The 84,312-nt window shown below is 68.7% G+C and carries 80 protein-coding genes, 2 pseudogenes and 1 riboswitch; of the genes and pseudogenes, 35 read left to right on the top strand and 47 right to left on the bottom strand.

Annotated elements, in window-relative coordinates:
- The 5 genes and pseudogenes from A5760_RS11635 to A5760_RS11615 all read right to left on the bottom strand — a co-directional run.
- Positions 1 to 924, bottom strand: a pseudogene (locus A5760_RS11635) (13E12 repeat family protein); the annotation flags it as partial.
- Between the two features lie 37 nt (positions 925 to 961).
- Positions 962 to 2,431 carry a M28 family peptidase gene (locus A5760_RS11630; protein WP_064880785.1) on the bottom strand — a complete coding sequence of 490 codons (1,470 nt, stop codon included), beginning with the start codon at positions 2,429 to 2,431 and terminating at the stop codon, positions 962 to 964.
- Positions 2,428 to 3,918: a M28 family metallopeptidase gene (locus A5760_RS11625; RefSeq protein WP_064880783.1), complete on the bottom strand. Its 1,491-nt coding sequence runs from the start codon at positions 3,916 to 3,918 to the stop codon at positions 2,428 to 2,430. The genes A5760_RS11630 and A5760_RS11625 overlap by 4 nt, the downstream gene beginning before the upstream one ends.
- 53 nt (positions 3,919 to 3,971) lie before the next feature.
- Positions 3,972 to 4,397, bottom strand: coding sequence for a DUF2752 domain-containing protein (locus A5760_RS11620; RefSeq protein ID WP_064880781.1), 426 nt, complete (start codon positions 4,395 to 4,397; stop codon positions 3,972 to 3,974).
- Between the two features lie 9 nt (positions 4,398 to 4,406).
- Positions 4,407 to 4,757, bottom strand: a complete 351-nt coding sequence (locus A5760_RS11615; RefSeq protein WP_064880779.1) for a CD225/dispanin family protein — start codon at positions 4,755 to 4,757, stop codon at positions 4,407 to 4,409.
- A 338-nt stretch (positions 4,758 to 5,095) separates the two neighbouring features.
- On the opposite strand from A5760_RS11615, the gene A5760_RS11610 reads away from it, so the two are divergent.
- Together A5760_RS11610 and A5760_RS11605 are read left to right on the top strand one after the other, a co-directional pair.
- Positions 5,096 to 5,623, top strand: coding sequence for a hypothetical protein (locus A5760_RS11610; protein WP_064880777.1), 528 nt, complete (start codon positions 5,096 to 5,098; stop codon positions 5,621 to 5,623).
- 90 nt (positions 5,624 to 5,713) lie between these two features.
- Positions 5,714 to 6,235, top strand: coding sequence for a hypothetical protein (locus tag A5760_RS11605; protein WP_064880775.1), 522 nt, complete (start codon positions 5,714 to 5,716; stop codon positions 6,233 to 6,235).
- A gap of 3 nt (positions 6,236 to 6,238) precedes the next feature.
- Here the strand turns inward: A5760_RS11605 and A5760_RS11600 are convergent, their stop codons facing one another.
- The 4 genes from A5760_RS11600 to thiO are packed head-to-tail and all read right to left on the bottom strand — an operon-like array spanning position 6,239 to position 9,023.
- On the bottom strand, positions 6,239 to 7,006 hold the full coding sequence (locus A5760_RS11600; protein ID WP_064880773.1) for an SGNH/GDSL hydrolase family protein: 768 nt from the start codon (positions 7,004 to 7,006) through the stop codon (positions 6,239 to 6,241).
- The gene (locus A5760_RS11595) at positions 7,003 to 7,761 is read right to left on the bottom strand and encodes a thiazole synthase (protein WP_064880772.1); all 759 of its coding nucleotides are present in this window, start codon (positions 7,759 to 7,761) and stop codon (positions 7,003 to 7,005) included. Before A5760_RS11595 ends, A5760_RS11600 begins: the two co-directional genes overlap by 4 nt.
- Complete coding sequence (thiS, locus tag A5760_RS11590; RefSeq protein ID WP_064880770.1) at positions 7,754 to 7,951, bottom strand: sulfur carrier protein ThiS; 198 nt, start codon at positions 7,949 to 7,951, stop codon at positions 7,754 to 7,756. The genes A5760_RS11595 and thiS overlap by 8 nt, the downstream gene beginning before the upstream one ends.
- A gap of 49 nt (positions 7,952 to 8,000) precedes the next feature.
- The gene (gene thiO, locus A5760_RS11585; protein ID WP_064880804.1) at positions 8,001 to 9,023 is read right to left on the bottom strand and encodes a glycine oxidase ThiO; all 1,023 of its coding nucleotides are present in this window, start codon (positions 9,021 to 9,023) and stop codon (positions 8,001 to 8,003) included.
- Position 9,024: 1 nt separating this feature from the next.
- Positions 9,025 to 9,161, bottom strand: a riboswitch (TPP riboswitch).
- A gap of 37 nt (positions 9,162 to 9,198) precedes the next feature.
- Here thiO and thiE point away from each other — a divergent pair.
- Positions 9,199 to 9,882 (top strand): thiamine phosphate synthase, encoded by a 684-nt coding sequence (gene thiE / locus A5760_RS11580; RefSeq protein WP_064880768.1) that lies wholly within the window; start codon positions 9,199 to 9,201, stop codon positions 9,880 to 9,882.
- Here thiE and A5760_RS11575 read toward each other — a convergent pair.
- Positions 9,854 to 10,486 (bottom strand): NUDIX hydrolase, encoded by a 633-nt coding sequence (locus A5760_RS11575; RefSeq protein ID WP_064880766.1) that lies wholly within the window; start codon positions 10,484 to 10,486, stop codon positions 9,854 to 9,856. The genes thiE and A5760_RS11575 overlap by 29 nt on opposite strands.
- 140 nt (positions 10,487 to 10,626) lie before the next feature.
- Between A5760_RS11575 and glnX the strand changes: the two genes are divergently transcribed.
- From glnX to A5760_RS11560, 3 genes are read left to right on the top strand one after another with little or no spacing between them, the layout of a single operon-like run.
- The gene (glnX, locus tag A5760_RS11570; protein WP_064880764.1) at positions 10,627 to 11,946 is read left to right on the top strand and encodes a protein kinase G-activating protein GlnX; all 1,320 of its coding nucleotides are present in this window, start codon (positions 10,627 to 10,629) and stop codon (positions 11,944 to 11,946) included.
- On the top strand, positions 11,946 to 12,923 hold the full coding sequence (locus A5760_RS11565; RefSeq protein ID WP_064880762.1) for a glutamate ABC transporter substrate-binding protein: 978 nt from the start codon (positions 11,946 to 11,948) through the stop codon (positions 12,921 to 12,923). The genes glnX and A5760_RS11565 overlap by 1 nt, the downstream gene beginning before the upstream one ends.
- Complete coding sequence (locus tag A5760_RS11560; RefSeq protein ID WP_064880760.1) at positions 12,923 to 15,205, top strand: serine/threonine-protein kinase PknG; 2,283 nt, start codon at positions 12,923 to 12,925, stop codon at positions 15,203 to 15,205. Before A5760_RS11565 ends, A5760_RS11560 begins: the two co-directional genes overlap by 1 nt.
- A 106-nt stretch (positions 15,206 to 15,311) precedes the next feature.
- On the opposite strand, the gene A5760_RS11555 is transcribed toward A5760_RS11560, so the two are convergent.
- Positions 15,312 to 16,169: an endonuclease domain-containing protein gene (locus A5760_RS11555; RefSeq protein WP_064880758.1), complete on the bottom strand. Its 858-nt coding sequence runs from the start codon at positions 16,167 to 16,169 to the stop codon at positions 15,312 to 15,314.
- Between the two features lie 145 nt (positions 16,170 to 16,314).
- Here A5760_RS11555 and A5760_RS11550 point away from each other — a divergent pair, with 145 nt between their 5' ends.
- Both A5760_RS11550 and A5760_RS11545 read left to right on the top strand, forming a co-directional pair.
- A complete protein-coding gene (locus A5760_RS11550; protein WP_064880756.1) occupies positions 16,315 to 17,631 on the top strand; it encodes a DUF1800 domain-containing protein in 1,317 nt (438 codons plus the stop codon).
- An 11-nt stretch (positions 17,632 to 17,642) separates the two neighbouring features.
- Complete coding sequence (locus tag A5760_RS11545; RefSeq protein ID WP_064880754.1) at positions 17,643 to 18,827, top strand: DUF1501 domain-containing protein; 1,185 nt, start codon at positions 17,643 to 17,645, stop codon at positions 18,825 to 18,827.
- Here the strand turns inward: A5760_RS11545 and A5760_RS11540 are convergent.
- Genes A5760_RS11540 through fgd form a run of 3 tightly spaced genes read right to left on the bottom strand, consistent with a single transcriptional unit; the run spans position 18,816 to position 23,087 of the window.
- Complete coding sequence (locus tag A5760_RS11540; RefSeq protein WP_155764304.1) at positions 18,816 to 19,952, bottom strand: acetate kinase; 1,137 nt, start codon at positions 19,950 to 19,952, stop codon at positions 18,816 to 18,818. The two genes, A5760_RS11545 and A5760_RS11540, sit on opposite strands and share 12 nt — an antisense overlap.
- A gap of 29 nt (positions 19,953 to 19,981) precedes the next feature.
- Positions 19,982 to 22,039 (bottom strand): phosphate acetyltransferase, encoded by a 2,058-nt coding sequence (gene pta / locus A5760_RS11535; protein ID WP_064880750.1) that lies wholly within the window; start codon positions 22,037 to 22,039, stop codon positions 19,982 to 19,984.
- A 37-nt stretch (positions 22,040 to 22,076) separates the two neighbouring features.
- Positions 22,077 to 23,087, bottom strand: coding sequence for a glucose-6-phosphate dehydrogenase (coenzyme-F420) (gene fgd / locus A5760_RS11530; RefSeq protein WP_064880748.1), 1,011 nt, complete (start codon positions 23,085 to 23,087; stop codon positions 22,077 to 22,079).
- 74 nt (positions 23,088 to 23,161) lie between these two features.
- Between fgd and A5760_RS11525 the strand changes: the two genes are divergently transcribed.
- Positions 23,162 to 23,908 carry an MBL fold metallo-hydrolase gene (locus A5760_RS11525; protein WP_064880746.1) on the top strand — a complete coding sequence of 249 codons (747 nt, stop codon included), beginning with the start codon at positions 23,162 to 23,164 and terminating at the stop codon, positions 23,906 to 23,908.
- 113 nt (positions 23,909 to 24,021) lie between these two features.
- On the opposite strand, the gene A5760_RS11520 is transcribed toward A5760_RS11525, so the two are convergent.
- From A5760_RS11520 to A5760_RS11510, 3 genes are read right to left on the bottom strand one after another with little or no spacing between them, the layout of a single operon-like run.
- On the bottom strand, positions 24,022 to 24,525 hold the full coding sequence (locus A5760_RS11520; protein WP_064880744.1) for a GNAT family N-acetyltransferase: 504 nt from the start codon (positions 24,523 to 24,525) through the stop codon (positions 24,022 to 24,024).
- Between the two features lie 6 nt (positions 24,526 to 24,531).
- A complete protein-coding gene (locus A5760_RS11515; RefSeq protein WP_064880742.1) occupies positions 24,532 to 25,413 on the bottom strand; it encodes an SAM-dependent methyltransferase in 882 nt (293 codons plus the stop codon).
- Between the two features lie 7 nt (positions 25,414 to 25,420).
- The gene (locus tag A5760_RS11510; protein ID WP_064880740.1) at positions 25,421 to 25,792 is read right to left on the bottom strand and encodes a DUF3054 domain-containing protein; all 372 of its coding nucleotides are present in this window, start codon (positions 25,790 to 25,792) and stop codon (positions 25,421 to 25,423) included.
- Positions 25,793 to 25,928: 136 nt separating this feature from the next.
- Between A5760_RS11510 and A5760_RS11505 the strand changes: the two genes are divergently transcribed.
- The 6 genes from A5760_RS11505 (at position 25,929) to A5760_RS11485 (ending at position 31,867) form a co-directional block, all read left to right on the top strand.
- Positions 25,929 to 27,113 carry an acyl-CoA dehydrogenase family protein gene (locus A5760_RS11505; protein WP_064880738.1) on the top strand — a complete coding sequence of 395 codons (1,185 nt, stop codon included), beginning with the start codon at positions 25,929 to 25,931 and terminating at the stop codon, positions 27,111 to 27,113.
- A gap of 11 nt (positions 27,114 to 27,124) precedes the next feature.
- Positions 27,125 to 28,273, top strand: a complete 1,149-nt coding sequence (locus A5760_RS11500; RefSeq protein ID WP_064880736.1) for an acyl-CoA dehydrogenase family protein — start codon at positions 27,125 to 27,127, stop codon at positions 28,271 to 28,273.
- Between the two features lie 7 nt (positions 28,274 to 28,280).
- Complete coding sequence (locus tag A5760_RS11495) at positions 28,281 to 28,943, top strand: TetR/AcrR family transcriptional regulator (RefSeq protein WP_064880734.1); 663 nt, start codon at positions 28,281 to 28,283, stop codon at positions 28,941 to 28,943.
- Between the two features lie 5 nt (positions 28,944 to 28,948).
- The gene (locus tag A5760_RS11490) at positions 28,949 to 29,569 is read left to right on the top strand and encodes a hypothetical protein (RefSeq protein WP_064880732.1); all 621 of its coding nucleotides are present in this window, start codon (positions 28,949 to 28,951) and stop codon (positions 29,567 to 29,569) included.
- Between the two features lie 28 nt (positions 29,570 to 29,597).
- Entirely contained in the window at positions 29,598 to 29,903 is a 306-nt protein-coding gene (locus A5760_RS26660) for a hypothetical protein (protein WP_155764303.1), read from the top strand.
- A gap of 584 nt (positions 29,904 to 30,487) precedes the next feature.
- The gene (locus A5760_RS11485) at positions 30,488 to 31,867 is read left to right on the top strand and encodes an NAD(P)/FAD-dependent oxidoreductase (RefSeq protein WP_064880730.1); all 1,380 of its coding nucleotides are present in this window, start codon (positions 30,488 to 30,490) and stop codon (positions 31,865 to 31,867) included.
- On the opposite strand, the gene A5760_RS11480 is transcribed toward A5760_RS11485, so the two are convergent.
- The 6 genes from A5760_RS11480 to A5760_RS11455 all read right to left on the bottom strand — a co-directional run bounded on the left by A5760_RS11480 (position 31,864) and on the right by A5760_RS11455 (position 38,059).
- The gene (locus A5760_RS11480; RefSeq protein WP_064880728.1) at positions 31,864 to 33,090 is read right to left on the bottom strand and encodes an O-succinylhomoserine sulfhydrylase; all 1,227 of its coding nucleotides are present in this window, start codon (positions 33,088 to 33,090) and stop codon (positions 31,864 to 31,866) included. The genes A5760_RS11485 and A5760_RS11480 overlap by 4 nt on opposite strands.
- Before the next feature lie 7 nt (positions 33,091 to 33,097).
- A complete protein-coding gene (locus A5760_RS11475) occupies positions 33,098 to 33,538 on the bottom strand; it encodes a rhodanese-like domain-containing protein (protein WP_064880726.1) in 441 nt (146 codons plus the stop codon).
- 168 nt (positions 33,539 to 33,706) lie between these two features.
- Complete coding sequence (gene purT, locus A5760_RS11470) at positions 33,707 to 34,963, bottom strand: formate-dependent phosphoribosylglycinamide formyltransferase (protein WP_064880724.1); 1,257 nt, start codon at positions 34,961 to 34,963, stop codon at positions 33,707 to 33,709.
- Positions 34,964 to 35,003: 40 nt separating this feature from the next.
- Positions 35,004 to 35,651 carry a PaaI family thioesterase gene (locus tag A5760_RS11465; RefSeq protein ID WP_064880722.1) on the bottom strand — a complete coding sequence of 216 codons (648 nt, stop codon included), beginning with the start codon at positions 35,649 to 35,651 and terminating at the stop codon, positions 35,004 to 35,006.
- A complete protein-coding gene (locus A5760_RS11460; protein WP_064880720.1) occupies positions 35,648 to 36,946 on the bottom strand; it encodes an adenylosuccinate synthase in 1,299 nt (432 codons plus the stop codon). The genes A5760_RS11465 and A5760_RS11460 overlap by 4 nt, the downstream gene beginning before the upstream one ends.
- A 177-nt stretch (positions 36,947 to 37,123) precedes the next feature.
- Positions 37,124 to 38,059: a histidine phosphatase family protein gene (locus A5760_RS11455; RefSeq protein WP_064880719.1), complete on the bottom strand. Its 936-nt coding sequence runs from the start codon at positions 38,057 to 38,059 to the stop codon at positions 37,124 to 37,126.
- 375 nt (positions 38,060 to 38,434) lie between these two features.
- On the opposite strand from A5760_RS11455, the gene A5760_RS11450 reads away from it, so the two are divergent.
- The 3 genes from A5760_RS11450 to A5760_RS11440 are packed head-to-tail and all read left to right on the top strand — an operon-like array spanning position 38,435 to position 40,754.
- Complete coding sequence (locus tag A5760_RS11450) at positions 38,435 to 39,025, top strand: peptidase M50 (protein WP_231122613.1); 591 nt, start codon at positions 38,435 to 38,437, stop codon at positions 39,023 to 39,025.
- A gap of 9 nt (positions 39,026 to 39,034) precedes the next feature.
- The gene (locus A5760_RS11445; RefSeq protein WP_064880717.1) at positions 39,035 to 39,817 is read left to right on the top strand and encodes a site-2 protease family protein; all 783 of its coding nucleotides are present in this window, start codon (positions 39,035 to 39,037) and stop codon (positions 39,815 to 39,817) included.
- Positions 39,818 to 39,857: 40 nt separating this feature from the next.
- Positions 39,858 to 40,754, top strand: a complete 897-nt coding sequence (locus tag A5760_RS11440; protein WP_064880716.1) for a cation diffusion facilitator family transporter — start codon at positions 39,858 to 39,860, stop codon at positions 40,752 to 40,754.
- A gap of 4 nt (positions 40,755 to 40,758) precedes the next feature.
- On the opposite strand, the gene A5760_RS11435 is transcribed toward A5760_RS11440, so the two are convergent.
- A complete protein-coding gene (locus tag A5760_RS11435) occupies positions 40,759 to 41,172 on the bottom strand; it encodes a DUF3151 domain-containing protein (protein WP_064880714.1) in 414 nt (137 codons plus the stop codon).
- A gap of 120 nt (positions 41,173 to 41,292) precedes the next feature.
- On the opposite strand from A5760_RS11435, the gene A5760_RS11430 reads away from it, so the two are divergent.
- Complete coding sequence (locus A5760_RS11430; protein WP_064880712.1) at positions 41,293 to 42,165, top strand: hypothetical protein; 873 nt, start codon at positions 41,293 to 41,295, stop codon at positions 42,163 to 42,165.
- On the opposite strand, the gene fbaA is transcribed toward A5760_RS11430, so the two are convergent.
- The gene (gene fbaA, locus A5760_RS11425; RefSeq protein ID WP_064880710.1) at positions 42,162 to 43,199 is read right to left on the bottom strand and encodes a class II fructose-bisphosphate aldolase; all 1,038 of its coding nucleotides are present in this window, start codon (positions 43,197 to 43,199) and stop codon (positions 42,162 to 42,164) included. The two genes, A5760_RS11430 and fbaA, sit on opposite strands and share 4 nt — an antisense overlap.
- Before the next feature lie 129 nt (positions 43,200 to 43,328).
- Here fbaA and A5760_RS11420 point away from each other — a divergent pair, with 129 nt between their 5' ends.
- On the top strand, positions 43,329 to 44,021 hold the full coding sequence (locus A5760_RS11420; protein WP_064880708.1) for a DedA family protein: 693 nt from the start codon (positions 43,329 to 43,331) through the stop codon (positions 44,019 to 44,021).
- A gap of 12 nt (positions 44,022 to 44,033) precedes the next feature.
- On the opposite strand, the gene A5760_RS27570 is transcribed toward A5760_RS11420, so the two are convergent.
- The 8 genes from A5760_RS27570 to clpB form a co-directional block, all read right to left on the bottom strand.
- Positions 44,034 to 45,386 (bottom strand): 3-oxoacid CoA-transferase, encoded by a 1,353-nt coding sequence (locus A5760_RS27570; protein ID WP_064880706.1) that lies wholly within the window; start codon positions 45,384 to 45,386, stop codon positions 44,034 to 44,036.
- Positions 45,383 to 46,516, bottom strand: coding sequence for a glycoside hydrolase family 76 protein (locus A5760_RS11410; RefSeq protein ID WP_064880705.1), 1,134 nt, complete (start codon positions 46,514 to 46,516; stop codon positions 45,383 to 45,385). The genes A5760_RS27570 and A5760_RS11410 overlap by 4 nt, the downstream gene beginning before the upstream one ends.
- A gap of 116 nt (positions 46,517 to 46,632) precedes the next feature.
- A complete protein-coding gene (locus A5760_RS11405; RefSeq protein WP_064880702.1) occupies positions 46,633 to 47,283 on the bottom strand; it encodes a TrmH family RNA methyltransferase in 651 nt (216 codons plus the stop codon).
- Positions 47,280 to 48,182: a hypothetical protein gene (locus A5760_RS11400; RefSeq protein WP_064880700.1), complete on the bottom strand. Its 903-nt coding sequence runs from the start codon at positions 48,180 to 48,182 to the stop codon at positions 47,280 to 47,282. The genes A5760_RS11405 and A5760_RS11400 overlap by 4 nt, the downstream gene beginning before the upstream one ends.
- Positions 48,183 to 48,194: 12 nt before the next feature.
- Positions 48,195 to 48,734, bottom strand: coding sequence for an orotate phosphoribosyltransferase (pyrE, locus tag A5760_RS11395; protein ID WP_064880801.1), 540 nt, complete (start codon positions 48,732 to 48,734; stop codon positions 48,195 to 48,197).
- Positions 48,721 to 49,497 (bottom strand): SDR family NAD(P)-dependent oxidoreductase, encoded by a 777-nt coding sequence (locus tag A5760_RS11390; RefSeq protein ID WP_064880698.1) that lies wholly within the window; start codon positions 49,495 to 49,497, stop codon positions 48,721 to 48,723. Before A5760_RS11390 ends, pyrE begins: the two co-directional genes overlap by 14 nt.
- Before the next feature lie 45 nt (positions 49,498 to 49,542).
- A complete protein-coding gene (ttfA, locus tag A5760_RS11385) occupies positions 49,543 to 50,418 on the bottom strand; it encodes a trehalose monomycolate transport factor TtfA (protein WP_064880696.1) in 876 nt (291 codons plus the stop codon).
- 114 nt (positions 50,419 to 50,532) lie between these two features.
- The gene (gene clpB / locus A5760_RS11380; RefSeq protein WP_064880694.1) at positions 50,533 to 53,079 is read right to left on the bottom strand and encodes an ATP-dependent chaperone ClpB; all 2,547 of its coding nucleotides are present in this window, start codon (positions 53,077 to 53,079) and stop codon (positions 50,533 to 50,535) included.
- Positions 53,080 to 53,212: 133 nt separating this feature from the next.
- Here clpB and A5760_RS11375 point away from each other — a divergent pair, with 133 nt between their 5' ends.
- The 3 genes from A5760_RS11375 to A5760_RS11365 are packed head-to-tail and all read left to right on the top strand — an operon-like array spanning position 53,213 to position 55,775.
- On the top strand, positions 53,213 to 53,656 hold the full coding sequence (locus tag A5760_RS11375) for a DUF3060 domain-containing protein (protein WP_064880692.1): 444 nt from the start codon (positions 53,213 to 53,215) through the stop codon (positions 53,654 to 53,656).
- 32 nt (positions 53,657 to 53,688) lie between these two features.
- A complete protein-coding gene (locus A5760_RS11370) occupies positions 53,689 to 54,870 on the top strand; it encodes an FAD-binding oxidoreductase (RefSeq protein ID WP_064880690.1) in 1,182 nt (393 codons plus the stop codon).
- 2 nt (positions 54,871 to 54,872) lie between these two features.
- Entirely contained in the window at positions 54,873 to 55,775 is a 903-nt protein-coding gene (locus A5760_RS11365; protein ID WP_064880688.1) for an aldose 1-epimerase, read from the top strand.
- 147 nt (positions 55,776 to 55,922) lie between these two features.
- Here A5760_RS11365 and A5760_RS11360 read toward each other — a convergent pair whose 3' ends face one another.
- The 5 genes from A5760_RS11360 to A5760_RS11340 all read right to left on the bottom strand — a co-directional run bounded on the left by A5760_RS11360 (position 55,923) and on the right by A5760_RS11340 (position 61,131).
- Positions 55,923 to 56,318, bottom strand: a complete 396-nt coding sequence (locus A5760_RS11360) for a heat shock protein transcriptional repressor HspR (protein ID WP_064880687.1) — start codon at positions 56,316 to 56,318, stop codon at positions 55,923 to 55,925.
- Positions 56,318 to 57,496, bottom strand: a complete 1,179-nt coding sequence (gene dnaJ, locus A5760_RS11355; RefSeq protein WP_064880685.1) for a molecular chaperone DnaJ — start codon at positions 57,494 to 57,496, stop codon at positions 56,318 to 56,320. Before dnaJ ends, A5760_RS11360 begins: the two co-directional genes overlap by 1 nt.
- A gap of 46 nt (positions 57,497 to 57,542) precedes the next feature.
- On the bottom strand, positions 57,543 to 58,196 hold the full coding sequence (gene grpE, locus A5760_RS11350; protein WP_064880681.1) for a nucleotide exchange factor GrpE: 654 nt from the start codon (positions 58,194 to 58,196) through the stop codon (positions 57,543 to 57,545).
- Positions 58,193 to 60,058, bottom strand: coding sequence for a molecular chaperone DnaK (gene dnaK, locus A5760_RS11345; protein ID WP_064880679.1), 1,866 nt, complete (start codon positions 60,056 to 60,058; stop codon positions 58,193 to 58,195). Before dnaK ends, grpE begins: the two co-directional genes overlap by 4 nt.
- A 167-nt stretch (positions 60,059 to 60,225) precedes the next feature.
- A complete protein-coding gene (locus A5760_RS11340) occupies positions 60,226 to 61,131 on the bottom strand; it encodes a LysR family transcriptional regulator (protein WP_064880677.1) in 906 nt (301 codons plus the stop codon).
- A gap of 87 nt (positions 61,132 to 61,218) precedes the next feature.
- Between A5760_RS11340 and A5760_RS11335 the strand changes: the two genes are divergently transcribed.
- The 3 genes from A5760_RS11335 (at position 61,219) to A5760_RS11325 (ending at position 64,385) form a co-directional block, all read left to right on the top strand.
- The gene (locus tag A5760_RS11335; protein WP_064880799.1) at positions 61,219 to 62,703 is read left to right on the top strand and encodes an aldehyde dehydrogenase family protein; all 1,485 of its coding nucleotides are present in this window, start codon (positions 61,219 to 61,221) and stop codon (positions 62,701 to 62,703) included.
- Between the two features lie 5 nt (positions 62,704 to 62,708).
- Positions 62,709 to 63,659 (top strand): amidohydrolase family protein, encoded by a 951-nt coding sequence (locus A5760_RS11330; RefSeq protein ID WP_082279440.1) that lies wholly within the window; start codon positions 62,709 to 62,711, stop codon positions 63,657 to 63,659.
- Positions 63,660 to 63,827: 168 nt separating this feature from the next.
- The gene (locus A5760_RS11325; protein WP_419538239.1) at positions 63,828 to 64,385 is read left to right on the top strand and encodes a hypothetical protein; all 558 of its coding nucleotides are present in this window, start codon (positions 63,828 to 63,830) and stop codon (positions 64,383 to 64,385) included.
- Here A5760_RS11325 and A5760_RS11320 read toward each other — a convergent pair.
- A complete protein-coding gene (locus A5760_RS11320) occupies positions 64,382 to 64,915 on the bottom strand; it encodes a DUF488 family protein (protein WP_419538238.1) in 534 nt (177 codons plus the stop codon). The genes A5760_RS11325 and A5760_RS11320 overlap by 4 nt on opposite strands.
- A 160-nt stretch (positions 64,916 to 65,075) precedes the next feature.
- On the opposite strand from A5760_RS11320, the gene A5760_RS27780 reads away from it, so the two are divergent.
- The 3 genes from A5760_RS27780 to A5760_RS11305 are packed head-to-tail and all read left to right on the top strand — an operon-like array spanning position 65,076 to position 67,590.
- Positions 65,076 to 66,284 (top strand): hypothetical protein, encoded by a 1,209-nt coding sequence (locus A5760_RS27780; protein ID WP_064880672.1) that lies wholly within the window; start codon positions 65,076 to 65,078, stop codon positions 66,282 to 66,284.
- A gap of 11 nt (positions 66,285 to 66,295) precedes the next feature.
- Positions 66,296 to 66,856: an LpqN/LpqT family lipoprotein gene (locus tag A5760_RS11310; protein WP_064880670.1), complete on the top strand. Its 561-nt coding sequence runs from the start codon at positions 66,296 to 66,298 to the stop codon at positions 66,854 to 66,856.
- Entirely contained in the window at positions 66,856 to 67,590 is a 735-nt protein-coding gene (locus tag A5760_RS11305) for a hypothetical protein (protein ID WP_064880669.1), read from the top strand. The genes A5760_RS11310 and A5760_RS11305 overlap by 1 nt, the downstream gene beginning before the upstream one ends.
- Positions 67,591 to 67,599: 9 nt before the next feature.
- Here A5760_RS11305 and A5760_RS11300 read toward each other — a convergent pair whose 3' ends face one another.
- Positions 67,600 to 68,250, bottom strand: coding sequence for a DUF1345 domain-containing protein (locus tag A5760_RS11300; RefSeq protein ID WP_064880667.1), 651 nt, complete (start codon positions 68,248 to 68,250; stop codon positions 67,600 to 67,602).
- 78 nt (positions 68,251 to 68,328) lie between these two features.
- Here A5760_RS11300 and A5760_RS11295 point away from each other — a divergent pair, with 78 nt between their 5' ends.
- From A5760_RS11295 to A5760_RS11275, 5 genes are all read left to right on the top strand, one after another.
- Positions 68,329 to 68,871, top strand: a complete 543-nt coding sequence (locus A5760_RS11295; protein WP_064880794.1) for a hypothetical protein — start codon at positions 68,329 to 68,331, stop codon at positions 68,869 to 68,871.
- 134 nt (positions 68,872 to 69,005) lie between these two features.
- A complete protein-coding gene (locus A5760_RS11290) occupies positions 69,006 to 70,682 on the top strand; it encodes an Hsp70 family protein (RefSeq protein WP_064880664.1) in 1,677 nt (558 codons plus the stop codon).
- Positions 70,683 to 70,934: 252 nt separating this feature from the next.
- The gene (locus A5760_RS11285) at positions 70,935 to 73,964 is read left to right on the top strand and encodes a (Fe-S)-binding protein (protein ID WP_064880663.1); all 3,030 of its coding nucleotides are present in this window, start codon (positions 70,935 to 70,937) and stop codon (positions 73,962 to 73,964) included.
- A gap of 31 nt (positions 73,965 to 73,995) precedes the next feature.
- Complete coding sequence (locus A5760_RS11280; protein ID WP_064880661.1) at positions 73,996 to 75,288, top strand: pyridoxal phosphate-dependent aminotransferase; 1,293 nt, start codon at positions 73,996 to 73,998, stop codon at positions 75,286 to 75,288.
- A 32-nt stretch (positions 75,289 to 75,320) separates the two neighbouring features.
- Complete coding sequence (locus A5760_RS11275) at positions 75,321 to 76,586, top strand: YibE/F family protein (RefSeq protein ID WP_064880792.1); 1,266 nt, start codon at positions 75,321 to 75,323, stop codon at positions 76,584 to 76,586.
- Here A5760_RS11275 and rfbA read toward each other — a convergent pair.
- From rfbA to A5760_RS11260, 3 genes are read right to left on the bottom strand one after another with little or no spacing between them, the layout of a single operon-like run.
- Positions 76,528 to 77,403: a glucose-1-phosphate thymidylyltransferase RfbA gene (gene rfbA / locus A5760_RS11270; RefSeq protein WP_064880659.1), complete on the bottom strand. Its 876-nt coding sequence runs from the start codon at positions 77,401 to 77,403 to the stop codon at positions 76,528 to 76,530. The genes A5760_RS11275 and rfbA overlap by 59 nt on opposite strands.
- A gap of 27 nt (positions 77,404 to 77,430) precedes the next feature.
- The gene (locus A5760_RS11265; RefSeq protein WP_064880789.1) at positions 77,431 to 77,802 is read right to left on the bottom strand and encodes a nuclear transport factor 2 family protein; all 372 of its coding nucleotides are present in this window, start codon (positions 77,800 to 77,802) and stop codon (positions 77,431 to 77,433) included.
- Positions 77,803 to 77,831: 29 nt separating this feature from the next.
- A complete protein-coding gene (locus A5760_RS11260; RefSeq protein WP_064880657.1) occupies positions 77,832 to 78,587 on the bottom strand; it encodes a maleylpyruvate isomerase family mycothiol-dependent enzyme in 756 nt (251 codons plus the stop codon).
- A 148-nt stretch (positions 78,588 to 78,735) separates the two neighbouring features.
- Here A5760_RS11260 and A5760_RS11255 point away from each other — a divergent pair, with 148 nt between their 5' ends.
- Positions 78,736 to 79,407 carry a class I SAM-dependent methyltransferase gene (locus tag A5760_RS11255; RefSeq protein ID WP_064880655.1) on the top strand — a complete coding sequence of 224 codons (672 nt, stop codon included), beginning with the start codon at positions 78,736 to 78,738 and terminating at the stop codon, positions 79,405 to 79,407.
- A 143-nt stretch (positions 79,408 to 79,550) separates the two neighbouring features.
- Here A5760_RS11255 and A5760_RS11250 read toward each other — a convergent pair whose 3' ends face one another.
- From A5760_RS11250 to A5760_RS27300, 4 genes and pseudogenes are all read right to left on the bottom strand, one after another.
- Positions 79,551 to 80,876 carry a UDP-glucose dehydrogenase family protein gene (locus tag A5760_RS11250; RefSeq protein ID WP_064880652.1) on the bottom strand — a complete coding sequence of 442 codons (1,326 nt, stop codon included), beginning with the start codon at positions 80,874 to 80,876 and terminating at the stop codon, positions 79,551 to 79,553.
- A gap of 201 nt (positions 80,877 to 81,077) precedes the next feature.
- Positions 81,078 to 82,535: a DUF7159 family protein gene (locus tag A5760_RS11245; RefSeq protein WP_419538237.1), complete on the bottom strand. Its 1,458-nt coding sequence runs from the start codon at positions 82,533 to 82,535 to the stop codon at positions 81,078 to 81,080.
- 164 nt (positions 82,536 to 82,699) lie between these two features.
- Complete coding sequence (locus tag A5760_RS11240) at positions 82,700 to 83,812, bottom strand: DUF7159 family protein (RefSeq protein WP_064880650.1); 1,113 nt, start codon at positions 83,810 to 83,812, stop codon at positions 82,700 to 82,702.
- Between the two features lie 176 nt (positions 83,813 to 83,988).
- A pseudogene (locus A5760_RS27300) lies at positions 83,989 to 84,312 on the bottom strand (hypothetical protein); the annotation flags it as partial.

Genomic DNA, 84,312 nt, shown 5'->3' with positions numbered 1-84,312 from the left:
TCGGCGGCGGTCGGTGCGATCAGCGGCACCAGCCGCGGCGCGGCGGCCAGCTGCGCGACCACCTCGGCCGGGATGAGGCCCTCAACCCCGGGCAAGACACCCGGCGTCGACACCTTGCCCTCCACGCTGGCCTGCTCCGCGATCACGTGGATCACCACATTGCCCTTACGCGCCGACGCGCCCATACCGCAGTCAGAACGGCCGCAGCCGCACACCAGCCGCGAACCGCCGGCGGCCAACGCCCCCAACGCATCCGCGCGCCGCTGCTTGACGGTGCGAGGATCGGCGTCGCACACGGTGGCGGCCAACTCATCGAGCCGGCGATCCAGGGCCCGCCCGTCGGCGCCCAAGACGCTTCCGGTCAGATACGCCATCCCCGACTCATTGGCGAGCACATCCACGTAGCGATCACTGACCGCGTCCTTGGCGCGCCGCACCGCATCGGCATCAACTAATGCGATCACCCGGTCCACGGCCGCACCCAGCCCACCGCGGGTCAGCGAGGGGCGCCGCGAGACGAGAGCCGCAACCTGCGCATCAACGCGGGTCAGCACGTCGGCATCGGTGATCAGCTCGGTGCGAAACACGATCGTCTGAAACGACCGGTAATCGATAAGGCCGGCCCGAAAGGCCTTGCCGACCTGCGGCAGTCGGTCGCGCATCGCCATCGCATAGCGCAGAGCTGTGCCCCATCGCCACGCTGCACCCCAACGCCGCACCCAACTGGGCGGCCACCGCATCCCACGCGTCCGCCGACCAGTCCGCGCGCTCCCCCGACTCCCGGCAACGCAACACCAACAAGTCACCGGCGGCGACCAGCCGCTCGGCGGCCGCGCGCGCCTCGGCACGCCCCGCCTCGCGCACCCGGTCGAGCAGCGCGGCCGACTCGGGCGTCGGACGGGAGGCATACCACCATTCGAACATAGGTTCGATATTAGTGGTTGCCACCGACAAGCCGCCGTTACGGCACCCGCGTGCGATGCCTCTTGTTGTGTGGCGGCACGCCGTTGACCCCACCGATGGACTCCGCGTAGCTGCCGACGGCGAAACCGACGCCAGAACCCATGACCGCCAACGCTTCCCGGTTGATGTTGTCGACGGTATCGCGTGGGCTCTGGAAGTTCGGATCGAACGGCACACCGGCCTGGCCGCCCCATAGTCGGGCCTGCACGGGGGTTTTCGGCTGCGAGGATCCGGTGGTCATACCGCCGACCGGCACGCCCGCGATCATGAAGGGGTGGTAGTCGGCCCTGGTGTCCAATGGCATTTCCGCGGGCCGCTTGCCGGAGAGATTCAGATAACCGGACAGGGTGCGTTCGATGCCGGCCGAGCCTTCGGGCACGTCCGCGGGCGAGACACCGGGCCCGGGCGGGCCGGACTGATCGCCGTCGTCGGTGAAGAATCCGGCGTTGGGCGAACCCAGCATGGTGAAGTTCAAGTACAGCGCGATGTCGTTGAGTTGCTCGCGGTCCATGCCGAACACGTAGTCCAGTACGCCGTTGCGGCCGTCTACATCGGCGCCCCAGAACACGAACCGCACCGCGTTGTTCACCGGAGCGAGCGGGCCCAGTTGCAGCGCCGTCTCCAGGACGGCGGCCACCCCGGAGCCGTCGTCGTTGATCCCGGGTCCGGCGCGCGAGCCGTCCAGGTGCGCACCCACCACGACGACGTCATGGGCCGACCCGGTTTTGGTCTGCGCCACGACGTTTCGGGAAGTGATCTTGACGTTCTGTGCATCCAGCACCAGACGTATCGGTGCGGTGGAGCCCGTCAGCGCGGCGGCGCCGGAGGAACCCAGCACGGCGACCGGCACGGTCAGCCGCTTGAAGTAGCCGGTGGTGAACAGCGTGGGTGGGGCTCCCCGCCCGGTGGGCGAACTGAGCACGATCAGGGCACTGGCGCCCTTGGCCACCGCGCTGTTCTGTTTGTCGACCACCGAACACTGGGCGTCATCGACGACGGCGATCGCACCCCTGGGCACCACGGCCGGGTAGTCGTTGGGTGCGCAACCCGACGGCCGCGTCGGCCGGATCGGTTGTCCGGTGAGTCCGCCGGGCGGCGTCTGAACCAGCAGCGAGGCCTGGTCGACGGGATAGGTGCGGCCCGCAACGGTCACCGCCGGCTTACCCAAGGACACGGTGTAGAGCCGGTCGAACTGCGGTATCTGTACGTCGAAACCCTTGTCGCGCAGGGCTTTAGCGACGTAGTCGACGCTGGCGTTGAAGCCCGGCGTTCCGTCCGCACGGTTGCCGCCGCTGGCGTTGGCGATGTTCTGCAGGGCACGCAGGTGCGTCAGCATGCCCTCGGCGTTCACCTTTTTGGCCAAACTGTGCCCGAGGTCCGGCGTCGCCGTCGGCGTACCCGGCCGCGTCGCCGAACAACCGGCCAACACGGCGATCAACAGCAGCGTCGCGCCCAGCCGGGAGATCATGACTTGTTGAGCACGTGCCGGGTGCGGTCGGCCATGACGGGGACCCCGTTATGCCCGCCGAGATCTTGCGCGTAGAGACCGATCGCGTAAGCCACGCCGCCACCGTTGATTCCCAGCGCGGTGCGGTCGACATGGTCGAGCGTGTCGGTCTGCTGGTGGTAGTTGGGATCGAACGGTTGGTCGGCGGTCCCGCCCCACAACTTGGCTTGGTCGGCGGACATCTTGCCCTCGGCGCCCGAGAACAGGCCGCCGGCGGGGATCCCTGCCAGGGTGAATCCGTCGTAGTCGGACCGTCCGTCGAACGAGGTGTCCTGCGCGGTCTTTCCGGCCGACTTCAGGTACGCGACCAGTGTCCGCTCGATGCCGGCCGAACCCTCGGGTACCACCGGCTGGCCGCGAGCGTCCGCGGGCAACGACTGGTCGCCGTCGTAGGTGAAGTAGCCGGGGTTCGGCGACGCGAGCATGTCGAAGTTCAGGTACAGCGCAATGTTTTTCAGCGCCGTCAGGTCCAGCGACTCGACATAGTTGCGCGATCCGATCAGCCCGAGTTCCTCGGCGCCCCAGAAGCCGAACCGCAGCGCGTTGTGCACTGAAGGCGAACTTCCCAGCCGCACAGCGGTTTCCAGCACCGCGGCCACGCCCGAGCCGTTGTCGTTGATGCCCGGCCCGGCGGGCACGCTGTCCAGGTGCGCCCCCGCCATCACCACGTCGGTAGCCGAGCCGGTCTTGGTCTGCGCAATCACGTTGCGGGCCCGGAAACTTTGGGCGCTGGCGTTGAGCTTGATCGTGGTTGGCCCCGGCTGCCCGCGCAGCTGCACGCCCACCGACTTGGTCACGCTCAGCACCGGCATCTTCACATCGGTGGCCGGCCCGAGCGTGCCGCCCATCTCTTGTTCGTCGACGTTATCGGCGATGATCATCGCCGCGGCGCCGCGCTGTGCGGCGGCGTCTTCCTTCTGGGCGAACGGGCAGGTGCCGCGGTCCACCAACACCACCGCGCCCTGCAGCGGCAGGTTCGCGTAGTCCGACGCCGCGCAGCCTAGGTTGTTCGCCGGTGCGACGACCAGCGGCCCGCTCACCCCTTCCGGCCCGGTGCCCAGGCTGAAGTCAAGTACGTGTGCCTCCACCGTCTTGCCGGCGACGGTGAGTACCGGCTTGTCGGCGTGGAACACCCGCGCCGAGAATTCGGGCGTCTGCACGTCAAATCCACTGCCGCGCAAGACGTTTACCACATAGTCGACGCTGGCCTCGTATCCGGATGTGCCCACCGCCCGGGTGCCGTTGTTGGCGTTGGCGATGTCTTGCAGCTTCGACAGGTGCGCCATCATCGCGTCGGCCGTGACCTTGTCGCGCAATGCCGAGGCAAATGCGCCCGCGGCCACGGGTGTTTGCTGCGAGCCAGACGACCGATGGAAGCAGCCGGTTGAGAACGCGGTCAGGGCGACCACGGCGACCAACGCCGGAATCGTCGTGGATTTGTTCACCATCGCGCCCCAGGTTAGACCGCGGCCTGAGCGGCCCGGTTCAGGACACGGCGGTATCAGACATACAGTGCGGTGAAGGGCGCGACGGGGATGTTGCGCACCACGAACCAGGCCAGCACCAGCGACAGTGTCACGACCGCGGCCCAGCGCCGGTGCTGCCAGCCACGGATCCGTCGGCCCACCAGGCGCCCGTAGGTCCAGGAGAAGTACGTCCACAGCAACAGCACGACAGCCGCCAGACCCAAAGCGTTGAACCTGGCGGCCGCCAAAAGATTGCCGTGCATAAGCGAATACACCATGCGTAAGCTGCCGCAGCCGGGACAGTCGATCCCCAACAACGCCTTGGTGGGGCATACCGGCAACGGGCCGTGCGGGGTGGTCGGATCACCCGCCCAGATGGCAGCGCACATCAACGTCGTGGATGCGGCCACCACCAGTGGTGCACCCAGATTCGCGTGCGCCGCCCCCCAGCGGGTCACCATGATCAGCTATTAGAACATCGCGGCGAGTGCCGCGTTGGTGTTCGTGTTCAGCGCACCGACCGCCATCAGGATGCCGTAGATGACGCCGACGACGACGCCGACGACCACCGACCAGATCACCCATTTCTTGGCGCTTTCGGCGGACGCCTGCGCCTCGGCGTAGCGGCCCTGCGCCCACAACCCATTGACCTGGCTCGACTTGACGATCGCCACGATTCCGAAGGGCAGACAGCAGAAGAGGGTGACCAGGATCGACCACACCAGATAGTTATTCGGCGCTTGGCCGGCCGGCTGCTGCGGCGGATAACCGGGCTGGGGCGGTGGCGGATAACCCGGTGGCGGAGGAGGGGGTTGTGTCATGGATTCTCCAGTCGAGAGAAGTTAGCTGGCGTAAAGCGGTGCTAACCATACCCGAGCGGACTCAGATCGGCACTAGCAATGAACAAAACTCGTTTTGCCGGCGCTGGCCGCAACGGGCCGGCGGCATCACCGCATTCGCCCAAAGTCGGGATTACAACACCGCCTCAACATAATTCATGGTCCTGCGCAACCACCGGCGCGGCACTATCATTTTCCTGGGCCTCTGCGTGCCCAGCCGAGGAAGGATGCCCACACAGACAATTGCCTGCGGAATGTATTGCATTACCACGACATAGCCCTACTATCCGTGTTTAGAAGCGGCCGTTAAGGAGCCATTCATGTCTGATTTCAGCAACGTGCTGAGGGCGGCGACGGCGACGGTGCTCACCGGCGGTTTGGCCTTAGCGGGTGGCCCGGCGAGCGCGGATCCGGCCACCACCGGGAACGCTTCGGATATCAACACGCTTGCGGCCTCGCTGTCGAAGGGCTACGGCCTGAACAACTGCACCGCCCAGAACATCGACCGCAGCACACAACTGGCGGTGCTCACCTGCGGGCAGAGCCCCGACCCGCGCGGCCCGGTGCAGGCCAAGTACGTGCTGTTCACCAATGCCGACAATCTGGCCACGTCGTTCAAGGCCACCATCAAAGAAGACGTCCTGACGCCGTGCGGGGATGCCGGCCAGTCGCCGTCCAACTGGCACAAGGACGGTTCGACCGCCAGCGCCGGGCAGGCGGCCTGCGGCACTTACCAAAACGGCGCCGAGATCATCTGGACCACGGACGCCAACAACACGCTGAGTTACCTGCGCGCGTCCAACACCGACGTTGCGGCGCTCTACCAGTGGTGGCGCGCCAATGGGTGAGGTTCCCGCTGTGCCGCAACCGATTCCGTGAACCGATACCGAGATACGTTCGCCCCTCTTTATTTCCATCAACCGCAGGGAGTCAGGAAAATGTCACACTGGAACACCGCGCTGCGAGTCGTGTCGGCCGCAACTTTCACAGGCAGTTTGGCTTTCGCGGGTGTTGGCGCCGCGAACGCCGAACCCAACACCGGTAACGCGTCGGACATGAACACGCTGGCCGCCTCGCTGTCGAAGGGCTACGGCTTGAACAACTGCAAGCCGCAAGAGCTCTCCGAAACCGGCGAACTGGCCGAACTGGTGTGCGGGCAGAGCCCCGACTCCAACGGACCGGGATCCGGCGTTTACGCGCTCTTCTCCAGCAGCACGAATCTGGGCTCCGCCTTCAGTTCCACCATCAAAGACGTGTCCCTGGCCGCGTGTGGGGACGCCGGGGCGTCGCCGGGGACCTGGAAGCAGAACGGCCAGACGGGCGGCCAGATCGCGTGCGGCACCTATAAGAACTACGCGACGTTGACCTGGACCACCGATGCCAAGAACGTGCTGGGTCACCTGACCGCAGCCAATTCCGATGTCAGCGCGCTCTACCAGTGGTGGCGCACCAACGGCTGACGCCTACAGCTGAGCCGCAATCAGATCCGCTACCGCGCGCATCCCGGCGGCGTTCGGGTGCAACGGAGCGGGACGTCCCGGGAGCGGGACACCGAAGCGGGCCGGCCGCGTCGTCCAGGGCTCGGCCGACCATGCGTGATGTTCGCGGCCCGCCGCGCCGGCGCGGATGATTTCGCAACCGGTCACCGCGGCGGCGTCGGCCGTCATCGTCTCCAGCGTGGCGGCCACGTGCCGGCCCAGGTCGGCATCGGCGGGTGACAGCGGCTCCGCCGGCACGCCCGGCGGCGGCAGCGTCGTCAGGTAGTCGACGAAGAAAATCCGTGCCCGGGTCGATCGCTGGCGCATTGCACGGCCGACCGCGCACAGCGATTCAAACACCGCGTCCAGGGCGCGATCCCGCGCCTCGCGATCCAGGAGTTCGGCGATGCGATCCCCCAGCAGCGGCACGTGACGCAGCGGACGCGGCAGTGACGCGGCCATCAACAGCGGAATGTAGCCGACGTCGTTGCCGCCGATGGTCACCGTGATCAGGCTCTCGGTGCCGTCCAGCGCGGTGATCTGCGGTGGCGCGCGGCGTTGGCGCTCGGCGAGCACCTGCGCGGTGGTCGCCCCGGAGAAGGTGACGTCGACCAGGTCGTGCTGGTATCGCCGCGCGATCAGGTGCGCGTAGTTGCGTGCCGATCGGCCCGACCACCGCGGAGCCCCCGCGGCGCGGGGCCGGATGCCCGGACCTGCGGCCATCGAACTGCCCAGCGCGACATAACGACTCATCGCTGTGGGCTCGACGCCTGCGCCCAGAACCGCTTCGGGATCCGTCCGGCGCGCCGGGCCAGATACCCGGCGGTGACGGCGGCGGCCATCGCGGCGGCCATCGCGGCCGGATCGGCGGCCCGGGTCACCGCGGTGGCCAACAGCACGGCGTCGCAACCCAATTCCATCGCCAGCGCGGCGTCGCTGGCGGTTCCGATGCCGGCGTCGAGCACCACCGGAACGCCGGCCCGGGCGACGATCATCTCGATGTTGTGCGGATTGGTGATGCCGAGGCCGGTGCCGATCGGCGAACCCAGCGGCATGACCGCCGCGCATCCGGCGTCCTCGAGCCGGCGCGCCAGCACCGGATCATCGTTGGTGTAGGGCAGCACGACGAACCCGTCATCGACCAATTGCTCTGCGGCTCGCACCAATTCGACGGCATCGGGCAGCAGCGTGCGTTCGTCGGCGATCACCTCGAGCTTGATCCAGTTGGTGCTCAGCGCCTCGCGCGCCAACTGGGCGGTGAGCACCGCCTCTGCGGCGCCGCGGCATCCCGCGGTGTTGGGCAGCGGCGTGATGCCCAGCCGGTTGAGCAGACCGAGCAACCCGGTGCCGCCCTCGGCGTCGACCCGGCGGATGGCGACGGTGGTCAGTTCGGTGCCCGAGGCCACCAGCGCCTCTTCGAGCACCGCGAGGTTGCTCGCTCCCCCGGTCCCCATGATGAGCCGCGACGCGAAGCTGCGGTCGCCAATCGTCAGTTTCGAGTCAGCCACCTTGCACCGCCGTCACTATCTCGAGCCGGGCACCATCGAAAAGTTCTGTGGCCCAACGAGACCGCGGTATCACCGCATCGTCCATGGCCACCGCTACGCCACGGTCCGGAAAACCCAACGAATCCAGCAGCGCGGCGACGGTGGTGTGCGCGTCGACGTCGACCTTTTTTTCGTTGACCACCACGATCATTGGCGCCGCTCCTCCTCATCGCTTCGCTGAAGCACCGTCGCTGCGCGGATCATCGGTGTGCTCCCACCGGGGCCAGTTCGGAAACGATCTGTTCTGCCGTCCAGGGCGCCAACAGGAACCCCGACCGGCCGTGGCCGGCGGCGACCAGCCTCCGCGCATCCAGGCGGTGCACCAGTGGCAGATTGTCGGGTGTCATCGGGCGCAGCCCGGCGGCGCACTCGGCCAGCTCGTATTCACCCAGCGCCGGCAGCACCGCGCACGCGTCGTCGAGCAGGTCACGCACCCCCGACACGACGGGGGCGGTGTCACGCCCGTGTTCGTATTGGGTGGCCCCGACGACCACCCCGTCGGCGCGCGGCACCAGGTACACCTGCCGTCCGTGCACGCGGGCGCGAACAACCCGCTGCGGCAACGGCATACAACCCTTGCGCCACCGCAGGCGCAGCACTTCGCCCTTGACAGGCCGCACCGGCAGGCCGGGCCACAGCGCCGGCGCGTCGATGCCGTTGGCGATCACCACCGCCTCGGCCTCGACGCCCGACAGGTCGCGGACCGGTGGCGCCCACGCCACCCCGAGGCGCTCGCACTCGGCGCCGAGCGCCTCCACCACCGCGCGGTTGTCCACGGCCAGTTCGGTGGGCGCCCGGAAGCCGTGCCGGATGCCCTGCGCCAGCAGGGGTTCGACGTCGCGGGCGGCCGACTCCCAGACCACCGGATGCCCCTGGGCGGACAACCATTCCGCGATGGTGCGCAGGTCCTCGACGTCGGCGCGGTCGACGGCCACCACCAGCGACTCGCGCGCGGTGACCACCTCGGCCGGCAGCCCGTCCAGGAAGCCGCCCTCGCGCCACAGCCGCAGCGATTCCATGCCCAGCCGCAACAACCGCTCTTCGCCGGGCCAGCCCTCGCTGTGCGGCGCCAGCATGCCGCCGGCGACCCAGGAGGCGCCCTTGTGGTCGCTGCGATGCACCCGCACCGACCACCCGGCCTGCGCGGCGCGGCGAGCCACCGCCAGCCCGATGACGCCACCGCCGATGACGGCCAGCGACCCCAGCGGGGGCCCCGAGGGCATCCCGGTCATTGTCGAGCCTCCCTTCGCCGGCATTACCCGGATCAGGTGTGACGGTAAGGGCAGGTCCGGAAGGGTCCGGCTGTGCCCACTCTCAGCCCCGCAGTCAGTCGACTACCCGGGACTCCCGTGTCTAGTAGTTCTCTTCGGCTCCACGCTAGCGCGCTAGCGTCACGGTGTGCAGCGTCCTACTGATACGCGACTCTCCGTCCTGGCCGGCGCGCGGCTGTATCTGTGCACCGACGCGCGCCGCGAACGCGGCGATTTGGCCGAGTTCGCCGACGCCGCCCTGGCCGGCGGCGTGGACATCATCCAGCTGCGCGACAAGGGCTCGGCCGGTGAGCAGCGGTTCGGCCCGCTCGAGGCGCGCGAGGAGCTGGCGGCGTGCCAGATCCTGGCCGACGCGGCCCGCCGGCACGGCGCGTTGTTCGCCGTCAACGACCGCGCCGACATCGCCCGCGCGGCCGGCGCCGACGTGCTGCACCTCGGGCAGGGCGACCTGCCGCCGGCCGTCGCCCGCGACATCGCCGGGCCGGACGTGCTGCTCGGGCTGTCCAGCCACGACCGCGAGCAGGCCGCCGCGGCGGCGCTCGGCGAAGCGGACTACTTCTGCGTCGGGCCGTGCTGGCCTACGCCCACCAAACCGGGCCGCCGGGCGCCGGGCCTGGGACTGGTGCGTGCCGCCGCCGAGTTCGGAACCGACAAGCCGTGGTTCGCGATCGGCGGCATCGACGAGCGGCGGCTGCCCGAGGTGCTCGACGCCGGCGCCCGACGCATCGTGGTGGTGCGGGCGATCACCGCGGCCCCCGACCCGCGGGCCGCGGCGCGGCGGCTCAGCTCGGCGCTGGCAGCAGCGAGCTGAGCCGGCGGGTCAGCTGCGAGGGTTCTTGGCCTGCATCACCGGGCGTGCACCAGACGAAGACGCCGGCCTCGATCTCGATGGTGCGCGGCAGGTATTGCCGTCGCTCGTCGCCGTGGTCCAGCGGCAACACCGCCGGCGCGGTGCGCAGCCGCTGCCAGCTGGCCGCGAAACCGGGATGCAGCGGCAGGTCGGCCACCTCGGTTTCGGCGACCCAGCGCATCTCGGCGCTTTCCCGGTTGGGCACGGTGTGCAGCAACTCATCGGCGTCGGCGACGACGGTGGTGTAGCTCCACTGCGTGCCGGCGATCCCGGCGACCGCGGCCGTGACCACCGTCGCGCGCACGGCGAGCCGCTCACCGACCAGCCCGGCCTCCTCGTTAGCTTCGCGGACCGCGGTCTCCTCCGGCGTTTCGTGGCTGTCCCGGGCGCCGCCGGGCAGCCCCCACGTCCCGCCCTGGTGACTCCACACCGCGCGATGCTGCAGCAGCACAGCGGGGGTGCCGTCGGGCTGCGGGGCCCGCAGCAGCAAACCCGCCGCTCCGAACCGACCCCAGTAATGGGCGCCGCTGTCGGAGATCACCCAACCGTCACCGTCGCCCTGCACGGATTCAGGATATGCAGACTTGGTTTGGGCGTCGTCAATTGCGTCCGCCTCCACCCATCCACCCGAACATGCTCTTAGACTTCGCTTATAGAGGTCCGTGCAGCGAAACGAAATGGCCGAGAGATGAGGGCTGATAAGACGTGACGGTTGAGCTGGCGCACCCGTCGACCGAGCCGCAGGGATCGCGGTCACCGGCCGAACCGGCTCATCCACGCTGGTGGTTCATCTCGACGACGCCGGGCCGCATCTTGACCATCGGGATCGTGCTGGCCGCGCTCGGCGGGATCAGCGCCTTCGCCACCTCGACCACCATCAACCACCGGCAGCAGGTGCTCACCACGGTGCTCAACCACACCGAGCCGCTGTCGTTCGCCGCCGGGCGGCTCTACACCACGCTGTCGGTCGCCGATGCCGCCGCGGCCACCGCGTTCATCGCCGAGGCCGAGCCGCAGCCGGTTCGCCAGCGCTACGAGCAGGCGATCACCGACGCGTCCGTCGCGGTGACGCGGGCCTCGAGCGGCCTCACCGACGAGCCGCTGATCCAGCTGCTGGGCCGGATCAACGCCGAGCTGGCCGTCTACACCGGCCTGATCGAAATCGCCCGGACCAACAACCGGGAGGGCAACCCGGTCGGGTCGTCTTACCTGTCGGAGGCGTCGGGGCTGATGCAAACGACGATCCTGCCCGACGCGGCGAAGCTGTATCAGGCGACGTCGGAGCGGGTGGACGCCGAGACCACCGCGTCGACGCAGATCCCGGCGCCGGTCATCATGGTGGTCGGCGCCACCGTGATCTTCGGCGCGTTCTCGCACCGCTGGCTGGCGCGGCGCACGCGGCGCCGAATCAACCCAGGGCTGGTGGTCGGCGCACTCGCTATTCTCGTCATGGTGGTTTGGGTTGGAACTGCGCTGACCATTTCTACGACGGCCAGTCGTAGCGCGAAGGACACTGCCGCGGAATCCCTCAAGACCGTCACCAACGTCGCGATCACCGCCCAGCAGGCGCGCGCCGACGAGACGCTGTCGCTGATCCGTCGCGGCGACGAGGAGAAACGCAAGCAGTCGTTCTATCAGCGCCTCGATTCCATGCACCGCCAACTCGACCAGTACATGTCCCGCAGCGACGCCGTGGACAAGCCGGACCTGGAAGGCGCCGATCAGCTGCTGCTGCGCTGGCGGCAGGCCAACGACCGGATCACCTCCTACATCTCGGTGGGTAACTACCGGGCCGCCACCCAGGTGGCGCTGGGCAGCAGCGAGGAGGACTCCACTCCGGCGTTCGACAAGCTGGAAGACGAGCTGGTCAAGGCCATGGACCAGGGCCGCATCCACCTGCGCAACGACGTGATCAACGCGCGCAGCGGGCTGTCCGGCGCCCAGGTCGGCGGCGTGGTGCTCAGCCTCGGCGCCGCCATCGCGGTGGCGCTGGGCCTGTGGCCGAGGCTGAAAGAGTATCGATGATGATCCGCCTGCCCCTGCTTCGCCGGGCGTGCACCGTGGCCGCCGTCGCGGTGGTGCTGGCGGGTTGCGGACACACGGAATCGCTGCAGGTAGCCAGCGTGCCGACGCTGCCGCCGCCGACACCGGTCGGCATGGAGCAGTTGCCGCCCCAGCCGCCACTGCCGCCCGACGGCCCGAATCAGAACTGCGACCTGACGGCCAGCCTGCGGCCCTTCGCCACCAAGGCGGAGGCGGACGCCGCGGTCGCCGACATCCGCGCCCGGGGCCGATTGATCGTCGGGCTCGACATCGGCAGCAATTTGTTCAGCTTCCGCGACCCGATCACCGGTGAGATCACCGGTTTCGACGTCGACATCGCCGGCGAGATCGCGCGCGACATCTTCGGGGCGCCGTCCCACGTCGAGTACCGGATCCTGGCGTCGGACGAACGGGTCACCGCGCTGCAGCGCTCGGAGGTCGACGTCGTGGTCAAGACCATGACCATCACCTGCGACCGGCGCAAAGACGTGAACTTCTCGACCGTCTACCTCGACGCCAACCAGCGCATCCTGGCCCCGCGCGACTCGTCGATCGTCAAGGTCGCCGACCTGTCCGGCAAGCGGGTCTGCGTGGCCAAGGGCACGACGTCGCTGCACCGCATCCAGCAGATCGACCCGCCACCGGTGGTGGTGTCGGTAATCAATTGGGCCGACTGCCTGGTGGCGATGCAGCAGCGCGAGATCGACGCGGTCAGCACGGATGATTCGATCCTGGCCGGGTTGGTCGAAGAGGACCCCTACCTGCACATCGTCGGGCCGAACATGGCCACCCAGCCCTACGGCATCGGGGTCAATCTGAACAACACCGGACTGGTGCGGTTCGTCAACGGAACCCTGGAACGGATCCGCCGCGACGGTACGTGGAACACGTTGTACCGCAAGTGGTTGACGGTGCTCGGGCCCGCGCCGGCCCCACCCGTACCGAGGTATCTGGACTGATGGCCGAGCCGGATAAGCAATCCGAGCAGCCGGAATCCGGCCCGGAAGACGTGGGCCCGGGCACCCAGCCGGCCGACGTCCAGACCGGTGGCGCGGCGACCGGACGGCTGCAGGCCACCCAGGCCCTGTTCCGTCCCGACTTCGACGACGACGATGACGACGACTTTCCGCACATCTCGCTGGGCGCCCTAGACGATCCGCAGGACCGCATGACGGTGGCGACGCGATCGCTGCCGGCGGTCCGGCAGCTCGGCGGGGGCCTGGTCGAGATCCCGCGCGGACGGGACATCGATCCGCGCGAAGCCCTGATGACCAATCCGGTAGTCCCGGAGTCCAAGCGCTTCTGCTGGAACTGCGGAAAACCGGTCGGCCGGTCCAGCAAGAAGGCCAAGGGCACGTCGGAGGGTTGGTGCCCGTCCTGCGGCAGCCCGTATTCGTTTCTGCCGCAGCTCAATCCGGGCGATATCGTCGCCAACCAGTACGAGGTCAAGGGCTGCATCGCGCACGGCGGCCTGGGCTGGGTGTATCTGGCGGTCGACCACAACGTCAACGACCGGCCGGTGGTGCTCAAGGGCCTGGTGCACTCCGGCGACGCGGAGGCGCAGGCGATCGCGATGGCCGAACGACAGTTTTTGGCCGAGGTGGTCCACCCGCAGATCGTGCAGATCTTCAACTTCGTCGAGCACGTCGACCAGCAAGGAAATCCGATCGGGCTCATCGTCATGGAGTACGTCGGCGGTCAGCCGCTCCGGCACGGGAAGGGTGAGAAGCTACCCGTCGCCGAGGCCGTCGCCTACCTGCTGGAAATCCTGCCCGCGCTGAGCTATCTGCACTCCATCGGCCTGGTCTACAACGACCTGAAGCCGGAGAACATCATGCTCACCGAAGAGCAGCTCAAGTTGATCGACCTGGGCGCGGTGTCACGGATCAATTCATTCGGATACCTTTATGGCACACCGGGTTTCCAGGCGCCCGAGATCGTGCGGACCGGCCCGACGGTCGCCACCGACATCTACACGGTGGGCCGCACGCTGGCCGCGCTCACACTGAACCTGCAGACGCGCAACGGCCGCTACGTCGACGGCCTGCCCGAGCACGACCCGGTGTTGACCACCTACGACTCCTTCCGCCGGTTGTTGCGCCGTGCCATCGACCCCGATCCGCGGCGCCGATTCTGCAGCACCGAGGAGATGTCCGCCCAGTTGATGGGTGTGCTGCGCGAGGTGGTCGCCTACGACAGCGGGGTGCCGCGGCCCGGCCTGTCGACCATCTTCAGCCCCAGCCGCTCGACGTTCGGAGTGGACCTGTTGGTCGCCCACACCGACGTATACCTGGACGGTCAGGTCCACTCGGAGAAGCTGACCGCCCGCGAAATCGTTACCGCACTGCAGGTTCCGCTGGTCGATCCGGCCGACGTCGCTGCCCCCGTCCTGCAGGCGACGGTGTTGTCCCAGCCGGTGCAGACCCTGGACTCGTTGCGCGCGGCCCGGCACGGCACGCTGGACGCCGACGGCGTCGAGGTGTCGGAGTCGGTGGAGCTGCCGCTGATGGAGGTCCGCGCGCTGCTGGATCTCGGCGACGTGGCCAAGGCCACCCGCAAGCTCGAGGACCTGGCCGAGCGGGTCGGCTGGCAATGGCGATTGGTGTGGTACAAAGCCGTCGCCGAGCTGCTCACCGGCGACTACGATTCGGCCACAATGCATTTCATCGAAGTGCTGGACACGTTCCCCGGCGAGCTGGCACCCAAGTTGGCGCTGGCCGCGACCGCTGAGCTGGCCGGGGACGTCGACGACCACAAGTTCTACGAGACGGTGTGGAAGACCAACGACGGGGTGATCTCGGCCGCGTTCGGGTTGGCCAGAACGCTGTCCGCGGAAGGGGATCGGGCCGCCGCGGTGCGCACGCTGGACGAGGTGCCGGCCACCTCCCGGCACTTCACCACCGCGCGGCTGACCAGCGCGGTGACGCTGCTGTCCGGCCGGACCAAGAGCGAGATCACCGAAGAGGACATCCGCGACGCGGCCCGGCGGGTGGAGGCGCTGCCGCCCACCGAGCCCCGCGTGCTGCAGATCCGCGCGCTGGTGCTGGGCTGTGCGATGGACTGGCTGGAAGACAACAAGGCGAGCACCAACCACATCCTCGGATTCCCGTTCACCGAGCACGGCTTGCGGCTGGGCGTCGAGGCGTCGCTGCGCAACCTGGCCCGCGTCGCCCCGACCCAGCGGCACCGCTACGCGCTGGTCGACATGGCGAACCGGGTCCGCCCCACCAGTACGTTCTAGGGGTTCGGGTTGGGCCGGGCCCCGGCTTGCGTCGAGTGTGAATCCTTGGCTTTGAGTGTGAACACCGGGCGGCGACACGCCGACAAACCCCGCCGTGGGTTCACACTCAAAGCCAAGGATTCACAGTCGATTTCGCCAGCGCCGCGCGCACCCGGCGCACGATGCCGGCGGGCCGGTCCTCGGCGACGACCCGGACGACGAGCCACCCCAGCTGCTCGAGCATCTCCATGCGCTGAATGTCTTTGACGTATTGCCTGCGGTCGGTGCGGTGTTGGTCGCCGTCGTACTCCACGGCGACCATCGACTGAGGCCAGCCCAGGTCGAGGTAGGCGACCGGAAGGCCGTCGGCCCCGAGCACGGGAATCTGGGTCTGCGGCCGGGGCAGGCCGGCGTCGATGAGGAGCAGCCGCAGATAGCTTTCCCGCGGCGACTGCGCACCCGGGTCGACCAAGTCGAGCGCGGCCTCCAGTCGCCGCAGCCCGGGCGTGCGCGGGTGCGCCTTGGCGATCCGCACCACGTCGTCGACCTTGAAACCCGTTGCGCGGGCGAGCGCGTCGAGTCGAACGACCGCCGAGCGCACGGCCCCGCGGCGGCCGATGTCGAACGCCGTTCGTTCGGCTGTGGTGACGGCGAGCCCGTCGTACAGCTGCGTCTCGCCAACACCCAGCGTTTCGCGACGCGTCAGCACCCCGTCCGGTGGACGCGTGTTGGTGTGTATCAGCTCAACCGGAACGTCGTCGGGGATCCACTGCGCGCCGTGCAGCGCCGCCGCGGCCGCTCCCCCGATGACCGCCTTGCGTCCCGACCACAACCACGCCGCCCAGGTGCGCACCCGCAGCGACGGCACCACGTGCTCGGGCACGTAGACGTCCGGAAAGATCGGCCGGTAGGTCGCCCGAAGCCGATGGCGACTCAGCCGTCCGGACGCCAGCTCCTCGCTACCGATCAGCGGCGCATCTCTCATGCGGCGACCATCGCACGTCGACCGGGCTCCGCGAGTACGCCTGTGCACAGATTCAACGCGCCCCGGAAAACGCCTCCTGCCAGGGGCTCAAGCGAATCGCAAGAAGCCACAGCAAATTTTCAGCTAAACACCGCACAGTTATCGCATGGCAGGCCAGTCCACCGCGTGGCTGACGACGGCACGCATGCTGCGCCGGGCCGGGTTCGGGGTGACCGGACCCGAGGTCGACGCCGCCTTCGGCCGGGACTGGCCCGGCCACGTGGATGCGATGCTGGCCACCGATCCCGACGCCGACCCTGGCGCGGTCGCGACCCCGATGCCCGCCCTGGCCGCGCCGAGTCCGCCGGGCAAGCGCGCCACGCCCGCCGCGCGCAAGCAGTACAACCAGCAGGTCACCGAACAGCTGGGTGTGCTGTCGGATTGGTGGATACGTCGCATGGTCGACGTGCGGCAGCCGGTGCACGAAAAGCTGACCCTGTTGTGGCACAACCACTTCGCCACGTCGGCGCAGAAGGTGCGGGTCGCCGCGTACATGGGCGCGCAGAATCAGAAACTGCGCGCGGGGTCGCTGGGTGATTTTCGCGCCCTGGCGTACGCGATGCTGACCGACGCCGCGATGCTGCGCTGGCTGGACGCGCAGAGCAGTACCGCCAAAGCACCCAACGAAAACCTGGCCCGCGAGTTCATGGAGCTGTTCGCGCTGGGACATGGCAACGGCTACACCGAGAGCGACGTGCGCAACGGTGCGCGGGCCCTGACGGGATGGGTGATCGGCGCCGGCGGTAAGACGTCGATGGCCCCCAAACGCCACGACGCGAGCGCCAAGACGCTGTTCGGGCAGAGCCGCAACTTCGATGCCGCCGGCTTCTGCGACGCGGTGCTGGCGCAACCCAAATCGGCCGAATACGTCGCCGGGCGGCTGTGGCAACAATTGGCGTCCGACGATCCGGCATCGCCACCGGTGCTCGACCGACTGGTCGCCGCGTACGGGCCCAACCGCGACCTGCGCGCGCTGACCCGGGCGATCCTCACCGACGACGAGTTCACCGGCAGCCGCTCCGCGGTGGTCAATACCCCGGCCGAATGGCTCGTCGGCGTCATCCGGGCCCTGCGGGTGCCGGTCAACGACCCCAAGCGGCTGAAGATGATCGACGCGACCCTGCGCACGCTGGGCCAGCGCCCGTTCTATCCGCCCAGCGTCGGGGGCTGGCCCAGCGGCCAGGTGTGGCTGTCGACCGCCAGCGCCGGGACCCGCCTGCGCGCCGCGACCCAACTGGCACATGCCGGCGACCTTTCCGGCGTCGAGGGCACGGCCGCCGGTGACCGCGTCGACGCGGTCGGCTATCTGCTCGGAGTCGGCTCCTGGTCGGACCGCACTGTCAGGGCGCTGCGGCCGCTGGTGCGACAACCGGCGCAGTTGGTCGCGGCCGCCGTCAACACTCCCGAATACCTGACGTCCTAGCGAGATCAGCCATGCCCGAGATCAACCGTCGCCGATTTCTGATCGCCAGCGCGGGCGCCGGCGCGGCCGGCCTGTTGTCCGCAACCGCGGCGGTCAACTGGCCGGACCTGATGCGCGCGGCACGGGACCGGCCGCTGGCCGACGGAGCCGGCGTCCTGGTGATCGCCACGCTCTACGGCGGTAACGACGGGATCAACACCGTGATCCCGTACGCGGACAACGCCTATCACGATGCTCGGCCCGAACTCGCCTACGCCCCAAGCGATGTCCTGCACCTCGATCAGCAACTCGGGCTCAACCCGGCGATGAAGGGACTGGCGGGGCTGTGGAACCACGGGCGGCTCGCCATCGTGCGCGGCGCGGGCTACCCGAAGCCCGACCACAGCCACTTCCGGTCGATGGACATCTGGCAGACGGCGTCACCGGCCGAGCCGGTGTCGACGGGCTGGATCGGCCGCTGGCTCGACGCCACCGGAGACGATCCGCTGCGGGCGGTCAACATCGGGGCGGTGCTGCCCCCGCTGGCAGTCGGCGCCAGGTGCACGGCCGCGGCGCTTTCGCCGGGCGGCGCGTCGGGCAAGGCGGAGAGGTTCGACGCGGTGATGGCCGCGCTGGGCAACGACGACCCCGGCGACACGCCGGCGATGGCCGCCGTGTGCAAGGCCTACCGCGCCGCGCGCACGGCGGATGCCGCCTTCGCCTCGGTGAAACCCGCCGCCAAGGAGCACAATTCACTGTCCGCGCAGCTGAGCATGGTGGCCCAGGCCATCAAGGCCCGCGTCCCCACCCGGGTCTACACGGTGCAATTGGGCGGCTTCGACACCCACGCCGGCGAACGCGGGACCCAGCAGCGTCTCCTGCAGACATTCGACGAGGCGGTGACCGCGTTCGTCCAGGAGATGGCCGGCCGCGACGTGGTGTTGCTGGCGTACTCGGAATTCGGGCGCCGGGTGCGGGCCAACGCCTCGCAGGGCACCGACCACGGCACGGCCGGTCCCGTCTTCATCGCGGGTGCCCCGGTCAACGGCGGCTTCTACGGGGAGCAGCCCAGCCTCACCGACCTCGACAACGGAGACCTGAAGTACACCACCGATTTTCGCGACATCTACGCCGAGGTGCTGGCGCGAACGGTCGGGGCCGATCCCACGCCCTCGGTCGGCACCGGACGAAACAGTCTCGGCTTCCTATCCGCCTAGCACGTGCACGCAGTCCCGGGCGATGGCCAGCTCTTCGTTCGTCGGGACCACCAGCACGGCGACCGGCGAATCGTCGGCGGAGATCTGGCGTGCGCCCTTGCCGCCGCCCAGGTTGCGGCGCTCGTCGAGCACGATGCCCAGCTCCTCCATGCCGGCCACGGCGTCGCGGCGCACCGCCGGGTCGTGCTCGCCGATCCCCGCGGTGAAGCTGATGACATCGGTGTGCCCCAGCACCGCCAGGTAGGCGCCGATGTACTTGCGCAGCCGATGCGTGAATACGCTGTAGGCCAATTGCGCTGCGGCGTCGCCGGATTCGATCATCGTCCGCAGCCGGCGGAAGTCGCGCTCACCGGACAGGCCCAACACCCCCGAGCGCTGGTTGAGCATCGCCTCGACGTCGTCGACCCCCATCTTGGCCGTGTGCGAGAGGTAGCCGACCACACTGGGGTCGATGTCGCCGCTGCGGGTGCCCATCACCAGACCTTCCAGCGGCGTCAAGCCCATCGAGGTGTCCAGCGGCCGGGTACCGGCGATGGCCGAGGCGGAGCAGCCGTTACCCAGGTGCAGCACAATCTGTTTCAGGTCACCGACCGATCGGTCCAGGAACGCGGCGGCCTGCTCGCTGACGTAGCGGTGCGACGTCCCGTGAAACCCGTACCGTCGGATCTGATACCGCTGCGCCAGGTCGCGATCGATGGCGTAGGTGGCCGCCGCGGGCGGCAGGTCGTGAAAGAAGCCGGTGTCGAACACCGCGATGTGGGCGAGGTCGGGCAGCAATTTGCGCGCCACCTCGATGCCCTTGAGGGCGGGCGGATTGTGCAGCGGGGCCAGCTCCGACAGTTCGTCGAGCCGGCCGATCACCGCGTCGTCCAGCAGCGTGGGTTGATAGAAAGTGTTGCCGCCGTGTACCACCCGATGGCCCACCGCGACGATGCCGCTCGCCTGCAGGTCGATGCCGTCGTCGGCCATCGTGTCGAACGCACGGCGCAGCGCGGCGTCGTGGTCGGGAACCGACGACGACTCCTCCCCGATCCGCTCGACGAGGCCCGTCGCCCGGGCGGCGCCCGAATCCGGATCGACCACTTGGTATTTCAGGGATGACGAGCCGGAGTTGATCACCAGCACCAGGCGCGTGTCGCTGCTGCCCGCCACGGCTACCCCTGGGCCTGGATCGCCGTGATGGCCACGGTGTTCACGATGTCTTCGACCAGCGCACCCCTGGACAGGTCGTTCACCGGCTTACGCAGGCCCTGCAGCACGGGCCCGATGGCTAGCGCGCCGGCGCTGCGCTGCACCGCCTTGTAGGTGTTGTTGCCGGTGTTGAGGTCGGGGAAGATCAGCACGGTGGCGCGGCCGGCCACCGGCGAGTCGCGCAATTTGGTCGCCGCGACCGACGGTTCGATCGCGGCGTCGTACTGGATGGGTCCTTCCACCGGCAGGTCGGGGTTGCGTTGCCGAACCAATTCGGTTGCCGTCCTTACCTTGTCGACGTCAGCACCGGTACCCGAGTCGCCGGTCGAGTACGACAGCATCGCCACCCGCGGTTCGATACCGAACTGCGCGGCGGTGCGGGCCGACGAGATCGCGATGTCGGCCAGCTGCTCGGGTGTCGGATTCGGGATGATCGCGCAGTCGCCGTACGCCAGCACCCGATCGGGCAGGCACATCAGGAAGATGCTGGACACCGTCGAGACGTCCGGGACCGTCTTGATGATCTCGAACGCGGGCCGAACGGTGTGCGCGGTGGTGTGCGCGGCGCCCGACACCATGCCGTCCACATGGGCGTTGTGCACCAGCATGGTGCCGAAATACGTTGCGTCACGCATGGCCTCGCGGGCCTGCTCGACGGTGACGCCCTTGGCCTTGCGCAACTCGGCGTACTGGTCGGCGAACTCGTCGCGCAACCCGCTGGTGCGCGGATCGATCACCGTGGCGTCACCCAAGTCCACGCCGAGTTCCCCCGAACGCTGGCGGATTCGAGCCTCGTCGCCCAGGATGGTCAGGTCGGCGACGCGGCGCTGCAGCACCCGTCCGGCGGACCGCAGGATCCGGTCGTCGTCGCCTTCGGGAAGCACGATGTGCTTGCGATCCGAACGTGCCTGCAGCGTCAGCTGGTGAATGAACATCTGCGGCGTGGTGACGGTGGGGATCGGAATAGCAAGCTGCGCAAGCAGATCGGTGACGTCGACGTGGCTGTCCATCAGCTCCAGCGCGGTGTCGATCTTGCGCTGCGAGTTCGCACTGACCCTGCCCCTCGCCGAGGCTGCCGCGCCGGCGGTGTCGTAGGTGCCCAGTGCGGTCGCGACGATCGGTAGCCGCAGCCGAAGTCCCGCGACCAGCGCGGCGATGGACGGATGCAGCGCGAAGCCGCCGTTGAGCACGATGCACGACAGCGACGGAAACCCTTCCGCGGCATGGGCGCTGGCGACGGCGAGCACCACGTCCGAGCGGTCTCCGGGCGTGATGACCGCGATGCCGTCGCGCAGCCGTTCCAGGACGTGGTCGGCGGTCATCCCGGCGACCAGCACGCCGGTGACCTCACGTTCGCGCAGCGACTCCTCGCCGCTGACCGGCGTTCCGCCGACCGCCTTCTCCAGCTCGGCCACCGTCGGCGCCGACAGCAACGGCTCGTCGGGCAGCACGTAGCTGCGCTGGGCGAATTTGCGCAGGGCCGCGGCGATGTCGGTCAGTCCGGCCGGATCACAGCGGTTGGCCACCACCGCCGCGGTGTGGGCGTGCTGGGCGTCCAGCTCGGCCAGGCAGACGTCGATGACGCTGGCGATCTCGGCGGCCGTGCGTCCCTTGCCGCTGACCGTCAGCAGCAGGGGCGCACCGAGGTTGACCGCGATACGCGCGTTGGTGGAAAGCTCCGCGGGCCGCGTCACGTCGGTGTAGTCGCTGCCGACGATCACCACGACGTCGCACGCGTCGGCCACGGCGTGGTAGGCGTCGACGATGCCGGCGAGGGCGGCGTCACCGTCGGCGTGCAGCTGCTGATAGGTGACGCCGACGCACTGCTCGTACGACAGGCCCGCGGTGGTCCGCGTCAGGAGCAGTTCCAGGATGTAGTCGCGCTCGTCGCCGTCTGAGCGCGTAATGGGCCGGAACACACCGACTTTCGCGACCGTCGCGGTCAACCGGTGCAGCAGTCCGAGGGCGATGGTCGACTTGCCGGTCTCCGGCTCGGGGGAGGCGATGTAGATCGCTGTCACTGAACTGACACAGCGCCGGAGACCATTCGCCCGCCCCTCAGGCCAGCCGCCGCAGCCGCGGCGCCAGGTCCCTCTCGAAGAGCTCCAGGAACCGGCGCTGGTCGTGGCCGGGCGCATGGAACACCAGGTGGTTGAGGCCCCACGTCACGTACTGGCCGACCTTTTCGACCGCCTCGTCGGGGTCGGACGCCACGATCCAGCGCTTGGCGACCTGCTCGATGGGCAGCTCGTCGGCGGCCTTCTCCATCTCCAGCGGATCGTGAATGCTGGTCTTCTGCTCTGCCGTCAGCGACAGCGGTGCCCAGAACCGGCAGTTCTCCAGGGCCTTGTCCGGGTCGGTGTCATAGGAGATCTTGATCTCGATCATCCGGTCAATGTCGTCCGGGTTCTTTCCGGCCGCCTCCGCGCCCTCCTTCATGGCGGGCATCAGCTTGTCCTTGTACAGCTCCTCGCCCTTGCCGGAGGTGCAGATGAAGCCGTCGCCGGCCCGACCCGCGTACTTGGCCACCTGCGGGCCGCCCGCGGCGATGTAGATCGGGATGCCGCCCTCCGGAACGTCGTAGATGGAGGCGCCCTTGGTGTGGTAGTACTCGCCCTCGAAGTCGACGCGGTCTCCGAGCCACAGTTCGCGCATCAGCCGCACCGATTCGCGCAGCCGGGCATAGCGTTCCTTGAACTCCGGCCACTCGCCCTCGTAACCGGTGGCAATCTCGTTGAGCGACTCGCCGGTGCCCACGCCGAGGAAGATGCGGTCCGGGTACAGGCAGCCCATCGTGGCGAACGCCTGCGCGATGACCGCGGGGTTGTAGCGGAAGGTCGGGGTGAGCACCGAGGTGCCCAGCACCAGCCTCTTGGTGCGCTCGCCGACGGCGGTCATCCAGGCGAGCGAGAACGGGGCGTGTCCACCCTCGTGCCGCCACGGCTGGAAGTGGTCACTGACGGTGGCGCTGTCCATGCCGTGCCCTTCGGCGGCGACAGCGAGTTCGACGAGCTCGCGCGGTGCAAATTGTTCAGCGGACGCTTTGTATCCGAGTTTCAGTTCAGCCACGAGTCTTTTCTACTCCTCGGGCGGATCGCGGGCGCGGCTGAGCCGCGCTTGCGGTCGCTCCTACACTCGCGGGCATGGGATCGGCGCCGACTCTCGTTCAAGTGACCGACACGGTGTACCTCGCTCGGGGCGAGGCCGTTAACTGGACGCTGGTCGTCGACGGCACCGGCGTGCTGCTGATCGACGCCGGATATCCCGGCGACCGCGAGGCCGTGTTGTCGTCGCTGCGGGAGCTGAGCTATGGCCCCGGCGACGTGCGCGCCGTCCTGCTCACCCACGCCCACATCGACCACCTGGGCTCGGCGATCTGGCTCGCCAGCGAATACGGCACCGACGTGTACTGCCATGCCGACGAAGTGGGGCACGCCAAGCGGGAGTACCTGGAGCAGGCGTCGGTTTTCGATGTCGCCCTGCGCATTTGGCGGCCGCGCTGGGCGGCCTGGGGTCTGCACGTGCTGCGTAGCGGCGGCCTGATTCGCGACGGCATCCCATCCACCCGGCCGCTGACCGCCGAGGTGGCCGCGGGCCTGCCGGGCCACCCCAGTGCGGTGTTCACCCCCGGGCACACCAGCGGGCACTGCTCGTACGTGGTGGACGGCGTGCTGGTCAGCGGCGACGCGCTGATCACCGGGCACCCGTTGCTGCGCCGCGGCGGGCCGCAGCTGCTGCCGGCGGTGTTCAGCCACAGCCAGCAGAATTCGCTGCGCAGCCTGGACGCGCTGGCCCTGCTGGACACCGAGGTCTTGTTGCCCGGGCACGGCGACGTGTGGCGCGGCCCCATCCGGGAAGCGACCGCACGCGCCATCTCGCTGGCTCAGTGACCACATCGGCACCGCCAGAGTTCCTACTGCGTGACCCTCAAACTTGCTAGCACATCCGCTAGCTGATACCGGAAGTGCTATATCCCTTGAAAGCCGTTGGGGCGGCACTCAAGTCAGGTGAGCCACTTCTCGAATGCGATCGGCAGGAACGGGCCCCACGACGGCAGCGGGTCCGGCGCTATCCGGGTATACCCGGTCGCGTCATAGAGCGCCTCGGCCTCGGGCTGCCGGTTGCCGGTGATCAGGTAGAGCCGCCGATACCCGCGCGCCCGGGTCTCGGCCTCCAGCGCCGCCAGCAGCTCCCTGGCGTAGCCGCGGCGCCGGTGGGCGCCGTCGGTCCAGATCCGCTTGAGCTCCGCGGTGTCGGCGTCGTAGCGACGAAACGCGCCGCCGGTCACCGGCACGCCGTCCACCAGGCCGATCAGCAGCCCGCCGTCCGGCGGCGCCAGCTCGGCCTGCGGCACGGGCAGCCAGGTCAGGTGGGTGCTCGGCGTGCCGCCGTATCGCTGCGCATACTCGACGGCCAGCTCGGCCAGCAGCGGTTGCGCCAGCGGGTCGTCGTGGTTCGCCGACACGAACCGCAGCAGGCCGTGCGGCGGGCTTGATTCCGGCATCACTACCACTCAAACACGCGTCGCGATGACGTATTCCGGGATGAACTCCGAGTCGCCGGGCCCGGTCCGTCGCCGCCTGCCCAGCCCCATCGCACCCAGCAGCTCGGTGATGCTGCGCCCGGCCGTCTCCCAGCCATTCGACGCCAAATATTCTGGCACGTAATGGTATTCGCCGGGATAGGTCAGGCTGGCCAGGTCGACGTCCAGGCCGCGCTGCCGCCAGCCGTCAACGAAGGCGCGCTCGGCCCCGAGCTGCAACGGATTCCAGGTCGGCATGTGATCGGCGGTGAACCGGCTGCCCGCCGCGCTCGAGGCGGTGACGCCGTCCAGCAACTGATTGTGCTCGTCGGGCGGTAGATACCCGACGAGCAGCTGCTCGGCGACCCAGACCGTGGGCTGGGCGGCGTCGAACCCGACCCGCCGCAGCGCGGCCGGCCAATCCTGTTGCAGGTCAACGCCGATCGCACACCGGTGGGCGGCCAATTGGGCGTCCAGCCCCCGCAAGACTCCGGATTTGAAGTCGAGCACCTGCGGTTGATCGATCTCATAGACCGTGGTCCCCGGCGGCCACCACAGCCGGTACGGCCGGGTGTCCAGACCCGACGCCAGGATCACCACCTGGCGGATGCCCGCCCGGCCGGCGTCGGCCAGGAATTCGTCGACGAACCGGGTGTGCGCCGCCAGCGCGTCCATCAACGCCGTCATCGCCGGGTCGTCGCCGTCGTCCTCAGCGAACACGTGGTCCTTGATCGCCCGGGTGAGGTAGTCGATCCCGACGGCGCACAGCAGCGGCTCGGCGAACGGATCGTTCAGCAGGCCTTGGTTGGTGGCCACCGCCCGCGCGGCCGCTCCAAAGGTTGCGGTCACCGCCACGTCGGCCGTCTGCGCCATGGTCGCCTCAGACGCCGGAGCGACGCCGCAGGGCCAGCCCGGCGGCCACTCGCCAGCCCAGCAACAACAGCGCGGTGACCGTGGCCGCCACCACCACGAAGCTCGCCGCCACGCCCGCGGAGGTCGCCTTGCGCAACAGCATGCCGACGACCACGGTGGACAACCACACGACGACCCCGGTCGGCACCACGGCGGTCGGCCGCCGCCACCCGCGGGAGATCAGCCACCCGACCACGGTGCCGGTGAGAAACGGCCACGCCGTCACGGCGATGCCGCTGACGTTGAGGCCTTCGTCGTGACTGCGGCGCCCCAGGGCGCAGAACACCAGCACCCCGATGACGTCCACCGCGAGCCAGGCCGGCCGCTGGAGCCTAAGCATGCAGGCAGACTACCGGGGCGCTGCGCGATCCTTGACCGCGCAGCCGCGGTGAACCTAGATTCGTCGGAAATGAATTCTCATTCACAGTCCGGCTTGGCGGTGGTGACCGGCGGCCCGACGATGGCAGGCTGATCCCATGAGTACCAAGACGCCACCCGCCTTCGACCGCGACGACCCGCTCGGCCTCGACGCCTCGCTATCCAGCGACGAGATCGCGGTGCGCGACACCGTCCGGGAGTTCTGCGCCGAGCACGTCCTGCCGCACGTCGCGGAGTGGTTCGAAATCGGTGACCTGCCGGTCCGCGAACTGGCCAAGGGATTCGGCCAACTCGGCCTGCTGGGCATGCACCTGGACGGGTACGGCTGCGGCGGCGCTTCCGCCGTGCACTACGGGCTGGCCTGCGTGGAGCTGGAGGCGGCCGACTCCGGCCTGCGATCGATGGTCTCGGTGCAGGGATCGCTGGCGATGTTCGCGATCTGGAATTTCGGGTCCGAGGAGCAGAAGCAGCAATGGCTGCCCGGCATGGCCACCGGTGAGCTGCTCGGCTGCTTCGGGCTGACCGAACCCGACGTCGGCTCCGATCCGGCCGCGATGAAAACCCGGGCGCGCCAAGATGGTTCGGACTGGGTGCTCAACGGCCGCAAGTTGTGGATCACCAACGGCTCGGTCGCCGACGTCGCGGTCGTCTGGGCCGCGACCGACGACGGCATCCGCGGCTTCGTCGTGCCCACCAAGACACCGGGGTTTTCCGCCAACACGATTCACCACAAGCTGTCGCTGCGGGCCTCGATCACCAGCGAGCTGGTGCTCGACGACGTGCGGGTGCCCGCCGAGGCGATGCTGCCCGAGGCCAAGGGGCTGCGCGGGCCGCTGTCCTGCCTGTCCGAGGCCCGCTACGGAATCGTCTGGGGCTCCATGGGAGCGGCCCGCTCGGCCTGGCAGGCCGCGCTGGATTACTCCACGCAACGCACCCAGTTCGGCCGCCCCATCGCCGGCTTCCAGCTGACCCAGGCAAAGCTCGTCGACATGGCCGTCGAGCTGCACAAGGGTCAGCTGCTGTCGCTGCACCTGGGCCGCCTCAAGGACAGCGTCGGGCTGCGTCCCGAGCAGGTCAGCTTCGGCAAGCTCAACAACACCCGTGAGGCGATCAAGATCTGCCGGACCGCACGAACCATACTGGGCGGCAACGGAATATCGCTGGAATATCCCGTCATCCGGCACATGGTCAACCTGGAATCGGTGCTGACGTACGAGGGCACGCCGGAGATGCATCAGCTCATCCTCGGCCAGGCATTCACCGGCAGCGACGCCTTCCACTGACAGGAGTATCGATGGCCGCACGCCTGCGGTACACGTCCGAGCATCACCAGTTTCGACACCTGGTAAGCGATTTCGTAAAACAGACGGTCGTGCCCAATCACGAGAATTGGGAACGGGACGGCCAGTGGGATCGCTCGCTGTTCGTCGAGGCCGGCAAACTCGGGCTGCTGGGCTTCTCGGTGCCCGAGCATCTCGGCGGCCCGGGCGTGTGCGACTTCCGCTACAACGCGATCGTGATCGACGAGCTGCAGCGGGCGGGTGCGGCCGCCGAGGCCATCGCCTTCACGCTGCAAAACGATGTGGTGCTGCCCTATCTCACCGATCTGGCCACGCCGGAGCAACAGCAGCGCTGGCTGCCCGGCGTGGTCACCGGCGAGACGGTGCTCGCCATCGCGATGACCGAACCCGGCACCGGCAGCGATCTGGCCGGAATCCGCACGACGGCCGTGCGTGACGGTGACGACTACGTCGTCAACGGCGCCAAGACGTTCATCTCCAACGGACAGATCGGCGACCTCTTCGTCATTGCGGTGCGCACCTCGCCGGACCGCCACCACGGGCTGTCGCTGCTGGTCGTCGACCCCGCCACGCCCGGCTTCTCCCGCGGCCGCAACCTGGAGAAGATCGGCCTGCACGCCCAGGACACCAGCGAGCTCACCTTCACCGACATGCGGGTGCCGAAGGCCAATCTGCTCGAGGAGGAGGGCAAGGGCTTCTACCAGCTGATGAAAAACCTGCCCCAGGAGCGGCTCGCGCTCGGGGTGGGGGCGGTCGCCGCCGCCGAAGGCATCCTGGCCGAAACCCTCGACTACGTGCGTGACCGCACGGCGTTCGGCTCACCGATCGCCAGCTTCCAGAACAGCCAATTCGTGCTCGCCGAGCTGGCGACCGAAATCGACATCGCGCGTACCTATCTCGACGACTGCCTGGCCGAGCACCTGGAGGGTGAGCTGACCGCCGCGCGCGCCGCCCGGCTGAAGTGGTGGACCACCGACCTGCAGGTGCGCACCGCCGACCGCTGCCTGCAGCTGCACGGCGGGTACGGCTACATGCGCGAATACAGCGTGGCCCGCGCCTTCGTCGACGCCCGCATTCAGACCATCTACGGCGGCACCAACGAGATCATGAAGACGATCATCGCCAAGGACCTGGGCATCTGAGGGTGTGATGGTCACCGATTACAGCGAGCTGCCCGTCGAGGAGGCGGTACGTGCGGCCCGGGCCGGCTCGCGGCGCCGTCAGGTGCTCGATGCCGCGGTCAAGGTGATGGGCCGCAACGGGTTTCACCGGATGTCCATGCAGGATCTGGCCGCCGAGGCCAACGTCAGCGTCGGCCTGATCTACAAGTACTTCGGCAGCAAGGAGGACCTGCTGCTCGCGACCATCGTGCGGATCCAGGACGTGTTCCGCGATCAGCTGGCACCGGTCATCCAGGCCGCCGGCGACGACGTCGTCGACCAGTTGACCGCGGGCGTGCGCCGCTACATCGAGATCGTCGACGAGAACCTCGACGGCGTGGTGCTGACCTACCGGGAGAGCCGCACCCTCGGGGCGCCGGGTCGCGCCCAGATCAAGGACCTCGAAATCGCCACCGCCGCACCGCTGCGCGCGGTGATCGAGGCCGGCATCGCCCAGGGCGTCTTCCGCCGCGTCGACGTCGACCTCACCGTGTTCGACATCATGCTGCTCGCGCACGGCTGGGCGCTCAAGCACTGGCACTTCGGCCCGATCTACAGCATCGACCAGTACATCGCGCTGCAGACCCGCCACGTGCTGACCGGGCTGATTGCCGACGACCGCCGCACCGACTACGCGCACGTGCTGAAATAAGGGTCATGAGAATCACCGCCCGCCCGATTCGCAGCATGGTCGCGCTGCTGGCCCTGGGCGCCGCCGCCGGGATGCCTGCGGCGGGCGCCGATTCCACGCTGCCCGCGATGACCTCCAGCGGCGCCGGGCCGGTCATCGGCGGCGGCTCGGCCGCCGAGCAGGGAATCTCGCAGCAGCTCTTCAGCTTTGGCAACCCTAATGCGGTCCAGGAGGTGGACGGCTCGGACGCGGCGCAGTTCATCACGGCCGCGTCCGGTGCCGCCAACCAGCAGCTCGCGAGTCCCTTCGCGCTGCTGCGCCGGGCGCTGACCTGCCAGACCAACAACGCCGGGTTCGGCGCCCGCGCCTACCGGCGCAACGACGGGCAGTGGGGCGGCGCGATGTTGGTCGCGGCCAAGAGCGCCACCCCGAACGTCGACAGCCTGGTCGCCTGCGCCAAGACCAACTGGCGCAGGAGCGCGGCGGGCGGCGAAGCCGCGATGTGCGACAACGGCTGGACCACCCCCACCTCCTACGAAAGCCGCCGCGGCGAGACCTATTACATCCTGCTCGCCGGCACCGCCGCCGACTTCTGCAGCGACCTCAATGCCAAGTACAAGAGCGACGCCAACGCGTGGCCGTTCTAGGCCGAGGTGAGGTGCCGCCGAGCGGACGGTGAAACCGATTGCCCGCTTGACGGTTTCACCGCGACGTGGCCGCCGCCGATTTGGTCGCCGATTTGAATTCATATCCGGCGAGCGCGCACCGCCGCCGAGCGGCGAGAAATTAGCGTCCCAATATAGCCACGCCGACTTGGCCGCGCAGGATATTTCCATTTCTTGCCGGCGCACGATTTTGCTGAAATTCCATTCGTGCCGAGTCGGCCGCATCGCGCCGGCGATCTTGACCCATCTGTTTGACGAATCGCGCGGCGATATTCGCGAAATCCCTTATCTACGAGTCATTGAGCACGTAAGCTAACCGACGTCGGGCATCAGACAATCGTCTCCCAGACGAAGGGGGTTCTTATGTCACGTCGTACCGGCAAAATTGTCCTCGCCTTGGTCCTCGCTCTCGCAGCACCAATGACCTCGGCGTGCACGGTTCCGCTCGTTATCGATTGCGGACCCGGTTTGACCTGCACCGGATAGCAGTGCAGTAACCGAACGGGCCACATCGTAATTTGCGCCTTTTCGTTCGGATACACCTTCGCGTATAGCGAAGTCCAACAGGTGACCGGCCGGAGTCGCGACACGGGTCGCTGATCCAGCGCGACTTCGGCCGGGATCCTGTACCACACAAGGCCTTTCGGGCGGCCATCGGCCTATGCCCCCGCGTGGGCCGATGGCCGTGCGGCGCCTTGGCGCCCGCACATCGGCGAGAAGTGCCCAGACCCGATTCCGTGCAACGGCTTTCGCCACGTGGGATCCCTTCGGCCGCTTGTGGTTGCCGCGCGCGGCGCTCCGGTGTTCGGAGGATGCCTCGCCTTTCTCCCGGGTGGCGTCGTACGGTGGACATGCGCTGGGAGGATTTACCCCAGGCCCACGCGTGAAGAAGGGACAGGCATGTCACGCCATCGTGTCGTCATCATCGGAAGCGGCTTCGGCGGACTGTCCGCGGCCAAGGCGCTCAGGCGCGCCGACGTCGACATCACCGTGATCTCGAAAACGACCACGCACCTGTTCCAGCCGCTGCTGTATCAGGTGGCCACTGGAATCCTGTCCGAGGGCGACATCGCCCCGACCACCCGACTCATCCTGCGCCGCCAGCAGAACGTGCGGGTGCTGTGGGGGGACGTCTCGGCCATCGACCTCACCGCGAATACGGTCAAATCCCACCTGATGGGCATGGAAACGGTGACACCCTACGACAGCCTGATCGTGGCCGCCGGCGCGCAGCAGTCCTACTTCGGCCACGACGAGTACGCCGCCTTCGCGCCCGGGATGAAGAGCATCGACGACGCGCTGGAGTTGCGGGGCCGCATCCTCGGCGCGTTCGAGGCCGCCGAGGTCGCCATCGATCCGGCCGAGCGCAAACGCCGGCTGACCTTCGTGGTGGTCGGGGCCGGGCCCACCGGCGTCGAGCTGGCGGGCGAGATCGTCCAGCTGGCCGAGCGCACGCTGGCCGGGGCATTCCGGACGATCACCCCCAGCGAATGCCGCGTCATCCTGCTGGACGCGGCGCCCGCGGTGCTACCGCCGATGGGTATCAAGCTCGGCCTCAAGGCGCAGCGGCGGCTGGAGAAGATGGGCGTCGAGGTCCAGCTCGACGCGATGGTGTCCGCGGTCGACTACATGGGTATCACGATCAAGGAGAATGACGGCGGCGAACGCCGCATCGAATGCGCGTGCAAGGTGTGGGCGGCCGGCGTCCAAGCCAGCTCGCTGGGCGCGATGATCGCCGAGCAGTCCGACGGAACCGAAACCGACCGCGCCGGAAGGGTAATCGTCGAACCCGACCTCACCGTCAAGGGACACCCCTACGTCTTCGTGGTCGGCGACCTGATGTCGGTGCCCGGCGTCCCCGGCATGGCGCAGGGCGCGATCCAGGGCGCCAAATACGCGGCCACTCTCATCAAGCAGGCCGCCAAGGGCCACGACAATCCGGCCGAACGCAAGCCGTTCAAGTACGTCAACAAGGGCAGCATGGCGCTGATCTCCCGCTACAGCGCCGTCGCGCAGGTCGGCAAGGTGGAGTTCGCCGGATTCGTCGCCTGGCTGGCCTGGCTGCTGCTGCACCTGTACTACCTGATCGGCCACCGCAACCGCATTGCCGCCATGTTCGCCTGGGGCATCTCGTTCCTGGGCCGCACCCGCGGCCAGATGGCCATCACCAGTCAGATGATCTACGCCCGACCGGTGGTCGACTGGCTGGAGCGCCAGGCGCAGGACGGCACCCTGGCGGCGGCCGAGCACGTCGACTCGGCCGAGAAACAGGCCGGCTAGCTGAGCGCCCGATCGATGTCGGCGATCAGATCGTCGGTGCCTTCCAGCCCGACGGAGATGCGCACCACGCCGTCACCGAGCCCGATCGCAGCGCGACCCTCCGGGCCCATCGCCCGGTGCGTGGTGGTCGCGGGATGCGTGACAAGGGATTTGGCGTCGCCGAGATTGTTCGAGATGTCGATCAGCTGCAGTTTGTCCAGCACCTCGAAGGCCCGCGGCTTGGCCGCGCTGTCCGGGCAGTCGAGCGCGAAGGTGATCACCGTTCCCCCGCCGGACATCTGGCGCTTGGCCAGGTCGTATTGCGGGTGCGAGGACAGATACGGGTAGCGGACCCAGCTCACCGCCGGATGGCTCTCCAGGAATTCGGCGATCCGGAAGGCCGAGGAATTGCTGTGCTCCACCCGGACCGCCAGCGTCTCAAGCCCTTTCACCAGCACCCAGGCATTGAACGCGCTCATCGCCGGGCCGGTGTGCCGCATCAGCTTCTGCACGGGGCCGTCGATGTACTCCTTGTCGCCCAGAATGGCCCCGCCGAGCACCCGGCCCTGACCGTCGATGTGCTTGGTGCCGGAGTACACCACCACGTCCACCCCGAGCGGAATACCCTGCTGCAGCAGCGGTGTGGCAAAGACGTTGTCCAACACCACTTTTGCGCCCGCGGCGTGGGCAAGCTCGCACACCGTGGCGATGTCCACCAGCGACTGCATCGGATTCGACGGCGTCTCGAAGAACACCGCGGTGGTGGGTACCGACAACGCCTGCTCCCACTGCGCCAGGTCGTCGCCGTCGACGAAGACGGTTTCGACACCCCAGCGCGGCAGGATCTCGTTGCACACCACGAAGCACGAGCCGAACAGGCTGCGCGAGGCGACCAGCCGGTCCCCCGCGCCCAGCAGCGCGCCCAGCGAGGTGAACACCGCGGCCATGCCGCTCGCGGTGGCGAAGGCCGCAGGCGCCCCTTCGAGCAGGCGCAGCCGCTCCTCGAACATCGTCACGGTCGGGTTGCCGTAGCGCGAGTAGACGAAGTGGTCCACCTCGCCGGTGAACGACTGCTCCGCGATCGCCGCCGTCTCGTAGACGTAGCCCGACGTCAGATACATCGCCTCGGCGGTCTCGTCGAATCCCGAACGCAACAGCCCGCCGCGCACGCCGATGGTCGCCTGGCTGACTCCCTCAGGCAGCGCCGCGGGCATGCGAACGGAGTCGTCGTCGGCTGGGGTCATCGCCGGTTCAGCCCTGTTTCCACGGCAACCCGATGGCGCGCCAGCCCGTCTCACCCCGGTGGCCGTTGGCATCGAGCTGGCCCTCGAAGCCGTCCAGGATGTTGTAGGCCGGCGTGATGCCGAGCTCAGTCGCGACCTCGGCGGCGCCGATGGAACGGTGTCCGGAGCGGCACAGGAACAGCACCGGCCGCTGCGCGTCGGCTTCGGCCGGCGCCACCTGCTCGCGCAGCTGGTCGCCGAAGTTCGCGTTGTGCCGTCCGTCGGACGAATTCCACTCCAGGAACAACACCTCACGGCCGAGGCTGGACAGATCGGGCACACCGACGAATCGCCATTCGGCGTCGGTCCGCACGTCGACCAGCACGGCGTTGGGGTTGTCGCTGAGCAGCTTCCATGCCTCCAGGGGAGAGATGTCGCCGGCGTAGGAGTGTGCGCGATCTGTGCTCATGCTCGTATTCCCTCGTTGCTCGTTGTCAGCCACCCTATCCGCGCCCGAGCGGTCAAGCCCCGGCCGGATTGCCCCCGTACCCGCAGCGATACCTGACCTGCGATGGTATCGAGGCCGTCGCCGTAGCCCGCTGGGGGCCGGTGGATTCGGGCGAAATGCCGCGCGGGTTCAGCCGTGCGACTCCGGCGCGGCCAGCCGGCCGGCGACCTGGCCGGCGCGCTCGCGGGCCGCCGCCACCTCCGGCGCGGTCGCCAACGCCCGGAAGCCGCGCCCGAGCACGCGCAGATCACTTTCGGGCACGCTCAGCGCGCGGGTCAGCGCAGCGGGGTCATGGGAGTCGACCAGGTCGATGGCGCGGGCGGCGGCCGGCGACACCATCATGGTGTCCACCGGCAGGCCGAGGATGGTGCGGGCCTGCAGTTCGAACGCCGAGAGCCGCTGGCTGCGCAGCGTCACCCAGGCGCTGTCGGTCGGGCGTGACGTGACGTCGGCGAAGTACACCTCGTCGCCGTTGATCATCAACTCGACCGCGAAGACGCCGCGCCCGCCCAGCGCCTTGACGATCCGCGCGGCGATCGACTTCGCGGCGTCCGTCGCCGCCGCGCTCATCTCCTGGGGTTGCCAGGATTCCAGCACCTGTCCGCCGGAGCCGCGATGACCGATGGGCGAACAGAATTCGATCGCCGGCCCGGCCGGGCCTTCACTGCGCACCGCCAGCAGCGTCACGTAGAACTCGACCTCGACCACGGTTTCGGCCAGCACCCGCGGCTGTCCGGGACCCGCGTGGGCGCCGATCGCGCGTTGCCACGCCGGCCCGAGGTCTTCGCGCCGCGCCACCACCGACTGCCCCGGCCCGGTCGGCCCGGCCACCGGCTTGACCAACAGCGGGTATCCGGCGTGCGCACCCACCGCCTCGAGTTCGCCCAGCGACCCGGCGAACCAGAACGGCGCGGTGGGCAGCCCCAACTCGTCGGCGGCCAGCCGGCGCAGGCCCTCGCGGTCGGCGCTGAGCCGCACCGCGCGGGCGCTGGGCACCAGCTCGGTGTGGTTGGCGCCGGATCCGGTGGTCAGGGCGTCGAGGGCCCCGGCGGCGACGGTGTCGCTCGCGGTCACCACGAAGTCGGGTTGCAGCCGCTCCAGCGCCGCGGACAGCTCGGCGGTGTCGGTCAGCGGGAGCACCAGGGCCTGGTCGGCCACCCCGTGCGCGGGTGCGTGCGGGTGCGCGTCGACGGCGATCACCCGGGCTCCGAGGCGCCCGAGGTCGATCGCCAGCTCCCGGCTGATCTCGCCGGAACCCAGCAGCACCACCGTCGGCCTGCCGTCGGAGGGCGCCTCCGGCCGGGCTTCGGCGCGCGCGGGAGGTTGCTGGGGCACGACGAGCGCCGTCGTTTCGTCGTCCCGTCCGTCGGTCACGGGGTCAGTCACGGCTCAAGGATAGGTCGGTTCCGCACGTGCCCGGCCCACCTCAGGGCTGGCCTGGGAGTAACTGCACCATCAGGCCGTTGGCCTCCGCCAGCAGCGCTCCGTCCCCGTCGACCAGTTCCGCGGACACGAACGCTTTGCGCCCCTCGGTGCCGGTGACCCGTCCGCGCACCACCAACGGCGCGTCGATCGGGGTGATCTTGCGGTAGTCGACGTGCAGGAACGCCGTGCGGCTGATCGGCCGATTCGAGGCGTGCGACACCATCCCGAACATGTGGTCGAACAGCAGCGGCAGCACGCCGCCGTGCACCGCATGGTTGCCGCCGACGTGGAACCGGGTGAAATGGCCCCGCATCTCGCAGCCGTCGGGCTCGTAGCGCGTCAACGTCCACGGCGGCAGCAGCAGACTGCCCATGCCGGGCAGGCCCGGCGTCCGCCCGGCCGGCGCGCGGCCCTCCACGGCGGCTTGAAACGGGCCCAGCAGGTCCGTCAGCGCCGCGACGCGGTCGGCCGCGTCGTCCCACATGGCGTCGTCGGGGTCGGCCGACACGGCGAGGTCCTGCAGCCGGCGCATGGCCGCCACGAACCGCCCGAAGCCGGGCCCGGGGTTGGCCACCCCGTATTCGGGAAAGCCGCCGTGATGTTCGTATTCGGGGTCTAGGTCTTTGGGATCCTGGGCGGCGTCCGTCACGGGCGGGCCGCCAGGACGTCGCGGCGAACGATGGTCTGTTCGCGCCCGGGCCCCACGCCGATGCACGAAATATGCGCTCCGGCAAGCTCTTCCAGCCGCAGCACGTAGTCGCGTGCCTTGGCGGGCAGGTCGTCGAACTCCCGGGCGTGCGAGATGTCCTCCCACCAGCCGGGCAGTTCCTCGTAGATCGGTTCGGCGCGCGCCAGATCGCTCTGCGTCATCGGCATCTCGTAAATGCGCGCCCCGTCGATCTGGTAGCCGACGCACACCGGAACCGTCTCCAGGCTGGACAGCACGTCGAGCTTGGTCAGGAAGAAGTCGGTGATGCCGTTGACCCGGGTGGCGTAGCGGGCGATGACGGCGTCGAACCAGCCGCAGCGCCGGCGCCGGCCGGTGGTGACGCCGAATTCGCCGCCGGTCTTGGACAAGTATTCGCCGTTCTCGTCGAACAGCTCGGTGGGGAACGGGCCCGAGCCGACGCGGGTGGTGTAGGCCTTGAGGATTCCCAGCACCGCGGTGATCCGGGTGGGGCCGATACCCGAACCCACGGCCGCGCCGCCCGCCGTCGGATTCGACGATGTCACATAGGGATACGTGCCGTGGTCCACGTCGAGCAGGGTGCCCTGCGAGCCTTCCAGCAGCACGGCCTCGCCGGCCTCGAGCGCTTGGTTGAGCAGCAGGCGGGTGTCGGCGATGCGGTGCTTGAAGCCCTCGGCCTGCTCCAGCAGGGCCTCGACCACCTGGTGGGGATCCAGCGCCTTGCGGTTGTAGATCTTGACCAGGATCTGGTTCTTGAGCTCCAGCGCGGCTTCGACCTTGTGCGTCAACACTTCCCGATCCAGCACGTCGGCGACCCGGATGCCGATGCGCGCGATCTTGTCCTGGTAGCAGGGGCCGATGCCGCGGCCGGTGGTGCCGATCTTCTTGTTCCCCATGTAGCGCTCGGTGACCTTGTCGATGGCCACGTGGTAGGGCAACAGCAGGTGCGCGTCGGCGGAGATGAGCAACTTCGAGGTGTCGACACCGCGGTCTTCGAGGCCCTTGAGCTCGTCCAGCAGCACGCCGGGGTCCACCACCACACCGTTGCCGATGACGTTGGTGACACCGGGGGTGAGCACCCCCGACGGGATCAGGTGCAGCGCGAAGTTCTCCCCGGTGGGCAAGACGACGGTGTGCCCGGCGTTGTTGCCGCCCTGGTATCGCACCACCCACTGAACGCGCCCACCGAGCAAATCGGTGGCCTTACCTTTGCCCTCGTCGCCCCATTGGGCGCCGATGAGGACGATTGCCGGCATGACACGCTCCCACCTGATCTCGCCTGCGTATTGTGGTCCAGCCGGTGACCCACCCTAGCCTGGCGACCATGCGGGCCGCCGGTGGCCGGCTGAGGAGCCGGGCAAATCAGCTTAAGCCAGGACGTGGCGAGACCGCTGTGACACAGCCGGGAAAGGCGGGCGCCGGGTGCGGCGACCTCACCCGTACGGCGCCGCGACCGGAGCGCTTGCCTGCGCCGGTGGCTTGGCCGCGCATACGCCGGTCCTGGTGGACGCGTCCAGCATGAGGCACAGGCCGTTGGCGCCACGACCGTTCTTCGGGCCCGACCAACCTGGATGCACCGGTTTCCCGTTCCAGCTGATCAGCGTCCAGCCATCGTGGGGGCTGCCCTGGATCACGACGATGCCCGTGTTGGGCAGCGGGTCGAAGAGCAGGAGCAACGGATCGGGGTTCTTGACGCTCATCATCGTCCCGACGCCGATGGCGAATTCGCTGGAGAACGCCACCTCGGTGATCCTGCCGTTCGTGCCGCGGACCGGGTTGGCAAGGGCACTGCCATACATCGTCTGGAGCACGTCGTTGAAGCGGCCGACGTTGGTCGCGGCATTGCCGTACACGGTGTCGAGCGCACCGTCGAAACGCCTGCGGAATTCGAACCCGTTGGAATCGGTGGAGCCGGGAGCCAGCATCGGCACGATGCGTAGCCCGAGCATCCACGCGACCGGCGCCAGCAGGTATGCGAGCCCGCCGAGGCTGACCTGCGGCTGGCCGTTGAAAGCGCCGGCGTCGATCTCGTTGAGCCCCGGCAACACCTGCGCGTTCATGCCCAACGCGGAAGCCAACGGCGCCGCGGTCTGCTGCGTCCTGACCAGCTGCGAGGCGAAGATCCCGGCGACCGGGCCCTTCGCCGCGAGAACGCCGGCGACGGTCTGCGCCTGTTGCTGACCGAGCGCGGTAAGCGATGCTCCGGGCGGCGCCGTGTCGATCAGGCTTGCCGCATTGGCTGTTGACTGCCCGTGTCGCACCAGGTCGATCACGATCGATTCGTCCGCCGAGGCTGTCCCAGATGCACTGCACAGCAGGACGATCGAAAGCAGCACGGCGCCAACGCGGCACAGCGGCTTGGTCAGCACCGGACGCGCGTGGGGCCGGCGCCCGACACGAGCAATGCGGTTCGCGCGGTTGACAAGATGGCGGTAAATCGGCGAATGGTAGTTCTCCGTTCCCTCAACCACTCGTGGCGGGATTCCGCGCAACGTCGGCCCTGTGGCAGGAGTAAAGTATCCGGTTGTTTGCCGACAGCGTTGCAACAACTTTCATAGTCGACACCATGTTGTGACCGTGTCGTTATGGCGAGATCTTTCGACGTCGCAATTCATGTCCGGCCAGAAATGTTGGAACACAACGGCATTGGCTGCTTCTCGATTGGATATACTGTGACACAAGGAGATCGAGCAGCCGCGATACTTCTGTTCGGCCAACGGCGCACCTACCGACCGTTGCGGGGCATGCAAACCCACCCGGTCGCCGGTGAAACCGATATCGATGCCGCGATCGGCCCATACCGGCGGCTGATCGTGCTGGGCGGCGACGCCGAACTGGCCGCGGTGCTGACCCGGCTGCTGCGTGCCGAGCGGCTCGACCTCGAGGTGGCCTACGTGCCGCGCCGCCGCACCCGGGCCACCCGGATCTACCGCCAGCCGGCCGGATTCCGGGCGGCGCGGCGGGCCCGGCGCGGTGCGGCGCGGCGGGTGACGCTGATTCGCGACGAGACCGGGTCGGTGGTCGTGGGGCGGGCCGGCTGGGTGCCGGCGGATGGCGCGCGGTCGATCCACGGCGAGGCGGTGGTCGACGACACCACGTTGTTCGATGGCGACGTCGAACGCGTGTGGATCGAGCCGACCCCGTCCGCGCCCGGCCTGCGGGCGGCAGTCGCCGGCCGTGGTCTCGGCCGCCTGTGGCCCCGCTGGGTCACCGGGCGCGCCGCCCAGCTCGGCAGCACGGGCGTCACCGTGGTGCGTGACGGCGTCGCCGTGCCGCGCGCCGCGCGCCGCTCGGCGTTCTACCGCAACATCGAGGGCTGGCTGCTGGTCGGCTAGTTTCGATCGGTGAGCTTCCCCTCCTCCCGGCACGAATCGGTACGGCCCAGCCCGATCTTCCTGGGCCTGATCGCGCTGACGGGTGTCGGCGCCGCGCTGGCCTGGTCGGCCGGGATCAGCACCCGGCCGCTGGCTTATGCCGGAGTGTTCGTCTTCGTGATCGCCGGCTGGCTGGTGTCGTTGTGTCTGCACGAATTCGGGCATGCGGTGACCGCCTGGCGGTTCGGCGATCACGATGACGCCGTGCGCGGGTACCTGACGCTGGACCCACGCCGCTACGCCCATCCCGCGCTCTCGCTGGTGCTGCCGATGGTGGTCATCCTGCTGGGCGGCATCGGCCTGCCGGGCGCGGCGGTCTACGTGCGCACCTGGTTCATGACGCCCGCCCGGCGCACCATGGTCAGTCTGGCGGGCCCGGCGGCCAACCTGGTGCTGGCGGTGCTGCTGCTCGCGGTGACGCGGTTGTTCTTCGACCCGGCGCACGTGGTGCTGTGGTCGGGGGTGGCGTTCCTCGCGTTCCTTCAGCTCACCGCCGTGTTGCTGAATCTGCTGCCCATCCCGGGCCTGGACGGATACGACGCCCTGGAACCGCACCTGAGTCCCGAGACCCAGCGCGCGCTGGCGCCGGCCAAGCAGTGGGGCTTCGTCATCCTGCTGTTCTTGCTCCTGGCACCGGTGCTCAACCAATGGTTCTTCGGCGTCGTGTTGTCTTTGTTCGACGTGTCCGGCGTGCCGGACGTCCTGGTGAGTTGGGGCAACGCGCTGACCCGCTTCTGGAGCCGCTGGTTCTGACCCTTGCCATATATGCGTTATTACGCATATATTTCGCGTCATGGGCGCAGGCCACAACCACACCCCCGCCGAGACGGACGACGCTCGGCTGATCCCGCGCATGATCACGGCCGCAGCGATTCTGGCGGCGTTCTTCGTGGTGGAACTGGTCACCTCGCTGCTGATCAACTCGATCGCCCTGCTGGCCGACGCCGGCCACATGCTGACCGACGTGGTCGCCGTCTTCATGGGGCTCGCCGCCGTCACGCTGGCCCGCCGCGGCAGCGCGTCGCCCGCCCGCACCTACGGCTGGCATCGCGCCGAGGTGTTCACCGCCGTCGCCAACGCCGGGCTGCTGATCGGCGTGGCGGCGTTCATCCTCTACGAGGCCGTCCAGCGTCTCAGCGAAGCTCCCGCCGTCCCCGGCGTGCCGATGATCGTGGTCGCGCTGGCCGGGCTGGCCGCCAACTTCGTCGTCGCGCTGCTGCTGCGTTCCCATTCGTCGGGCAGCCTGGCGGTCAAGGGCGCCTACATGGAGGTCGTCGCCGACACCGTGGGCAGTCTGGGCGTGCTGATCGCCGGTGTGGTCACCGTGACGACGCACTGGCCCTACGCCGACGTGGTGGTGGCGGTGCTGGTCGCGCTCTGGGTGTTGCCCCGGGCCGTCGCATTGGCCCGCGCCGCGCTGCGGATCCTGTCCGAATCGTCGCCGACCCACATCGACGTCGAGGAACTGCGCACCGCGCTCGGCACCGTGGACGGGGTGATCGACGTGCACGACCTGCACGTGTGGACGCTCTCCCCCGGCAAGGACATGTGCACCGCGCATCTGATCAGCGTCGGCGACTCCGCGCGGGTGCTGCATGACGCGCGCGCGGTGTTATCGGCGCGTGGGCTGGAGCACGCCACCGTTCAGATCGACTGCCCCGACGACACCGATTGCTCGGACAGCTTCTAGCGCGTCAAAGCCCGAGCGCCGGGCGCGCCTCGGGGTCGCAATCGTCGAGCAGGTCCAGGCAGCGCGCGTACTCGTCGGTTTCGCCGATCGTGTCGGCGGCGCGCGCCAGGGCCGCCACACACCGCAGGAAGCCGCGGTTGGGTTCGTGCGAATACGGCACCGGGCCGAAGCCCTTCCAGCCGTTCCGGCGCAGCTGGTCCAGGCCGCGGTGATAGCCGGTGCGCGCGTAGGCGTAGGCGGTGATGGCCTGGTCGTCGGCCAGGGCCTGCTCGGCCAGCGCCGCCCAGGCCACCGATGCCGTCGGGTGCGCGGCCGCGACGATGCCGGACTTCTCACCGGCCAGCAGTTCCGCCTCGGCATCGGCATCTCCGGGCAGCAGGATCGGGTCGGGCCCTAGAAGATCTCCCATCGGCGTCATGGCTCTATTCTGCAGCTCGCTCCTTTTGCCCGCGTGACGCACCTCGGCCATCGCCCCGAGCCGGGTGTTCGGTCGCTAAGCTCTGCAACTACCCCACGAAGCGGGAGGACAGTAGTACTCATGCCCAACCCATCCGAACCCGACCGCGGCGGCACGCCGAAACGGCCCGGGTTCGACCCACGCGAGTCTCGCAACGAACCGAGCGACGAGTGGGGGGCCGAGTCCGGTCCCGAAACCGGAGACGACGCCACCGAGAGCGTCCCCATGGTCCCCAGCGACTCCGAGACCGAGACCGTGGTGATCAACAGACCCGACCCGCACAGCGGCCCGCAGGAAGTACCGGGCGGGCCGCAACGCGAACGTCGCTTCACCGCGCCGGGCTTCGACGCCAAAGAAACCGCGATCATCTCCACAACGGCGGAGCCCGCCACCGAGGTCTTCGCGACGACGCCGGGACAGGACGCCACCGCCCAGTTCGGGATCCCACCGAAACCCGCTGTCCCGCAATCGATCCCGCCCCGGCTCGGCGGAAAGTTGCGCACTTCCCGCCAGATCAACTGGGGCTGGGTCCTGGCGCTGGTCGTGATCGTGCTGGCGCTGGCGGCGATCGCGATCCTGGGCACGGTGCTGCTCACCCGGGGCAAACACACCAACGTGTCGCAGGAAGACCAGGTTCGGCACACCATCCAGAACTTCGACGTCGCGATCCAGCGGGGTGATCTGACCACGCTGCGCACCATCACCTGCGGCACCACCCGCGACGGCTACGCCGACTACGACGAGCACGCCTGGGACGAGACCTACCGGCGGGTGTCGGCGGCCAAGCAGTATCCGGTGATCGCCAGCATCGATCAGGTGGTGGTCAACGGCCAGCACGCCGAGGCGAACGTGACCACGTTCATGGCCTACGACCCGCAGACGCGCTCCACCCGCAGCATGGATCTGCAGTACCGCGACGACCAGTGGAAGGTCTGTCAGTCCGCCAGCGGCTAGCCCGCGCCGAGTGACTTTCCGGCACAGTGCAGGTCGGTGCAGGCCTGGACCACCCGTTCGGACATCGACGCCTCGGCCTTCTTGAGGTAGCTGCGTGGGTCGTAGACCTTCTTGACGCCGACCTCGCCGTCGACCTTGAGCACACCGTCGTAGTTGGCGAACATGTGACCTGCGATCGGGCGAGTGAACGCGTACTGCGTGTCGGTGTCCACGTTCATCTTCACCACGCCGTAGCGCAGCGACTCCTCGATCTCCGACGTCAGCGAACCGGAACCGCCGTGGAAGACGAAGTCGAACGGCTTGGCCCCCTCGGGCAGCCCCAGCTTGGCCGCGGCCACCTGTTGGCCCTGGGCCAGGATGTCGGGCCGCAGCTTGACGTTGCCGGGCTTGTAGACGCCGTGGACGTTGCCGAAGGTGGCGGCGAGCAGGTACCTGCCGTGCTCGCCGTGGCCCAGCGCGTCGATGGTCTTCTCGAAGTCGTCCGGCGTGGTGTAGAGCTTGTCGTTGATCTCGTGGGCGACGCCGTCCTCTTCCCCGCCCACCACGCCGATCTCGATCTCGAGGATGATTTTGGCGGCCGCCGCCTCCTTGAGGAGTTCCTGCGCGATCGTCAGGTTCTCATCGATCGGCACGGCCGAGCCGTCCCACATGTGCGACCCGAACAGCGGATCTCGGCCCGCGGCCACCCGCTCGACCGAAATCGCCAGCAGCGGGCGGACATAGGCGTCCAGCTTGTCCTTGGGGCAGTGGTCGGTGTGTAGCGCAACGTTGACCGGGTACCTGTGCGCAATGGAACGTGTGAACTCGGCCAGTGCCACCGCACCGGCCACCATGTCCTTGACGCCCAGCCCGGACGCGAATTCGGCACCACCGGTGGAGAACTGGATGATCCCGTCGCTGCCCGCATCGGCGAAGCCTTTGATGGCCGCGTTCACCGTTTCCGACGAGGTGCAGTTGATCGCCGGGAAGGCATACGAGTCGTCCTTGGCGCGTCGCAGCATCTCGGCGTAGACCTCGGGCGTGGCGATGGGCATCAGACACCTCCTGACGGCTCCTCCTACCCAACCACGGATGCGTGGTCGGCAGCCACTCGGCGAACCGGCGCGGGGGTTAGCCCGGCCTTTGTGCGGGCCAGGGTCGTTTCGCCGGTATGTTGAGGGATCATGAGCACCGCCGTGACGGCCCTGCCCCACATCTTCGACCCGATGTATTGGTTGGGCGCCGACGGCGTCTTCGGGTCAGCGGTGCTGCCCGGCATCCTGGTCATCGTCTTCATCGAAACCGGGCTGCTGTTTCCGCTGCTGCCCGGCGAGTCGCTGTTGTTCACCGGCGGCCTGCTGGCCGCACACCCGAACCCGCCGGCCAGCATCTGGGTGCTGGCCCCCGCCGTCGCGACCGTGGCGATACTGGGCGATCAGACCGGGTACTGGATCGGCCGGCGGATCGGCCCGGCGCTGTTCAAGAAGGAAGACTCCCGGTTCTTCAAGAAGCACTACGTGACCGAGTCACACGCCTTCTTCGAGAAGTACGGGCCCTGGGCGATCATCCTGGCCCGGTTCGCGCCGTTCGTGCGGACGTTCGTCCCGCCGGTCGCCGGGGTGTCCTACATGCGCTACCCGGTGTTCCTGGGCTTCGACATCGTCGGCGGCATCCTCTGGGGCGGCGGTGTGACGCTCGCGGGCTACTTCATGGGCAACGTGCCGTTCGTGCACCACAACTTGCAGAAGATCCTGCTGGCCATCCTGATCGTCTCGCTGATGCCGGCGTTCATCGCCGCCTGGCGGAGCTACCGGGGACGCAAGCACGCGCCGAGCACAGCCGACCGGGAATCCGAGCGGTTGCCGGCGGCCGAGTAGCCGGCCGCGCGCTCAGACCGCGACTTTGAAGTCGCAGCCCGTCTTGGCGCGAACTTCTTCAACCGTGACGCCGGGCTGCAGCTCGGTGAGCACCAGCCCTTGTCCCGGCTCGACGTCGAAGACGCACAGGTTGGTGATGATCATGTCGACGACGTTCTTGCCGGTCAGCGGCAGCGAGCACTGGCTGAGGACCTTGGGGGTCCCGTCTTTCGCGGTGTGATCCATCAGCACGATCACGCGCTTGACGCCGGACACCAAATCCATTGCGCCGCCTGGCCCTTTGACCATCTTGCCCGGCACCATCCAGTTGGCCAGGTCACCGTTCTCGGCGACCTCCAGGGCACCCAGGATGGACAGGTCGATGTGGCCGCCGCGGATCATCGCGAAGGAATCGGCGCTGCTGAAGAAGCTGGATCCGGGCAGACTGGTGATGGTCTGCTTGCCCGCGTTGATGAGATCGGGGTCGACGGTGTCCTCGCTCGGGTAGGCGCCGATGCCGAGCAGGCCGTTCTCCGACTGCAGCGTGACCTTGATGCCGTCGGGAATGTAGTTGGCCACCAAGGTCGGAATGCCGATGCCCAGGTTCACGTAGAAACCGTCGCGCAATTCCTGGGCGGCGCGCTGGGCCATCCGTTCACGGATGGGGCTGTCGTTCTTCAGTGCGGCGCCGCCGCTGGTGGTGCGGAACTCGATGCGCTTCTCGTAGCCGCTGCCCTCGATGATGCGGTCGACGTAGATACCCGGGGTGTGGATCAGGTCGGGGTCCAGCTCGCCGACCTCGACCAACTCCTCCACCTCGGCGACGGTGATGGTGCCGCAGGTGGCGATCATCGGGTTGAAGTTGCGCGCCGTCTTGCGGTAGATCAGGTTGCCGGCGGTGTCGCCCTTCCATGCCTTGACGATCGCCACGTCGGCCCGAATGCCTTCTTCCAGAACGTATTCGGTGCCGTCGAAGACCCTGGTGTCCTTGCCCTCGGCGAGGTTGGTGCCGAAGGCCGTGCGGGTGTAGAAGCCGGGGATGCCGGCGCCGCCGGCGCGCAGCTTCTCCGCGAGCGTGCCCTGCGGCGTCAGCACCAGGTCCAGCTCGCCGGCCAGCACCTGGCGCTCGAACTCCTTGTTCTCGCCGACGTAGGAGGCGATCACCTTGTTCACCTGCCGGCCCTTGAGCAGCAGGCCCATGCCGAAATCGTCTACGCCGGCGTTGTTTCCGACGATGGTGAGGTCCTTGATGCCGCTGTCGACCAGAGCCTGGATCAGCTTCTCGGGGATGCCGCACAGACCGAAGCCGCCTGCGGCGATGGTGATGCCGTCCTTCAGCAGGCCGTGCAGGGCCGACTCTGCGTCGTGGTGGACCTTGTTGCTCACAGGGTGCTCCTGTTCTTCGACTCGGCGGAGACGTTACAGGCGGCCTCCATGAGCATCCACCCCGACAGCTGCACCGACAGATCCCGCTCGGGCACCTCGGACGCCATCACCGCGCCCTCGACGAACTCCGCCTCCTTGCCGCCGGCCGTGGGCAGCTGGGCGTCGCGGTCCCAGAACGGGCCGAACACCGGCAGTCCGTCCACCGTTTGCCGGTTGTCCCAGGCCGACTTCGCGCTGGCCAGCACGATCTGGCGGGCGGTGTCGCGGGCCAGCACGTCGTCGGCCGCCTCCCCCGGCAGCGTGGTGGCCACCAGCGCCAGGTATCGGGCGGTCACCCCGGCGAACAGGCCGCCGTCGCCGCCGCCGGCGCCGGCCAGCACGCCCGCCGGCGCCATGTGTTCGTGCACGGCCGCCACCAGCCGGTGCACGCGGGCGGCGTGCCGCTGCCTGATCTCGACGGCGGTGCGGGCGGCCAGCTCGGTCTCCAGCCCGAGCACCACACCCTGGCAGTAGGTGTACTGCGCGCGCACCAACGAGCCGGCTTTGATGCCGTCGAACACCAGGTGCGTCTCCGGGTCGATCAGCGTCTGGTCGATCCAATCGCTCATCTGCTCAGCACGTTTCAGATGACCCCCGTAGCGGGCGAGGAAGATTCCAGCGGGACCGTTGGCCGGGGCGTTGAAGAACTGGTCCTGTTTGCGCCACGGGATGCCGCCGCCGTCCTCGGGCACCCAGGCCTTGAGGAACTGGCCGGCGAGCTTGGGCAGCGCGCGGCTGCGCTCGACGCCCGCGATCCGGGCGGCGCGTTCGAGCGCCAGCGCCAGCCAGGCCATGTCGTCGTAGTAGCTGTTGATCCACGAGAAGTTGTTGCGCAGCCGGTGCGAGCGGACCTGCCGGTTGATCTCGGTGTGCCGGTGCGGCTGTGGATCGCGCTGCTGGGCGTCGACCAGGCAGTCGAGCAGATGCGCCTGCCACCAGTAGTGCCAGGTGCCGAACCAGCGGTCGCGCCGCGTCGCCGGCCAGGCCACCACCCCCAGCTGGGTCGCGGGCAGCCCCCACAGCCGTTTCAGGTGTCGTTGGGTGACAGCGGCTTCGCTGCTGGCCGCGCGGTTGGCCCAGAGCTGATCCATACCTGTCGATCCTGCCGCACGCGGGCGCGCTCGATGCCTCCGAGTGTGCACTCAGGGCGGCGACACGCCGCCTGGGTTCAGGCGGTGCACGGTCAAAGCTGTGGGCTCACACTCAATCACCAGGCGCGGGACAGGTCGGCATGCTGCTCGACCCAGGCGTGCATGGCGATGCCGGCGGCCACACCGGCGTTGATGCTGCGCGTCGAGCCGAACTGCGCGATCGACACCGTCAGCCCCGCGCCCGTGCGGGTGTCGTCGGTGATCCCCGGCCCCTCCTGCCCGAACACCAGCAGGCACTCGCGCGGCAGCGCGGCCTCCTCCAGGCGGGTCGCGCCCGGCACGTTGTCCACCGCGACCACGGTCAGCCCGGCGTCGGCCGCGAAGGCCAGCAGCTCGGCCGTGCTGTCGTGGTGGCACAACCGCTGATAGCGGTCGGTCACCATGGCGCCGCGGCGATTCCACCGCCGCCGGCCCACGATGTGCACGGTGTGCACCGCGAAGGCGTTGGCGGTGCGCACCACCGAACCGATGTTGGCGTCGTGACCGAAGTTCTCGATCGCCACGTGCAGCGGATGACGGCGCCGGTCGATGTCGGCGATGATCGCTTCCCGGGACCAGTACCGGTAGGCGTCGACGACGTTGCGAGTGTCGCCCTCGCGCAACAGGACTGGGTCATACCACGGGTCGTCGGGCGGCTCGCCCGGCCACGGCCCGACGCCGGCGGGCGGTGTCGCCGCCCATTCGGTCGGCCCGGGCGGTTCGCTCATCGCTGCGTCCACACGCCGGCGTGCGTGCCGTCGATGGCCAGCGTCGCGTAGAGCAGCGCGTCGTTGATCTCGCCCTGCGTGCACAGCGACGCGTTGACGTGCACCGCGTCCAATGAGGCGTCCGGCAGGATCAGCACCGACGACCCGTACGTCGCGCAGGCCGGGTTCAATCCCGGGGCGGGCAGGGTCGGCGATGCCAGCAGCATCATCGGGCCGCCGCGCTTGGCGGACTCGTCGCGATAGCGCGCCGCGATGGCCGTGGCCTCCAGCCCCAGCAGCATGTAGCCGTTACCGGTGAACGCCCCCGGGTCGCCCAGCTGCATCTTGGTCACCGGGGTGCCGTCGGCCCGCCATGCCGACAGGCTGGCCGTCTTGACCGCCAGGCCGCCGCTGTCGTTGGCGTTGGTCGGCAGCAGCCCGACCGGAAACGCGACCGGGTAGGCCGACGAGCTGTCCGGGATCCGGTCGCGGGGCGAATAGCCGTAGACACCGCGCACCTGGCTTCGATCCTTCAGCGGCCCAAGGCAAACCGTGCCGGTGAGCCGGTCGCGCGGCGCCGAGAGCGGCGCGGGGATGTCACGCACGCTGGTCTTCGCGGTGTCGCAGCTGCCCAGCCCGGCGACCTCCATGGGATGGGCCAGCGCGCCGTACAGCCCGAACCGGATGTCCTCGGGTTTGGCGTGCGGATCCTTGGCCGAGGTGGGGCTCGCGTCGACGTCGACCAGCACGTAGTCGCCGTCCCACCGCAGATTCGACACCGACATGTTCCAGCCGAGCAGGGCCAGCGATTCCCCGAGCCGCGCGCCCTGGGCGCCGTACGGGCGCACGGGCTGGCTGGAGGACGAGCAGCCGGCCAGACACAGCGCCAAGCAGGCCGCTATCGCAAGGAATGTGCGCACGGTTAAGCCGGCCTAGCTCAGCCCCAGATCGGCGAGGCCGAGCACGCTTCGGTACGGCAACCCCTCGGCCTCGATGGCCTCGGCGGCTCCGGTGGCGCGGTCCACCACGGTGGCCACCCCCACCACTTCGCCGCCGGCCTCCTGGACGGCGCGCACCGCGGTCAGCGCCGAGTTGCCGGTGGTGCTGGTGTCCTCGACCACCAGGACCCGCTTGCCGGAAACCTCGGAACCTTCGATAAGGCGTTGCAGCCCATGGGTTTTCGCCGATTTACGAACCACGAAGGCATCGATCGGGCGGCCCGATGCGTGCATGACGGCGGTGGCCACCGGGTCGGCGCCCAGGGTCAGCCCGCCGACCACGTCGTAGTCCCAGTCGCTGGTCAGTTCGCGCATCAGCGCGCCGATCAATGCCGACGCCCGGTGGTGCAACGTGGCCCGGCGCAGGTCGACGTAGTAGTCGGCCTCCTTGCCGGAGGACAGCGTCACCCGCCCGTGCACCACCGACAGTCGCGACACCAGCTCCGCCAGCTCTTTGAGGTCAGGTCCGCCCACGGCCACTCCCGATTCGTTTGGTGACCGCCCGCATCAGGGTCCGCGGCATCAGCCGCTCGGCGGCGATGATCGCCTTGTACTGCAGGCCCGGAATGCTGATCACCTTGCCGCGGGCGACATCGGCCAGGCTCTGGTTGACCACGTCGTCGACCTCGAGCCACATGAACGACGGCGACTTGGCCATGTCGATCCCGGCGCGCTCGTGGAATTCGGTGTGCACGTAGCCCGGGCAAACGGCGTGCACGGAAACGCCGGTGCCTTGCAGGCCGACGGACAGGCCCTCGCTGAACGAGATCACCCACGCCTTCGACGCCGAGTACGTCGACCCGCGCCCGGGTACCAGCCCGGCGACGCTGGCGATGTTGATGACGGTGCCGGCGCCTGCCTCCAGCATGGCCGGCAGGGCCGCGCGGGTCAGGTGCATGACCGCGGTGACGTTGACGTCGAGCTGGGATTGCAGCAGCGCGGGGTCGGCGGACCAGAAGTCGCCGGAGGTGGCGAAGCCGGCGTTGTTCACCAGGACGCGCACTCCCCCGGCGGCGAGCCGGTCACAGACCCGTTGCCGCCCTGCGGCATCGGCGAGGTCGGCGGGCAGGATCTCGACGCTGCCGGAGTGTTCCCGCAGTTCGCCGGACAGCCTGGTCAACCGGTCGACGTCGCGGGCGACCAGGACCACGTCGTAGCCGTCACCGGCGTAGCGTCGCGCGAACCCGGCGCCGATTCCGGACGTAGGCCCGGTGATCAGGGCTACGGGGCGGGGCATGAGCGACATCCTAATGACGGCGGCACCACCGGCCGCCGCCCGCCGTCAGCGCTGATAGTTGCTGGCCTGGTGGCCGTTGCGTCCGGAGGGGGGTGGGCGGCGGACGGTTTCCGAACGCCCATCGGGTCGAGGCTGCTCACGACGCAGCGGCTCGGCGGCGCGACGACCGGGCGCAAGATCGGGGCCGAGCAGCCCCGCCACGTCCTGCTGCGCGCGCCGGGGCGGCAGCTCGGCGCGGCCCGCCGGCGCCAGCGGCCGGCTGGGTGAGGCATTGCGCAGACCCGACGCCCCGGTCTCCTGCGGGGCCTCTTCGGGCAGGGGCGGCAGCACCCGCAACAGGTCGTTGAACTGGCGCACGGTGCGCAGACCCTCGTCCCACTCGGTGCGGGTGCTGGTGATCGGCAGGGCGACCAGCGTCCAGTTCTGCTCGTTCCACATGATCTCGGCGCTGTCCGGTGCGGTGTGCGCGAAGGTGACCATCCGGCGGTCGCAGGCCCGGCGGGCGGCGTCCAGATTGGTGGAGTAGACCATCCGCGGCCCGATGGCACCCAACAGCCAAATGTCGCTCTCCCGTGGCTCTTTGAGTCCCTTGAGCCGCAGATCGACGACGACGTTGGTGCCCACCTTGCGGTGCAGCGCGATGACGGTGGCGACCTCTTCCAGGTCGAAGATGTAGACGGCCTCGCCGCGGATCTGACCCAGCACCACGTTCTGGGCGGCAACGTCGCCCACGGTCGACATCACCCCGCGCTTCCAGCGCTTGAGGATGTCGGCTGATTCACGCTCGTAGTCGAACCCGTGCGACCGCGCCCACGACTTGCGGCGCCTGCTGCGCCCGCGTCGCCGATCGATGTCGACGTACAGCAACACCCCCGCGCCGACAAAGCACAGCGCGGAGAGCGTGAACCAGAGGGGGACCATCCAAAACAGGGTATCTGCTATTGGCCCGGAACACAGAAGGCGACCAGGTCACAACCCAATCACAGCTGGCAACAGCTGCGTGTCGCCGGACCGCCGATGGTCCCCCTCCAGCGGTCAGCCCAGGATCAGCGAGTCGCCGTCGGGGCTGACGTTCACCGGAACGGTGTCGCCGTCATGCACGTCGCCGGCCAGCAACATCTTGGCCAGCTGGTCGCCGATGGCCTGCTGCACCAGCCGGCGCAAGGGCCGCGCGCCGTAGACCGGGTCGAAGCCGCGATGGGCCAGCCACTGCTTGGCCGGCAGCGACACCTCCAGCGTGAGGCGGCGCTGGGCCAGCCGCTTCTGCAGCTGGGCCAGCTGGATGTCGACGATCTGCACCAGCTCACCGGGCTCCAGGCCGTGGAAGATGATCACGTCGTCGAGCCGGTTGATGAACTCGGGCTTGAACGCGGAGCGCACCGCGGCCATCACCTGCTCCTCGCTGCCACCCGATCCCAGGTTGGAGGTCAGGATCAGGATGGTGTTGCGGAAGTCGACGGTGCGGCCCTGCCCGTCGGTCAGCCGGCCCTCGTCGAGCACCTGCAGCAGCACGTCGAACACGTCCGGGTGCGCCTTTTCGATCTCGTCGAACAGGATCACCGTGTACGGCCGCCGCCGCACCGCCTCGGTCAGCTGACCACCCTGGTCGTAGCCGATGTATCCGGGCGGGGCGCCGACCAGCCGGGCCACCGAGTGCTTCTCGCCGTATTCGCTCATGTCGATGCGGACCATGGCGCGTTCGTCGTCGAACAGGAATTCCGCCAGCGCCTTGGCCAGCTCGGTCTTCCCGACGCCGGTCGGCCCGAGGAACATGAACGATCCGGTGGGCCGGTTGGGGTCGGCGACGCCGGCGCGGGAACGCCGCACGGCGTCCGAGACCGCCGTCACCGCCTTCTTCTGGCCGATGACGCGCTGCCCCAGCTCGTCTTCCATGCGCAGCAGCTTGGCGGTCTCGCCCTCGAGCATCCGTCCGGCCGGGATTCCGGTCCACGCCGAGACCACCTCGGCGATGTCGTCGGGACCGACCTCCTCCTTGAGCATCACGTTCTCGCGGGCCTCGGCCTGCGGCAGCGCGGCGTCGAGCTTCTTCTCCACCTCGGGGATGCGCCCGTAGCGCAGCTCGGCGGCCTTGGCCAGGTCGCCGTCGCGCTCGGCGCGCTCGGACTCCCCGCGCAGCGTGTCCAGCTGCTCCTTGAGTTCGCGCACGACGTCGATGGCGTTCTTCTCGTTCTGCCAGCGGGTGGTGAGCTCGGACAGCTTCTCCTTCTGGTCGGCCAGCTCCGAGCGCAGCTTCTCCAGCCGCTCCTTGGACGCCTCGTCCTCTTCCTTGGCCAGCGCCATCTCCTCGATCTCGAGGCGGCGCACCAGCCGCTCGACCTCGTCGATCTCGACGGGCCGCGAGTCGATCTCCATCTTCAGCCGGCTGGCGGCCTCGTCGACCAGGTCGATGGCCTTGTCCGGCAGGAAGCGTGCGGTGATGTAGCGGTCGGACAGCGTCGCCGCGGCCACCAGGGCCGAGTCGGTGATGCGCACCCCGTGGTGCACCTCGTAGCGGTCCTTGAGCCCGCGCAGGATGCCGACGGTGTCCTCCACCGACGGCTCGCCCACCAGCACCTGCTGGAAGCGGCGCTCCAGCGCGGCGTCCTTCTCGATGTACTTGCGGTACTCGTCGAGCGTGGTGGCGCCGACCAGCCGCAGCTCGCCGCGAGCCAGCATCGGCTTGATCATGTTGCCGGCGTCCATCGCGCCCTCGCCGGTCGCGCCGGCCCCGACGATGGTGTGCAGCTCGTCGATGAAGGTGATGATCTGCCCGGCGGAGTTCTTGATGTCGTCGAGGACGGCCTTGAGGCGCTCCTCGAACTCGCCGCGGTACTTCGCGCCGGCCACCATCGACCCCAGGTCCAGGCTGATGACGGTCTTGTCGCGCAGGCTCTCGGGCACGTCGCCGGCCACGATGCGCTGGGCCAGGCCCTCCACGATCGCGGTCTTGCCGACGCCGGGCTCACCGATCAGCACCGGGTTGTTCTTGGTGCGACGGGACAGCACCTGCACGACGCGGCGAATCTCGTTGTCCCGCCCGATGACCGGGTCGAGTTTGCCGTCGCGGGCCCGCTCGGTCAGGTCGGTCGAGTACTTCTCCAGCGCCTGATAGGTCGCCTCCGGTTCGGGGCTGGTGACCCGGCCGCTGCCCCGCACCTTGACGAACCCGTCGCGTAGCGCCTGGGGCGAGGCGCCGTGGCCGGTCAACAGCTTGGCGACGTCGGAGTCGCCGGTGGCCAGGCCGACCAGCAGGTGCTCGGTCGAGACGTACTCGTCGTTCATCTCGGTGGCCAGCTGCTGGGCGGTGGTGACGGCGGCCAGCGACTCGCGCGACAGCTGCGGTTGCGAGCTGGCGCCGCTGATCTGCGGCAGCCGCTCCAGCACCCGCTCGGTTTCGGCGCGAATGGCGGCCGGGTCGACGCCGACGGCCTCCAGCAGCGGCGCGGCGATGCCGTCCGCCTGCGTCAGCAGCGCCATCAGCAGGTGCGCGGGCCGGATCTCGGGGTTACCGGCGGCCGACGCCGCCTGCAGCGCCGAGGTCAGCGCCGCTTGGGTCTTGGTGGTCGGGTTGAAAGAGTCCACGACGAGCTCCGTTCGGGTACAAAAAGGTTTGCAAAAATGCTTGTCCGCTTGTTCAACGCCGTCAAGGTTGAGTCTGTTCCGCTCAAGTCTATCGAGTTTTGGGCACTACGGCGTACGGGGTACCCCTCTTCCGATGACACAGACGAGGGAGCATCACGATCAGGCCGGCGCCGAGTTCGCGAGAACCCCGCGCCGCGTTCCCCTGATCTTGTTGCTCGCCGCCCTGGCCGCCGGACTGGCTCTCGCGGGGCTGATCGCGGTCGGGATGCACACCGATCTCGTCGGCGGCAGCCCCGCGGCAATGGTGCCGGAGTCCGGCACGCTGCAGGTCAGCGGGACCGGTATGACGAAGACGATTCCCTGTCACGCCGGCTACCTGTCGGTGAGTGGACAGAAGAACAGCATCACCCTCACCGGGCACTGCACCAGCGTCAGCGTGTCCGGCAGCGGCAACCACGTCGCGGTCGACAGCGCCGATGCGGTGAGCGCGTCGGGGACCGGCAACGTCGTTCTCTATCACTGGGGTTCACCCAAGGTCGACAACGTCGGAACCACCAACATCGTCCGACAGGGCTGAGTCACCGGCGGCCGAGCCTAGAATCGGGGCCCGTGAGCCTGGAGGACGTCGACGCACTGCGGGTGCTGCGCGATGCCTTCGCACCGGGCGAGTCGGACTCAGTCGGCGATCCCGGTGAGCTCGTCCATCGCTTCTACACCCATTGGTTCGCCCTCGACGGCTCGGTGCGCGATCTGTTCCCACCCGAAATGGCCGCCCAGCGGCGCGCTTTCGGCCACGCGCTGCACTGGGTATACGGCGAGCTGGTCGCGCGCCGCGCGCAGGAGCCGGTGACGTTCCTGGCCCAGCTCGGCCGCGATCACCGCAAATACGGTGTGCTGCCGCCGCATTACGACACCCTGCGGCGCGCGTTGCTGGCGACGCTGCGTGCTCAATTGGGTGCGGCCTGGACCGACGCCGTCGACGAGGCGGCCAGGCAGTCGCTGAACCTGATCACCGGGGTGATGAGCGGCGCCGCGGACGCCGAGGAGGGGCCCGCCTGGTGGGAGGGCACCGTCGTCGAGCACATCCGGGTGTCGCGGGACCTGGCGGTGGTCCGGTTGCAGCTCGATCAGCCGATGGACTACCACCCCGGCCAGTACGTCAACGTCCACGTGCCCCAATGCCCGCACCGCTGGCGGTATTTGAGTCCCGCGATTCCGGCCGACCCCGGCGGCGGGATCGAATTTCACGTCCGCCTGGTTCCCGGCGGCCTGGTCAGCCCGGCGATCGTCAACGAAACCCGCACCGGCGACCGGTGGCGGCTGTCCAGCCCGCACGGCGGCCTGCGGGTCGACCGCGAGGGCGGCGACGTGCTGATGGTCGCCGGCAGCACGGGCCTGGCGCCGCTGCGGGCGCTGATCATGGACCTGGCGCGGTTCGCGGTGAACCCGCGGATACATCTGTTCTTCGGCGCACGCTACCGCTGCGAACTCTACGATCTGCCGACCCTGTGGCAGGTCGCCTCCCACAATCCCTGGCTGTCCGTCTCGCCCGTCTCGGAATACAACAGCGACCCCTCCTGGGCCGCAGAGTATCCCGATATCACGCCGCCGCGCGGCCTGCACGTGCACCAGATCGGGCGGCTGCCCGACGTGGTGACCAAGTACGGCGGCTGGGGTGATCGGCAGATCCTGGTCTGCGGCGGGCCGGCGATGGTCAGCGCCACCAAGGCCGCCCTGATCGCCAAAGGGGCTCCGCCCGAACACATTCAGCATGACCCGCTATGGAGGTAGCCATGCACGTCGTCACCCTGCGCGATCCGTCGTCGCCGGTGGTCGCGCAGTTCGTGCCCGAGGCGGGGATGATCGGCACGTCGCTGCGCGACGCCGGTGTCGAGCTGCTGGGCCAGCGCCGCGGCCTGGACGCCTACATCTCGGACGGCAAGACGATGGGCATCCCGATTCTGTATCCGTGGGCAAATCGATTGGGCGAGAACACCTATACCGCACAGGACGTCACCGTGACCCTGACGCCGGGAGAAAACGGTGTGCGCGCCGACCCCAACGGGCTACCGATCCACGGCGTCCTGGCCGCCTACCCCGGGTGGCGGGTGACGGCCGAGACCGCCAACGAGCTGACCGCCGAACTGGATTTCGGGGCCGATCCCCGATTACTGGCCAGCTTCCCGTATCCGCATCTGCTGACGGTGACGGCGGAGCTGGCCGACCGGAGGCTGACGGTCCGGACGACGGTCACCGCGACCGGCGACCGGGCGGTGCCGCTGTGCTTCGGGTTCCATCCCTATCTGCAGCTGCCCGATGCGCCGCGGGCCGACTGGATCATCGAGACACCGCCGCTGCGGCATCTGGGCCTCGACGACAACGGCCTGCCGACGGGCGATTCCGAGCCGCAGCCGGCGCGCGCAGAGGCGTTGCGCGACAAGGCTTTCGACGATGCCTACGACCAGGTGGCCGAGGGTTCGGTGTTCGCGGTGTCCGGCGGCGGGCGCCGCATCGAGGTGCACTTCGAACACGGCTATCCGGCGGCGCAGATTTTCGCGCCACCGGTCGACGACCCCGCGAAGGCCATCGTGTGCTTCGAGCCGATGACCGCACCGACCGACGCGCTGCGCCGGGGCGGCTACCGCTGCGCGCGGCCGGGCGAGCCGGCGGTCACGCAGTTTGCCATTCGGGTGTGATCCCCGTGACCACCTGGGTCACTGCAGCCGCTGTCTGGTGGTCACCAGGTGAATGCGAAAAGCGCCAGCACATGCGCTGGCGCTTTCGCGAACTTTGCATGCCTCCGGAGACAGGAACCCTTGGGGCGAAAGTGAAACCGAGCGAAATCAGCGTCCCCGGCGGGGCTGCCACACCACCAGCGCGGTGCTCTTGGGCACCACCGCCACGTCGCGGCGCTGGCTACCCCGCGTCTGCGCCAGCTCCTCGGTCAACTCCTTGACCCGGGCCTGCAGCGCCTCGACCTGATTGGTCAGCTCGATGATTCGCTTGATGCCGGCGAGGTTGACCCCCTCGTCCTGCGAGAGCCGTTGCACCTCACGCAGCAGGTCGACATCGTGCTCCGAATACCGCCGTCCCCCACCGGAAGTCCGGCGGGGGCTGACCAGACCGAGGCGGTCGTAGGTGCGCAGCGTCTGGGCGTGCATGCCGGCCAGCTCGGCAGCCACCGAGATCAGGAAGGTCTGGGCATCGTCTTTTCTTGAATTGCTCGAGCCCTTGGCCATCAGCGGTTACCCGCCCATCCCGCCCGGGGGTCGAAGCCGCTGGAACGCTCGGCGGCGGCGTAGGCCTCCAGCGCCTCCTGGGCCGCACCCTCCAAATTGGGTGGCACGGCGACCTTTACGGTCACCAGCAGGTCCCCGTTGCCGCCGCTGCGCTTGGGCACGCCACGCCCGCGCACCCGCAGGATGCGGCCGTCGGCGGTGCCCTTGGGCACCCGGACACCGACCTTGCCGTCCAGTGTGGGCACCGAAATGGTTGAGCCCAAAGCCAACTCGGTGAAGCTGACGGGAACGGTCACCGTGAGGTCGTCGCCGTCGCGTCCGAACACCTTGTCCGGGCGCACATGCACGGTCACGTACAGGTCACCCGACGGCGCACCGCGCAACCCCGCCTCGCCCTGGCCGGGCAGCCGGATGCGCTGTCCGTCCTCGACGCCCGGTGGGATCCGCACGTTGATGGTGCGGGTGCGGGTGGTGACGCCGGTGCCCTTGCACTCGTCGCAAGGGTGCTCGATGATCGAGCCGCTGCCCCGGCAATCGGTGCACGGTTCGGAGAAGCCGAACGCGCCCTGGTTGCGGTTGATCACGCCGGAGCCGTTACAGGTGGGACACACCTTCGGGCTGGTGCCCGGCCGCGCGCCACTGCCATGGCAATTGGTGCACGGCGCCGGGCTGGTCAGCCGCAGCGGCATCGCCACGCCCTTGGCGGCCTCGACGAAATCCAGCTGGGTTTCGGTCTCGAGGTCGTTGCCGCGGCGTGGCCGGCTGGGCCGGGCGCCCGAACCGCGGCCGAACAAGCCGCCGAACAGGTCACCGATGTTGGTGCCGCCGCTTCGGCCGGCGGCATCGAACAAATCGTTGAGGTTGAACTCAGCGCCGTCACCACCGACGTTGAAGCCCCCGAACCCGCCGCTGTCGAACCGGCGCCCGCCAAAACCACCGCCGGCGAACAGCCTTCGGGTTTCGTCGTATTCCTTGCGCTTGGCCGGATCCGACAAGACATTGTGCGCCTCGGAGACCGCTTTGAAGCGTTCGCCGGCGGCGGGGTTGTCGGGGTTGGCGTCCGGGTGCAGATCGCGCGCCAACTTGCGGTAGGCGCGTTTGATCTCTTCGGGACTGGCGTCAGAGGAGACGCCCAGCTCCTTATAGAAGTCCTTTTCGACCCATTCACGCTGGGCCATGTCGCGTCACCCCCTCACCTTTCTTCTGTTGTGCTGATTGTGTGGTCTAGTCACCGGATGTGCCGGCGTTATCGTCCGATTCGACCGGCTCGGTTTCCCCAGCCGCCGCGGCGGACTCACCGGTGTCGGCCGCCGCGTCGCCGTCGTCGTCGACCGTGTCGACGACACCGACCAGAGCGTGGCGCAGCACCTGGTCACCCAGTTTGTAGCCCTGCCGCATGACGGTGCCGATCACCGGTCGGGAGCCATCGCCTTCGTGCTGAACGGCTTCGTGCAGCACCGGGTCGAAGTCCTCGCCTTCCTCGCCGAACGCCGTCAGGCCGAGGCCGGTCAGCGCGGTCTCCAGCTTGTCGGCCACCGACTTCAGCGGTCCGGATTCCAGATCGCCGTGCTTGCGTGCCCGGTCGAGATCGTCGAGCACGCCCAGCAATTGGTTGACGACGGCCGCCTTGGCCCGGTCTGCCGCGGCCTGCTGGTCGCGCAGCGCCCGCTTGCGGTAGTTGGCGAAGTCGGCCTGCACCCGTTGCAGATCGGCGGTGAGCTCGGCGACTTTGCCCTCGGGTTGGGCCACCGTCTCGCCGGCCGGCGCCCCTCCCGGCGTAGCGCCGGGAGGGGGGACCTGCCGTACTTCACCGGTCTCAGGATCGATTCGCCGCTTGTCGGTGACCGTCACCTGTTCCTGTGGGTTGCTTTCCGTCACTTGGACTCCCGGTCATCGTCGACCACCTCCGCGTCCACGACGTCGTCAGCGGACCCGGCCGGACCGCCGGCCGCCGCGCCGTCACCGGCCTGCTCACCGGCGGCCTGGGTGGCCTCGTAGATCGCCTGTCCGAGCGCCTGGGACTCCTGACCCAGCTTCTCCATCGCCGCCTTGATCGCGCTGATGTCGGTGCCGCCCAGGGCCGACTTGGCCTCGGCGATCGCGGCGTCGACCTTGGACAGCGTGTCCTCGGGGACCTTCGAGCCGCCCTCGGCTTCGCGCTGCTCCTTGACGAACTTCTCCGTCTGGTAGACCAGCGATTCGGCCTGGTTGCGGACGTCGGCCTCTTCGCGACGCTGACGGTCCTCCTCGGCGTGCGCCTCGGCATCCTTGATCATCCGGTCGATCTCCTCCTTGGATAGGCCGGAGCCCTCCTGGATTTTGATCGTGTTCTCCTTGCCGGTGCCCTTGTCCTTGGCCGTGACGTGCACGATGCCGTTGGCGTCGATGTCGAAGGTCACCTCGATCTGTGGGACGCCGCGCGGAGCCGGCGGGATGCCGGTCAGCTCGAAGGAGCCGAGCAGCTTGTTGTGCGAAGCGATTTCGCGCTCACCCTGGAAGACCTGGATCTGCACCGAGGGCTGGTTGTCGTCGGCCGTGGTGAAGGTCTCCGACCGCTTGGTGGGGATGGTGGTGTTGCGCTCGATGAGCTTGGTCATCACGCCACCCTTGGTCTCGATACCCAGGCTCAGCGGCGTAACATCAAGCAGCAGAACGTCTTTAACCTCACCCTTCAACACGCCAGCCTGAAGAGCCGCTCCGACAGCTACAACTTCATCGGGGTTGACGCCCTTGTTCGGCTCCTTGCCGCCGGTCATCTCCTTGACCAGCTCCGAAACCGCGGGCATACGGGTGGAACCACCCACCAGCACCACGTGGTCGATTTCGGAGACCGAGATACCGGCGTCCTTGATCACCGACTGGAAGGGCTTGCGGGTGCGGTCCAGCAGATCCTGTGTGATGCGCTGGAATTCGGCGCGAGTCAGCTGCTCGTCGAGGAACAGCGGGTTCTTGTCCGCGTCGACGGTGATGTAGGGCAGGTTGATCGAGGTGCTCTGCGAACTCGAGAGCTCGATCTTGGCCTTCTCGGCGGCCTCACGCAGCCGCTGCATCGCCATCTTGTCCTTGGTCAGGTCAATTCCGCTGGTGCCCTTGAACTTGTCGACCAGCCACTCGACGACGCGGTCATCCCAGTCGTCCCCACCGAGGTGGTTGTCACCACTGGTGGCGCGGACCTCGACCACACCCTCGCCGATCTCGAGCAGCGACACGTCGAAAGTACCGCCACCGAGGTCGAAGACCAGGATGGTCTGTTCCTTCTCGCCCTTGTCCAGGCCGTAGGCCAGCGCGGCCGCGGTCGGCTCGTTGACGATGCGCAGCACGTTCAGGCCGGCGATCTGGCCGGCTTCCTTGGTCGCCTGACGCTGGGCGTCGTTGAAGTACGCCGGCACGGTGACGACCGCGTCGGTGACGTCCTCACCCAGATACGCCTCGGCGTCGCGCTTCAGCTTCATCAGCACGCGGGCGCTGATCTCCTGAGCGGTGTATTTCTTGTCATCGATCTCGATGGACCAGTCGCTGCCCATGTGCCGCTTGACCGAACGGATGGTGCGGTCGACGTTGGTGACCGCCTGGTTCTTGGCGGGCTGGCCGACGAGCACCTCGCCGTTGCGCGCGAACGCGACGATGGACGGCGTGGTCCGCGAACCCTCGGAGTTGGCGACGACGACCGGGTCACCGCCCTCGAGGACTGCGACGACGGAGTTGGTGGTCCCGAGGTCGATACCGACCGCACGAGCCATAGTGATTCCTCCTGAATGTGTAGAGCTTGTTTGGTGCCACTATGCTGAGTGAACCAGGCTCAAGCCTGCCCCTGGGGCCGGTGGGCTGTCAACCCAGTATTGAGTCTGGTTCGCTCAACTTATCGATTATGTTAACGGCGGCCCGTGCCGCCTTGTTCCCGGGGTGGCTAAATATTCGCGGCCTCGCCGGTGACGTCCTCGATCAGCGCGAGCAGCGCCCTGGTGGCCGCGCTTGCCTGCCGGCTCGCCGAAGTCGCGACGTAGAGCCGCCACTGCAGGTCATGCCCGCTGATCCGGACGCTGACCAAGCCCGAGCTGTCGATGCCCTCCAGGATGGACCAGCTCAGAAAACCGATCCCCAGCCCCTTGCGGATGCAGGTCGCCGCGGTGCCCATGTCGGCGACCTCCACCGCGACGGTCCGCTCCACACCCGCGGCCGCAAACGCGTTGTCGACCACGGTGCGGTTGCCGTATCCCGGCGGCCCATCGACGAAGGACATGCCCGACAGGTCGGTCAGCGAGACCGCCTTGCGCGTGGCCAACGGATGCTGTGCGGGGACGACCAGCAGCAGCGGCACCGAGGCGACCAGCCGGGTGTGCAGGTCAGCCGGAGGCGGACCGGTGAAGACCAGGAAGGCGACGTCGAGGTCCCCGTCGCGCAATTGGCCCGCCAGCCCCGCCGACCCGGCACTGGCCGCGCGCAGGTGAACCACGACTTCGGGATGACGGGCGTGCAGTTCGGCCAGCACGGTCGGCACGTCGATGACGCTGATCGACGTCAGCGTCCCCACCGTGACGGTGCCGCGCACGGCGCCGCGCGCGGCACCGACGGCGTCCTTGGCCGCGCGGGCGGCGTCGAGGGTGCTCCGGGCGTGGGGCCGGAGCGCTTCGCCGGCCGGACTCAGCGCCACACCGGACGGGCCCCGGACGAACAGTTCGGTGCCCAGTTCGCGTTCGAGCGCCTTGATGGTGGCCGACACCCCGGACTGCACGACATGCAGCCGCTTGGCCGCCGCCGTGAAGCTTCGGCTGTCCGCGACGGCCAGAAAGTACTCGAGATGGCGAAGCTCCACACCCGCGATTATCACCGGCGATGATGGCAACCATCAGAAGATATCGTTGGTGCTGATCACGCCGCCGGGCATACCGTGACAATGCCCATGGATCAGCAAACCCCCACCGAGATCAGCACGCGCTGGTCGTCGGCGTCCGCCGACGACAGGTTCGTAGTGGAAAACCCCGCTACCGGCCAGGTGGTCACCGTCGTGCAAGGGGCCGATACCGAGCAGGTCGACCACGCCGTGCGGGCCGCGCACGCCGCACACCTGACCTGGAAACAACGCCCGGCCCGCGAACGCGGCCGCTACCTGCGGCAGATCGCCGACGTCATTCGTGCGCACGCCTACGAGATCGCCGCCCTCGAGTCGCTGGAAATGGGCAAGCCGATCAGCCAGGCGCGCGGCTTCGACGTCGAAGCCGCGATCGGGATCTTCGAATACTTCGCCGGCATGGTCGAGGTGCTGCCGAGCCAGGCGCGCGACTACGGCCCGGTGTTCGACGTGACCACGCTCGAGCCCTATGGCGTGATCGCCGGCATCGTGCCCTTCAACTGGCCGCCGATCCACACCGCCGGAAAAGTCGCGCCCGCACTGGCCGTCGGCAACGCCGTCGTGCTGAAACCGCCGGAGCAGACACCCTCGGTAGTGCTGCGACTGGTCGAACTGATCCAGTCGGTGCTACCCGACCCGGTGGTGCACGCCGTGCCGGGCGGGGGTGAGGTGGGCGCTGCGCTGGCCGAGCATCAACTGGTGGGCAAGATCTCCTTCACCGGGTCGCCACTCACCGGTTCGGCCGTGCTGCGCACCGCGGCCGGCAACCTGACGCCGACGCTGATGGAGCTGGGCGGAAAGAATCCGCTGCTGGTGTTCGACGACGCCGACCTGCGCGAGGCGCTGCTGGCCGCCATCGACGGCGGCTTCTTCAACCAGGGCGAGGCGTGCACTGCGGCGTCGCGAATCCTGGTGCAGGACAACATCTATGCGGAGTTCGAAGAGAAGCTGTGCACCGCGGTGCGCCGGCTGCGGGTGGGCGACGGCGCCGACCCCGCCACCGACGTGGGCCCGCTGGTCACCCGGGCCCAGCGCAAGCAGGTGCTGGAATACCTCGACATCGGCGTGGCCGAAGGCGCCCGCATCGCCGCGCAGGCGCCGCTGCCGCAGGATCCCCGGCTCGCGGACGGCTTCTACGTCGCACCGACCGTGCTGACCGGTGTCACACCGGGCATGCGGGTGGCCCAGGAGGAGATCTTCGGCCCGGTGGTCGCCCTGATCCGGTTCAGCGACGAAGCCGAGGCAGTGCGCATCGCCAACGGCACGCCGTACGGGCTGGTCGCTGCGGTGTTCACCGGCGACGGCGACCGGGCGTTGCGGGTGAGCCGGCAGATCCGGGCCGGGGCCGTCTTCGTCAACAACTACGCCCGGGTGGCCATCGGCAGCGGATTCGGCGGCGTCGGCCACAGCGGGTTCGGCCGCGAGCACGCGCAGGAGACGCTGGCTGAATACGGCTACACCAAAACCATCCGCCTGGCCGCCGACCGCAAGAAGGTGCAGTACTGGAACGCGTCCACCCGAGTCCTCGAAGGATAGGTCAGATGCGTGTCATCGCTCTCGAAGAGCATTACGCCACAACGGAATTCCTACAAGGCCCGGGTACCTGGCTGGCGTCGCGGCCCGGGATCGTGGAACCGGCCAGCGATCTCGGCGACGGCCGGATCGCGGCGATGGACGAGGCCGGGGTGGACCTCGCGGTGCTGTCGCTGGCCGCGCCCGGGGTGGAGCAGCTGGATCCCGACGACGCGGTGCGGCTGGCCCGCGACTGCAACGACCAGCTTGCCGCGGCGGTGCAGCGGTACCCAAATCGGTTGGCGGGCTTCGCCACCCTGCCCACCAGCGCCCCCGACCAGGCGGCCGAGGAACTCGAGCGGGCGGTGCGCGGGCTCGGTTTTCCCGGCGCGGTGATCAACGGGCACAGCCGGGGCCGCTACCTCGACGACCCGTTCTTCGAGCCCGTCCTGGCCCGCGCGGCCGAGCTGCAGGCACCGATCTACCTGCATCCGACCATCCCGCCCGCGGGCGTCATCGAATCCAGCTACGCCGGCTTCGCCGAGCCCGTCACGTTCGCGCTGGCCACGGTGGGCTGGGGGTGGCACATCAACACCGCCACCCACGCGCTGCGCATGATCCTCGGCGGCGTGTTCGACCGGCACCCGTCGTTGCAGATGATCATCGGGCACATGGGCGAGGCGACGTCGTTCATGCTGCCGCGGTTCGACGCCACGCTGAAACCGGACCTGACCGGTCTGCAGCACCCCGTGAGTTCGTACCTGCGGGAGAACTTTCACTACACGTTCGCCAACTTCAACGACCCCGCGACGTACGCGAACCTGGTGGCGCAGGTGGGCATCGAGCGCGTGGCCTTCTCCGCGGATTACCCGTTCGGGTCGATGGTCGAGGCCCGCGCCTTCCTCGACGGCTTGCCGCTATCCGACGATGAGCGGGCCGCGATCAGCCACCGCAACGCCGAAAAGCTGTTGGGGCTGTAGCGCGCTGGTCCGACGGTCGGTCACGCGGTGATAAACCTGGGTCATCGGCTCGGTATCGATAGCTGCGCCAGGGCAGCGACTTTCGCTTCACGGTGCGTAACCTGAGTGCCGCTGATCGAATCGTCTGGGGAGCGGCGGGTGCGGTTTTCGGAGAATGCGCGGCGAAGCCTGGCCGGTGGTTCGCTGCTGCTTGTAGCCCTGGTGGGCGGTTCGGAACTGGTGTCGGGCTGCAGCTCGATCATCGGGGGCCGGCCGGTGGCCTCGCCCGGAGCGGGACCCACCGAACCTTCCTTCCCCACCCCAAGGTCCACACCGCCCTCGGCCACCGCCGCCCCGGCCCCGGGCCCGTCCGCCGCGCCGAGCAACCCGACCAATCCGGCGGGCGCCATCCCGCTGCCGCCCGACCAGAACGGTTACGTCTTCATCGAGACCAAATCCGGCGTCACGCGCTGCCAGATCAACAAGGACACCGTCGGCTGCGAGGCGCCGTTCACCAATTCCCCGCTGCAGGACGGTGAGCACGCCAACGGCGTCAGCATCAACACCGGCGGCAAGGTGCAGTGGGTGCTGGGCAACCTGGGGGCCATCCCGACCGTCACCATCGACTACAAGACCTACGCGGCGCAGGGCTGGACGATTATCGCCAACGCCGACGGCACCCGCTTCACCAACGACCAGACCAAGCACGGCATGTTCGTCAGCGTCGAGAAGGTCAACACGTTCTAGGCCTGAACGCAATTGTCCCAGACCAGGTGGCCGTCGGGGCGGCGGCGGGCACCGTCGGCGGGGCGGTGAGGACTGAGCCGGCCGTCCGGCATGAGGTGGCGCACGGGCACCCCGCGCCCGAGCACCGCCACGTCGGCGATCAGCCGCCGGTGACAGCGCCACCAGACGCTCTCGCTGCACATCACCGCCGTGGCGCGCCGGCTCGCATCGGCCAGGACCTCGTCCAGCGCCGCGTCGAACTCCGGCGTCCGGGTGTATGCGGCGTACGCCCGAAACGCGGCCACCGTCCACCAGCTGTCCGGCTCCGGTTCTCCGGCCGCGACATGCCGCCGTCCGCCGAGGCGGGGCTCCCACCGGTAGTCGATGCCGGATTGCGGCAGCCAGCATTCCAGCGCCTCGCGCCGCACGTCCGGATTGGTCCGACTGGCCGGGTATCGCCGCACATCCACCACCAGCGCAACTCCCGCTCCGGCAAGCAACTGCGCCAGCCGCTCCCGGTCGGCCGCCCCGTGCCCCACGGTCAGCAGCACGCGCTCCATGAGGACAGCATGCCCGGGATAGGCGGTGGCGCCGCCGGAGTGCGCGGTGAATTGATTACCGAGCCCGCGTCAGTAATCTTGCCCATGAGCTCGGGAGGGGTGGCGATGCGAACGGGATTGATCAGCAGTCGGGCGAGCAGCTGACGATTCCATGCAGCTGCGATATCTCAGCATCCCGGCGCTGATCGGCGCGGCCGGCGGCGACCCCTGGGCAATCAATGCGAGCCTGCAGGCAGGCAGCCCGCTGCAGATTTCGAATCTGGCCGAAGCGTTTCGTCGCGCCGGCCGATGCACAAAAGAGGCCAACGACGCGTTCGAGCAGGCCCGCACCCGCTTCGAGGCCGCCTGGAACCACCAGAATGGCGATCATCCGATAACCGGCTCCGACGAAGTACAGCGGGTGACGAAAGCCCTTGGGGCGCAGTCGTTGCTGATACCGAAGATCGGTGCGGACCTGGAGAACATCGCCGCGACTTTGGCCGAGGCACAAAAAGCCGCGGCCGGGCAGATCGCGTCGCTGGAAGCAAAGCTGCAGAACCTCGACGATCTCATCGGCGAAGCCGACGAGATGGAAGACGACGACGATCTCAGCCAGGCCGACTTCGATGCGCTGGAAGCGCTTATCGCCAAATGTGAAGACGACGCCGTTGGTGACACCAAGGACGCCCTGACGCAGCTGCAGGCGACGCGAGACGGCTACTCGGGCTCGTTTCAGAACGCGATGGGGACCCTGCACGCAGACGGATATGACTCCGTCGGTCCCCAGGCGGGACCCGGCCCGGCAGGACCGGGCCAGGCGGGACCCGACCCGGCAGCGGGCGAGCCGCCCGGCGGGGGCCCCAAGTTGACCCCGACGCCGGGGGACGCGGCGATCGCGGGTGCGGGCGCGGTGGCCGGAGGTACCGCCGACGGTGTGCGTCAGGCGACGACCAACCTGATCGCCGAGTCTCCCGGCACGGGTCCCGGAAAGGCCGACCCGGGCTTGTTGAAGTGGCTGGAGGATCCAAAGGTCGGTGGAGTCGAGATCAAGGGATTCTCCCGTATCGGCGGGGTGGTTGCCGCGGCCAGCGCGGTGCCCGCCGTCATGTCCGACATCCATGACGGCAACTCCGTGCCGGAGGCCGTCACCCGGGACTGTGTGGGTGTCGCCGCCGGGCTATGGGCGGGTGCGGAGATCGGTGCAGCGGTCGGATCGGTCGTCCCGGGGGCGGGGACCGCGGTTGGCCTGGTGGTCGGCGCCGGTGCTGGAGCGGTCGCCAGCTACCTGGCATCCAAAGGCGTCGAAGCGGCCTGGCACCCGGTCGCGGATGCGGTCGGTAGTGCGGTGCACGGCGTGGAATCGGTCTTCGGGTTCGGATAGGTGCACGTTCGATGCGATTCGATGAGTTTGTGCAGGAGTCCGGCGTCTCGGTTTCCCCGGTCGACCGGTTTGTCGGGTTTGTGGTGGATGTGGGGGTACCGCCGGGCTGGGAACCCTTCGACTCGGCGGTCGGAGCCCGTGTGTGGGTCTGTCGCAGCGATCCGTGCATCGACGTGTTCTGCGCCAACGCGGTGTTGACGATGCATCGTGTCGAGGCCGCTTTGGACCCCGCCGAAGTGTTCGCGATGCTGGTTGAGCAGCAGATGCAGACGGTGCCGGGCTGTTGTGAGCTGCGCCGTGAACTCGCCGCGGCCACCGAGGGCGCCGGGAGCGCGGGGTTACTCGCGATGCAGATCGCGCACGAACTCGGCACCGTCGACAGCGTGTCACGATCGAGGATCATCACGGCTGAACAGGAGACCCTGATCGCGCAATTGACGGTGACCGCGCTGCACAATTCACCGGTGGACAGGGCACAGATCTGGCTGAAGGTCCGACCGGGTCCGGCGGCAGTCCCCGCGCCCGCCGGCCAGCACCGCGCCCCGGTAATCGCAAAGCGGGACAGTCACTGATGGCCGGCGGCGGGGCGAAGGGCGGTTGGGGGCGGGTGCTGCGCTACTCGTTCGCGGGTTTTCTGTGCCTGGTGGCGGGCATCAACGTGCTGGTCGGATCGACCTGGTATCTGCCTCTCGGCGTCGCCGTGACCGGAACCACCATCCTGGTCGGGGGGCAGCGCCGGATTTTCCGTGCCGGGGTCAGCCGGAACGGCGACGAGATCGTCTGCCGCTACATCCCGTGGTACGAGGGCAACGCGTACATCGCGCTCGTGCTCGTCCCGCTGCTGGGGGTCACCTCTCTTGCGGCGGGGTATGCGCCCGGCAATCCGGCGTGGCTTCGTTTCACCGGCATCCTCATCCTGGGCGTGACCCCGCTGACCGGATACGGCATCGTTCGCATGTGGCGTCGCTGCCTTCTCCGCATCACCCGGACGGCGTTGACCGTGCGGTTGGCCGAGCGAAAGAGCGAGTTGACCGAAATCCGGCGTGAGCTGGTCGAGTCGATCGAGCCCAAGCTCATCCCGCAGCCGCGGGGTGGTCACTCGCTGCAAGTCGGAATTGCCTACCGACCCGTGGATGCCGGCGGTGACACCGCCAAGACCGTGATGCTCGGCCTACGCCTGACTGTTCAGCCGGTCAACCTCGTCAACGCACTCATCGCCTGGAGAGACGGCGCCCGCGACGACCCGAGCGACCTGCTGGATCGGATCGAAGGGATTCTTCGAGCAAGTCCCACGACAGGCGTGTGACCGCGTCGATCAGAGTTTGGAGCCCAGCCCCGCGATCAGATTGATCGTCACCGCCAGGACCACCGCCCCGAGCAGGTAGGACACCAGCGCATGGCGCAAGACCGTGGCCCTGATCGACGCCAAGCCGATCTCGGTGTCCGACACTTGATAGGTCATGCCGACGGTGAAGGCGAGATAGGCGAAATCCCGGAAGCGGGGCGGCTCGGGGTCGTGAAAGTTGATGCCGCCCGGGTCATCCGAGTAGTACAGCCGCGCGTAGTGCACCGAGTACAGCGTGTGCACGGCCACCCAGGACGCCGCGACGGTCAGGACGCCGACGACGGCCGCCGCCAAGGCTTCATGGCCCGAGCGTGAACCCGCGGCCACCACGTAGCCGACGCCGCCCAGGCTCGCCACGCTCGCCGACAGAATGACCGCGTCCGCGACCCACCGGGTCGGATCCTCCCGCGTTGCCCATCGACACGTCTGCTCGGCGTCCATGCCGAGCAGGCTGAGGTGCGTCCACACCGCATACATTCCCGCGGTGGCGATCCAGCCGGCCAGCGCATAACGCCAACCGACCGTGTTGCCCACCACGACAGCGACGGCGACTCCGAGGGCCACGCAGACTGATATCCGGACCGCGACCGTATCTCGCAACAGCTTCACCAGGGAATCCACGACCTCGACCTAACCACCAACGCGTCGCGCAGGGTTGGCATCAACAGATTGGCAGGTGCGGTCAGTACCATCGGTGCCGTGGCATCCAATGGCCCACGCGACGACTTCCACAACCAGCCGACGCAGCATGGCGACTTCGGTGCGGCCGAACAGCCACCGACCGGCGAGATTCCGCCGGTCGGCACCGCGCCGAACCCGCCCGAGGGATCCGAGCAATCCGGCGACGTCGACCCGTTTGACCAGGAAGCCGAGCCGACCCCGTGGTATCGCAAGCCCAAAATGCTGATCGCCTGGCTGGTCTCCGTCGTCATCCTGATCGCGTTGATCATCTTCGGCATCATCGAGCTCATTCACGGACAGCAGACCGTCCCGCACGTTCCCAAAACGACGACGCCGACAAGCACCACCACCACGACGACGACCCCGACGACCACCACGACCACCACGTCCTCGCCCAGCAGCAGCGCCGAACAGCCGCCGGCGCAGCCGCCGACGCGGCAGCAGCCCACCGGGGGACAGACGCAGCAACCCACGCATCACCACCATGTGCCGCAGCTGCCGTCGGTGATCACCATTCCCGGGGTGCCGAATCCGGTCACGGTGCCGCCGGGCCTGCGTTAGCGATTCGGTGGCAGACCCGATCACGGTTCCACCGCGCACCGCCGGCGAAGCCCTACACTCGCTGCAATCCACGGTCGCTACGGTGAGGATCAGCGTGCGACGGCAACGGGACGACTGACACAGGGGTGTAGCAGATGAGCGAGTCGCTCGGGCTATCGATCGGGGTGGCCAACCTGGTTGCCGCCCGCGCGGGCAGCGCTCCGATAACCCGCAGCTCCGTGCTGACCCTGTTCGAACAGCGGCCCACCGAAGTTGGCCTGCCAGAAGAGAATCCGAACCTGACCGAACCCGGTCTGGTGCTGCGCGGATTCGTCGAACGCGTCGGCGACCGCGCGCCGTTGGTGGCGGCCGACGGCACCAAGTACCTCGGTGCGGCGCTGACGGTCGAGGCGATCGAGGCCATGGCCCGCGCGGTCGGCTACGGGACACCGATCACCATCGCGGTGCCCGCCTACTGGTCCGACGACCAGTTCGCGGCGCTGCGCGAGGAGTTCTTCGTCCAGTCCGACCTGGCGCGCGGTGGGGTGGCGCCGATGCTGGTGTCCGACGCCACGGCCGCGCTCGCCGCGCTGCGCGGCACGCCGGGATTCCGGGCCGACGGCGTTATCGCGCTCTGCGACTTCGGCGCGGGCGGCACCACCGTCACGTTGATGGACGCCAAGGCCGGCTTTGCGCCTGTCGCGCATGCCACGCGGTACACCGATTTCTCCGGTGACGCGATCGATCAGCTCATCCTGGATCACCTGCTCGCCTCCGACGTCAGCACCGCCATGCTTGGCGGCACCGCGCGGGTCGGTTCGCAGGCCCGCCTGCTCGGCGCCTGCCGGCGCGCCAAGGAGCAACTGTCGACGGCCGCGGTGGGCACCATCGCCGGGGCGTCCGGCGACGGTGCCCAGTTGTCCCGCACCGAATTCGAGCAACTCATCTCCGCTCCGCTGGACCGTTTCCTGTCGTCGGTTGATGAGTCGTTGCGGCGCAACGCAATTCCGAACGCCAGGCTGAGCGCCGTGGCGATCGCCGGCGGTGGCGCGAACATTCCACTGCTCAAGGCGCGGTTGGGGCAGCGCTTCGGGGTGCCGGTACACAGCACCGCCCAGCCGGCGCTCAGCGCCGCCCTGGGTGCGGCGGCGCTCGGCCCGCATTACGCGTCGGGGGCAGCCCCGACCGCTGCGGCCGCCGCCGTGGAGACACCGACCGAGATGGTCGGCACCACCGGGCTCGACATGACCCAGGCCGCCTGGGCGGCCCGGGCCACCGACGTGGATGACGCCCTGGCCTGGTCGCAGGACGCGGACAACGACGAGCCGGTGCCCTACACCGGCCGCGACGCCACGGGCGAGTACGCCAATGAGGCAAGGAAATTCGACGACGCGACCGGCAGCCGCTACGCCGCCGGCCAGGGGAAACTGCCCTGGTACAAACGCACGGCGCTGGTGTTGAGCGTGGCCGGAGCGGGCGCGGCGGTGCTGGTGGCCCTGATATTGGCGATCAACCTGCTGCTCACCAAGTCCACCCCGGTCGCTCCCACGTCGCCGCCCAGCCAACCGTCGCAGACGGTGACCATCACCGGACCGAACGACAGCACCACCGTCACCGTGCTCCCCGCACCGCCGCCACCGTCCAGCGAGGCGCCGGCCACCACCACGACGCCCGCGCCGGAGCCATCGACCACGACCACCACGGCACCGCCGACCACGACGACCACGACCGCCGCGCCCACCACGACGTCGCAGGCGACCACCACCGCGGCGCCGACGACCACGCGGTCGCGGCCCGTACCGCCCATCTTCCAACCGCCGTTCGGGCGCTGACGGGTCGAATTACCCCCCGGGTCGGCAAAGGGCTCCGCAAAAGGGTCATTTAACGAAATTTTGGTGGCGCTCATCACTCCGAGAAGCGTCACATCCGGTTAGCGGGTATTAACCAGCAGGCCAGAGGCACAGGCGAACGGCAAGTTAGGGCAGCCTTTCTCGCGCCGAAAGCCGCGAAGATGTAACTATGAGCGGGGCTTAAGCAGGCAAATAAGCACAGGCCGAATTATCTATGCATTGGGGAGACCTTCCGTGACAACGCAGATGCTCATCAGGCTGATCGTGGGCATGGGCATGACGCTGGTCGTGGCCGCACTCGCCGCACGGCGTGTCCTGTGGCTGTTCAAGCTGATCACGTCTGGCAAGCCGGCCCCAGGACACACCGACGAACCCGGCAAACGCGTCTGGGCCGAGATGTCCGAGGTCTTCGGTCAACGCAAGCTGCTGAAGTGGTCCATCCCCGGCCTGGCGCACTTCTTCACGATGTGGGGCTTCTTCATCCTGCTGACGGTCTACATCGAGGCCTACGGTCTGCTGTTCCAGGACAACTTCCACATCCCGATCATCGGGCGCTGGGACGCGCTGGGCTTCCTGCAGGACTTCTTCGCGACCGCGGTCTTCCTCGGCATCGTCACCTTCGCCATCATCCGTCTGATGCGCAGCCCGCGCGAGATCGGCCGCTCGTCACGGTTCTACGGCTCGCACACCGGCGGTGCGTGGCTGGTGCTGTTCATGATCTTCAACGTGGTCTTCACCTACGTGTTCGTGCGCGGAGCCGCCGTCAACAACGGCACGCTGCCCTACGGCAACGGCGCCTTCCTGTCGCAACTGTTCGGCGCCATCCTGCGACCACTGGGCGAGCCCGCCAACGAGATCATCGAAACGACCGCGCTGCTGCTGCACATCTTGGTCATGCTGGCGTTCCTCATCATCGTGCTGCACTCCAAGCACATGCACATCTTCACGGCCCCGATCAACGTCATCTTCAAACGACTGCCCGACGGGCTCGGCCCGCTGCTGCCGCTGGAATACGACGGCAAGCCGATCGACTTCGAAAACCCGCCCGACGACGCAACATTCGGTCGCGGCAAGGTCGAGGATTTCAGCTGGAAGGCCATGCTGGACTTCGCCACCTGTACCGAGTGTGGGCGCTGCCAGTCGCAGTGCCCGGCGTGGAACACCGGTAAGCCGCTGTCGCCCAAGCTCGTCATCATGGACCTGCGCGACCACTGGATGGCCAAGGCGCCCTACATCCTGGGCGATAAGGAAAGCCCCCTCGAGAACACGCCGGAAGGCGGAGTCGGCGAGGAACTGTCCGGCGAGAAGCACGCCGAGGCCCACCACGTTCCCGAGTCGGGCTTCGGCCGCGTCATGGGCTCCGGCCCGGAGCAGGCCACCCGACCGCTGGTCGGCACCGACGAACAGGGCGGCGTCATCGACCCTGACGTGCTGTGGTCCTGCGTGTCCTGCGGCGCCTGCGTCGAGCAGTGCCCGGTGGACATCGAGCACGTCGATCACATCATCGACATGCGCCGCTACCAGGTGATGATGGAGTCGGAGTTCCCCTCCGAACTGTCGGTGCTGTTCAAGAACCTGGAAACCAAGGGCAACCCGTGGGGCCAGAACGCGGCGGACCGCACCAACTGGATCGACGAGGTCGACTTCGACGTACCGGTCTACGGCGAGGACGTCGACAGCTTCGACGGGTTCGAGTACCTGTTCTGGGTGGGCTGCGCCGGCGCCTACGACGACAAGGCCAAGAAGACCACCAAGGCCGTCGCCGAGCTGCTGGCCATCGCCGGCGTGAAGTACCTGGTGCTCGGCACCGGCGAGTCCTGCAACGGCGACTCCGCACGCCGCTCGGGCAACGAGTTCCTGTTCCAGCAGCTGGCCGCCCAGGCCGTCGAGACCCTGGACGGGCTGTTCGAGGGCACCGAGACCGTCGACCGCAAGATCGTCGTCACCTGCCCGCACTGCTTCAACACCCTGGGCCGCGAGTACCGCCAGCTCGGCGCGAACTACTCGGTGCTGCACCACACCCAGCTGCTCAACCGGCTGATCCGGGACAACAAGCTGGTGCCGGTCACCCCGGTGTCGCAGGACATCACCTATCACGACCCCTGCTACCTGGGCCGGCACAACAAGGTCTACGAGGCGCCGCGCGAGCTGATCGGGGCCGCGGGGGCGAACCTGACCGAGATGCCGCGCAACGCCGAGCGCAGCTTCTGCTGCGGCGCCGGCGGCGCGCGGATGTGGATGGAAGAGCACATCGGCAAGCGGATCAACCACGAGCGCGTCGACGAGGCGCTGGCCACCGGGGCCGCGACCGTGGCCACCGCTTGCCCGTTCTGCCGGGTGATGGTCACCGACGGCGTCAACGACCGTCAGGAAGAGGCCGGCCGCAGCGGTGTCGAGGTGCTCGACGTCGCACAGATCCTGCTCGGGTCCCTCGAGTACGACAAGGCGACGCTGCCGGAGAAGGGCACGGCCGCCAAGGAGGCCTCCGAAAGGGCCGAAGCGCGGGCGGCTGCAGCGCCCAAGGCCTCGACCGCCACGGCGACCGCACCCGCCGAGGCGCCGGCCGAGGAGGCACCCGCTAAGGCCGAGGCGGCCCCGAAGTCCGAGGCCGCCGCAGCCCCGGTCAAGGGGCTGGGCATCGCCGGCGGCGCCAAGAGGCCCGGCGCGAAGAAGGCGGCGGCCGAACCGGCCGGCGAGGCCACCGCGCAGGCGGCCGCCCCGGTCAAGGGCCTGGGCATCGCCGGCGGCGCCAAGAGGCCCGGCGCGAAGAAGGCCGCACCAGCGGCTGAGACCGCCAAGGCCGAGACACCGGCCGAGGCCGGCGGCGAAGCGAAGTCACCCGCCGCACCGGTGAAGGGCCTGGGTCTGGCCGCGGGCGCCAAGCGTCCCGGCGCCAAGAAGTCCGCACCGGCGGCCGAGGCCCCCAAGGCCGAGGCGACCGCCGAAGCGGCCCCCGCCGCCGAAGCGGCCCCCGCCGCCGAGACCGAGGCCAAGGAAGAAGCCAAGGCACCCGCGGCTCCCGTCAAGGGACTGGGCATCGCCGCGGGAGCCAAGCGACCGGGCGCCAAGAAGGCGGCCCCGAAGGCCGAGGCACCCAAGGCCGAGGCCGCGCCCGCCGAACCGGCTGAGGCTCCCAAAGCCGAAGCCGAGCCGGCGCCGAAAGCGGAGCCGGCAAAGCAGACCGACGGCGACGACGCGCCGCCGCAGCCACCCGTCAAAGGCCTGGGCATTGCCCGTGGGGCGCGTCCGCCGGGCAAGCGCTGAGCTAACGATTTGGCGCCGACAGCAAATTTCAGTGGACAGTGATGGCACCATTAGTGGTGTGACCACCCATCAGCTGCCTCTGCACGCGTCGGCTCATCACCGGCCGCAGCGCAGTTTCGCGCAGTCGTCGAAGCTTCAGGACGTCCTGTACGAGATTCGCGGGCCGGTGCACGCGCAGGCCGCGCGGCTGGAGGCCGAGGGGCATCGCATCCTCAAGCTCAACATCGGCAACCCGGCCCCGTTCGGCTTCGAGGCGCCCGACGTGATCATGCGGGACATGATCCAGGCCCTGCCGTACGCCCAGGGCTACTCCGACTCGCAGGGCATCCTGCCCGCCCGCCGTGCGGTGGTGACCCGCTACGAGCTGGTCGACGGCTTCCCCCGGTTCGACGTCGACGACGTCTATCTGGGCAACGGGGTGTCCGAGCTGATCACCATGACGCTGCAGGCCCTGCTCGACAACGGCGACGAGGTGCTGATCCCGTCGCCGGACTACCCGCTGTGGACGGCGTCGACCTCGCTGGCGGGCGGCACGCCCGTGCACTACCTGTGCGACGAGACCCAGGGCTGGCAGCCGGACATCGCAGACATGGAGTCCAAGATCACCGACCGCACCAAGGCGCTGGTCGTGATCAACCCGAACAACCCGACCGGCGCGGTCTACACCAGCGAAGTCCTCACCCAGATCGTCGATCTCGCGCGCAAGCACGAGCTGCTGCTGCTCGCCGACGAGATCTACGACAAGATCCTTTACGACGACGCCAAACACATCAACCTGGCCACGCTGGCGCCAGACATGTTGTGCCTGACCTTCAACGGCCTGTCCAAGGCCTACCGGGTGGCGGGCTATCGGGCCGGCTGGCTGGCGATCACCGGGCCCAAGGACCACGCAAGCAGCTTCATCGAGGGCATCAACCTGCTGGCCAACATGCGGCTATGCCCCAACGTTCCGGCGCAGCACGCGATCCAGGTGGCCCTGGGCGGCCACCAGAGCATCGACGACCTGGTCCTGCCCGGCGGCCGGCTGCTCGAGCAGCGCGACGTCGCGTGGACCAAACTCAACGAGATCCCGGGGGTGTCCTGCGTCAAGCCGGACGGTGCGCTGTACACGTTCCCCCGGCTGGACCCCGAGGTCTACGACATCGACGACGACGAACAGCTCGTCCTCGACCTGCTGCTGCAGGAGAAGATCCTGGTCACCCAGGGCACCGGCTTCAATTGGCCGGCACCGGATCACCTGCGCATCGTCACGCTGCCGTGGGCCCGCGACCTGGCGGCCGCGATCGAGCGGTTGGGCAACTTCCTCGTCGGCTATCGAACGTAAGCCCGCGCGCGGCCGCCTCTACGGTGGACCGGGTGACGCACTCCCACTCGCACAGCAGGCCGTCGGGCCCGTCCGCCGTTGATCCATTGCCCGCCAGGATTGTCGTCGGGTTACTGGTCGCGATCGGCGTGGCGGTGGCCGTCGGCGCCATCGTGCTCTGGCCCAGCCGACAGCACGTCGACATCCCGATGCCGCTGCAGAACGCAGCCGGCGGCGCGGTGAGCACGCAGGCCGGGCACGTGCTGTCCAGCGAAACGGGCGACTGCGGCAGCCCGTCGGTCAGTCAGGTCCTCACCGGCGCGCCGCAGCAGGCCCCGCCGGGGGCGGGACGCTGCGTCTTGACCCAGGTCTCCATCGATTCCGGCCCCAACGCCGGGGCCCAGACGCTGCTGGAGTCCTCCCCCGGCCCCGGCCAGCCGAAATTCGCGGTGGGCGACCATATTCGGCTCGTCCGCCAGGTCGATGACCAGGGCGCCACCAGCTACGCGTTCTACGACTTCGAACGTGGCTGGGCGCTAACCGGTTTGGCGATCGCGTTCGCGGTTGTGGTCGTGGCGGTGGCGCGGTGGCGCGGGCTGCTCGCGCTGGTGGGCATCGTGGTCGCGTTCTTGGTGCTGGTGATGTTTTTGCTGCCGGCGCTGCGCGACGGCGCACCCGCGGTCCCAGTGGCGCTGGTTGCGTCGGCGGCCATTCTGTACGCGGTCATCTACCTCGCGCACGGGGTCAACCTGCGGACCAGCGCCGCGCTGCTGGGCACCCTGTCGGCCCTACTGCTGGCCGCCGGATTATCGTGGGCGGCAATACAACTGGCGCAGCTGACCGGGCTGTCGGACGAACAGAACAGCACCGTCAGCGCCTATCTGGGCAATGTGTCGATCGGCGGCCTGCTGCTCGCCGGGTTCATCATCGGGTCGCTGGGTGTGCTCAACGACGTGACGGTGACGCAGGCCTCGACGGTGTTCGAACTCGCCCATCTCGGCGGCTCGCGGCGGGCGATCTTTCTGGGCGCCATCCGGGTGGGCCGCGATCACATCGCCAGCACGGTCTACACGCTGGTGCTGGCTTACGCCGGCAGTTCGCTGCCGCTGCTGTTGCTGTTCAGTGTCGCCAACCGCTCGTTGACCGACGTGCTGACCAGCGAGAGCGTGGCCATCGAGATCGCCCGCTCGGCGGTGGGCGGCATGGCGCTGGCGCTGTCGGTGCCGCTGACGACGGCGATCGCCGCGGTGCTGGCCAAACCTACTGAAACCGGCTCCGCTCCAACAGATCCAGCAGATAGCCGCCGTAGCCGGACTTGAGTAGGCTGTGCGCACGCTCGGCCAGCTTGTCGTCGGTGATCCAGCCTCGCCGCCACGCCACTTCCTCGGGGACGCTGACCTTCAGGCCCTGCCGTCGCTCCAGGGTGCGCACGAAATCGCTGGCGTCCAGCAGCGAGTCGAACGTCCCGGTGTCCAGCCAGGCCGTGCCGCGGGCCATCACCTCGACCGAGAGCCGGCCCCGGTTCAGATAGATCTGGTTGACCTCGGTGATCTCGTACTCGCCGCGCGCCGATTTCTTGAGGCCCTTGGCGATTTCGATCACGTCGTTGTCGTAGAAGTACAGACCCGGCACCGCGTAGTTCGACTTCGGCGTCTTGGGCTTTTCCTCCAGCGACAGCGCCGTGCCGTCGTTGCTGAACTCGACGACACCGTATGCCGACGGGTTGGCCACCCAGTAGGCGAAAACCGCTCCCCCGCTGATGGATTGGAAGCGGCTCAGGCTGGTGCCCAGCCCCGGGCCGTAGAAGATGTTGTCCCCCAACACCAAAGCCACCGGCTCGTTGCCGATGTGGTCGGCACCGAGCACGAAAGCCTGGGCCAGACCATCGGGCCTTTCCTGCGCCACGTAGGTGATGTTGACGCCGAACTGCGAGCCGTCGGCCAGCAGCCGCTGGAATCCGGCCGCGTCGTGCGGGGTGGTGATCACCAGGATGTCGCGGATTCCCGCCATCATCAGGGTGGACAGAGGGTAGTAGACCATCGGTTTGTCGTATACCGGCAGCAGCTGCTTACTGATGCCCGTCGTGATCGGATGCAGGCGGGTGCCCGACCCGCCGGCCAGGATGATGCCGCGCATGGATAGCTCCTAATGCGTTGATGGGCCCTATTCGATGGCGTCGGACTCGGTGAGCTCGGTGGCCGCCAGCGCCGACGCCACGCTGTCGTGCCGGAACACCGACGTGACGTGGTCACGGACAACGCGGAACGCCAGCGCGTTGGTGGCCTCCCCCGGCACATCGGGGGTTCCCAGTTTTTGCTCGACGACGACGACGCCGTCGTGCACGTACATCTGACCGAGCTGCGTGTTCGCCCGGTGCGACGAGGCCCAGTTGCGCAGCGCTTCGTGGCCCTGCGCGGCGCCGTGCGCGTCGCCGATCTCGATGTCGTCGCTGGATAACGCCATCAACGTGTCGATGTCGGCGGTGTCGAGGGCGTCGTGCCATGCCAGAACGGTGGCGATCTCCGATGTGGTCATGGTGTGCAAGTTACCGTGCGGCCCCGCGGCTAGAGAGGCGTACGGTCCAACCAGCGCTCCCACACGGCGTCGTCGCCGAACAGCTCGACGCCCGTGTCGGCCACCGGCCGCCGGCGCAGGATCGCCAGCAGCAGCTCGGTGGCGCCACCGCGCAGCGCGGCGCTGCCCTTGCCGTGCTGGTGCGACCAGACGATCCGGCCCTCCTCGACGGCGATCGTCCACTCGCCCGCTTCACCCAGGCCGGGATCGGTGGCATGCAGGTGCAGGGTGTCGCCCTCCTCGAGCGGAAGCGGCGCCCCCTGGCCGCCCGCCTGGATCGCGACCCGCTCCAGCCATTCGGTGATGCCGTCGGCGGCCACGTCGGGGTCCAGGGTGAACTCGCTGCCCAACGCGATCGCGGCGTCGGCCCGATGCACCGCGACCTCGTGCAACCGGCGCCGGACCCACCAGTTCGCCGGGCGCGACCCCAGGAACGTCCAAACCGGTGTTTCGACCCCGGTCAGCTCGACGGCGTCGATCAGCCGCTGGGCGCCGCCGTGCAGCCAGGCGATCGCGCCGGCGGGATCGGGCGGCGGCTTGCCGCCCTCCACCGTGCGCGGGTCGAGGTAGCTGTCGAGTTTGTCGCGGACGATCTGCGCCGCCCAGCGGTCGCCGCGGCCGACATGGCGGAACAGTTGCCGCAAGGTCCAGTCCGGGCAGGTGGGCACCGGCGTGGACTCGTCGGCATCCTGAAAAAGCTCCGCGAAGGCCCGGTTCTCGTCGAGGAATGCTCCGGCATAGTCCACCCGCGTCAGGTTACCCGCCGGGACGGTCGCCCTCCGCTCCCACGTGCCTTGCGATGACGATTGTGCGCACTGCAGACTTGGATGTCGGGTTCGTCCAGGCATGCCGCCCGCCGGGGTCGCCGAATGCCCTTGTCTCCGAGAGGTGCTCATGCCCGATGACGATGCGAGCCTTCCGGTCGCCCGCACGGCGATCCGCGAGTTCTGGGAGCGTGAGGGGTTCGAGTACGACCAGCGGACCGCGCACGGCATCTCCTCGGAGCCCGAACGCCGACGGTGGGCGGAGGCCCTGAGCCCGATCCCCGCGGCGTCGCGGGTGCTCGATGTCGCCACGGGCACGGGGTTTGTGGCGCTGTTGCTGACCGGGCTCGGCCACGAGGTGACCGGCGTCGACGCGTCCGAGGCGATGCTGGCGCGTGCGCGCGCCAAGGCCGCCGAGGGCGGGATGGCCGTCAGGTTCGTGGAGGGCGTCACCGAGAAGCTGCCGTTCGCCGACGCGAGTTTCGACGCCGTGACGGCCCGACATTTCATCTGGACCGTACTCGAGCCGGAGCGGGCCTTCGCGGAATGGCGCCGGGTGTTGGCCCCGGGTGGGCTGTTGATCGCCGACGTTTCGCTCAACCCGCATGTGGCGGGGCATCACTACGCTGAGGACGTGGCGGCCAGCCTGCCCTTCCGCGAGATCCCCGACCCCGCACCGGTTGTCGACGCGCTGCGGTCAGCCGGATTCGACGAGGTTGACGTCGAGGTTTCCGACGACGGTGGCGAGTACCAGCGCGCGGTGTTGCGTGCCCGGGCGGGTCACACGCGGGGAGCCGACTAATCTCGTTGTGCCGCATTCTATTTCGCGCACCGTGTGCTGGCCGTCGACCGCCTGGGTAAAATCCCTTGCGTTCAATCTGATGTAACCGCCAGGAAGCGTTTGCAATCGGGCTGAAAGTAAGCCCGTAGTGGTTGACTTTGCGACTAGGGTCGCGGCGCGCCCAGGCGGTAGACCCGCCAGCCCGCCTGCTGCCAGCGGGCGACGTCCAGGCAATTGCGGCCGTCGACGATGACACGGGCGCGCACCCGGTCGGCCAGGTCGTCGGGGTCCATGTCGACGAACTGGCGCCACTCGGTGAGCACCAGCACCGCATCCGCGCGGTCGCAGGCCTCCTCGACCGAGACGGCATAGTTCAGCGTCGGGAACAGCCGCTGCGCGTTGTCCAGCGCCTTGGGGTCATAAACGTTGACCGCGGCGCCGTTGAGCTGCAGCTGACCCGCGACGTTCAGCGCGGGTGAGTCACGCACATCGTCGGATTCGGGCTTGAATGCCGCACCGAGCACCGCGATGTTGGCACCCAGCAGCGAGCCACCGCAGGCGGCGCTGGCCAGTTCCACCATTCGGGTGCGGCGGCGCATGTTGATGCTGTCCACCTCGCGCAAAAACGTCAGCGCCTGGTCGGCCCCCAGCTCGCCCGCGCGCGCCATGAACGCGCGAATGTCCTTGGGCAGGCATCCGCCGCCGAAACCCAAGCCGGCATTGAGGAATTGGCGTCCGATCCGGGGGTCGTAGCCGAGCGCATCGGCCAGCAGGCTGACGTCGGCGCCCGCGGCCTCGCATACCTCGGAAATGGCGTTGATGAACGAAATCTTGGTCGCCAGAAAGGCGTTGGCGGAAACCTTGACCAGCTCCGCGGTCTGCAGGTCCGTCACCAGGAACGGCACCCCGGCCTCGAGCAGCTGACCGTACAGCTCGCGCACGGCGGCCTCGGCGCGCGTCGAATCCTGCTTGACTCCCAGCACGATCCGGTCCGGGTGAAGGGTATCCTGCACGGCGTAGCCCTCGCGCAGAAACTCTGGGTTCCAGGCGATTTCGACGTCCACACCAGCCGGTGCCAGCGCGGCCGCTCGTTGGTTCAACTCGGCCGCGGTGCCCACCGGGACCGTCGACTTGCCAACCAGCACAGCCGACGTCGTCAGCCGCGGCACCAGCGAATCGATGACGGCGTAGACGTGGCGCAGATCCGCGCCGTACTCGCCCTTCTTCTGCGGTGTGCCCACCCCGAGGAAGTGCACGTCGGCGAAGTCGGCCGCCATGTCGTAGTCGGTGGTGAACCGCAGCCGACCCGCGGCCAGGTTCTCCTTCAACAGCTTTCGCAGGCCGGGCTCGTAGAAGGGGATGTCGCCCCCGGCGAGCTTGGCGACCTTACCCGGGTCGATATCGACCCCGAGCACGTCGTGTCCGAGTTCCGCCATCCCAACCGCATGGGTGGCACCGAGGTAACCCGTGCCAAACACCGTGCATCGCATACAACCGGTGTAGGTGGTCGCGATGAGCTAATTGCATCGCAGGGTTAAGCGGGAGGCAAACGGAAGATGACAGGTGACCGCCGTCGGGCCTCGTGGCGATCGCGAGCGCGGCGTAGCCGGGCGAAGCGGGTCACCACCATCACAACTCGTGGTGATCGCGAGCGCGGCGTAGCCGGGCGAAGCGGGTCGCCACCATCACAACTAGTGGCGACCGAACCCGCCGTGACCTCCGCCGAACCCGGGGAAGCCGCCGCCGCCATGGCCACCGCCACCGCCGGGGAACCCGGGGAAGCCGCCGCCGCCGTGTCCTCCCTCACCGCCGCCGTGGCCGCCTCCCGGGGGTCCACCGAAGCCCGGCCCACCACCAAGGCCCGGGATCGGCAGCGGAATGGGCACCGGGATTGGCGCAACCGCGGGCGGAGCAGGCGGCGGAGCCACCGGCGCCGGAGCGGGTGCCTCGGGCACTGGAATGGGAGCCGCCGGCACCGGGTCGGCGGCCCCCGGGGCCGGAGCCGCCGGCGCCGGAGCGGGTGCCTGCGGAGCGGCCTCGGGAGCCGGGGCGGGTGCCGCCGGCGCGGGTGCCTGCACGGGGGCCGGCGCCGCGGGAGCGGGAGCCGGCCGGGTGGGCGCGACCACGACGTTCTGGTTCGGGTTCGGCCGGACGCTGGCCGTCGGCCGGATGGCGATGGCCAACGACACCACCAGTGCCACGACGCCGATGACGAAGATTGCTGCCACCGTGCTTCCCACCAGCCGGAACGAGCTGCGCTCGTGGTAGTCGGCGTCGACCAGCTCGGTCGCGGCGGTCTGCGAACCAGTGAAGAACTCGTCCGGGTCGTCGGGCACGGCGCTGTACGCGAGACCGTCCGCGTCGGCCTCGCCCTGGACTGCCAAGTAGCCCGGCGCCAGGGCGAACGGGTTGATCGCACCGGTGCCGGGGTCCTGCGCGTACGCAAGTGCCGCGGTGGACGACGAGAACAGTGGGGCATTCGCCGACGCCAGCGCCGCGCCGCGGGCCAGCGCCGTGTCCGGTTCCTCGGGCGCCGTCAACGGCAGGGTGGTCGCCGCCTCCAGAGCGGGCTTGATCAGCGGGATGTCGACCCCGGATCCGACGACGAACACGGCGTCCGGGCGGGCCTCCAAGTTCTCCGCGCTGGAGACCATCGCGGCCAGCTGGGCGACCGCCGCCTCGTCGTCATCGGGGAGGGGCTGCCGTTGAACGTCGGCGATGGATCCGTCCGCGCTGTCGACGACCGCCAGCGTGGCGGTGTCGGGCTCGATGTAGAGCAGCGCGGTCTGCGCGTAGTTGGTCTGGTGGCCGACCGCCTGCGCCAGCGCCGCCGCGGCCAGGAAGGCCGAGACGAGCATCACATTTTCGACTTTGTGGGCGGCCAGCTTGTCGCGCAGCGCGGCGGCCTCGAGGGGGTCGGTGAACGTGACCCCGGTCGACGCCAGTTGGTAGCCGCCCTCTGCTGCGCCCTGACGCGTCCCCAAGATGGCCGAGATTACCTGGTCCGAGGCGGTTACCGTTGCTGCATCTGCGGCCGCGGCGACATCGAAATTGTCTTCATCGACGGTAGCACCGTCGCCGTTTTCCCCCTCGACCAGCACCATCCTGACTGCCGTCGGGGCCATCGACACGCCAAGTACGGTGTCCAAAGCTCCTCCAATAGTCGTTTGCTAGTCAATCACGGTGGGGGCGGGCTCGTCGCACGATGTGGTGGCGCGAAACGTCGCTTGAGTCCCCACCGGTATTCCCCTAACGACCCGATTTTACGCGCGTTCGCCGCCCGGGTGGCGGCCCGGGATGGGCCGCGAGCGGGCTACGGCGACGGAATTTGCGTACCCAGGTGGCGGTGCAGCCAGTCCTCCCAGCGTTGATGGTCACCGGAATGCGGCGAGGGCTGCGGCGACGGCGCGGGGGCCTGCGGCGGGGCCGACGGCGCGTCCGATGGCGGGGGCGGGCCCGGCGGACCGGCGTCCGGATTCTGCGGGGCGACGACGTTCGTGCTGACGTCGGGCTGCTGGTCTGGGTGCGGCCCAATGCCGACGGTCAGTGCCAGCGCCAATGCCACGAGGCCGCCAACGAAGACCGCGGCCACGGCGGCGATCGTCAAGATCGACTTGCGGCTGCGCCGCTGCCGCACGTCGGCGGCTGGGTGGGCGTCGGAGGCCGGGTCGTCTACAGCGCTGTAGGCGAGGTCGATCGCAGCGGCCGACGAAGTCTGCGCGGGCGGCATCGAGACAGTGCGCGGCGCTCCCAACTTCGCGTTCGCCGCGGCCAGCGAGGCGCCCCGCGCCAGCGCCATCTCGGGTTCCTCGGCCGTGGTCACCGACAGCGCGGTCGCGGCCTCGATCGTCGGCTTGATCGACGGGATGTCCACCTCCGAGCCGACCAGAAACACCCCATCGGGCCGCGCGCTCATCGACTCGGCGCCCGACACCATCGCGGTCAGCTTCGCCAGTGCGGCGTCCTCGCTGCCGGGTAGTGGGTGCCGGTGCACGTCGGTGACGGTCCCCTTCGAGGTGTCGACGACCGCCAGAGTCGCGCTGCCCGGCTCGACGAGCAGCAACACCGTGCGCGCCCAGTTGGTTGCGCTGCCCATGGCCTGCGCCAGCGCCGCGGCGGCCATGACCGCCGAGACCAGCATCACGTTCTCAATCTTGCGGGCCGCCAACACGTCTCGCAGCGCCGCCGCCTTGACGGGATCGGTCCAGCTCACCCCGCTGGATCGGAGCCGGTACCCACCCTGGGCCGCGCTCTCGCGGGTGCCGAGGATGGCTGAGACCACGTGATTCGCTGCGGCGATGGGGGTTTCGTTGCCGGCGACATCGAAACCGTCCTGATCGACCGTTACCCCGCCGGCAGCCTCACCTTCGATGAGCACCATGCGGACCGTCTCAGGTGCCATAGACACGCCGAGTACGACGTCCATCGCTCCTCCAAATCGTCCAATTGGTTGCTGCGCCATGCCAGGACAGCTGCGGTGCCACCACCTCGGGGCCTCGCGATTTGAGAGTCAGCCGGACGTACGAAGAGTTCTGGCCGCGGCCACACCCCAATACGCCAGCCTAGCGCGCCCCGTCCGACAGGCGGGTGAACCGCGACACGCTATCGGTGGCCGCCATGACCACCGCCGAAACCATGTCCCCCGCCGAAACCATGACCACCGCCGAAACCGTGGCCGCCGCCGAAGCCATGGCCCCCACCGAACGGCCCGTGACCGCCGCCGAACGGACCGTGGCCGCCGAAGGGCCCGTGGCCACCACCCAGCCCGGGCACCGGCAGCCGGGGCGGCGGAACGAACACGGGCGGCGGCAGGACCGGTAGGGCCGGGGCGGCGGGAGCCGGCGGCGCGATGGGGCGCGGCGCGGCCAGCGGCCGCGGCGGTTCGATCTTGGGCTGCGCCTGGACGGGCGGACCGGGGGTGGGCGG

The organism is Mycobacterium colombiense (genome assembly GCF_001665835.1).
GTDB lineage: Bacteria > Actinomycetota > Actinomycetes > Mycobacteriales > Mycobacteriaceae > Mycobacterium > Mycobacterium colombiense_A.
The sequence above is the reverse complement of the archived record's forward strand: the minus strand, read 5'-3'. Positions and strand labels throughout refer to the sequence as shown.

What these genes read in the sequence shown, in the direction of transcription:
- A5760_RS11630 (WP_064880785.1), bottom strand. Translation starts at nt 2,431, where the DNA reads ATGATCTCCCGGCTGGGCGCGACGCTGCTGTTGATCGCCGTGTTGGCC.
- A5760_RS11625 (WP_064880783.1), bottom strand. Translation starts at nt 3,918, where the DNA reads ATGGTGAACAAATCCACGACGATTCCGGCGTTGGTCGCCGTGGTCGCC.
- A5760_RS11620 (WP_064880781.1), bottom strand. Translation starts at nt 4,397, where the DNA reads ATGGTGACCCGCTGGGGGGCGGCGCACGCGAATCTGGGTGCACCACTG.
- A5760_RS11615 (WP_064880779.1), bottom strand. Translation starts at nt 4,757, where the DNA reads ATGACACAACCCCCTCCTCCGCCACCGGGTTATCCGCCACCGCCCCAG.
- A5760_RS11610 (WP_064880777.1), top strand. Translation starts at nt 5,096, where the DNA reads ATGTCTGATTTCAGCAACGTGCTGAGGGCGGCGACGGCGACGGTGCTC.
- A5760_RS11605 (WP_064880775.1), top strand. Translation starts at nt 5,714, where the DNA reads ATGTCACACTGGAACACCGCGCTGCGAGTCGTGTCGGCCGCAACTTTC.
- A5760_RS11600 (WP_064880773.1), bottom strand. Translation starts at nt 7,006, where the DNA reads ATGAGTCGTTATGTCGCGCTGGGCAGTTCGATGGCCGCAGGTCCGGGC.
- thiS (WP_064880770.1), bottom strand. Translation starts at nt 7,951, where the DNA reads ATGATCGTGGTGGTCAACGAAAAAAAGGTCGACGTCGACGCGCACACC.
- thiO (WP_064880804.1), bottom strand. Translation starts at nt 9,023, where the DNA reads ATGCCCTCGGGGCCCCCGCTGGGGTCGCTGGCCGTCATCGGCGGTGGC.
- A5760_RS11565 (WP_064880762.1), top strand. Translation starts at nt 11,946, where the DNA reads ATGATCCGCCTGCCCCTGCTTCGCCGGGCGTGCACCGTGGCCGCCGTC.
- A5760_RS11560 (WP_064880760.1), top strand. Translation starts at nt 12,923, where the DNA reads ATGGCCGAGCCGGATAAGCAATCCGAGCAGCCGGAATCCGGCCCGGAA.
- A5760_RS11555 (WP_064880758.1), bottom strand. Translation starts at nt 16,169, where the DNA reads ATGAGAGATGCGCCGCTGATCGGTAGCGAGGAGCTGGCGTCCGGACGG.
- A5760_RS11550 (WP_064880756.1), top strand. Translation starts at nt 16,315, where the DNA reads ATGGCAGGCCAGTCCACCGCGTGGCTGACGACGGCACGCATGCTGCGC.
- A5760_RS11545 (WP_064880754.1), top strand. Translation starts at nt 17,643, where the DNA reads ATGCCCGAGATCAACCGTCGCCGATTTCTGATCGCCAGCGCGGGCGCC.
- A5760_RS11525 (WP_064880746.1), top strand. Translation starts at nt 23,162, where the DNA reads ATGGGATCGGCGCCGACTCTCGTTCAAGTGACCGACACGGTGTACCTC.
- A5760_RS11515 (WP_064880742.1), bottom strand. Translation starts at nt 25,413, where the DNA reads ATGGCGCAGACGGCCGACGTGGCGGTGACCGCAACCTTTGGAGCGGCC.
- A5760_RS11510 (WP_064880740.1), bottom strand. Translation starts at nt 25,792, where the DNA reads ATGCTTAGGCTCCAGCGGCCGGCCTGGCTCGCGGTGGACGTCATCGGG.
- A5760_RS11505 (WP_064880738.1), top strand. Translation starts at nt 25,929, where the DNA reads ATGAGTACCAAGACGCCACCCGCCTTCGACCGCGACGACCCGCTCGGC.
- A5760_RS11500 (WP_064880736.1), top strand. Translation starts at nt 27,125, where the DNA reads ATGGCCGCACGCCTGCGGTACACGTCCGAGCATCACCAGTTTCGACAC.
- A5760_RS11495 (WP_064880734.1), top strand. Translation starts at nt 28,281, where the DNA reads ATGGTCACCGATTACAGCGAGCTGCCCGTCGAGGAGGCGGTACGTGCG.
- A5760_RS11490 (WP_064880732.1), top strand. Translation starts at nt 28,949, where the DNA reads ATGAGAATCACCGCCCGCCCGATTCGCAGCATGGTCGCGCTGCTGGCC.
- A5760_RS11485 (WP_064880730.1), top strand. Translation starts at nt 30,488, where the DNA reads ATGTCACGCCATCGTGTCGTCATCATCGGAAGCGGCTTCGGCGGACTG.
- A5760_RS11480 (WP_064880728.1), bottom strand. Translation starts at nt 33,090, where the DNA reads ATGACCCCAGCCGACGACGACTCCGTTCGCATGCCCGCGGCGCTGCCT.
- A5760_RS11475 (WP_064880726.1), bottom strand. Translation starts at nt 33,538, where the DNA reads ATGAGCACAGATCGCGCACACTCCTACGCCGGCGACATCTCTCCCCTG.
- A5760_RS11460 (WP_064880720.1), bottom strand. Translation starts at nt 36,946, where the DNA reads ATGCCGGCAATCGTCCTCATCGGCGCCCAATGGGGCGACGAGGGCAAA.
- A5760_RS11450 (WP_231122613.1), top strand. Translation starts at nt 38,435, where the DNA reads ATGCAAACCCACCCGGTCGCCGGTGAAACCGATATCGATGCCGCGATC.
- A5760_RS11440 (WP_064880716.1), top strand. Translation starts at nt 39,858, where the DNA reads ATGGGCGCAGGCCACAACCACACCCCCGCCGAGACGGACGACGCTCGG.
- A5760_RS11435 (WP_064880714.1), bottom strand. Translation starts at nt 41,172, where the DNA reads ATGACGCCGATGGGAGATCTTCTAGGGCCCGACCCGATCCTGCTGCCC.
- A5760_RS11430 (WP_064880712.1), top strand. Translation starts at nt 41,293, where the DNA reads ATGCCCAACCCATCCGAACCCGACCGCGGCGGCACGCCGAAACGGCCC.
- fbaA (WP_064880710.1), bottom strand. Translation starts at nt 43,199, where the DNA reads ATGCCCATCGCCACGCCCGAGGTCTACGCCGAGATGCTGCGACGCGCC.
- A5760_RS11420 (WP_064880708.1), top strand. Translation starts at nt 43,329, where the DNA reads ATGAGCACCGCCGTGACGGCCCTGCCCCACATCTTCGACCCGATGTAT.
- A5760_RS11410 (WP_064880705.1), bottom strand. Translation starts at nt 46,516, where the DNA reads ATGGATCAGCTCTGGGCCAACCGCGCGGCCAGCAGCGAAGCCGCTGTC.
- A5760_RS11405 (WP_064880702.1), bottom strand. Translation starts at nt 47,283, where the DNA reads ATGAGCGAACCGCCCGGGCCGACCGAATGGGCGGCGACACCGCCCGCC.
- A5760_RS11390 (WP_064880698.1), bottom strand. Translation starts at nt 49,497, where the DNA reads ATGCCCCGCCCCGTAGCCCTGATCACCGGGCCTACGTCCGGAATCGGC.
- ttfA (WP_064880696.1), bottom strand. Translation starts at nt 50,418, where the DNA reads ATGGTCCCCCTCTGGTTCACGCTCTCCGCGCTGTGCTTTGTCGGCGCG.
- A5760_RS11375 (WP_064880692.1), top strand. Translation starts at nt 53,213, where the DNA reads ATGACACAGACGAGGGAGCATCACGATCAGGCCGGCGCCGAGTTCGCG.
- A5760_RS11365 (WP_064880688.1), top strand. Translation starts at nt 54,873, where the DNA reads ATGCACGTCGTCACCCTGCGCGATCCGTCGTCGCCGGTGGTCGCGCAG.
- A5760_RS11360 (WP_064880687.1), bottom strand. Translation starts at nt 56,318, where the DNA reads ATGGCCAAGGGCTCGAGCAATTCAAGAAAAGACGATGCCCAGACCTTC.
- dnaJ (WP_064880685.1), bottom strand. Translation starts at nt 57,496, where the DNA reads ATGGCCCAGCGTGAATGGGTCGAAAAGGACTTCTATAAGGAGCTGGGC.
- dnaK (WP_064880679.1), bottom strand. Translation starts at nt 60,058, where the DNA reads ATGGCTCGTGCGGTCGGTATCGACCTCGGGACCACCAACTCCGTCGTC.
- A5760_RS11335 (WP_064880799.1), top strand. Translation starts at nt 61,219, where the DNA reads ATGGATCAGCAAACCCCCACCGAGATCAGCACGCGCTGGTCGTCGGCG.
- A5760_RS11330 (WP_082279440.1), top strand. Translation starts at nt 62,709, where the DNA reads ATGCGTGTCATCGCTCTCGAAGAGCATTACGCCACAACGGAATTCCTA.
- A5760_RS27780 (WP_064880672.1), top strand. Translation starts at nt 65,076, where the DNA reads ATGCAGCTGCGATATCTCAGCATCCCGGCGCTGATCGGCGCGGCCGGC.
- A5760_RS11310 (WP_064880670.1), top strand. Translation starts at nt 66,296, where the DNA reads ATGCGATTCGATGAGTTTGTGCAGGAGTCCGGCGTCTCGGTTTCCCCG.
- A5760_RS11305 (WP_064880669.1), top strand. Translation starts at nt 66,856, where the DNA reads ATGGCCGGCGGCGGGGCGAAGGGCGGTTGGGGGCGGGTGCTGCGCTAC.
- A5760_RS11290 (WP_064880664.1), top strand. Translation starts at nt 69,006, where the DNA reads ATGAGCGAGTCGCTCGGGCTATCGATCGGGGTGGCCAACCTGGTTGCC.
- rfbA (WP_064880659.1), bottom strand. Translation starts at nt 77,403, where the DNA reads ATGCGCGGCATCATCCTGGCCGGCGGGTCGGGCACCCGCCTGCATCCG.
- A5760_RS11265 (WP_064880789.1), bottom strand. Translation starts at nt 77,802, where the DNA reads ATGACCACATCGGAGATCGCCACCGTTCTGGCATGGCACGACGCCCTC.
- A5760_RS11255 (WP_064880655.1), top strand. Translation starts at nt 78,736, where the DNA reads ATGCCCGATGACGATGCGAGCCTTCCGGTCGCCCGCACGGCGATCCGC.
- A5760_RS11250 (WP_064880652.1), bottom strand. Translation starts at nt 80,876, where the DNA reads ATGCGATGCACGGTGTTTGGCACGGGTTACCTCGGTGCCACCCATGCG.
- A5760_RS11240 (WP_064880650.1), bottom strand. Translation starts at nt 83,812, where the DNA reads ATGGACGTCGTACTCGGCGTGTCTATGGCACCTGAGACGGTCCGCATG.